Annotated in this window: 117 protein-coding genes and 1 pseudogene (1 of these 118 running past the window's edge); 60 read left to right on the top strand and 58 right to left on the bottom strand. The window is 68.7% G+C overall.

What is annotated here, in order from left to right; translation table 11 throughout:
* Nucleotides 1-149 precede the first annotated feature (149 nt).
* From ACWEOO_RS25785 to ACWEOO_RS25795, 3 genes are all read left to right on the top strand, one after another.
* Nucleotides 150-707: a class F sortase gene (locus tag ACWEOO_RS25785; RefSeq protein WP_452145195.1), complete on the top strand. Its 558-nt coding sequence runs from the start codon at nucleotides 150-152 to the stop codon at nucleotides 705-707.
* Nucleotides 708-828: 121 nt separating this feature from the next.
* The gene (locus tag ACWEOO_RS25790) at nucleotides 829-1407 is read left to right on the top strand and encodes an RNA polymerase sigma factor (RefSeq protein ID WP_452145196.1); all 579 of its coding nucleotides are present in this window, start codon (nucleotides 829-831) and stop codon (nucleotides 1405-1407) included.
* Nucleotides 1388-2149 (top strand): anti-sigma factor domain-containing protein, encoded by a 762-nt coding sequence (locus ACWEOO_RS25795; protein ID WP_452145197.1) that lies wholly within the window; start codon nucleotides 1388-1390, stop codon nucleotides 2147-2149. The genes ACWEOO_RS25790 and ACWEOO_RS25795 overlap by 20 nt, the downstream gene beginning before the upstream one ends.
* A 3-nt stretch (nucleotides 2150-2152) precedes the next feature.
* On the opposite strand, the gene ACWEOO_RS25800 is transcribed toward ACWEOO_RS25795, so the two are convergent.
* The 6 genes from ACWEOO_RS25800 to ACWEOO_RS25825 all read right to left on the bottom strand — a co-directional run bounded on the left by ACWEOO_RS25800 (nucleotide 2153) and on the right by ACWEOO_RS25825 (nucleotide 8935).
* A complete protein-coding gene (locus ACWEOO_RS25800) occupies nucleotides 2153-3022 on the bottom strand; it encodes a MerR family transcriptional regulator (protein ID WP_452145198.1) in 870 nt (289 codons plus the stop codon).
* Nucleotides 3023-3048: 26 nt separating this feature from the next.
* Nucleotides 3049-4737: a cytochrome bc1 complex cytochrome b subunit gene (qcrB, locus tag ACWEOO_RS25805; RefSeq protein ID WP_452145199.1), complete on the bottom strand. Its 1689-nt coding sequence runs from the start codon at nucleotides 4735-4737 to the stop codon at nucleotides 3049-3051.
* Between the two features lie 198 nt (nucleotides 4738-4935).
* On the bottom strand, nucleotides 4936-5301 hold the full coding sequence (locus tag ACWEOO_RS25810; protein WP_359923015.1) for a hypothetical protein: 366 nt from the start codon (nucleotides 5299-5301) through the stop codon (nucleotides 4936-4938).
* Nucleotides 5301-6671 (bottom strand): DUF4331 domain-containing protein, encoded by a 1371-nt coding sequence (locus ACWEOO_RS25815; RefSeq protein ID WP_452145200.1) that lies wholly within the window; start codon nucleotides 6669-6671, stop codon nucleotides 5301-5303. Before ACWEOO_RS25815 ends, ACWEOO_RS25810 begins: the two co-directional genes overlap by 1 nt.
* A gap of 38 nt (nucleotides 6672-6709) precedes the next feature.
* Nucleotides 6710-6988, bottom strand: coding sequence for a twin-arginine translocation signal domain-containing protein (locus ACWEOO_RS25820; protein WP_359923009.1), 279 nt, complete (start codon nucleotides 6986-6988; stop codon nucleotides 6710-6712).
* 138 nt (nucleotides 6989-7126) lie between these two features.
* Nucleotides 7127-8935, bottom strand: a complete 1809-nt coding sequence (locus ACWEOO_RS25825) for a sigma-54-dependent Fis family transcriptional regulator (RefSeq protein ID WP_452145201.1) — start codon at nucleotides 8933-8935, stop codon at nucleotides 7127-7129.
* A gap of 161 nt (nucleotides 8936-9096) precedes the next feature.
* Between ACWEOO_RS25825 and ACWEOO_RS25830 the strand changes: the two genes are divergently transcribed.
* The 9 genes from ACWEOO_RS25830 to groL all read left to right on the top strand — a co-directional run bounded on the left by ACWEOO_RS25830 (nucleotide 9097) and on the right by groL (nucleotide 18195).
* Nucleotides 9097-9342 carry a hypothetical protein gene (locus ACWEOO_RS25830; protein ID WP_359923003.1) on the top strand — a complete coding sequence of 82 codons (246 nt, stop codon included), beginning with the start codon at nucleotides 9097-9099 and terminating at the stop codon, nucleotides 9340-9342.
* Between the two features lie 85 nt (nucleotides 9343-9427).
* A complete protein-coding gene (locus ACWEOO_RS25835) occupies nucleotides 9428-11080 on the top strand; it encodes a hypothetical protein (RefSeq protein ID WP_452145202.1) in 1653 nt (550 codons plus the stop codon).
* A 21-nt stretch (nucleotides 11081-11101) separates the two neighbouring features.
* Nucleotides 11102-12139, top strand: a complete 1038-nt coding sequence (locus tag ACWEOO_RS25840; protein ID WP_359922998.1) for a 2Fe-2S iron-sulfur cluster binding domain-containing protein — start codon at nucleotides 11102-11104, stop codon at nucleotides 12137-12139.
* Nucleotides 12136-13323, top strand: a complete 1188-nt coding sequence (locus ACWEOO_RS25845; protein ID WP_452145203.1) for a hypothetical protein — start codon at nucleotides 12136-12138, stop codon at nucleotides 13321-13323. The genes ACWEOO_RS25840 and ACWEOO_RS25845 overlap by 4 nt, the downstream gene beginning before the upstream one ends.
* Nucleotides 13320-13694, top strand: coding sequence for a propane 2-monooxygenase effector subunit MimD (gene mimD, locus ACWEOO_RS25850; RefSeq protein ID WP_359922993.1), 375 nt, complete (start codon nucleotides 13320-13322; stop codon nucleotides 13692-13694). Before ACWEOO_RS25845 ends, mimD begins: the two co-directional genes overlap by 4 nt.
* Nucleotides 13695-13709: 15 nt before the next feature.
* Entirely contained in the window at nucleotides 13710-14753 is a 1044-nt protein-coding gene (locus ACWEOO_RS25855) for an amidohydrolase family protein (RefSeq protein WP_452145204.1), read from the top strand.
* A gap of 8 nt (nucleotides 14754-14761) precedes the next feature.
* Nucleotides 14762-15466 (top strand): iron-sulfur cluster assembly protein, encoded by a 705-nt coding sequence (locus tag ACWEOO_RS25860; RefSeq protein WP_355697965.1) that lies wholly within the window; start codon nucleotides 14762-14764, stop codon nucleotides 15464-15466.
* Nucleotides 15463-16488: an NAD(P)-dependent alcohol dehydrogenase gene (locus tag ACWEOO_RS25865; RefSeq protein ID WP_452145205.1), complete on the top strand. Its 1026-nt coding sequence runs from the start codon at nucleotides 15463-15465 to the stop codon at nucleotides 16486-16488. The genes ACWEOO_RS25860 and ACWEOO_RS25865 overlap by 4 nt, the downstream gene beginning before the upstream one ends.
* 15 nt (nucleotides 16489-16503) lie before the next feature.
* Nucleotides 16504-18195: a chaperonin GroEL gene (gene groL / locus ACWEOO_RS25870; RefSeq protein ID WP_452145206.1), complete on the top strand. Its 1692-nt coding sequence runs from the start codon at nucleotides 16504-16506 to the stop codon at nucleotides 18193-18195.
* 7 nt (nucleotides 18196-18202) lie between these two features.
* On the opposite strand, the gene ACWEOO_RS25875 is transcribed toward groL, so the two are convergent.
* From ACWEOO_RS25875 to ACWEOO_RS25920, 10 genes are all read right to left on the bottom strand, one after another.
* A complete protein-coding gene (locus ACWEOO_RS25875; RefSeq protein WP_452145207.1) occupies nucleotides 18203-18859 on the bottom strand; it encodes a DUF2278 family protein in 657 nt (218 codons plus the stop codon).
* 77 nt (nucleotides 18860-18936) lie between these two features.
* Nucleotides 18937-20631, bottom strand: a complete 1695-nt coding sequence (locus tag ACWEOO_RS25880; protein WP_452145208.1) for a right-handed parallel beta-helix repeat-containing protein — start codon at nucleotides 20629-20631, stop codon at nucleotides 18937-18939.
* An 8-nt stretch (nucleotides 20632-20639) separates the two neighbouring features.
* Entirely contained in the window at nucleotides 20640-21620 is a 981-nt protein-coding gene (locus ACWEOO_RS25885) for an acetylxylan esterase (RefSeq protein WP_452145209.1), read from the bottom strand.
* A gap of 16 nt (nucleotides 21621-21636) precedes the next feature.
* Nucleotides 21637-22509: a MurR/RpiR family transcriptional regulator gene (locus tag ACWEOO_RS25890; protein ID WP_452145210.1), complete on the bottom strand. Its 873-nt coding sequence runs from the start codon at nucleotides 22507-22509 to the stop codon at nucleotides 21637-21639.
* Entirely contained in the window at nucleotides 22506-23981 is a 1476-nt protein-coding gene (locus ACWEOO_RS25895) for an extracellular solute-binding protein (protein WP_452145211.1), read from the bottom strand. Before ACWEOO_RS25895 ends, ACWEOO_RS25890 begins: the two co-directional genes overlap by 4 nt.
* A 17-nt stretch (nucleotides 23982-23998) precedes the next feature.
* A complete protein-coding gene (locus ACWEOO_RS25900) occupies nucleotides 23999-24910 on the bottom strand; it encodes a carbohydrate ABC transporter permease (protein ID WP_452145212.1) in 912 nt (303 codons plus the stop codon).
* Nucleotides 24907-25800: an ABC transporter permease gene (locus tag ACWEOO_RS25905; protein ID WP_452145311.1), complete on the bottom strand. Its 894-nt coding sequence runs from the start codon at nucleotides 25798-25800 to the stop codon at nucleotides 24907-24909. Before ACWEOO_RS25905 ends, ACWEOO_RS25900 begins: the two co-directional genes overlap by 4 nt.
* Nucleotides 25800-26327, bottom strand: coding sequence for a YesL family protein (locus ACWEOO_RS25910; RefSeq protein ID WP_452145213.1), 528 nt, complete (start codon nucleotides 26325-26327; stop codon nucleotides 25800-25802). Before ACWEOO_RS25910 ends, ACWEOO_RS25905 begins: the two co-directional genes overlap by 1 nt.
* A 96-nt stretch (nucleotides 26328-26423) precedes the next feature.
* Nucleotides 26424-27242, bottom strand: coding sequence for an LLM class flavin-dependent oxidoreductase (locus ACWEOO_RS25915; RefSeq protein ID WP_452145214.1), 819 nt, complete (start codon nucleotides 27240-27242; stop codon nucleotides 26424-26426).
* 81 nt (nucleotides 27243-27323) lie between these two features.
* Nucleotides 27324-27923, bottom strand: a complete 600-nt coding sequence (locus ACWEOO_RS25920) for an acyltransferase (protein WP_452145215.1) — start codon at nucleotides 27921-27923, stop codon at nucleotides 27324-27326.
* Nucleotides 27924-28020: 97 nt separating this feature from the next.
* On the opposite strand from ACWEOO_RS25920, the gene ACWEOO_RS25925 reads away from it, so the two are divergent.
* From ACWEOO_RS25925 to ACWEOO_RS25945, 5 genes are all read left to right on the top strand, one after another.
* Entirely contained in the window at nucleotides 28021-29187 is a 1167-nt protein-coding gene (locus ACWEOO_RS25925) for an ROK family protein (protein ID WP_452145216.1), read from the top strand.
* Nucleotides 29188-29302: 115 nt separating this feature from the next.
* A complete protein-coding gene (locus ACWEOO_RS25930; RefSeq protein ID WP_452145217.1) occupies nucleotides 29303-30556 on the top strand; it encodes an ABC transporter substrate-binding protein in 1254 nt (417 codons plus the stop codon).
* The gene (locus ACWEOO_RS25935; RefSeq protein ID WP_452145218.1) at nucleotides 30553-31443 is read left to right on the top strand and encodes a carbohydrate ABC transporter permease; all 891 of its coding nucleotides are present in this window, start codon (nucleotides 30553-30555) and stop codon (nucleotides 31441-31443) included. The genes ACWEOO_RS25930 and ACWEOO_RS25935 overlap by 4 nt, the downstream gene beginning before the upstream one ends.
* The gene (locus tag ACWEOO_RS25940; protein ID WP_452145219.1) at nucleotides 31436-32269 is read left to right on the top strand and encodes a carbohydrate ABC transporter permease; all 834 of its coding nucleotides are present in this window, start codon (nucleotides 31436-31438) and stop codon (nucleotides 32267-32269) included. The genes ACWEOO_RS25935 and ACWEOO_RS25940 overlap by 8 nt, the downstream gene beginning before the upstream one ends.
* Complete coding sequence (locus tag ACWEOO_RS25945; RefSeq protein ID WP_452145220.1) at nucleotides 32266-32949, top strand: SGNH/GDSL hydrolase family protein; 684 nt, start codon at nucleotides 32266-32268, stop codon at nucleotides 32947-32949. The genes ACWEOO_RS25940 and ACWEOO_RS25945 overlap by 4 nt, the downstream gene beginning before the upstream one ends.
* 30 nt (nucleotides 32950-32979) lie before the next feature.
* Here the strand turns inward: ACWEOO_RS25945 and ACWEOO_RS25950 are convergent, their stop codons facing one another.
* On the bottom strand, nucleotides 32980-35778 hold the full coding sequence (locus ACWEOO_RS25950; RefSeq protein WP_452145221.1) for an ATP-binding protein: 2799 nt from the start codon (nucleotides 35776-35778) through the stop codon (nucleotides 32980-32982).
* 195 nt (nucleotides 35779-35973) lie between these two features.
* Here ACWEOO_RS25950 and ACWEOO_RS25955 point away from each other — a divergent pair, with 195 nt between their 5' ends.
* The 3 genes from ACWEOO_RS25955 to ACWEOO_RS25965 are packed head-to-tail and all read left to right on the top strand — an operon-like array spanning nucleotide 35974 to nucleotide 37484.
* Nucleotides 35974-36330 carry a VOC family protein gene (locus ACWEOO_RS25955; RefSeq protein ID WP_359922940.1) on the top strand — a complete coding sequence of 119 codons (357 nt, stop codon included), beginning with the start codon at nucleotides 35974-35976 and terminating at the stop codon, nucleotides 36328-36330.
* Nucleotides 36331-36387: 57 nt separating this feature from the next.
* Entirely contained in the window at nucleotides 36388-36999 is a 612-nt protein-coding gene (locus ACWEOO_RS25960; protein ID WP_452145222.1) for a glyoxalase, read from the top strand.
* Between the two features lie 32 nt (nucleotides 37000-37031).
* Complete coding sequence (locus tag ACWEOO_RS25965; RefSeq protein ID WP_452145223.1) at nucleotides 37032-37484, top strand: iron chaperone; 453 nt, start codon at nucleotides 37032-37034, stop codon at nucleotides 37482-37484.
* An 8-nt stretch (nucleotides 37485-37492) separates the two neighbouring features.
* Here ACWEOO_RS25965 and ACWEOO_RS25970 read toward each other — a convergent pair whose 3' ends face one another.
* Complete coding sequence (locus ACWEOO_RS25970; protein ID WP_359922931.1) at nucleotides 37493-37780, bottom strand: hypothetical protein; 288 nt, start codon at nucleotides 37778-37780, stop codon at nucleotides 37493-37495.
* Between the two features lie 377 nt (nucleotides 37781-38157).
* The gene (locus ACWEOO_RS25975; protein ID WP_452145224.1) at nucleotides 38158-38526 is read right to left on the bottom strand and encodes a hypothetical protein; all 369 of its coding nucleotides are present in this window, start codon (nucleotides 38524-38526) and stop codon (nucleotides 38158-38160) included.
* 327 nt (nucleotides 38527-38853) lie between these two features.
* Here ACWEOO_RS25975 and ACWEOO_RS25980 point away from each other — a divergent pair, with 327 nt between their 5' ends.
* Entirely contained in the window at nucleotides 38854-39057 is a 204-nt protein-coding gene (locus ACWEOO_RS25980; RefSeq protein WP_452145225.1) for a hypothetical protein, read from the top strand.
* A 6-nt stretch (nucleotides 39058-39063) separates the two neighbouring features.
* Here ACWEOO_RS25980 and ACWEOO_RS25985 read toward each other — a convergent pair whose 3' ends face one another.
* The 3 genes from ACWEOO_RS25985 to ACWEOO_RS25995 form a co-directional block, all read right to left on the bottom strand.
* On the bottom strand, nucleotides 39064-39384 hold the full coding sequence (locus ACWEOO_RS25985) for a GrpB family protein (RefSeq protein ID WP_452145226.1): 321 nt from the start codon (nucleotides 39382-39384) through the stop codon (nucleotides 39064-39066).
* A gap of 107 nt (nucleotides 39385-39491) precedes the next feature.
* Nucleotides 39492-42062 carry a multicopper oxidase domain-containing protein gene (locus ACWEOO_RS25990; RefSeq protein ID WP_452145227.1) on the bottom strand — a complete coding sequence of 857 codons (2571 nt, stop codon included), beginning with the start codon at nucleotides 42060-42062 and terminating at the stop codon, nucleotides 39492-39494.
* Nucleotides 42059-42760: a helix-turn-helix transcriptional regulator gene (locus ACWEOO_RS25995; protein ID WP_452145228.1), complete on the bottom strand. Its 702-nt coding sequence runs from the start codon at nucleotides 42758-42760 to the stop codon at nucleotides 42059-42061. Before ACWEOO_RS25995 ends, ACWEOO_RS25990 begins: the two co-directional genes overlap by 4 nt.
* A 53-nt stretch (nucleotides 42761-42813) precedes the next feature.
* Here ACWEOO_RS25995 and ACWEOO_RS26000 point away from each other — a divergent pair, with 53 nt between their 5' ends.
* Nucleotides 42814-43614: a DUF2249 domain-containing protein gene (locus tag ACWEOO_RS26000; protein WP_452145229.1), complete on the top strand. Its 801-nt coding sequence runs from the start codon at nucleotides 42814-42816 to the stop codon at nucleotides 43612-43614.
* 35 nt (nucleotides 43615-43649) lie between these two features.
* Here the strand turns inward: ACWEOO_RS26000 and ACWEOO_RS26005 are convergent, their stop codons facing one another.
* Entirely contained in the window at nucleotides 43650-44117 is a 468-nt protein-coding gene (locus ACWEOO_RS26005; protein ID WP_452145230.1) for a hemerythrin domain-containing protein, read from the bottom strand.
* Nucleotides 44118-44218: 101 nt separating this feature from the next.
* Entirely contained in the window at nucleotides 44219-44968 is a 750-nt protein-coding gene (locus ACWEOO_RS26010) for a rod shape-determining protein (RefSeq protein WP_452145231.1), read from the bottom strand.
* A gap of 44 nt (nucleotides 44969-45012) precedes the next feature.
* Between ACWEOO_RS26010 and ACWEOO_RS26015 the strand changes: the two genes are divergently transcribed.
* Nucleotides 45013-45333: a hypothetical protein gene (locus ACWEOO_RS26015; RefSeq protein WP_452145232.1), complete on the top strand. Its 321-nt coding sequence runs from the start codon at nucleotides 45013-45015 to the stop codon at nucleotides 45331-45333.
* A 33-nt stretch (nucleotides 45334-45366) separates the two neighbouring features.
* Here ACWEOO_RS26015 and ACWEOO_RS26020 read toward each other — a convergent pair whose 3' ends face one another.
* Entirely contained in the window at nucleotides 45367-45708 is a 342-nt protein-coding gene (locus ACWEOO_RS26020) for a TraR/DksA family transcriptional regulator (RefSeq protein WP_359922905.1), read from the bottom strand.
* 124 nt (nucleotides 45709-45832) lie between these two features.
* On the opposite strand from ACWEOO_RS26020, the gene ACWEOO_RS26025 reads away from it, so the two are divergent.
* Together ACWEOO_RS26025 and ACWEOO_RS26030 are read left to right on the top strand one after the other, a co-directional pair.
* Nucleotides 45833-46897 (top strand): HAMP domain-containing sensor histidine kinase, encoded by a 1065-nt coding sequence (locus ACWEOO_RS26025; RefSeq protein WP_452145233.1) that lies wholly within the window; start codon nucleotides 45833-45835, stop codon nucleotides 46895-46897.
* The gene (locus tag ACWEOO_RS26030) at nucleotides 46894-47550 is read left to right on the top strand and encodes a response regulator transcription factor (protein WP_359922900.1); all 657 of its coding nucleotides are present in this window, start codon (nucleotides 46894-46896) and stop codon (nucleotides 47548-47550) included. Before ACWEOO_RS26025 ends, ACWEOO_RS26030 begins: the two co-directional genes overlap by 4 nt.
* Nucleotides 47551-47612: 62 nt before the next feature.
* Here the strand turns inward: ACWEOO_RS26030 and ACWEOO_RS26035 are convergent, their stop codons facing one another.
* Both ACWEOO_RS26035 and ACWEOO_RS26040 read right to left on the bottom strand, forming a co-directional pair.
* On the bottom strand, nucleotides 47613-48359 hold the full coding sequence (locus ACWEOO_RS26035; RefSeq protein WP_452145234.1) for a hypothetical protein: 747 nt from the start codon (nucleotides 48357-48359) through the stop codon (nucleotides 47613-47615).
* 202 nt (nucleotides 48360-48561) lie between these two features.
* On the bottom strand, nucleotides 48562-49818 hold the full coding sequence (locus ACWEOO_RS26040) for a PucR family transcriptional regulator (protein WP_452145235.1): 1257 nt from the start codon (nucleotides 49816-49818) through the stop codon (nucleotides 48562-48564).
* 186 nt (nucleotides 49819-50004) lie between these two features.
* Here ACWEOO_RS26040 and ACWEOO_RS26045 point away from each other — a divergent pair.
* A pseudogene (locus tag ACWEOO_RS26045) lies at nucleotides 50005-50799 on the top strand (universal stress protein); the annotation flags it as partial.
* A 120-nt stretch (nucleotides 50800-50919) separates the two neighbouring features.
* Here ACWEOO_RS26045 and ACWEOO_RS26050 read toward each other — a convergent pair.
* A complete protein-coding gene (locus tag ACWEOO_RS26050; protein WP_452145236.1) occupies nucleotides 50920-51387 on the bottom strand; it encodes a hypothetical protein in 468 nt (155 codons plus the stop codon).
* An 86-nt stretch (nucleotides 51388-51473) separates the two neighbouring features.
* Here ACWEOO_RS26050 and ACWEOO_RS26055 point away from each other — a divergent pair, with 86 nt between their 5' ends.
* Nucleotides 51474-52160, top strand: coding sequence for a helix-turn-helix transcriptional regulator (locus ACWEOO_RS26055; RefSeq protein ID WP_452145237.1), 687 nt, complete (start codon nucleotides 51474-51476; stop codon nucleotides 52158-52160).
* Between the two features lie 174 nt (nucleotides 52161-52334).
* Here ACWEOO_RS26055 and ACWEOO_RS26060 read toward each other — a convergent pair whose 3' ends face one another.
* Entirely contained in the window at nucleotides 52335-52790 is a 456-nt protein-coding gene (locus ACWEOO_RS26060) for a universal stress protein (protein WP_452145238.1), read from the bottom strand.
* A 244-nt stretch (nucleotides 52791-53034) separates the two neighbouring features.
* Here ACWEOO_RS26060 and ACWEOO_RS26065 point away from each other — a divergent pair, with 244 nt between their 5' ends.
* Complete coding sequence (locus ACWEOO_RS26065; protein ID WP_452145239.1) at nucleotides 53035-53610, top strand: TetR/AcrR family transcriptional regulator; 576 nt, start codon at nucleotides 53035-53037, stop codon at nucleotides 53608-53610.
* Nucleotides 53611-53860: 250 nt separating this feature from the next.
* Here the strand turns inward: ACWEOO_RS26065 and ygiD are convergent, their stop codons facing one another.
* Nucleotides 53861-54703 carry a 4,5-DOPA-extradiol-dioxygenase gene (ygiD, locus tag ACWEOO_RS26070; RefSeq protein WP_452145240.1) on the bottom strand — a complete coding sequence of 281 codons (843 nt, stop codon included), beginning with the start codon at nucleotides 54701-54703 and terminating at the stop codon, nucleotides 53861-53863.
* A gap of 120 nt (nucleotides 54704-54823) precedes the next feature.
* On the opposite strand from ygiD, the gene ACWEOO_RS26075 reads away from it, so the two are divergent.
* The 4 genes from ACWEOO_RS26075 to ACWEOO_RS26090 all read left to right on the top strand — a co-directional run bounded on the left by ACWEOO_RS26075 (nucleotide 54824) and on the right by ACWEOO_RS26090 (nucleotide 57129).
* Nucleotides 54824-55168 carry an ArsR/SmtB family transcription factor gene (locus ACWEOO_RS26075; protein ID WP_359922874.1) on the top strand — a complete coding sequence of 115 codons (345 nt, stop codon included), beginning with the start codon at nucleotides 54824-54826 and terminating at the stop codon, nucleotides 55166-55168.
* Entirely contained in the window at nucleotides 55149-55631 is a 483-nt protein-coding gene (locus ACWEOO_RS26080; protein WP_452145241.1) for an SRPBCC family protein, read from the top strand. The genes ACWEOO_RS26075 and ACWEOO_RS26080 overlap by 20 nt, the downstream gene beginning before the upstream one ends.
* A 122-nt stretch (nucleotides 55632-55753) precedes the next feature.
* Entirely contained in the window at nucleotides 55754-56248 is a 495-nt protein-coding gene (locus tag ACWEOO_RS26085) for a SigE family RNA polymerase sigma factor (protein ID WP_359922857.1), read from the top strand.
* Complete coding sequence (locus ACWEOO_RS26090) at nucleotides 56245-57129, top strand: hypothetical protein (protein WP_452145242.1); 885 nt, start codon at nucleotides 56245-56247, stop codon at nucleotides 57127-57129. The genes ACWEOO_RS26085 and ACWEOO_RS26090 overlap by 4 nt, the downstream gene beginning before the upstream one ends.
* 55 nt (nucleotides 57130-57184) lie before the next feature.
* Here ACWEOO_RS26090 and ACWEOO_RS26095 read toward each other — a convergent pair whose 3' ends face one another.
* Nucleotides 57185-57961 (bottom strand): phytanoyl-CoA dioxygenase family protein, encoded by a 777-nt coding sequence (locus ACWEOO_RS26095; RefSeq protein WP_452145243.1) that lies wholly within the window; start codon nucleotides 57959-57961, stop codon nucleotides 57185-57187.
* Nucleotides 57962-58512: 551 nt separating this feature from the next.
* Here ACWEOO_RS26095 and ACWEOO_RS26100 point away from each other — a divergent pair.
* The 12 genes from ACWEOO_RS26100 to ACWEOO_RS26155 all read left to right on the top strand — a co-directional run bounded on the left by ACWEOO_RS26100 (nucleotide 58513) and on the right by ACWEOO_RS26155 (nucleotide 71280).
* Complete coding sequence (locus ACWEOO_RS26100) at nucleotides 58513-58815, top strand: hypothetical protein (protein WP_452145244.1); 303 nt, start codon at nucleotides 58513-58515, stop codon at nucleotides 58813-58815.
* Nucleotides 58816-58844: 29 nt separating this feature from the next.
* A complete protein-coding gene (locus tag ACWEOO_RS26105; protein ID WP_452145245.1) occupies nucleotides 58845-59765 on the top strand; it encodes an endonuclease/exonuclease/phosphatase family protein in 921 nt (306 codons plus the stop codon).
* Between the two features lie 191 nt (nucleotides 59766-59956).
* A complete protein-coding gene (locus ACWEOO_RS26110; RefSeq protein ID WP_452145246.1) occupies nucleotides 59957-60334 on the top strand; it encodes a hypothetical protein in 378 nt (125 codons plus the stop codon).
* A 43-nt stretch (nucleotides 60335-60377) separates the two neighbouring features.
* Complete coding sequence (locus tag ACWEOO_RS26115) at nucleotides 60378-61151, top strand: hypothetical protein (protein ID WP_452145247.1); 774 nt, start codon at nucleotides 60378-60380, stop codon at nucleotides 61149-61151.
* 91 nt (nucleotides 61152-61242) lie between these two features.
* Complete coding sequence (locus ACWEOO_RS26120; RefSeq protein ID WP_452145248.1) at nucleotides 61243-61620, top strand: hypothetical protein; 378 nt, start codon at nucleotides 61243-61245, stop codon at nucleotides 61618-61620.
* Nucleotides 61621-61643: 23 nt separating this feature from the next.
* The gene (locus tag ACWEOO_RS26125; protein WP_452145249.1) at nucleotides 61644-62546 is read left to right on the top strand and encodes a hypothetical protein; all 903 of its coding nucleotides are present in this window, start codon (nucleotides 61644-61646) and stop codon (nucleotides 62544-62546) included.
* 5 nt (nucleotides 62547-62551) lie between these two features.
* A complete protein-coding gene (locus ACWEOO_RS26130; RefSeq protein WP_452145250.1) occupies nucleotides 62552-63046 on the top strand; it encodes a hypothetical protein in 495 nt (164 codons plus the stop codon).
* Nucleotides 63046-63621 (top strand): hypothetical protein, encoded by a 576-nt coding sequence (locus tag ACWEOO_RS26135; protein WP_452145251.1) that lies wholly within the window; start codon nucleotides 63046-63048, stop codon nucleotides 63619-63621. The genes ACWEOO_RS26130 and ACWEOO_RS26135 overlap by 1 nt, the downstream gene beginning before the upstream one ends.
* 11 nt (nucleotides 63622-63632) lie before the next feature.
* Nucleotides 63633-64271, top strand: coding sequence for a PASTA domain-containing protein (locus ACWEOO_RS26140; RefSeq protein ID WP_452145252.1), 639 nt, complete (start codon nucleotides 63633-63635; stop codon nucleotides 64269-64271).
* Nucleotides 64272-64277: 6 nt separating this feature from the next.
* Complete coding sequence (locus ACWEOO_RS26145) at nucleotides 64278-70112, top strand: FAD-dependent oxidoreductase (protein ID WP_452145253.1); 5835 nt, start codon at nucleotides 64278-64280, stop codon at nucleotides 70110-70112.
* 9 nt (nucleotides 70113-70121) lie between these two features.
* Nucleotides 70122-70394, top strand: coding sequence for a hypothetical protein (locus ACWEOO_RS26150; protein ID WP_452145254.1), 273 nt, complete (start codon nucleotides 70122-70124; stop codon nucleotides 70392-70394).
* Between the two features lie 181 nt (nucleotides 70395-70575).
* Nucleotides 70576-71280 (top strand): response regulator transcription factor, encoded by a 705-nt coding sequence (locus ACWEOO_RS26155; protein WP_452145255.1) that lies wholly within the window; start codon nucleotides 70576-70578, stop codon nucleotides 71278-71280.
* A 49-nt stretch (nucleotides 71281-71329) separates the two neighbouring features.
* On the opposite strand, the gene ACWEOO_RS26160 is transcribed toward ACWEOO_RS26155, so the two are convergent.
* Nucleotides 71330-72457 carry a Glu/Leu/Phe/Val family dehydrogenase gene (locus tag ACWEOO_RS26160; RefSeq protein WP_452145256.1) on the bottom strand — a complete coding sequence of 376 codons (1128 nt, stop codon included), beginning with the start codon at nucleotides 72455-72457 and terminating at the stop codon, nucleotides 71330-71332.
* Between the two features lie 72 nt (nucleotides 72458-72529).
* The gene (locus ACWEOO_RS26165) at nucleotides 72530-73291 is read right to left on the bottom strand and encodes a hypothetical protein (protein WP_452145257.1); all 762 of its coding nucleotides are present in this window, start codon (nucleotides 73289-73291) and stop codon (nucleotides 72530-72532) included.
* 181 nt (nucleotides 73292-73472) lie between these two features.
* Here ACWEOO_RS26165 and ACWEOO_RS26170 point away from each other — a divergent pair, with 181 nt between their 5' ends.
* From ACWEOO_RS26170 to ACWEOO_RS26185, 4 genes are read left to right on the top strand one after another with little or no spacing between them, the layout of a single operon-like run.
* The gene (locus ACWEOO_RS26170) at nucleotides 73473-74528 is read left to right on the top strand and encodes a BtrH N-terminal domain-containing protein (protein WP_452145258.1); all 1056 of its coding nucleotides are present in this window, start codon (nucleotides 73473-73475) and stop codon (nucleotides 74526-74528) included.
* A gap of 11 nt (nucleotides 74529-74539) precedes the next feature.
* Nucleotides 74540-76498 (top strand): neutral/alkaline non-lysosomal ceramidase N-terminal domain-containing protein, encoded by a 1959-nt coding sequence (locus tag ACWEOO_RS26175; RefSeq protein ID WP_452145259.1) that lies wholly within the window; start codon nucleotides 74540-74542, stop codon nucleotides 76496-76498.
* Entirely contained in the window at nucleotides 76461-77348 is an 888-nt protein-coding gene (locus ACWEOO_RS26180; protein WP_452145260.1) for a 2-oxo acid dehydrogenase subunit E2, read from the top strand. Before ACWEOO_RS26175 ends, ACWEOO_RS26180 begins: the two co-directional genes overlap by 38 nt.
* A gap of 2 nt (nucleotides 77349-77350) precedes the next feature.
* Nucleotides 77351-78814: a wax ester/triacylglycerol synthase family O-acyltransferase gene (locus tag ACWEOO_RS26185; protein WP_452145312.1), complete on the top strand. Its 1464-nt coding sequence runs from the start codon at nucleotides 77351-77353 to the stop codon at nucleotides 78812-78814.
* Here the strand turns inward: ACWEOO_RS26185 and ACWEOO_RS26190 are convergent.
* From ACWEOO_RS26190 to ACWEOO_RS26220, 7 genes are all read right to left on the bottom strand, one after another.
* The gene (locus ACWEOO_RS26190) at nucleotides 78776-79579 is read right to left on the bottom strand and encodes an esterase/lipase family protein (RefSeq protein ID WP_452145261.1); all 804 of its coding nucleotides are present in this window, start codon (nucleotides 79577-79579) and stop codon (nucleotides 78776-78778) included. The genes ACWEOO_RS26185 and ACWEOO_RS26190 overlap by 39 nt on opposite strands.
* 41 nt (nucleotides 79580-79620) lie before the next feature.
* On the bottom strand, nucleotides 79621-80784 hold the full coding sequence (locus tag ACWEOO_RS26195) for an ABC transporter permease (RefSeq protein WP_452145262.1): 1164 nt from the start codon (nucleotides 80782-80784) through the stop codon (nucleotides 79621-79623).
* The gene (locus ACWEOO_RS26200; RefSeq protein ID WP_452145263.1) at nucleotides 80781-81944 is read right to left on the bottom strand and encodes an ABC transporter permease; all 1164 of its coding nucleotides are present in this window, start codon (nucleotides 81942-81944) and stop codon (nucleotides 80781-80783) included. Before ACWEOO_RS26200 ends, ACWEOO_RS26195 begins: the two co-directional genes overlap by 4 nt.
* A 2-nt stretch (nucleotides 81945-81946) precedes the next feature.
* On the bottom strand, nucleotides 81947-82897 hold the full coding sequence (locus ACWEOO_RS26205) for an ABC transporter ATP-binding protein (protein ID WP_452145264.1): 951 nt from the start codon (nucleotides 82895-82897) through the stop codon (nucleotides 81947-81949).
* A 235-nt stretch (nucleotides 82898-83132) separates the two neighbouring features.
* Complete coding sequence (locus tag ACWEOO_RS26210; protein ID WP_452145265.1) at nucleotides 83133-83672, bottom strand: hydrogenase maturation protease; 540 nt, start codon at nucleotides 83670-83672, stop codon at nucleotides 83133-83135.
* Complete coding sequence (locus ACWEOO_RS26215; RefSeq protein WP_452145266.1) at nucleotides 83669-84964, bottom strand: Ni/Fe hydrogenase subunit alpha; 1296 nt, start codon at nucleotides 84962-84964, stop codon at nucleotides 83669-83671. The genes ACWEOO_RS26210 and ACWEOO_RS26215 overlap by 4 nt, the downstream gene beginning before the upstream one ends.
* Nucleotides 84961-85725 carry an NADH-quinone oxidoreductase subunit B family protein gene (locus tag ACWEOO_RS26220; RefSeq protein WP_452145267.1) on the bottom strand — a complete coding sequence of 255 codons (765 nt, stop codon included), beginning with the start codon at nucleotides 85723-85725 and terminating at the stop codon, nucleotides 84961-84963. The genes ACWEOO_RS26215 and ACWEOO_RS26220 overlap by 4 nt, the downstream gene beginning before the upstream one ends.
* A gap of 95 nt (nucleotides 85726-85820) precedes the next feature.
* On the opposite strand from ACWEOO_RS26220, the gene ACWEOO_RS26225 reads away from it, so the two are divergent.
* Genes ACWEOO_RS26225 through ACWEOO_RS26235 form a run of 3 tightly spaced genes read left to right on the top strand, consistent with a single transcriptional unit; the run spans nucleotide 85821 to nucleotide 88186 of the window.
* Nucleotides 85821-86918, top strand: coding sequence for a 4Fe-4S dicluster domain-containing protein (locus ACWEOO_RS26225; protein WP_452145268.1), 1098 nt, complete (start codon nucleotides 85821-85823; stop codon nucleotides 86916-86918).
* On the top strand, nucleotides 86911-87372 hold the full coding sequence (locus tag ACWEOO_RS26230) for a Crp/Fnr family transcriptional regulator (protein WP_452145269.1): 462 nt from the start codon (nucleotides 86911-86913) through the stop codon (nucleotides 87370-87372). The genes ACWEOO_RS26225 and ACWEOO_RS26230 overlap by 8 nt, the downstream gene beginning before the upstream one ends.
* Complete coding sequence (locus ACWEOO_RS26235; protein ID WP_452145270.1) at nucleotides 87365-88186, top strand: FAD/NAD(P)-binding protein; 822 nt, start codon at nucleotides 87365-87367, stop codon at nucleotides 88184-88186. Before ACWEOO_RS26230 ends, ACWEOO_RS26235 begins: the two co-directional genes overlap by 8 nt.
* A gap of 1 nt (nucleotide 88187) precedes the next feature.
* Here ACWEOO_RS26235 and ACWEOO_RS26240 read toward each other — a convergent pair whose 3' ends face one another.
* The 11 genes from ACWEOO_RS26240 to ACWEOO_RS26290 all read right to left on the bottom strand — a co-directional run bounded on the left by ACWEOO_RS26240 (nucleotide 88188) and on the right by ACWEOO_RS26290 (nucleotide 97432).
* Nucleotides 88188-88988, bottom strand: coding sequence for a DUF6390 family protein (locus tag ACWEOO_RS26240; protein WP_452145271.1), 801 nt, complete (start codon nucleotides 88986-88988; stop codon nucleotides 88188-88190).
* Nucleotides 88985-89884 carry a DMT family transporter gene (locus tag ACWEOO_RS26245; RefSeq protein WP_452145272.1) on the bottom strand — a complete coding sequence of 300 codons (900 nt, stop codon included), beginning with the start codon at nucleotides 89882-89884 and terminating at the stop codon, nucleotides 88985-88987. The genes ACWEOO_RS26240 and ACWEOO_RS26245 overlap by 4 nt, the downstream gene beginning before the upstream one ends.
* A complete protein-coding gene (locus tag ACWEOO_RS26250; protein WP_452145273.1) occupies nucleotides 89881-90090 on the bottom strand; it encodes a HypC/HybG/HupF family hydrogenase formation chaperone in 210 nt (69 codons plus the stop codon). Before ACWEOO_RS26250 ends, ACWEOO_RS26245 begins: the two co-directional genes overlap by 4 nt.
* 104 nt (nucleotides 90091-90194) lie before the next feature.
* A complete protein-coding gene (locus ACWEOO_RS26255) occupies nucleotides 90195-91310 on the bottom strand; it encodes a site-2 protease family protein (protein WP_452145274.1) in 1116 nt (371 codons plus the stop codon).
* Nucleotides 91311-91371: 61 nt separating this feature from the next.
* Nucleotides 91372-92253, bottom strand: coding sequence for a hypothetical protein (locus tag ACWEOO_RS26260; RefSeq protein ID WP_452145275.1), 882 nt, complete (start codon nucleotides 92251-92253; stop codon nucleotides 91372-91374).
* A complete protein-coding gene (locus tag ACWEOO_RS26265) occupies nucleotides 92246-92629 on the bottom strand; it encodes an HPF/RaiA family ribosome-associated protein (RefSeq protein ID WP_452145276.1) in 384 nt (127 codons plus the stop codon). The genes ACWEOO_RS26260 and ACWEOO_RS26265 overlap by 8 nt, the downstream gene beginning before the upstream one ends.
* 135 nt (nucleotides 92630-92764) lie before the next feature.
* Nucleotides 92765-94165 (bottom strand): NAD(P)(+) transhydrogenase (Re/Si-specific) subunit beta, encoded by a 1401-nt coding sequence (locus tag ACWEOO_RS26270; RefSeq protein ID WP_452145277.1) that lies wholly within the window; start codon nucleotides 94163-94165, stop codon nucleotides 92765-92767.
* The gene (locus ACWEOO_RS26275; RefSeq protein ID WP_359922772.1) at nucleotides 94162-94440 is read right to left on the bottom strand and encodes an NAD(P) transhydrogenase subunit alpha; all 279 of its coding nucleotides are present in this window, start codon (nucleotides 94438-94440) and stop codon (nucleotides 94162-94164) included. Before ACWEOO_RS26275 ends, ACWEOO_RS26270 begins: the two co-directional genes overlap by 4 nt.
* Nucleotides 94437-95519, bottom strand: coding sequence for an NAD(P) transhydrogenase subunit alpha (locus ACWEOO_RS26280; protein ID WP_452145278.1), 1083 nt, complete (start codon nucleotides 95517-95519; stop codon nucleotides 94437-94439). The genes ACWEOO_RS26275 and ACWEOO_RS26280 overlap by 4 nt, the downstream gene beginning before the upstream one ends.
* Before the next feature lie 37 nt (nucleotides 95520-95556).
* Nucleotides 95557-95904, bottom strand: a complete 348-nt coding sequence (locus ACWEOO_RS26285) for a DUF779 domain-containing protein (protein WP_452145279.1) — start codon at nucleotides 95902-95904, stop codon at nucleotides 95557-95559.
* Nucleotides 95905-95908: 4 nt separating this feature from the next.
* Nucleotides 95909-97432, bottom strand: a complete 1524-nt coding sequence (locus tag ACWEOO_RS26290; protein WP_452145313.1) for an aldehyde dehydrogenase family protein — start codon at nucleotides 97430-97432, stop codon at nucleotides 95909-95911.
* A gap of 233 nt (nucleotides 97433-97665) precedes the next feature.
* Here ACWEOO_RS26290 and ACWEOO_RS26295 point away from each other — a divergent pair, with 233 nt between their 5' ends.
* Nucleotides 97666-98100 (top strand): hypothetical protein, encoded by a 435-nt coding sequence (locus ACWEOO_RS26295; RefSeq protein WP_452145280.1) that lies wholly within the window; start codon nucleotides 97666-97668, stop codon nucleotides 98098-98100.
* Nucleotides 98101-98250: 150 nt separating this feature from the next.
* Nucleotides 98251-98388: a hypothetical protein gene (locus ACWEOO_RS26300; RefSeq protein ID WP_452145281.1), complete on the top strand. Its 138-nt coding sequence runs from the start codon at nucleotides 98251-98253 to the stop codon at nucleotides 98386-98388.
* Nucleotides 98389-98414: 26 nt separating this feature from the next.
* Here ACWEOO_RS26300 and ACWEOO_RS26305 read toward each other — a convergent pair whose 3' ends face one another.
* The 3 genes from ACWEOO_RS26305 to ACWEOO_RS26315 form a co-directional block, all read right to left on the bottom strand.
* Nucleotides 98415-99908: a DUF692 domain-containing protein gene (locus ACWEOO_RS26305; protein WP_452145282.1), complete on the bottom strand. Its 1494-nt coding sequence runs from the start codon at nucleotides 99906-99908 to the stop codon at nucleotides 98415-98417.
* Complete coding sequence (locus tag ACWEOO_RS26310; RefSeq protein ID WP_452145283.1) at nucleotides 99905-100135, bottom strand: hypothetical protein; 231 nt, start codon at nucleotides 100133-100135, stop codon at nucleotides 99905-99907. The genes ACWEOO_RS26305 and ACWEOO_RS26310 overlap by 4 nt, the downstream gene beginning before the upstream one ends.
* Nucleotides 100136-100488: 353 nt before the next feature.
* On the bottom strand, nucleotides 100489-100638 hold the full coding sequence (locus ACWEOO_RS26315) for a hypothetical protein (RefSeq protein ID WP_452145284.1): 150 nt from the start codon (nucleotides 100636-100638) through the stop codon (nucleotides 100489-100491).
* A 140-nt stretch (nucleotides 100639-100778) separates the two neighbouring features.
* On the opposite strand from ACWEOO_RS26315, the gene ACWEOO_RS26320 reads away from it, so the two are divergent.
* Nucleotides 100779-101231 (top strand): hypothetical protein, encoded by a 453-nt coding sequence (locus tag ACWEOO_RS26320; protein ID WP_452145285.1) that lies wholly within the window; start codon nucleotides 100779-100781, stop codon nucleotides 101229-101231.
* Nucleotides 101232-101237: 6 nt separating this feature from the next.
* On the opposite strand, the gene ACWEOO_RS26325 is transcribed toward ACWEOO_RS26320, so the two are convergent.
* From ACWEOO_RS26325 to ACWEOO_RS26340, 4 genes are all read right to left on the bottom strand, one after another.
* Nucleotides 101238-102575: an MBL fold metallo-hydrolase gene (locus ACWEOO_RS26325; RefSeq protein WP_452145286.1), complete on the bottom strand. Its 1338-nt coding sequence runs from the start codon at nucleotides 102573-102575 to the stop codon at nucleotides 101238-101240.
* Complete coding sequence (locus ACWEOO_RS26330) at nucleotides 102572-104863, bottom strand: S8 family serine peptidase (protein WP_452145287.1); 2292 nt, start codon at nucleotides 104861-104863, stop codon at nucleotides 102572-102574. Before ACWEOO_RS26330 ends, ACWEOO_RS26325 begins: the two co-directional genes overlap by 4 nt.
* 82 nt (nucleotides 104864-104945) lie before the next feature.
* Nucleotides 104946-105605 (bottom strand): hypothetical protein, encoded by a 660-nt coding sequence (locus tag ACWEOO_RS26335; protein ID WP_452145288.1) that lies wholly within the window; start codon nucleotides 105603-105605, stop codon nucleotides 104946-104948.
* Nucleotides 105606-105610: 5 nt separating this feature from the next.
* A complete protein-coding gene (locus ACWEOO_RS26340; RefSeq protein ID WP_452145289.1) occupies nucleotides 105611-106072 on the bottom strand; it encodes a hypothetical protein in 462 nt (153 codons plus the stop codon).
* Between the two features lie 238 nt (nucleotides 106073-106310).
* Here ACWEOO_RS26340 and ACWEOO_RS26345 point away from each other — a divergent pair, with 238 nt between their 5' ends.
* The 6 genes from ACWEOO_RS26345 to ACWEOO_RS26370 form a co-directional block, all read left to right on the top strand.
* Complete coding sequence (locus ACWEOO_RS26345) at nucleotides 106311-107291, top strand: calcium/sodium antiporter (protein WP_452145290.1); 981 nt, start codon at nucleotides 106311-106313, stop codon at nucleotides 107289-107291.
* Between the two features lie 118 nt (nucleotides 107292-107409).
* Nucleotides 107410-107934, top strand: a complete 525-nt coding sequence (locus ACWEOO_RS26350) for a hypothetical protein (RefSeq protein ID WP_452145291.1) — start codon at nucleotides 107410-107412, stop codon at nucleotides 107932-107934.
* A complete protein-coding gene (locus ACWEOO_RS26355) occupies nucleotides 107912-108874 on the top strand; it encodes a TetR/AcrR family transcriptional regulator (protein ID WP_452145292.1) in 963 nt (320 codons plus the stop codon). The genes ACWEOO_RS26350 and ACWEOO_RS26355 overlap by 23 nt, the downstream gene beginning before the upstream one ends.
* Entirely contained in the window at nucleotides 108867-109577 is a 711-nt protein-coding gene (locus ACWEOO_RS26360; protein WP_452145293.1) for an ABC transporter ATP-binding protein, read from the top strand. The genes ACWEOO_RS26355 and ACWEOO_RS26360 overlap by 8 nt, the downstream gene beginning before the upstream one ends.
* Complete coding sequence (locus ACWEOO_RS26365; protein ID WP_452145294.1) at nucleotides 109574-110329, top strand: ABC transporter permease; 756 nt, start codon at nucleotides 109574-109576, stop codon at nucleotides 110327-110329. The genes ACWEOO_RS26360 and ACWEOO_RS26365 overlap by 4 nt, the downstream gene beginning before the upstream one ends.
* A 190-nt stretch (nucleotides 110330-110519) precedes the next feature.
* Nucleotides 110520-111260 carry the 5' portion of a hypothetical protein gene (locus ACWEOO_RS26370; RefSeq protein WP_452145295.1) on the top strand. The gene runs 24 nt beyond the window's last position, so only the first 741 of its 765 coding nucleotides appear in the window; the start codon lies at nucleotides 110520-110522; its stop codon lies beyond the right edge, outside the window.

Below are 111260 nucleotides of genomic sequence, written 5' to 3' on the forward strand. Positions count from 1 at the left end.
CTGCGGCGCGGGTCTGTATAACCCCGCGGGGGCGGCCCGTCGGCCCCCGGCCCCCACTCCCGGTCTTCGGCCTGGCGGCCGGCTGCTCGTCCTCCGGCGCAGCACCGGCCGGCAGTGACCGGAGCGAGCGGACGGAGCAGACCGCACCGGTGTCCCCCACCACTCCTTCACCGGCACGGTCGACCGCTCCGTCCGCTCCCCCGGCGACGACCGGGAACGGGATTCGCGTCCGGCCGGCCGAGCCGCCCACCGCGGCCGAGGTCGTCCAGCCGAACCGCTTGCGACTCGAATCCATCGGGGTCGACGTTCCGGTCGTTGCCGTGGGCGTGGCGGCCGACGGGCAGATGGAGCTGCCGCCGAATCCCGCCGTCATCGGCTGGTACCGGTTCGGGCCGAGCACGACCGACCAACGCGGCTCGGTGGTCCTCGGCGGCCACCTCGACAGCAAGCAGTACGGCGTGGGGCCCCTCGTCCGGCTCCGGAAGCTCCGGCCCGGGGACCTCGTGACGGTCCGGCTGAGCGACAACTCGACGACCAGCTACCGGGTCCGGACAGTCGAGGACATCGCGAAGTCGAGCCTCGCCCTCGACCGGGTCTTCGATCGCGACGGCACGCCGCTGCTGCGGATCATCACCTGCGGCGGACCCTACGACCGCAACGCCGGCGGCTACCGGGACAACCTCGTCGTCACGGCAGCGCCCACATGAGCGCCGTACGGCGAGTCCGGGATCAGCGCAGCGTGACCGGATGCCTGGGCGCGGTGACGTTTCGGCGCGGCCCGGCCGTCGGCACCGGCTCCCGCACGGGAGATTCGCTACAGTGCCGTTTGTGACCAGCATCGAGGCCGGCGCACCGTCGCCGCCCGACATTGCCAAAGGTCTGGCGGAAGGCCGCGAGCAGAGCCTCGCGGACGCCTACCGGCAGTGGTCCGGCCTGGTGTTCACCTTGGCGCTGCGAGCTCTCGGCGACCGGACCGACGCCGAGGACGTGACCCAGCAGGTCTTCGTGTCCGCCTGGCGCGGGCGTGCGAACTTCGACCCGTCGCAAGGCGAGCTCGGCGCCTGGCTGACCGGTATCACCAGGCACCGGATCGCGGACCGGCTCGCCGCCCGGAACCGGGAGCACCGCAACGCCGAGGCGGCCGGCGGCCTGCTGGACCGGGAGACGTCGCCGGACCGCGTCGACCAGGACACGGTCGACAAGGTGGTCCTGGCCGACGAGCTGGCCAAGATCGACGACCCGCGCCGAACCATCCTTCGCCTCGCCTTCTACGAAGACCAGACGTACCCCGCGATCGCGGAGCAGCTCGACCTGCCGCTCGGAACCGTGAAGAGCCATGTCCGGCGCGGCCTGCTGCACCTGCGTGACAGACTGAAGGAGGTGAAAGGTGACGACACATCTGGATGAGGAACTGCTGGCCCAGTGGGTCATCGACGGCGAGACGCCCGATGATGCCGCCGCCGATCACCTGCGGCTGTGCGGACGCTGCCGCGAGAGCCTGCAGGAGCTGCGGGTCGTCGCGGGGCACATCGGTGAGCTGCCGCGCCTGGACACGGCACCCGCCGACGTCTGGGACCGAATCGGCGCCGAGCTCGGCTTCGAGCCCGGCACGACGCAAGCGCGGCCATCCGTACCGTCGACACCGTCAACTGTGCCGTCGTCCGTGCCCGACGCGTCCGTTGCCGAGCTCAGGCCACGGCGACGCCCGGTCGGCAGGACCGCGTTGGCGATCGCTGCGAGCATCGCTGCCGTGGTGGGCATCGGCGTCGGCGCGATCGGCGCGCTCCTGGTCACCTCGGACGACGCGGGCGGGCCGACCTCCGAGGCGGTCGCCAAGCTGGAACCCTTGGCCGGCAAGTCCGGCGACGGCAACGCCGACCTCCTGCGCGGAGCCAACGGGATCGAGTTGAAGGTCAGCGCGACGGGCCTGGCGGCTGCTCCGGGCTTCTACGAGGTCTGGCTGATCAACGAGGACGGCAAGAGGATGGTCGCGCTCGGCGTTCTGAACCCGAGCACGGGCGGCACCTTCCAGATCCCGCCCGACCTGACCGGCCAGGGCTACCGCATCGTCGACATCTCCCTCGAACCGGACGACGGGAACCCGGAGCACTCCCACGACAGCATCATCCGGGGCACGCTGCCCAGCTGACCGTCAGGCCCGCTGCATCTGACGAGACGCTGCGACGATTCGCGTCACGGCCCCGTCCAGGTCGTCCAGCTCACGATCGGGACCGGGCCAGCCGTGGCCTGCCTTCAGGACCTGGTGCCCCAGCCGCTGCAGGCGCCTGCTGAGGGCGGTCTGGCCGCTGCGCCGCAGCGTCGTCCACAGCACCACCACCGTGGGATCGGTCCGCTCCGCCGCCGCCACCACGGCCTCGTCGTTCAGACCTGCCTCGAGAGCGATCGCCGGGATGCCCCGCTCGAGCAGACAGCCACGCAGGACCGTCATCGGCAAGGTGTGGCGCTCGTCGGGGCAGATGGCGAGCAGGCACGGGCGTCCGGTGCGCTGCAGGCCGCGCTCGGCGACGTACCGCTCGATCGCGTCCTCGACCGTCCTGGCCAGCAGGAACGTGAGATCGATGCAGTCGCCGATGTCGGTGAACCGGCGCTCCAGTTCGTGGAACGCGGGCGCGATCACCTCGTTCCAGGCCGGCCCGACGCCGCGTTTCTGCAGCAGGTTGTCGAGGATCTCCGCCATCGTGGTGACCCGGTACGACTCCGCCGACGCGAGCAGCGCATCGGGTTCGGTGACGTCCGGACCGGTCCCCGCGGTCAGCCGCGCGGCGTCCACCGGCGCGGCGCCCTTCGCGATCAAGGCGATCATCCGGCGCAGCCTCGCCACGTCGTCGGCCGAATAGCGACGATGCTGCCCGGTGCTGCGCTGCGACGGACCGATGCCGTAGCGCCGCTCCCAGCTCCGGATCGTCACCGTCGGGACGCCGAGCATCTCCGCGACACGCCCCACCGGCCACACCATCTCCTCCGGGACGGCGGGTCGGGCGGCACTCGGACGGTTCGGCATCCTTCTACGATAGTCATGTCGATGAGCTAGGCCCTGGAGCGCTCCCGCTTCGCGGCGGACTCGAGCTCGCGAGTGCCGTCGGTCTCGGCGGCGTGATCGGCGTGATCGGTGTGATCGGTGTGATCGGCGTCGTCGGCGTGGGCGGCTTCGAGCTCGGCGGCGGTCGGTTTCTGAACGGCGTCGGCGAAGTAGAAGCGGCTCAGCGCGGACCGGAGACGCTCACGCCGGCGGTGCGGCCGCGCAACGCCGTTCTCGTCGGCCGGCGGCGGCTCGTCGAGCACGGTGTCCCGGTCGCGGGCGGTCAGCGCGTACGCCTCGTACACCGAGATCTCCGCGTGCCGCTCGGAGTACCCGCCGTCGGCTGCGCGGACGATGACGCCGCTCTCCCGGCCGTGCAGCAGCCGCTCCCGGTCGGCCCGCTGGAGCGAGATCGCCCAGCGCCTGGTGATCCAGAACGCGAGGACCGGGCCGGCGACGATCAGCACCCGGCAGGTCCAGGTGATCGCGTTGATCGAGCTGTGCAAGTGCGTCGCGATCAGGTCGTTGCCGCTGTTCAGCCACAGGACGCCGTAGAAGGTGATCATCGCGACGCCGACACCGGTCCGCGTCGGGTTGTCCCGCGGCCGGTCGAGCAGGTGGTGCTCGCGCCGGTCGCGGGTGATCCATGCCTCGAGGAAGGGGTAGAGGGCAACGAACCCGATGAACAGCGGCGGCACCAGCAACGCCGGCAGGAAGATGTTCCAGCTGACCGTGACGCCCCAGAAGTGCGACTCGGCACCGGGCATCAGCCGGACGGCGCCGTCCAGCCACCCCATGTACCAGTCGGGCTGCGACCCCGCCGTCACCTCGGCCGGGTTGTACGGCCCGTAGAGCCAGATCGGGTTGATCTGGAGCAGCGCGCCCATCAGCGCGGTGACGCCGAAGACCACGAAGAAGAAGCCGCCCGCCTTCGCGACGTACACCGGGAACAGCGGGAAACCGACGACGTTCTTCTCGGTCCGGCCGGGTCCGCGGTACTGCGTGTGCTTGTGATGGACGACCAGGAACAGGTGCACCGTGATCAAGGCCAGCAGGATCCCCGGGATCAGCAGCACGTGGACGGTGAAGAACCGGGAGACGAAGTCGTCGCCGGGGAACTCTCCCCCGAAGATGAAGAACGCCAGGTAGCTGCCGACCACCGGAGCGGCCAGCACGAGGCCCTGGGTGATCCGCAGGCCGGTGCCCGACAGGAGATCGTCGGGCAGGCCGTAGCCGATGAAGCCTTCCACGACGCCCAGGAACAGCATCACGATGCCGATCAGCCAGTTCAGCTCGCGCGGCTTGCGGAACGCGCCGGTGAAGAAGATCCGCAACAGGTGCACGCTCATCGCGGCGACGAACAGCACCGCGGCCCAGTGGTGGATCTGGCGCATCAGCAGGCCGCCGCGGACGTCGAACGAGATATTCAGCGCCGACTCGTACGCCTCCGACATGTGCAGGCCCTTGAGCATGCTGTACGAGCCCTGGTACTCGATCTCGGCCATCGACGGCTTGAACCACAGCGTCAGGAACACACCGGTCAGCACCAGGATCAGGAAACTGTAGAGCGCGATCTCGCCGAGCATGAACGACCAGTGGTCCGGAAAGATCTTCCGGAGGTTCTTCCTGCCGATCTTCGCGATCCCGAGACGGTCGTCAGTCCACCTGACCGCCGTCGGAAGCTGCTTGTCTGCCATCAGCCGCCGCCCGCCGTGTCGGTTGTCTTCCGGGTCGCCGGTACCCGGGACCCGTCGGACCAAACTTATGCACAATTGATGCACGCAGGCCACCGCCACGCAAGCACAGATACGTCACACCGGTCGACTCGTACCGGTCACGTGCCGCGCGCCCGGCGGCGAGCCGCTGCTGGAAAGCCTCGCCGCCGAGAGGTCGGTCTAGCGCGGCCAGTCGGCTTCTGTCACCGCTCCCCCGACGACATCCGCCGTCAGCCGCACCGGTCCGCCGGGGCGCACAGACAGTTCGTAGCTGCCTTGCCGAACCTCGAAGAAGACCGCTGAGTGCACGATCTCACCCGCCGGCGAGGGCCGCGGAACCACCGCCACGTGCGGCAGCGCACCATGACCGTGCCCATGCCCGTGCTCATGGCTGTTCGGGACGATCGTGTGCCCGGTAGGGCGTAGTTCGATCTCCTGCCCGTCCAGCTCGGCCGGCATCGTGACGACGAGCGCACCGATGTCACCGCCGATGTCGAGCAGGACCGACGATCCTCGACCCGCGTGCGGGTTCTCGACGCCGGTCATCACGCGGCCGGGTTTCCGGGCTCGGACTGGTAGCCGCCGGCCGGCGTCCCGAGATACGGGAACGACGGACGGTAGTCCGCGTTCGTGTTCGACGTCCCGTCCTTGATCGCGGCCGCGGCCGCGTCGGGCTGGTACGACGGATCCACCAGCGGGATCGTCAGCCCCGCGACGGCCCGCAGCTCCACGGTCACGACGTCGTCGAAGACCCTGCGCCCGTTCGGGAACCCGGCTGCGTCCCCGGCCACCAGGCCCAGCGGATTCGGTGCCTTGGCGGGCGGCACCGCGACGTTGAGGCGGAGCAGGTCGGCCTGAACGGGTCCGGTGAAGTTCTGGAACCCCGGTACGACGCCCTTCGGGATGCCGGTGAGCAGGATCGCCGCCAGGTCGGCGCGCGGCTTCTGGTACGCGGCGAGGTTCGGGAACACGCCCGGGTACAGCACCGGCAGCAGACCGGCCAGCTCGGGCTTGGTCACGAACCCGGCGTACCGCTTGTCGTCCTGCGGAGCGCGACCGTTCCACCGGTCCTTCTCCGCCATCGGCACGATGACCTCGTTGAACAACGGGTTCCCGAGCCTGGAGACCTGCTGGTACGGGCCGTGCCAGGCCGCGATCCCGCCGTCGAGAATCCTCGACGTCTGCCGGCTCGCCGAGGCGTAGACACCGATCACCGCGGCCGGGTCCAGCACGTTCGTGGGCCTGCGGCCGTCGCGGGTGAGGTCCGTGATCGGAACCTGCAGCGCGATCGTGTGCACGTTCGATCCCTGCAGACCGTTGACCCCCGCCGCGGCCGCCGACGGGATCAGGTGGGCCAGCTGGAAGGGTCGCAGCGTACCGAGGTCGAAGATGCTGCCGAGGTCGGCGAAGAATCCGTCGGCGCGCTGACCGGCGAACACCTTCCGGTGGTTGCCGATCGTGTGGATCGCCTGCCTGGCCAGCTTCGCGTAGTCCGGCGTGCTGCGCACGCCCACGTTGACCGGCGGCGCGGGCAGGTTCCGCGCGAGGACCCGCGAGCGTCCGTTCTCGAGCCTCGTGACCGAGTAGTACTGCGGGCGGTTCCAGGTCGTGTCCGTGATGGAGGTGATCGGTCCGGTGTTGTACAGGAACGTCTTGGCGTTCCTGATCCTGGCGTGGAACCGGAACTGGTAGCTGAGGTCGGCACGGCCGGTGCCGCGGTTGGAGATGTGGATCTGGTACAGCACGTCGTCGCCGAACTCGTAGAAGTTCGGCCCGCCGTACGGGTTCTGGAACGGGATGAAGTTGGCGATCAGCGTCACGGTGTCCGGCTGGTCCGGGCTGACGAACGCGTAGACATCGGTGTTGTCCGCGACCGGGTCCTTCGAGATCTCCGGCGCTTCGCGATGTGAAGACATGACTGTTCCTCCGGTGCAGGCGTGGGTGGATCGCCGGATCAGGCGGTCGTGGCGCCGGCCAGGCGCGCGGCCAGCTCACGGTCGGTCAGGACGACTTCACGGTCCCCGACCAGAATCGCCATCTCCCCCTTCCGCACGTCTTTCACGTGGACGACGAACGACTCGGCGGTGGCCAGGTCGGCCGCCCGCAACTCGTCCCCACCCGTGGTCTGCGCGGACCGCTCACCGAAGATCTTCGGTCCGGCCACGGCGCCGACGGCTGCCGCGGTCCCCGCGCCGGCGAACACCAGAAAGCCCCGGCGTGTTGCGTCACTCATGGTTCTGCCCCTTCCCTCTCGAAAGGCCCCGGCGATGAAACGGGTGCCCGAGGGGTGTTCGCCGCCGGCCGCGGCCCGGATGGGGCCGGACAGCAGGCACTACGTGGGGCGACCACAGGCTTACTCGACGCGCTGGGGTCAGACCGGTGGGGGCTGGATGCCGTAGTCGTGGATCTTGCGGTAGATGGTGGCGCGGGACATGCCGAGTGACTTGGCGGCGCGGCCCTTGTGGCCCTCGTTGGCGATCAGGCTGCGGATGATCGCGTCGCGCTCGAGTGCCTCCAGCTGGCTCAGGCTGCGGCGGCTGGTCGCCTGCAGCCGGGCCGGGAGGTCTGCGGGGGTGATCACACCGGCGCGCCGGCGGCGGACGACGATCTGCCGCAGGATCTGGCCCAGCTCGGCGGTGTTGCCCGGCCAGGCCGAGCGCATCAGCTGCTGCATCGTGTCCGGCCCGCAGGTCAGTTCGCCGTGGCTCAGGCGGTCGAGGAAGTGCGGCACCAGTTCGCGGATGTCCTCGATGTGGTGTCGCAGGGGCGGTACTTCGATGGTCAGCGGGAAGATCGTCAGCAGCTCGCCGAGATCGGGCGGGTCGTTCGCGTCGCAGGTCAGGGTGAGAACGATCCACGGCGGCTCCGCCGGCCGGCGTTCGACGACGTCGTACAGCGCCTCGACCGTGGCCTGCGCCCGGTCCTGGTCGAGGGCCTCGGCGTGCCGGATCACCAGCGCCTGCAGCGAGTCGTCCTCGAGCTCGGCCTCCAGCTCACCGGCGTAGCCGTCCCCGAGCCGGGCCGCGTCGACGACGTGGAACCGGCCGGCCTGGCTGTTCTGGCGGTGCGCCGCGCGGGCCAGCGCAACTTTGCCGACACCGCGTTCGCCGGTCAGCACGACCCACTGCCCGGCCCGGCACGCGTTGTCGACGTCGCGGCTGCTGCCGAGCCACGGCGCGGTGTGGCCGACGAGTCCCGGGAGCGCGGGACGCGGCGGCGGGCGATGACCGGAGGCCGACGGGCCGGTGCCGCTCGCGGAAGCGTGCGGACTGACCTGAACGATCCCCGCGCCGCCGCGACCGCCGGGGACGACGGGTCGGCACGTGATCCGGACCCGGGTACCGGTCGGCAGCTCGGTTACGATCGCCTCCGGGGCGCCGCGGTTCATCATCTCGGCGGCGTGCCCGAGCACCGCCCGCTGGTCGACGGCGTCGAGGGCCTGACCGGCTTTGGCGTTCATCAGCAACAGATCGTCGTCGACCGCGATCACCATGTCACCGAGCCGGCGCGAACTCTGCAGGTACGCCCGCAGCAGGCGCAGCTCCCGGGCGGAGCTGTCATCGAGCAGCGCCCGCCGGATGCTCTCCGCGGTCGTCTTGGCGAGCGCCATCAGCAACGAGCCGGCGTCCTTGCGCCAGCAGGTGAGGTCGATGGCGCCGATCGTCTTGCCGGTCACCGGATGCTTGATCGGTACGCCGGCACAGGCGAGCTCCTCGAGGTCCTCCGCGTAGTGCTCGTGACCGAACACGTGCATCGGCCCGCCGCCTTCGAGCGCCGTCCCGATCCCGTTGGTGCCCGCGAACTCCTCGGCGTAACTGAAGCCCGGCGCCAGGAAGACCCTGTCGAGGTGCTGCGCCAATTTGGTGTCGGCGGTCAGCCGCTGGAGAACCAGGCCGGTCCGGTCGGTGAGGATCACGCTGATCGGCTGGCCGTCGAGATTCTCGTGCAGCCGCTCCAGCACGGGCCGGGCGCTGCGCGTCAGCGGGAGGTCCAGCTCGGGATCCGCGACGTACGGCAGGGTGATCCGGTCCGCGGGCAGGTTCCAGCGCCGCGACCGCTGCCAGGAGGCCAGGATCGGCGGCCGGACGTCCTGCGACCTGACGGGATCGAAGGTCAGGAAGTTCAGGCGGGCCGCGGCTGCCCGCTGGTTCTCCTCCGCCGAGGGCGCGTGCTCGTCCACGGGACCTCCTGCCGCTGGGCGGCTGCAGCCGATCCGCACGGCCCCCGCCCAGTCATCCCCTTCCGAGAATAGTGCAGCCGGCCACCCGCGACGTCTCAGAATGAGACAGCCGTCGCGGCGTCGCGGGCTTGTGATGCCAACAGGCGACCACGGAGGTTCCGATGGACAACGATGTCTCGCGGCAGGAGTCGTACAACCCTTGGACTGTGGTCCGGCTGGTCTTCGATCACTTGGCCGAGGCGGGTCTGCACCCCGTGCTCGGCCCGGGCGGACACCCGGGCGAACCGGCCGCGGAGCTCCTGCGCTGCTTGGGTATCCGGCCCGATCCGCAGGGCGACCACCGCACCGCCGAACGCAAGGAGGCGGAGCTGGCGAGGCTCCGCGCAGCCTACCTGGACGAGCAGTGACGGGTGTCTCAATTTAGGACTTCGTCCCGCCGCTGAGCGCGCTGTACTGCAGGTGACAGCCGGTCACATGAGCGGGAGGAGTGCCATGAGTCGCCAGAGTGTGGCGAAGGCCCACCAGAAGATCCAGGAGTTGTCCTGGGAACCGGCGTACCACGAGCCGGTCTCCCAGTACGGAACGGACTACACGTTCCGTAAAGCGCAGAAGAAGGACCCGCTGAAGCAGGTCCTGCGGTCGTACTTCCCGATGCAGGAGGAGAAGGACCACCGGGTGTACGGCGCCTCCGACGGCGCGATCCGCGGAAACATGTTCCGCCAGGTGCAGGAACGCTGGCTGGAATGGCAGAAACTCTTCCTGAGCATCATTCCGCTGCCGGAGATCTCCGCCGCCCGGGCGATGCCGCTGCTGTTCCGGAACGTACCGAACCCCGAGCTGCACAACGGCCAGGCGATCCAGATGATCGACGAGGTGCGGCACTCGACGATCCAGCAGAACCTCAAGCGCCTGTACATGAACAACTACATCGACCCCGCGGGTTTCAACTCGAGCCTGCGGGACTTCCAGAGCGACTACTGCGGCACCATCGGCCGGCAGTTCGCCGAGGGGTTCATCACCGGTGACGCGATCACGGCGGCCAGCATCTACCTGACCATCGTGGCCGAGACCGCGTTCACCAACACGCTGTTCGTCGCGATGCCGGCCGAGGCCGCGGCCAACGGCGACTACCTGCTGCCGACCGTCTTCCACTCTGTGCAGTCGGACGAGTCCCGGCACATCAGCAACGGGTACGCGACGCTGCTGATGGCGCTCGCCGACGAGGACAACCACCAGCTGCTCGCCCGCGACCTGCGGTACGCCTGGTGGAACAACCACCGCGTCGTCGACGCCGCGATCGGCACCTTCATCGAGTACGGCACCAAGGACCGCCGCAAGGACCGCGAGTCGTACGCCGAGATGTGGCGGCGCTGGATCTACGACGACTACTACCGCAGCTACCTGGTGCCGCTGGAGAAGTACGGCCTGGAGATCCCGCACGATCTGATCGAGGAGGCCTGGAACCAGATCTGGAACAAGGGCTACGTGCACGAGGTCGCGCAGTTCTTCGCCACCGGCTGGCTGGCCAACTACTGGCGGATCGACCCGATGACGGACAAGGACTTCGAGTGGTTCGAGTTCAAGTACCCGGGCTGGTACGACAAGTACGGAAAGTGGTGGGAGAACTACAACCGGCTGTCCCGGCCGAACGGGCACAAGCCGATCGTCTTCGAGGACGTCGACTACGAGTACCCGCACCGGTGCTGGACGTGCATGGTGCCGTGCCTGGTCCGTGAGGACATGGTGATGGCGAAGGTCGACGGGCAGTGGCGGACGTACTGCCACGAGATGTGCAAGTGGACCGACGAGACCGCGTTCCGCCCGACCTACATGGGCCGGCAGACGCCGAACATGGGCAAGCTGATCGGTCACCGCGAGTGGGAGACGCTGTACCACGGCTGGAACTGGGCCGACGTGGTGTCGGACATGGGCTTCGTCCGCGACGACGGCAAGACCATGGTCGCGCAGCCGCACCTCGACCTGGACCCGGACAAGATGTGGACGCTGGACCACCTGCGCAAGTGTCCGCCGCTGGCCAGCCCGAACGTGCTGCTCAACGAGATGAGCGACGACGAGCGCACGGCGTTCGCCGCCCGCTACGTGAAGGGTGGTCCCGCCGGCCGTCCCGCCCCGGCTGATGTGTGACGGGGCCCGATGAAACACGTCGTGAGGTTCGAACCGGTCGGCATCGAGATCGAGGTCGACGAGGAGCAGACGATCCTGCGCGCCGCGGCCGAGCAGGGCGTGATGCTCATGCACGGCTGCAAGGAGGGACAGTGCGCGTCCTGCAAGTCGTTCGTCCTCGACGGTGAGGACATCGACCTGGACCGCTACTCCACCTTCGCGCTGCCGGAGTACGAGCTGGACGAGGGCTACACGCTGCTGTGCCGCGCGCACGCCTTCGAGGACCTCACGATCGAGCTGCTGAACTACGACGAGGAGATGATCCGGTCCGGGCTGCCGATCCAGGAGCGCACCGCCGAGGTCGTGGCGATCACCCCGGTGACCCACGACCTGCGGCACCTGGTGCTCCGGGTGTCCGGGGAGCTGAAGTTCTTCCCCGGGCAGTACGTCGACATCTCGGTGCCGGGCACCGGCGCCAGCCGCTCGTTCTCGATGGCGAACACGTCGAGCCGGGAGACCGGCCTGCTGGAGTTCGTCATCAAGGTGTACCCGGGCGGTCTGTTCTCGGAGTTCCTCGACCGGCGTCTCCGGGTCGGCGACCGCCTGGACCTGACCGGGCCGTTCGGGGTGTTCACCCTCCGGGACAACCCGGACGCCCGGCTGGTCTTCCTCGGCGGCGGGGCCGGCATGGCGCCGATCCTCGCGCTGCTGCGGTCGATGGCCGAGCGCGGCATCGACCGGCCGACGACGTTCTACTACGGCTCCCGCACGCAGCTCGACCTGTGTTTCGAGGACGAGTTGCGGGCGCTCGAGCAGACCTTGCCCCGGTTCCGGTACGTCCCGGCGTTGTCGGAGGCGGACTGGGACGGCGAGAGCGGACTGATCACCGACGTGGTCCGCCGGCTCGAGCCCGATCTGACCGGAGCGGACGCCTACGTGTGCGGTCCGCCGCCGATGGTCGAGGCGGCGATCCCGCTGCTCGAACAGCTCGGCGTCGCGACGAAGCACGTCTACTACGACAAGTTCACCACGACCGGCGACGCCGGTGACTCAAAGGTGCTGGAGGCAGAGAGCCGATGACCACCACACAGGACGCACCCAAGACCGAACGCAGTGTCCCCAAGCCGGTCTTCACCGATGCCGAGGCCGGGGCCCGCGAGTTCCCGGACTCGACCCTGCGGCACTACAACTACTACAGGCCGCAGAAGCGCAAGCAGAGCCACTACGAGGACGTCACGGTCGACGTCCAGCCGGATCCGCGGCACTACCTCAGCCAGGGCTGGCTGTACGGGTTCTCCGACGGTCGCGGCGGTTACCCGCTGGACTGGACCGCCTTGAAGGCCTGGGGCTCCGACCAGGCGGCGCCGAAGCGCGGGCCGGGCACCGGCGGACTGTTCGTCAAGGACTGGCCCGCCACCGGCTGGCACGAGTTCCGGGACCCGAACGAGGAGTGGGAGCTCACGCTCTACCGCTACAACTCCAACGTCGTCCGGCAGGTCACGCAGAACGTCGAGGCGGCCCGGCAGTCGAAGGCCTTCGAGCAGTGGAACGCGAACTGGGTCGGCTTCGTCGAGCACCACGTCGGCGCCTGGATGCACGTCGACCACGGCCTCGGTCTGTACCTGTTCGCGAACGCGAACCGGCGCGCGCCCACGAACATGCACAACAACGCGATCTCGGTGAACAGCATGCACCGGATCCGCGCCGCGCAGGACCTCGCCCTCTACAACCTCACCTTGTCGGAGGAGCTGGAGGGCTTCGACGGCAGCGCGCACCTCGACACCTGGAACAACGACCCGGCCTGGCAGGGCGTGCGCGAGGTCGCCGAGGGCCTGACCGCGATCGACGACTGGTGCGAGGCGATCTTCGCGGCGAACGTCGTGTTCGAACCGCTGGTCGGCGAGCTGTTCCGCAGCCAGCTGGTCCAGCAGGCCGCGCCGCGCAACGGCGACTTCGTCACCCCGACCGTGATCGGCGCCGCAGAGTACGACTTCGCCGAACGCGACCTGCGCTACACCACGGCGATGTTCGAGCTGCTGACGAACGACAAGGAGTTCGCCGATCACAACAAGGCGATCCTGGCCGGCTGGCTGAGTTCCTGGACCGGGAAGGCCCTCGCCGCGGCCCGGACGCTGCAGCCGCTGTGGTCGCAGCCGGACGCCAAGCCGCCGCGGTTCGAGGACGGACTCGACCGCGCGAAGAGCCGGTTCAGCGGGATCCTCACCGCGCTGGGCCTGACCGAACCGAAGGAGTTGGCACAGTGACCACGCTCAAGGCAGTCGTCGAGAGCCCGTTCAAGTCCGACAGCACGGCGTCCAACAAGTGCGGCTTCACGCTGATGAACAACCAGGTCGGGGAGATCGTCGCCGAGGTGATGGGGCAGAAGGACAACGTCACCCTGACGCCGTTGCCGTCGATGATCCGGGTCGACGCGATCGGCAAGATGGAGGTCGTCTACGACGACGTGTCCGAGGCGCTCGGCGAGGAGCCCGGCTACTTCGACCAGGCCGAGTTCGAGGAGAACATGTCCACCCACTACGGGCGGATGGTGCACCTGGACGACCGGACGATCCTGTTCGCCAACCCCGAGGACGCCGCCGACTACATCGGTTTCGACCTGACCGCATCCACCTGACAGAGGGGGTCTCTCGTGTACGAGAAGAACGGTGAGAAGTACTTCGTGGTCGACAGCCACATGCACTTCTGGAACGCGGCACCGGACAACTGGGTGCCGGGCGCGGAGCAGTACGCGAAGGGCTGGATCGAGTGCTTCCACGCGTACATGAGCCTGGCGCCGCAGAACACGCACTGGCCGCTCGAGAAGTTCATGCGCTACTCCGAGGACGACCTGATGAGGGACGTCTTCGAGGACGGCTACGTGGACGTGGCGATCTTCCAGCCGACGTACCTGAAGGAGTGGTACAAGGAGGGGTTCAACACCACCGAGCAGAACGCGACGCTGGGTGAGACGCACCCGGGGATGTTCGTGCTGAACACCCGGTTCGACCCGCGCGACGGCGACGCCGGGCTGGAGGAGCTCGCGCACAACGTCGACCGGTACGGTTCGAAGGGCGTCAAGCTCTACACGGCCGAGTGGAACGCGGGATCCCGCGGCTACAAGCTCACCGACACCGCGGCGTACCGGTACCTGGAGAAGGCGCAGGAGCTCGGGATCAAGAACATCCACGTCCACAAGGGCCCGACGATCTGGCCGCTGGACAAGGACGCGTTCGACGTCTCCGACGTCGACCACGCCGCGACCGACTTCCCGGAGCTGAACTTCATCGTCGAGCACGTCGGCCTGCCGCGGATCGAGGACTTCTGCTTCATGGCCACCCAGGAACCGAATGTGTACGCCGGTCTGTCGGTCGTCATCGGCGGCCTGATGCACGCCCGGCCGCGGTTCTTTGCCAAGGTGATGGGCGAGCTGTTGTTCTGGGTCGGCGAGGACAAGATGACGTTCGGCAGCGACTACGGGATCTGGGAGCCGAAGTGGCAGGTCGAGGGCTTCGTGGACTGGGAGTTGCCCGACGATCCGGAGTTCGCGGACTACCCGCGGCTCGGGGTTGAGGGGAAGAAGAAGATTCTCGGGCTGAACGCCGCCAAGCTGTACGACCTCAAGGTGCCCGACGAACTGCAACTGAAGGAGGCGACGCCGGCCGCGCAGGACGACTCGAAGTTGGTCACGTCCTGATGCCGGCAGTGGCGACTGAGCGGGACCGGGTCCTGGACGCGCTGGCCGCCGTCCGGGACCCGGAGCTGGACGAGCCGATCACGACGCTGGGTTTCGTGTCCACCTGCGTCGTGTCGGCCGCCGGTGATGTGGTCGTCCGGCTCCGGCTGCCGACGTACTTCTGTGCGCCGAACTTCGCCTTCCTGATGGTCGCCGACGCGTACGACGTGGTCTCCGCGGTACCCGCCGTGCGCTCGGTCGACGTCGCACTCGAGGACCACTTCGCGGCCGCGCAGATCAACGCCGGCGTGGCCGCCCGGGCCGGGTTCGTCGCGTCGTTCGACGGTGAGGCCGCGGCGGAGCTCGACGAGCTCCGCCGTACGTTCGTCGCCAAGGCGGTGCTGGCCGGGACCGACCAGGTCTGCCGCCCGCTGGTTGCGTCCGGCATCGATCCGGCCGGCGTCGCCCGGCTGGCGATCGCCGACGTGCCGCCGTCGCCCGAGCTCGACCGGTTGCTGCGCCGCCGGGCCGAGCTCGGGCTGCCGGTGGGTCCGGACGCGCCCCTGCTCGTCGACGTCGGCACCGGTGCGGCGATCGCCGCGGACGCCGCGGCCCGGCACCTCGGGCTGGCCCGGCTGACCCGGACCGGGATCGAGGCCAACACAGGCATCTGTCGAGGAATGCTGAAGCACCGGTACGCCGAGTCCGGTGCGGGCGAGGAGGAATCGTCATGAAGGCCGTTCGACTGCACGGGTACCACCAGCAACCAGTGGTCGACGACGTACCGGAACCGGTCGTCAAGGGCCCGCTCGACGTCGTCGTCAAGATCGGCGGCGCCGGCGTGTGCCGTACCGACCTGCACATCATCGAGGGCCAGTGGGACGCGGCGATGCACCCGAAGCTGCCGTACACGATTGGCCACGAGAACGCCGGCTGGGTGCACGAGATCGGCTCGGCCGTCACCAACGTGCAGGTCGGCGACACCGTCATCCTGCACCCGACGCCCACCTGCGGGCTCTGCACGGCCTGTCGCGCCGGGGACGACATGCACTGCGTGAACAGCACGTTCCCGGGACTCGACAGCGACGGCGGGATGGCGGAGTACCTCCTCACGTCCGCCCGCGCCTGCGTCAAGCTCGATCCGAGCACCCGGCCGCAGGACGTCGCGGCGCTGGCCGACGCCGGCATCACGGCGTACCACGCGGTGCGCAAGGCGATTCCGCTACTGCCGCCGGGGACGACCTGTGTGGTGATCGGCGCGGGCGGTCTCGGCCACATCGGCGTCCAGTGCCTGGCGGCACTCACCGCGGCCCGGATCATCGTCGTCGACCGCAACCCGGACGCCCTCAAGCTCGCCGAGCAGCTCGGCGCCGACCAGACGGTCGTTGCCGACGGCCAGCAGGTGGACGCGGTGCTCGGTCTGACCGACGGCGCCGGCGCCCACGTCGTCCTGGACTTCGTCGCCGAGCAGGGCGCGGAGCAGGACGGCTTCGCGATGACCGGCCGGGGCGGGTCGTACTTCGTCATCGGGTACGGCGGCCAGGTGCAGATCCCGACCCTGGACATCATCTCCACCGAACGGAACATCGTCGGCAACATCGTCGGCACGTTCAACGAACTGGCCGAGCTGATGGCACTCGCCCAGGCCGGGAAGGTCACGCTGCACACCAGGACCTACCCGCTCGACGCGGCCGCCGACGCGGTCGCCGATCTCGACGCCGGCCGCATCCGCGGCCGGGCGATTCTGGTTCCGTGATTCTGGAGGGACGTCATGGCGAAGGAGCTGCGCTTCGGAGAGAACGCCCGTGATCTGCTGCTGGCCGGGGTCGACCAGCTCGCGGACGCGGTGAAGTCGACGCTCGGCCCCAAGGGCCGCAACGTGATCCTGGAGAAGATCACCGGGTCGCCAGTGGTGACCAACGACGGCGTCACGATCGCCCGGGAGATCCACCTCAAGAACCAGTTCGAGAACATGGGCGCCCAGCTGGTCAAGGAAGCCGCGATCAAGACCAACGACATCGTCGGCGACGGCACCACGACCGCGACCGTGATCGCGCAGGCGATCATCCGCGAGGGAATGGCCGCGATCGGCTCCGGCGGGAACCCCGTCCTGGTGAAGCGGGGGATCGACCTGGCCGTCGGCAAGCTGGTCGACCGGCTGCGCGAGGTCGCGCACCCGGTGGTCACCGAGCAGGACTACGCACGGGTCGCCGCGATCTCGGCGAACGACGACGACGTGGTCGGCGCGGTGATCGCGAAGGCCCTGCACACCGTCGGCGACGGCGGCATCGTGACGGTCGAGGAGTCGTCGGTGCACGGGATGGCCGTCGACTTCGTCGAGGGTTTCGAGTTCGACAACGGCTACCTGTCGCCGTACATGGTGACCGACCCGGGAAGTCTGCAGGCCGTTCTCGACGACCCCTACATCCTGTTGTGCAGCGAGAAGATCACCAAGGTCCAGGAGGTGATGCCGCTGCTGGACCGGATCATGCGCGAGCCGCGGCCGCTGGTGATCATCGCCGAGAGCCTCGAAGGCACGGCACTCAGCATGCTGGTGCACAACCACGTCAACGGGTTGTTCCAGTGCGTTGCCGTGAAGGCGCCGGGGTTCGGCGACCGGCGGCTGCACAAGCTGGAGGACATCGCGGCGATCACCGGGGGCGCGGTCTACAGCCGGCACTCGGGCTTCAGCCTCGAGACCATGACGCTGGACCAGCTGGGTCGCGCGGACCAGGTGCGGGTGAACGCGGACCGGACGGCGATCGTGGCCGGTTCGGGCCACGAGGAGGCGGTCGCGTTCCGGGTCGCGCAGCTGCGGGCCGAGCTGGAGCGGGCGACGTTCGGCGTCGACGAGGACGTCCTGACCGAGCGGATCGGCGCGCTGTCCGGGAAGGTCGCGGTGATCCGGGTCGGTGCGCCGACACCGGCTGAGCTCAAGGAGTTGCAGCACCGGGTCGAGGACGCGCTGTCCGCGACGCGGGCCGCGATGGCCGAGGGCATCGTGGCGGGTGGTGGCATGGCCCTCCTGCATGCCGCCTCCGCGCTCGACGGCCTGGACGTGCAGGGCGACTACCGGACCGGGGTCGACATCGTCCGGCGGGCGCTGCGCGAACCGGCGTACCTGATCGCGGCGAACGCCGGCTACAACGGCGCCGAAGTGCTGCAGCGGACGTCGGCGATGGACGTCGACGACGGCTTCGACGCCCTGGAAGGTCGCTACGGCAACATGCTCACGATGGGCATCATCGACCCGCTCCGGGTGGCCCGCTCCGCGCTGCAGAACGGCGCCTCGGTCGCGGGTCTGCTCCTCACCACCAACACCCTGATCGCCGAGGAGCAGACCCCGTGGGGCGGCAGCCCCGCCCTGATGACCGAGTACGGCGCACTCGACGAGGGCCTGCACCAGCCCTCCCCCGACTCCAGCACCCCCCAGTCCCTGGGCCTCGGCCCCTCGGTCGCTTAGGAGGTGATCACAGGGGCAGGCCGTTGCCGTCGGTGGTGAGGGACTGTGGTTTGAACTTGGTCAGGACGGCGGTCAGTTCGCCGCCGGGACGTTGGATGACGGTGCCGCCGTCCTGCCAGATACCGTCGAGATGCTGGAAGGGGCCCGGAGGGTCGCCCTGGTTGTAGTGGATGTCGTGCACGCCGAGGCCGGTCGAGTACGGCGCGCCGAACACATACACGCGCTCGCATCCGAGCAGCCGCTGCTCGAGAAGGTTCAGTGCGTTGTCGGCGGTACTGTCGATCCAGCCGAACCTGGGAGACTTCAAGATCTCGTTCAGCCAGGCGAGGAGCGGGTCGTAGACAACAGTCACGCACCCACCGGAGCCACGCAATAACGGCGATCTGATGTAGTCGAGGGCGCCGGACGTCGGCGTACTGGCCAGCAGGTGCCACCCGTCGTTCAACGCTGCCGTCGACGCGAACAGCTGCGGGTTCAGGTTGCGTACTTCGCGGTACTGGACCGGCACCCCGCTGGGCGTCGACACGTCCACCGCACACTCGTACTCACCGGCCGGGGCCGCGATGTACATCTTCCCGTGGTACCAGGATCCGAAGTCGTCGGGATCCTCACGGGCGAACCGCACCAGACGACCGACGAGGACTCCATAGCTCGCTAAAGGCATTGCCCCTCCCCCACCGCGCGAATCTCCCTCCATCATGACCGTGATGGAGGGAGAACGCACTGTTGCCGAGCGCGGGGTTATCCGGCGTCGGCGCCGATGTTGGGTGGGTTGGGGATGGTGGTGCCGTAGTAGTCGACACCGCCGCTGCCGGAGACCGGGGTTCCTGCGCCGATGGCCGGGGAGCCGGTCTTGAGGGTGTACGCCTGAGGGCAGGGCTGCGGTCCGGTTCCGGACGGCGGTGACCAGGTGCAGGTGCCGCCGGCGCCGGGCGACGTGAAGAGCGGGTCGCCCCAGACGGCGCCCGATTCGAGACCGGCCGCATTCCAGGCCGCGAAGTCGGCGTACGTCGTGCCACTCCAGCGCCAGCCGCCGGTGTTCGTCCCGTAGTACAGGTTGTTCGCCAGCGTCATACCGGTCTGGTTGTAGGGGTTGTAGTAGAACTGACCGGTCTTGCCGAAGTTGTTCCGGTTGGCCAGGTAGCAGATGTTGTCCTTGATCTGCGAACCGGCGGCCCAGACGCCCGTGCTGTAGCCGAAGTTGAAGCAGGCGCTGGCGCCCTGCTTCTTGTTCGCGCTCTGGTCCTTGTTGCTGAAGAACGTGTTGCCGTAGATGGACAGAGCGTTCTTCGGCGCCGCCGGCACGACGTCCATCAGACCGCCCTGCGCCAACGCCCAGTCGTCGTTCTCCGAGATGTTGTACCGGTAGGTGTTCGGTCCCCAGACGCGGGACGCCGCGGTCGACGTGTACGCGAGCAGCCCACTGCCGGCGTTGTCGTGGGTGTAGTTGTACTCGACGAGCGAATTCGTCGTACCGCCGTCGAGATCGATGCCGTCCCAGTCACAGCCGGCCGTGTACGCCGGTACGGGCTCGACCTTGTAGACCTCGTTGTTGCGGATCGTCACGTTGTTGGACGTGTACGACATGATCCCGCTGGTGCCGCCGCACGACGTCACGTTCGCGCCGATGTCGTGCACGATGTTGCGCTGGATGAGTGCGCCGTTCCACCCGTTGGCGGTGATCGCCGCGCCAGTCGAGCTGGGCGCCATGCCGAGGTTGTAGACGGTGTTGCCCTCGACCCGGACGTTGCTGATGTTCAGGCCGGAGCCCCAGCCGTACACCCCCGGTCCGGCGTTCGACGTGACGCTCGCGCCGTACAGCTTGTTGTTGACGATCTGTACGTCGTTCAACGGGCCTGAGTTCCCGTTGACCGCGTAGCCGAGCACCATGATCTGCCCGCCGAACGTGCTGGTGCTGCCGCTCGGTGTGGCGAAGCCGGAGATGTCCGCGTAGTTGATCTGCAGGCCGCTCGTCGCCGTGGACGAGCTCTGGTTCTCCAGCAGCACACCGGCCGCGGTCGTGCTGCCGTTGACCAGTTTGACGTTGTTCAGCTGGAAACCGTTCACGGCGTCCGCGGTGACGGCCGCGGAGTAGTCACCCGTGCAGTTCGAAGAGATCGTGGCCTTCCCGGTGCCGTAGGACGCGACCCGGAACGGGACCGACGCCGCCGAGGCCGGGACGTTCGTGGGATTGAAGACCAGGCAGCCGGTGAAGGTCGATCCGCCTTCGAAGGAGATCAGGCTGCCTTGAGGATAGGTGAAGCTGTTGACCTTCGCGATCGTCTTCCAGGCCTCACTGGGCGACAGGCCGCTGTTGCTGTCACTGCCGGTGGCCGACACGTAGTACGTTCCGGCAGCGGCCTGGGCGGGACTCGTGAGTGCGCCCACCAGAAGCACACTCACCACCGCTGCGACCCCGAATGCTCTTGCTCTCATCCTGCTCCTCACTTCGTGATACTCGCGAACCAGTCCAGTTGGGCGTCCTGCTGGTACGTCTGACCTCCCTCGTGCTCGTTGTAGGGATAGACCTCGATCTGCTTGTCCGCGCTGCCGTAATGGTTGAAGGCGGCGAACACCGTCGAGGGCGGGCAGGTGGCGTCCATCAGCGCGACCGAGAACAGCGCCGGCGCCGTGGCGAGCCGGCCGAGGTTGACGCCGTCGAAGTAGCCGAGCGTGCGGAGCGCCGCGTCGGCGTGGTGCCGGAAACCCTTCAGATACTGGGTGATCTCGTTGTAGCGGCCGTGGTCCGTAATCTGCAGCGCCCGCTGGAAGTGACACAGGAACGGTACGTCGGGCGCGCAGCCGAGCAGCTCGATCCCGGCGATCGGCGCCAGGCCGGCCGCCGCGATCGCGATGCCGCCGCCCTGACTGACTCCGGCGACGATGAGCTTGCCGGGGTCCACGAGCGGCGCGGCGCGGGCCGCGTCGAGGGCCCGCACCGCGTCGATGAAGACCCGGCGGTAGTAGTACGTCTCCGGATCCGTGATTCCCGCCGTCAGGAACCCGGGGGTGTGGTTCAGACCGGCGTACGGGCTGTCGTCCGGCGTACCGCTGCCGCCGGCCGTCCAGCCCTGGCCGCGGGTGTCCGTGACGAAGTGGGCGTAGCCGGCCTGCGCCCACAGGTTCGTCGCGTGCGGTAGGCCCCGGCCTCCGGAGTACCCGTGGTACTGCACGACGGTCGGCAACGGACCGGTCGCGCCGGCCGGGACGTGCAGCCAGCCCTTGACCGGCGAGCCGTCGAAACCGGCATAGGTGACGTCGTAGGTGTCGATCACCGCGAGCTTGTTGTCGATCAAGGTGAACGTGGCGGACAGGTCGTCGGTGCGCGCCTTCTCGATCGAACGGCGCCAGAAATCGACCAGGTCGGCGGGCGCGGCCACCTCGGGCCGGTACTCGCGGAGCTTGTCGAGGGAAAGGTCGAACATGGCCATAAGAGGTCCTTCAGCTGTCGGGACGGACGACGGGTTGCCCGGGCCCGTTCGGCGCGTTGGCGGTGAGGTGATCGGGAACGCGCTGGGCGACCAGCACGAACAGCAGCCCCGCGGTCAGCGTGTCGCTCGCGCGGCCGGCGAAGAACTCGGTCCAGGTCCCGCCGGCCGGCGTACCGGTGTCGAGCGTGATCTCGGCAGCCCGCCCGAGGGGTGAGGTGGGGACCCCCGTGATCGCCACGGTCAACGCGCTGCGGGCCTTCGACCGCTTGACGAACTCCAGCATGGTGTTGTCGTGTCCCGAGCGCGTCACGATCAGCGCGACGTCACCCTCGTCGAGCAACCCGGCGCCGATCTCCGAGGACTGCGGACCGTCGAAGAACCACACCGGGATCCCGATCCGCAGCAGCCGGATGTACAGCTCGCGCGCCGGGATCGCGTCGCCCCACTCGCCGTAGATGTGCGTACGCCGAGCGGCCGCGATCGCGTCCGCGACCCGGGTCGCCGCCTCCAGATCGATCGCGGCCAGCGCGTTCCGCAACGCGTTCGCCTGCGTCGACGCGAGCACGTTCAGCACCTGCTCCGGCGGATCCGCCGGACCGATCGCCGACCCGATGTCGCTCGCCCAGCCGGCCTCGACACCGCGACCGATCTCCATCGCCAGGGCCGCCCGCAGCGCCGGGTACCCGGCGTACCCGAGATGCGTCGACAGGCGGGTGACCGCCGACGCCGACGTCTGTGCGGCCTCGGCCAGCTTGGTGATCGAACCGCGCGAGACCTCGTCCGGGTTCGCCAGGATCTGGTCGGCGACGCGCCGGAGCGAACCGCTCAGCTCCGGCAGCGCCCGCTTGACCAACTCGACAGGGCTCGGGGTGCCGGCTCTCACTTGGCCAGTCCGAGATCGGTGAGCTGCTGCTGTGCCCCCTCGACGTACTTGCCGTAGCCGAACTTGTTCGTCAGGTCGCTGACGAAGGCGTCGTACTGCGAGAGCGGCTTCTTCCCGCTGATGAACTGGACCAGCTGCTCGTTCGAGTACCGGTCGGCGTCGACCTGATTGTAGCCGTCCGGATTGACCACCAGGCTCTGGTACGTGTCCATCAGTGGCTGCTTGGCGGCGAAGTCGATGTACTTCTTCTGCGCCGCGAACTTGATCCCGAGGTACTCGCCCTCGTCCCGGCCGGTGAGCTGGTAGAGCCAGAACCAGCCGCCGTCGGTCGCCAGCTTCGGCGTCGCCTTCACCTTGCCGTCGGCAACCGTGTAGTGCGTGCCCTCGATGCCGTACGACACCAGCCGGTTGCCGGATTGGCCGGAGATGTACTCGACGAACTTCATGATGTTCTTCAGCTTCGCCTCGTCCTTGCCCACCTTGGCCGGGATCGCGTAGATCGACGCGAAGTTCTCGTCGTACGGCATCGCCCCCGGACCGGCCGGACCGGCCAGCGGCGGCAGCTGGATCCACTGTGCGCCCGGCTGCGCCTTCTTCGCCGAAGCGGTGAACTCGGGCTTGGTCATCTGCGGCCAGCTCTGGCAGAGGATCCCGGCCTTGCCCTGCATGGCACGCTCCTGAGCCTGTGCAAGCGTGCTGCTGAGAAAGTCGGGGTCCACCACCTTCGCGTTGACCAGCTTGGCCACGTACTCCAGAGCGGTCTTGGTGTCCGGATCCTGGTAGCCGTTGACGATCTTGCCGTCCTCGACGTACTCCGCGCCGGGGCCGCCGGTGCCGAACCCGCCCCACAGCGGCGCCCACGGATCGGCGTCCTTGCCGCCGGTGATCCCGTAGGTGTCCGGCTTCCCGTTGCCGTCCGGGTCCTTGCCGGTGAAGGCGGTCGCGACCGCGAACAGGTCGTCGGTCGTCTTCGGTACGGCGAGCCCCAGCTTGTCCAGCCAGTCCTTGCGGATCCAGTACGTGCTGTACGGGTACTGCGGGCGCTTCACCACGCCGTACGTCTTGCCGTCCAGGATCGCCGCCTTCATCTGATCCTTGCCGACGAACGACGTGTACTGCTTCAGATCCGTGTCCAGGTACTTCGTCAGGTCGAGCACCAGGCCCTGCTTGACGAACTGCTGCAACCTCGAGCGGTCGACCTGGAACAGGTCCGGCGCATCTCCGCCGGCGAGCGACGCCGACAGCTGGGCGTAGTAGTCGTCGCTCGAACCGACAGCGTTCAGCTTGACGTCCAGGCCGAGCTCCTTCTTCAGCGCCTGCCCGATGACGTCGTCCTTCGGCGGCACCGCACCGAAGCTGACCTCGCTGATCGCGAGCTCGGTGTCCCCCGCTCCGTCGGCGCCCTCTCCCGACGAGCAGGCCGTGAGCAGCAACGCGCTGCCGAGCGCAACCGCAACAACACTTCTGTACATCTCTACTCCTAGTTGATTCAGCCCTTCACGGAGCCGAGCAGAACGCCCTTCTGGAAGTGCTTCTGCACGAACGGATAGACGGCGATCATCGGGATCGCCGCGACGACGACCGCGGCCATCTGCACGGTCACCAACGGCAGGACGGCGTCGGCGTTCTCGGTCGCCTGCGAGCGCGCCAGCAGGTTCCGCACCACCACCTGCAGCGGCAGCAGATCCTGGTCGCGGACGTAGAGGATCGCCTGGAAGAACTCGTTCCAGTGCGAGACGCCGTAGAACAGGCCGAGCGTGAGCATCACCGGCACCGAGAGCGGCAGCAGGACCTGCACCAGGATCCGCAGTTCGCCCGCCCCGTCGATCCGGGCCGCGTCGATCAGTTCCTCGGGGATACCTTCGAAGAACGTCTTCATGATCAGCACGTTGAACACCGACACGGCACCCGGCACGATCATCGCCCAGACGGTGTCGAGCAGACCGGTCGCCTTGACGATCAGGTACGTCGGGATCATCCCGGCGCCGAACACCGTCGTGAACAACGCGATCAGGAGCACCGCGCTGCGCCCCGGCAGATCCTTGCGGGACAGCGGGTAGGCCATCAACGTGGTCAGCAGCATGTTCAGCGCGGTGCCGACGACCGTGATGAAGACCGTGACCGACAACGCCCGCGGGATCGCCGGATCGGACAGCAGCTCGCGGTAGGCGTCGAACGTGATCGATCGCGGGATCACGATGTAGCCGCCGTTGCGGAGCACCTCGCCGTACGGCGTGATCGAGGCGGCGACCACGAACAGCAGGGGAAAGACGCAGACGACCGCGACGACGATCAGCGCGAGGTACACGATGCCGTTGGCGATGCGGTCCTCGCGACTGCTGATGCGAGTCGTGCTGCGGGTGCCGGCGCGAGGCTTGATCCTGGTCCTGACGAGTGTCACCACAATTGACCGTCCCAGCGCTTGGCGATCCGGTTGGCGGCCAGGATCAGCACCAGCCCGATGATCGACTTGAACAGGCCGGCGGCCGCCGCCAGCGAGAAGTTGAGGTTCTCCAGGCCGGTGCGGAACACCCAGGTGTCGAGGATGTCGGCGACCGGATACACCTGCAGGTTGTAGAAGATGTAGACCTGCTCGAACCCCGCCTCGAGCACATGGCCGAGGCGCAGCACCAGCAGCAGGATGATGACGTTGCGGATCCCCGGCAGTGTGATGTGCCAGATCTGCCGCAGCCGGTTCGCGCCGTCAACCTTGGCGACCTCGTAGCGGGACGGGTCGATACCGACCATCGCGGCCAGGTAGATGATCGCGCCCCAGCCCATGTCCTTCCACACCTCGGTCCCGACCAGCACCGTCCGGAACCAGTCCGTGCTCGTGAGGAAGCCGATGGTGTGGCCGGTCAGTTGCTCCAGCCAACGGTTCACCAGGCCGGTGCTCTCGGACAGGAACGCGCCGGTGATGCCGAAGATGATCACCCAGGACAGGAAGTGCGGCATGTAGCTGAGCGTCTGCACCCAGCGCCGCATCCAGGTCAGCCGGCACTCGTTCAGCAACAACGCCAGCACCAGCGGCAGCGCCGTACCCCAGACGATCTTGTAGATCGACAGCAGGAACGTGTTGCGCAGCAGTTGACCGAAGTACGGCGAACCGAAGAGTTCACTGAAGTGGCCGTACCACGGGTGCACCCAGGGGCTGGCGACGATGCCCTCACCCAGCGAGTAGTCCTTGAACGCGACCACGATCCCGTACATCGGCGCGTACTTGTAGACCGCGAGATACACCAGCGCCGGCACCAGCATCACATACAGCACCCAGTACCGCCGGGCCCGCATCACGGGGCGCACCAACGCTGAACCGACGACACCAGCAGGGCCGTCACCAGCAACGGCGCCGCCGGGAACACGACCGTCAACGCTGCCACGAACCCCAGCAGACCAAGGGTTTTCGCGGTGGCGGCCGGTTTACCGACCGCGAGCTGGACGGACGCCTTGAGGATCTGCGGCAGCGACATCTCGTAGCCGACCATGAGCGTGAACGCGTACGCCGCGATCACCGCCACCAGCGCGGCGGCGACGACCGTGCCCGTCGGCAGGAACAGCACCAGGAACAGGAACTGCAGCACGAACGCCTGCCGGAAGTTCTCCCGGAAGTACCGCAGGAACGACCGCGCCAGCGGCGGCTCCAGGCCACGGTTCCACTCCCGGACGACCCCGAACAGCGCCGCGGTGGCCGGGCCGGCGGTGACCACCGGCACGCACGCAAGCAGCCACAGCACGTTGAGTGCGACGACGCGGGCGAACCGGTCGGCGGCGGTATAGGCCCGGGACGCGAGCACTCCCCCAGGCGATCTCGACCTCACAGGCACGCTCCTCTCATCCGGCAGATCGCGGAAAAGATTAGCGAGAGAGGTCGGTCTTGCCTAGCTTTCGTGCAAATGTTTTTCAGCCATGCCCGCCTACTGCCCGGCCAGCTCGGCCACGACCGGCGCGAGCAGGTCGGCGAAGTCGGCGCCGATCACGAAGTACGAGAAGCCGATCTCCTCGCGCCGCCGCTGGATCTCCTCGGCCGCTGCGGCGGGGTCACTCGGCAGGATGACGAGCGAGTCGGCCGCGCGGAGCGCCGCGGTGTCGAGGTTGGGCCCCGCCATGAAGGGAGCGGCACGATCACCGACGGCGGCGACGTGCTGGGCCAGTTCCATGTCCCCGCGGCCGGCGAAGTCGCGGACCCGTTTCGTGGTCTCGGCCCGATCGTCGTCCGTTGCGAGGACGAACGTGACCGCGTCGGCGACCTCGAGCGCCAGCGCCTGCGACTTCGGCCCGCTCACCGCCATGACCACCGGCGTGTGCAGATCGGGGCCGTCGAACCTCCGCAGGGTCTCCACGGTCTCCCGCATCCTGGCACGACGCTCGGCCGGGGAGACGGCGGGCTGCCCCAACTCGACTTCGATCCCGGGCCGGCCGGCTCCGATCCCCATCTCGAAGCGGCCTTCGGTGAGCACCGAGAGTGAGTGGGCCTCCCACGCCGTGCTCCATGATTCGCGCAGCGCGACGGCGTACACCCACGAGCCGATCCGCAGGTCGGTGAGCGCGGCCGCGGTCGCCAGCGTAGGACCGAGCGTTGGCTGCCACGTGGGCACGTCGGGCATCAGCAACGTTGAGTAACCATGGTCGGCGATCCGCCGGACGCGGTCCCGCCACGCCCGCAGGTCAGGCCCGACCGGGGCAACGACCCCGAAGCGGAATGGTCTGGTGGCGTGCGTGGCCCGGTCGGGCATCGTGGTTCTCCTTGACTCTGGGGGCCGTCTTTCGGTCCCTTTGCCCTCTCCACGAACCAGCTACCCGGAATCCGACAGCTGTCAGGCTCGGGCGTTCGGGTAGGTGACGGCGCGCAGGACCTTCGCCGGGGCGCCGGCCGCGACGGAGTACGGCGGGATGTCCTGCGTGACGACGCTGTTGGCGCCGATCACGCACCTCTCGCCGATCGTCACGCCGCTCGTGACGACCACGTTCGCGCCCAGCCAGACGTTGTCGCCGATCCGCGTCGGGCCCTTGGAGTCGAACCCCTGCCACGGCACCGGCCGGTCCGGATCGTCGTACCGGTGATTGGCGTCCGTCACGAAGCACCCGTTCGCCAGCATGCAGTGCGACCCGATCTCCACCAGGTCGAGCGCCGCGACCATCACCGCGATGTTGAGGAACGTCCCCTCCCCGATCCGCACCCGCCCCTCGTCGCCCGTCGTGATCCACACATTGGGCTCGAACAGCGTGTTGGCCCCGACCTCGAGCCGCCCGTCCCGCAAGGCTTCCAGCACGTTCCCGTGCAACGGCCACCGCGCGAACGCCCCGCGCCGCATCAGCTCCCAGTGGATCCGCCCCCGGTTCCACGGCAACGAACTCCGCTGGTACCAACGCCACTTCTGCACCCAAGCCGTCAGCTGCCCACGAAGGTCCTCCACACCCGCCAGGCTACGCGGCAAGGCTGTTGGACGGTGGTGCGCTGGTCGGGCCATAGTGTGCGACTGGCTCTTGCGGCGTAACTCGGGGAGGTGCCGGATGGAGACTGGCTCTGACGGCGGTGACCAGTCGAGGCTGAGACAGCTCAACGAACGTGCGGTCCTCCGTGCCGTCCGCGGCGCCGGCCGGCTCAGGGTTTCGGAGCTCGTTGACCAGACCGGGCTGGGCCGGACCGCGATCGAGGATCTCGTCCTGAGCCTGGTCGAGCGGCGCTGGCTGACCGAGGATCGGTCGGCCGCCGGAGCGCGTGGGCGTCCCGCGCGGACCTATCGGTTCCGTGCCGAGGCGGGCTACGTCGCAGGGGTCGACATCGGCGCGTACGGCGTTCGCGCGGTGCTGTCGGACCTGGCCGGCGAGGTGATCGCGACGGCTCGGCAGGAGTTGGGGCCGTCCGACCCGCGAGCGGATCGGTTGGATGCCGCGGACAGAGCCATCTCGGCCTGTGTCGACGCCGCACCTGCGGGTACAGGCGTCTGGGCCGTCGGCGTCGGAACGACTGGGACGGTCGACAGCACCGGGCGGGTGACTCGCTCCGGCGCGATCCCGGATTGGCCGGGAGCCGACCTGGCCGCCCACTTCCGCGACAGCCGGCACGCGTTGGTTGTCGTGGACAACGACAGCCAGCTCGCGGCGGTAGCCGAGCACCGACGTGGAGCAGCACAAGGGATCGCCGACCTGGTGCTCCTGCAAGCAGGCCGTCGCACCGGCCTCGCCACCGTCATCGACGGCCGGTTGCGCCGCGGGTTCCGCGGAGCGGCCGGTGACCTGTCGTCGTTGCCGATGGTCAAGTGGGAGGCGGCGATCGAGTACCTGCATCGCTGCGCCGCGGTGCCGGACAGCGTTCCACTGAAGGATCGTGCGGAGCGGGTCTTCGAGGCGGCGCGCGCAGGCAACCGGGCCGCGGCGACCGCGGTCCGTCGCTACGTCGAGGCGATGGCCGTCGCTGCCGCCACCGCCATCGGCATCGTCGATCCGCAGGTTCTGGTGGTCGGCGGTGCGTTCTCCCGGTCCGCCGACCTCATCCTCGAGCCGCTGCGCGTCGAGCTGGAAGAGCTGGCCGGAGAAGTGCCGGAGCTGCGCGCGTCCTCGCTCGGCGCCGAGTCTGTCGCGCTCGGCGGGATCAGCCTCGCCCTGGACGCTCTCGACGGCCGCCTGCTCTCCGGCTCGCGCGGCGCGTTGCCCGAGCTGGCAGCCGAGAGCCTCTGACCGAACTCCCGATCGTTGACACCGATCTCTCGCGGCCTGAATAATGCCGGAAAGAGGCATAAATCACTGCTGGGCGCTCTGCCCAGCCGTCCGTCCGTGTCGCGAGAGGTGTCACATGCTGAGGAAAGCACTATCGATGCTCGCCGGTCTGGCGGTGATCGCGGCGGTGTCCGGCTGCAGCGGATCCGCGGCAGACACCAAGGTCCAGTTGACGTTCGCGCTCTGGGACGCGTCGATGAAACCGTCGGAGGAGCAGATCATCCGCGACTTCGAGAAGGAGAATCCGGGCATCACGGTCCAGATCCAGCTGACCCCCTGGGACCAGTACTGGCAGAAGCTCAAGGCGGCCGCGTCGGGCGGCGAGGCCCCGGACGTGATGTGGATGAACGCACCGAACTTCCAGCTCTACGCGTCCAACGGGATGCTGCTGCCGCTGTCGAAGTACATCGGCCGCGACTCGGTCGACATGGGCGTCTACGCCAAGGCCGTGACCGACAGCTTCGTACTGAAGGGCGAGCAGTACGGCATGCCGCGGGACAACACGACGATCGGCCTGTGGTACAACAAGACGCTCTTCGACGCGGCCGGCGTGAAGTACCCCACCGACGACTGGACCTGGGCCGACGCCCGGGCCGCCGCGGCGAAGCTGACGAACAAGTCGACCGGCACGTACGGTATCGCGGCCGCGCTCAATAGTCAGTCGAACTTCTACAACACGATCGCCCAAGCGGGCGGATACGTGATCTCCCCCGACGGTCAGCACTCCGGGTACGACGACGCCGCCTCGGTCGAAGGCATCGCCTACTGGACCGACTTCATCGCGGCCGGCCATTCGCCGACCCTGCAGCAGATGACCGACACCGAACCACTGCAGCTGTTCCAGTCCGGCAAGGTCGCGATGATGTACGGCGGGAACTGGCTCGCGGGCACCTTCGCCAAGACCGACACCGCCAAGAAGTTCGACGTCGCGGCACTGCCGGCGGGGAAGAAGCGAGCCACTATCTCGACCGGGCTCGCCGAAGCGATCTCCGCCAAGACGAAGCACCCTGACGCCGCGTGGAAGCTCGTCGAGTTCATGGGTCGCAAGGAAGCGGCGCGCACCCGTGCGGAGAGCGGGACAGTCATCCCCGCCTACTCGAGCGAGGCGGAGGGATGGGTGGCCTCCGTCCCGCAGTACCACCTGCAGAGCCTGGTCGACCAGATCGCCGTCGCGGTTCCGTACCCGGTCTCGAAGAACACCGACGCCTGGGCGGCAGAGGAGCCCAAGATTCTCGGGGAAGCCTGGAGCGGCAAGCAGACACCACTGGCCGCAGCACAACGCATGGCAACGGCCATGAACGAGGCGCTCAAAGCCGAGCAGGCGCGGTGAGCCGGAGTCTCCGTCGTCGGCGTGAAGGCTGGTGGGGGTTGGCGATGGTCGCCCCCATGGGCCTGGGCCTGGCCGTCTTCTACCTCTGGCCGGTCCTCCAGACGTTCTACTTCAGCTTCACCGAGTGGGGACCGTTCGGTGGCAGTACCTGGATCGGGCTCAGCAACTACTCGCGCCTGCTGCACGACGATGCCGTCTGGCTCGCGCTGCGGAACACGGCTGTCTACACCTTGCTGTCCTTGGTCGGTATCCCGCTGGCGATGATCTTCGCGGCACTGCTCAATCGGCGAGGTCTGCGGGGCCGTGGAGTGTTCCGGACGTTGTACTACATCCCTGTCGTGACGATGCCCGCCGCGGTCGGCCTGCTCTGGCAGTTCCTCTACAACGGCGACTACGGCCTGATCAATCAAAGCCTCGCTGTCGTGGGGATCGACGGCCCGGGCTGGCTCACGGACCCGCGCGTCGCACTGGTCGCGCTGGCCGTCGTCGGAATCTGGTCGCAGTTCGGCTACACGATGGTGATCTTCATGGCCGGCCTGCAGAACATTCCGCGCGAACTGGCCGAAGCCGCGGCGCTCGACGGCGCCGGAAGCATCCAGCACTTCGTCCGGATCACGGCGCCGCTGCTCTCCCCCACGACGTTCTTCGTCTCGGTGATCTCGATCGTGGGGTCACTGCAGATGTTCGACATGGTCTACTTGATGGTCCCACCCTCGAGTCCTGCCGCCGATGCCACCCGGACAGTGGTCTCACTCTTCTACGAGACGGCCTTCGTGAAGAACACGCCCGGCTACGGCGCGGCGATCGCGTTCGTACTCCTGGCCGTCATCGCGACGCTGACGGCGCTGCAGTTCCGGCTCCAGCGCAGGTGGGTGCACTATGCGTAGGCTCGTTCGCGCGACCGCGGCTGGTCGGGCCGGTTACGGGCTGATCGTGCTGGGTGCGCTGCTCGCCATGATTCCGTTCGCCTGGGAGATCTCGACCGCGTTCAAGACCCTCGGAGAGTCCGTCCAGGCCCCGCCGGTTCTGGTGCCGGAGCACGCGAACTGGCACAACTTCGCGACCGTGTTCGAGAACGCGCCATTCGCCCGGCAGTTCGCGAACACCGTCGTCGTGTCCGTCGGCCGGGTGGCAGGCCAGCTCCTGCTGTGCTCGGTCGCGGCGTACGCCTTCGCCCGGCTGGACTTTCCCGGGCGACGCGTCCTGTTCGGGCTCTTCCTCTCGGTACTCATGGTCCCGAGCCAGCTGTTCATCATTCCGCAGTACCGCATCATGCAAGAGCTGGGGTGGCTCAACACGCTGCAGGCATTGATCCTGCCGGGCATTTTCAGTGCCTTCGGCACCTTCATGCTCCGGCAGTTCTTCCTCGGACTGCCTGCGGAACTGGACGAAGCCGCCGAACTCGACGGCTGTAACCCGCTGCAGAAGTACTGGCTCATCTACCTGCCGCTCGCGCGGCCCGGGCTGATCGCACTCGGCGTCCTGACGCTGTTGTGGTCCTGGAACGATCTGCTCTGGCCGCTGGTGGTGAACACCGATCCGCAGCAGATGACCTTGTCCGCCGGCCTGGCCTCGCTCAAGGGGCAGTACCTCACCGACTTCCCGGTCCTGATGGCCGGCGCGGTGATGGCGACGCTGCCGATGATCGCGGTCTTCGCGCTCCTGCAGCGACATGTCGTCGAAGGCGTCGCGACGACAGGGGCCAAGGGATGACCGACCGACGCCGTACGCCGATCGCCCGGCTGCTGGCTGACGGGCAACTGACGTGGCTGTTCACCGGGGACAGCGTCACCGCCGGAGACCAGCACACCTACGGCCGCCGAGACTACACGGAACTGTTCGCCGAGCGGATCCGCTACGAGTTGGGCAGGATCTCCGACACGGTGCTGAACACCGCGGTCAGCGGCTGGACCGTGGGCGACCTCGCCGCGGCACTGGATGCGGCCGTCCTGCGATGGAGCCCGGACATCGTCGTGATCGGTCTCGGCCTGAACGACTGCAGAGCAGGTGACGCGGGACGCGAACAGTTCCGCGCCACGTATCGCGAACTGATCGACCGGGTCTCCGCGACCGGTGCTCACGTCGTACTGCAGACCCCCAACGGCGCGTTGCCGACGACCAAGGACGGCCTCGCGAACAACCTCGCCGGCTATGCCTCAGACATCCGTGACCTGGCTGTTGCCCGTGGAGCCACGCTTGTCGATCATCACCAGGTCTGGGCACGAGCCCAGCGGGCCGACGTGATGGAGGCGTGGATCAGCGAGGGCTGTCACCCGAACGGCGCCGGCCATGTCGTAATGGCGCACACCTTGCTCCGGACGCTCGGACTCTTCGACCCGCCGGGCCATGTCGGGCAGCTGTTCGCGCCGTACGTCGACTTCGCGTCCGGCTGAGACAGACCCTCCCCCAGGCTCCCGGCCCGGCTACGCGCCGGTCGAGCTCATCGGCGCGAGGCCGAGTGAAGCGAGTACCGCGGCCCCGCGCTCAGCGTGCTCGCCGCCTGCCAGCACCAGAGTGCGTGCGGCCTGGTAGCGGCAGCCGGAAACGTCGAACGCGTCTGCGGCGGCGAGCAGAGCCTCCTGCTCGCCGTCGAGAAGGGCTGCGGCTCGCGCCACCATGGCCCCGGCGACCGGGTTGCCGGTCACAATGGTCCGAGCCTCAGCCAGACGGTCGCGGGCGTCGGGCGTCCCGGCCAGGACAGCGACCTCGGCACGCAGCGCGACGTACCAGTGGTGCCAGATCCAGGTCACCCACTTCCATACTTCCTGCGGCGCGGGAGACATCCGCTCCAGCGCCTCCGGCAGTTGCCCGTGGTGCAGCAGGAGCATGGTGTCGAAGACCGCCCCGTAGCCGTGCGCGTGCTCGGGCAGCGGGCCGAGCTCATCCAGTACCTGGTTCCATTCCTGCCGCGCGTCGTCGTCGCCACGGAGGCCATGCGTCATCGCCACAGCGGCGACGGCCGGGCCGAGAGACGACCGCGCGGGGCGACCGGCACGTCGCCACGCGTCGAGGAAGCGAAAGCTCCCGTTGAGCAGTTGCTCGACGTTGCCCGCGAACGCGTCCGCGACCAGAAGCCAGCTGGTGGCGCGGTGGCCGACCTCGGCGAGCAGTGGATGGTCGGCGAGTTGTCCTGCCCACCGGCGAGCCGCCGCCAGGTCGCCGGTACCCAGACTGGCTTCAGCCGCTTCGGCGAGCGCCTCGAGCAGCTCGTGGGTGGCGGCCGGAGTCTTCGGCATGGACGACAGCAACGTGATCCGGCGCTGGGTCGTCGAAGCGGCGGCGAACGGGTCACCTGCCCAGCTCAGGGCACCGGTCAGGACATCCAGCGCGACGGACTCGTCGAGCGGATCGCCTGTCCGATGCGTCAGGTCCACCGCTCGCTCGGCGCGGGCGACCGTGTCCGTGACGGACGCACCGGGGTGGCCTTGGGCAGTGCTGATCGCGCTGTTGAGCAGCTGGCCGGCCTCGGCCACCGCTACCGTGGCCCGCGCCGCAGGATCGTCGCCGGCCAGGTCCCGTGCACGGGCGACGAGCGAGTCCGTCTCCTCCACGGACAGCTTCCGTACGAACTTGGTCGAGAACCGGTACGCGGTCGTGGCGATCGCCGCGAGATCCTGGGCGGCGCCCGCGCTGTCACCCGCCCTCGAGGCGGCTTCCGCGGCCTCGGCGCACAGGCGGTACACGTCGTCGCCGCGCATTCGGCAACCAGCGACCGCCGCGGCCTGGCGCAGTGCCGATGCAGCCGACTCCGGGTCCTCGGCGAGTGCCGCTGCCTGCTCGTAGCGTTGCTGGGATTCGCCGATCAGGTTGCGGGTGAAGGTCAGCTCGGCCAGCGTGCCGGCGACCCGATAGGCGTCGGTGCGCTGCTCCGGTTCCTGCGCCGCCCACGCCAGCGCGGCGCGAAGATCGTCGGCAATCGCGTCGAACCCGGCCCGCCACTCCGGCCGGACGACCTCCAGCTCGGTGGCCTGTGCCAGGCACCAGCGAAGGTGCCGGGATCGCGTGTCGACCAGTTCGCCGGCCTCGACCAGCTGCTCGGTCGCGTACTCGCGGATCGTCTCCAGCGCGCGGTACGCCGTACCGCCTGGGGACGTCGTGACCACCAGCAGGCTCTGCTCGGCCAGCCGGGCGAGACCCTCGGCGACCAGGAACTCCTCGGTCCCGGTCACCTTCGCCGCCGCCGCGGCCGTGAACGGCGACATGAAGACCGACACCCGGCGCAGCAATGCTTTGTCGGTCGGGTCCAGCAGGGCATGGCTCCAGTCCAGTGCGGCTCGCACCGAACGGTGCCGTTCGTCGGCACGGAAGCCGCCGGTGAGCATCCGGAGCGGGTGGGACAAGGCAGCGGTGACGCCGTCGAGCCCGAGCGAGTGGTACCGCGCAGCGGCCAGCTCGATGGCGAGCGCCATACCGTCCAATCGCTCGCAGATGGAGACGATCTGGTCACGCGCCGTCGGATCCAGCGGCGAGCCGGCCGCTGCGGCCCGGGCCAGGAACAGCGCGACCGCGTCCGACTGACCGTCGACGGGCAGCGACAGCGGCGGGACCTGGTACACCCGCTCGAACGGCACCATCAACCGGGCCCGGCTCGTCGCCAGCACCGTCACGCGAGGGCAGGACGCCAGCAGCCGCTCGACGAACAGCGCCACTCCGTCGAGGGCTTGCTCGCAGTTGTCCAGCACCAGCAAGGACTGCCGATCGGCCAGCGCGGCAATCACCGACTCCGTCATGTCACGGCCGGGCTGCTCCCCGAGGCCGAGGGCACCGGCGACCGCCGTCGCGATCATGCCCGGATCCGTGACTGGAACGAGGTCGACGAACCACACTCCGTCGCCGTACCGGCCGGATGTTTCGGCGGCCACCGACAGGGCGAGCCGCGTCTTGCCCACCCCGCCCGGCCCGACCGCGGTCACCTCCCGGTGACTCTCGAGCAGCTCTGCCAGCTCGGCCTGCTCGGTGACCCGGCCGACGAAGGGCGTCAACGGGGCCGGCAGCACCGGTACCGGCTGGACTGGAGCGTCGTCACCGGCCGGCTCGGGGGCCCGCTGGGCGAGGGCACGGCGGTCCGGCACGTCCAGCTTGCGCAGCAGTGAGGAAACGTGGCTCTCCACGGTGCGCACCGAGATGTACAGCTTGGCCGCGATCTCGGCGTTGCTGAGCCGGGCGCCGACCAGTTCCAGTACCTCGGCTTCCCGAAGCGAGATGTCCACCGTTGCTGTCACCGCCCCATCTTGCCTCATCGGTGCCACCGTGCCCTGATCCGTGCCCGTGATCCGTGCCCGTGATCCGTGCCCGTGATCCGTGCCCGTGATCCGTGGTGGGGATCCGTGCTCAGCACGGATGTGGTGCGGCGGGGCCGGCGGAAAGACTGTGACCACGACAGCGGGTCGATGGGACCCACGACCAGAGGAGTGACCGTGACCAGCGCTTCCACCCACGGCATCAAGACCGTGCTGCACCCCGTGACCGACCTGGCCAAGGCCAAGGCCGTCTACGCGGCTCTGCTCGGCATGCCGCCGCAGACCGACTCGCAGTACTACGTCGGCTTCGAGGCCGAGGGCCAGCACATCGGCCTGGTTCCGGGCGGCGGACCGCAGGGCATGGTCTCGCCGGTGGCCTACTGGCACGTGCCTGACATCGAGGCGAAGCTTGCCGACCTGACCGCGGCCGGGGCCACCGTGAAGGAGGCCGCGCACGAGGTCGGCGCCGGCCGGCTGGTGGCCACCGTCATCGACCCTGACGGCAACGTCCTCGGGCTCCTGCAGGACCGCTGAGCGCCACGCTCGCGAGCACGACAACTCATCCCGTTTCTCGATCACAAAGGATCTGCCATGACCACCTTCGACTCCGTCATCCTGGAAGTGTCCGACCCGACCGCCGCCGAGGCCTTCTACCGGGCCGCCGGCCTGGACAGCTACGTGAGCGTCCGGGGCACGGACGCGCCGACCACCGGCTTCCGCGGTTTCGCTCTGTCGCCTGTGGCGTCCCAGCCGGGCAACGTCGACGCGATCATCGACGCCGCCGTCGGCGCCGGCGCGACGGTCCTGAAGCCGGCCACGAAGAGCTTCTGGGGGTACGGCGGCATCATCCAGGCCCCGGACGGCACCGTCATCAAGGTCGCGACCTCGCAGAAGAAGGACACCGCCCCGGCCTCCCGCACCATCGACCAGGTCGCACTCCTGCTCGGCGTGGCCGACGTCAAGGCCAGCAAGCGATTCTACGTCGGCAAGGGCCTGGCGGTGGCGAAGAGCTTCGGCGGGAAGTACGTCGAGTTCGACACCCCGTCGTCGGCCGTCACGCTCGCGCTCTACCCGCGGCGCGCGCTCGCCAAGGACGCCGGCCTCGCCCAGGAGGGCACCGGATCGCACCGCATCGTGCTCAGCGGTGCGGCCGGTCCCCTCACCGACCCCGACCAGTTCGTCTGGGAAACCGCGACCGCCTGACCCGCACAGCAGCCACGAAGGAGAACTCCGCCATGAGCAGCGTCACCACCGGTAAGTACGAGGGATTCACGGCCGAAGAGCGGGCCGCGATGAAGGATCACGCCCGGGAGCAGAAGAGCGCGGCACGCCGCAGCTCCCGCGCGGACAAGGCCGCCGAAGCGGTCCGGGACGTCCTCGCGAAGATCGCCGAGATGCAGGACTCGGATCGCTTCCTCGCCGAACGCGTCCACGCCGTCATCACGTCCAGCGCTCCGGCCCTCGCGCCGAAGCTCTGGTACGGGATGCCCGCGTACGCGCTCGACGGCAAGATCGTCTGCTACTTCCAGAGCGCCGAGAAGTTCAAGGCCCGCTACGCGACCCTCGGCTTCAGCGACCAGGCCAACCTCGACCAGGACACCATGTGGCCGACCACATTCGCCCTGACCCAGCTGACACCCGCGGTAGAAGCCCACATCAGCACCCTGACGAAACTGGCCGTCCGCTGAGCCCTCGGTCATCCGTGCCGGCGCGTCACCACGAAGGTCCAGCGCGCCGACGGATCACCGACCACGCTGATCAGGTCACCGCCCACGACCTGCTGGCGGATCTGCACCAGCCCGCAAGGAATCTGTACGTCCGCGCCGAACTCTCCTTTGAGCCCGACTCGACCTCCGCTGCACCGCGCGTACAGCACGAGCTCCGGAGCTGCGGGGAGAGCGACCGGGGCCCGGCTGTCTCCGGCCCCCGACCGGATCGTCAGAACGGTCTCTTCCGCAGGAATGTGAACGACGGTGTCAGGCACACCGACAGCTCGTCCCGGAAACGGATCAGGACTCGCGGCATAGCGGCGCTGGTCACCGCTGGTGTAGGTGTGCGGTTCGTTGTCAGACGACGATGCACAAGCGGTCGTCAGCAGCGCCGTACCGGCCGCGACTCCGACAACCCGCCCGACTGGGGTGAACGTAGGTACCAACTCCTGTGAATCCGGCGCGTCCTTCGAACGCGCGCTGAGCGATGGAAACGGAAGCTTGTTGCCTGGAACAACTCATCGCAGAAACTCCTTTCGCTCAGCACAGAAGACCCCAGCCACAACAAAGAACCCGCCGGCGCGACAACTCTCGCCACCATCGCACTCGTCTAGTCCACTGTCCACACAATTACAGCGAACGGATCCTCCGTTCACACCAACATCAGCAATGCCCCGACGACAAGCACGCACAGCCCGCCGATCACCCAAGCCATCCGTCGTCGTCTGGCGTGAGTCACCGTGCGCCGGAGTTGCTCGAACTCCTCGCGCCAATCCAGGTCCATCAGGGTTTCCGGCCCCTGTTGCCAGGTCGTTCGGAGTCTGATGATCGACTCGATCTGCGCCACCTGCCCCGGATCGAGGAACTCCTTCCGCTTCTTCAGCCAGCGCACCAGCTTCCGAGCCTCCAGCACCTCAACGCCCGGAGGCCGTTGCTTGACGACCAACCGTTCCGGATCCAGCACCGCGACAACCCCTCGGACCGGCGGCCACCCGAGAATCTCGCCGAGCAGCTCGGCCACCCGGCTCGCCTCGAACTCGCTGTTCCGGACGTGATCACAGCGGTGCCCGGCAACCATGACATGGCGATCCATGACCCAGACCCGCTGGCCGGCCCAACCGCGATCTCCGCCAACGCACCCCGGTACCAAGCCATCCCCTGCTCGGTCAGCGGCGCAACACCCATCAACCGCCCAAACCGGCCCCGAGCCCGCAGCAGACCCGGCTGCCCGCTCCAATGGGTTCGGCTATTGTCAGGGTCCATGAGTGCGTGGAACGTTGGCCCGAGGCAACAATCAGGAGCGTCCGAGGCGCGTCGGCGGGGCGGTGTCGCGGGGGTGGTCGCTGGGGTGGTTCTGCTGGGCTTGGCGCTGCTCGTCCTGGTGCTCCCGTTCGGCCTGTTTCTCCTCGGGGGCGGTGGCGACGGCGAGGCGTTCAGCGCGATGCTGAGAGGGTTCCTGATCGTCGCCGCGGTCATCGGCGTGCTGGGCCTCGCCGCAATGACCTTCGGCATCGTCGCGGTCAGCTCGTCCCGCCGAGGCACAGCTCAGTAGGTACGCTCAGGCGTCGCTCGGGCCGACCTCCCAGCCAGTTCGCTGGGCCCAGGCGTCCGCGCGCCGAATCGTCTGCCAGAACCAGGGCACCTTCGCGTCGGCGTAGCCGGCACGGTCGCCTCCATACCTTTCGGCCAGCCCGCGTTTCAGTTGCTCGTACTGGGTGAGCTCTTCAGGATGCTCGCGCAAGTAGTCCCGCAGCAACAACGGGAACTGCTCGGAGAAGCTGCCGGCTTTGCGGACATGAATGTGCGTACGCCGCTGGCCCGGTGATTCCCGGAAGTACCGTTTCGTCCGCTCGCCGTTTCCCGGGCACCCCAAGCTCACCGAAGCGTTCTCGCCAAGCAGGATCGTACGGCTCGATCCGGATCACGCGCTCACTCATCTCTACGACGACCCCCTCCGCAGGAAACGATCCGATCATCTTCTCTCGCTCAGCGGGTGACGGCGAAGGTGCCGTGGGCGCCGCGTTCGGCGTCGATCATCTGGTGGGAGACGAAGGGATAGCGGCCCGGTTCGGTGAAGGTCAGTTCGACGAAACCGCCCTGGCTGGGGGCCAGCGCAAGCGACTGGCTGCCGCCCGTCGCGGTGTTGCGCAGGGTCCAGGCACCCTCGAGGTACGTGGTGTCGAATTGGCTGCCGACCACGTGGAACGCGGTGGTGCGATTGGGACCGGCGTCGAGCACCCACACCCGGACACGTTCACCTACCCGCGCCCGAAGCGGCTGCTGGTCGTACTGGTTGGCATATCCGTTGAAGACCACGAGGTCGGGACGTTCGGCCAGGAGTTTGTCCGTGTCGACCTCACCGCCGTCGGCGCCGAGATAGAGCTCGGATTGCAGCAGCACGTAGCTCTGGTCGACCGGCGCGAGATCTGGCGGGTCGATGACGACCGCGCCGAACAGCCCGTTGGCGATGTGGGCGGACATCGGCATCGTGGAGCAGTGGTACATCCAGATACCCGCGCGGGTGGCGGTGAATCGGTAGACCAGGCGGCCCCCGGGTGGAATGGTCCGCATCACCTGGTCAGGAGCGCGCGATCCGGCGTGGAAGTCGATCGAGTGACCCATCTCGGACTCGTTGACCATGGTGATCTCGAACTGGTCTCCGACCCGGCCGTGCAGGGTCGGTCCTGGCACCGAACCGTCGTACGTCCAGAGCTTCTGCGTCACGCCCGGCGCGACCTCACGTTCAACCTCGCGGATGTGCAAGGTACGGCGGTGGACGCGGCCCGGCTCGAGTGCAGGAAGGTGTGGGTCGTAGGCAGTGAACCCGGCAGCGGGCGACTTGGCGAGATCGACGGCGGAGTGGTGATGGGCAGTAGCGTCACCGGACGCCGCCGCAGATTCGCCGCCAACGGCGACGATCGACAGCGTCATACCCATCTGCCGGTGGCCGATCACCGAGCACCAGCCGGCGACGTCACGACCGACTGTGCCGACGTCCATGCGCGCGGAGGCTCCCGGCCGAAGTCGCCCGCTGTCCTGGCCGTTGTCGAGGACAAGGTCGTGGACGTCCTCGGTGTCGGCGTTGGTGAGTTCGATGACGAGACGGTCGCCTGCCGGAACACTGATGGTGGCCGGATGGAATCGCATGTCGGACGCCGTGACCTTGGCGACCGTGGTCCGGCCGGTAGCTGCCACACCGGCCGCCGCCGATTCCCCACGAAACGCGCCGGCGTCGACCTGGCCGACGATCACTCCGGCAGCCACGGCAGTCATCACGACGGCCAATCCCATGACGCTTGCCCGTCGCAGGCGGTTCGGACGATCTGGCACCGGTCTCGGTCCCGCGCCGCCACGCTTGACCCTGCGGGAGGCCCGGATGGCGAGCACGAGCAGCGGAAGAAACGACGCGAAGGCCGCCAGCACGACACCGGCACACATCACCCGGACAGCTGCCGGAACCGGGAACGCACAGACGACAAGAGCACCGTTCGCCGCGACCGCCCGCAGTCCACCCGCGCGATCGAGCATCACGCTCGCCGCCCGAACCGCGCTCGGACCACCGCCCAGGGCCACCGGAATCAAGTACGCGAGGGCCCCGATCAGCAGCTGTGCGCCGAACCCGGCCGCGAACAACGGCGTGAACCAGGTGAAGCGCGCGTCGACCTGGCTCCAGGTGCTCGCCGTACTCAACGCGACAACGAGGGCCGCCAGGCAACCGACGAACCAGACGAGCGCCGCGACCACGGAGTACGCCGAGAAGTCTCGCGGTGGACGCGAGCGAGCCGCCGTCACGAATGCTCTCGCCAGCAGGCCCACGCCTGCGAGGTACAGCAGATAACCGGCGATCGTGAGCAGCCGCGCATCGATCAATGCACCAGCAGCCGCCGACAGCACAGCGACCAACAGCATCGGGAGTGCGCGACGCGCGGAGCTCTCGGCGCCTGACGCGATCCTCGTCCGCAAGATCGTCGGCCACAACGTCACCAGCGTGCCGAGGGCAGTCAGCCCGATCCAGCCCAACAGGTTGATCGACGCATGCGCGACCAGCAATCGCCCGTGCCACGGATCGGCCTGCACTCTCGCCAGCACGACACCGATCGTGACGCCGACAGGCAGCAACGCCGCGGCCGCGACGTAGTACCGAACCGTCACCGCGAACCGCCCCGGCAGCGCCGTACGCAACTGCATCACCAGGCGCGTTCCGTGCCATCCGACGGCCACGATCACGGCGGCGGCCCCGGCCACCGTGACGAACCAGTGGTCGGCCACGACCCCCGTGACGACGCAGAGAACACCGACATTCAAGAGCAACAGCCTCAGGCTCTGCTCTCGGCGCTCGACCGGTCCGGTCGGCGCGCGCAGCAACGCGTCGGCGAAATGACGACTCCACACGAGGATCGAGTGGCTGACCGCGCCGAGCAGCACCAGGTGGATGAGCAGCCACCGCGGCGCCGGCACCATCGGATGCAGCAACGCAACGACCACCGTGGCGAACAGCCAGAAGACCACGGGAAGGTCGCGCAACGGCCAGAACCCGCGGCCGGAGCGCCGGTTCATGCGCCCGGGCCCTCGACTGGCGGTACCACGAGCCTGCACGCACCGGGCTCGGCGAACGGCACCAGCCGGGCGCCGGTGGGATCGGCGCCGTACTCCTCGAGGGCGCCGCGCACGATGCCCAGGTGCACCGCGCACACCACCTCGGGATAACGGTGGGCGGCCTCGAGCAGCGGGCATTCGGTGAGCCGAACCTGGTCCGGGGCGCCGCCGCCTTCGGGCTCGAAACCGAGCTCGTCCAGCAGGCCGATCACATGCCGGCGCGCTGTCGTCGGCACAGCCGGCGCGGCACCACGATCCCTGGCCAACTCGTGGCCCCACTCCTCGCCTGCCGCCGCCGCGATCTCTGCGGGCCGTTCGCTGGTACGGGCGATGGCTGCCGCGAGCGCTGCGGCCAATCCGCCGTACTCCGAAGCCGTGGACTCGTTGTCGGTCGCCTCGTACAGCCACGCCGGTCGCCCGCGGCCCGACGATTCCGCGCGCAGCCGACGGACCAGGCCTCGCCTGCGCAGGCCGTCGAGGTGCTCCCGAACGGTGTTTGCGTGCAGTCCGCTCACCTCGACCAGCGCCGCCTGGCTGAGCGGTTCGGTCTGACCCTTCAGCAGGTCGAGCACGGCGGCCCGCGCCGGCGACACCCGCCGGGGCGACCGCGCGGCGCTGCGCGGGCCCCACTCGGAATCAGAAGGCTGCCTATTTTCCACGGAGCTAACTATAGTATAAATTCGATAGTCAGTGGGGCTTGAGGAGGTCGAACATGAACGACGTGACCATCGCGTCGAGCGAGGCAGAGGTGCACGCCGCCGAAGCCGTCGAGCGGCATCACTCCGAGTTGGCCGGCGCGCTCGTGCGACAGGTGGAGGCGCTGTCCGCAGCCGCGGCCGGCCGCCGGTGGCAGGCTGCCGACTCGGCTCGCGCCGGCCTGGTCGAGTGGTGCCGCACCGAGCTGGTGCCGCATGCGCTGGCCGAGGAACGAACCCTGTACGCCGAGGCAGCCCAACGCGAAGACCTGCGTCTTCTCGTCGAAGCGATGGTGGCCGAGCACCAGGTGATCGTCGGCCTGGTCGATACCTTGGCCACCACCACAGACGCCCTCAGAGCCGCCGAACTGGCCCGTGCGCTCAGCGTGTTGTTCGGTGCGCACCTGGCCAAGGAGAACGAGCAAGTCCTCCCGATCCTGCTGGCGGCTCCGGACGTGTCGGTCGCGCAGCTGCTCGCGGGGATGCACGAACTGATCGGCGAGGAGGCTCATTCGCACCCGGGCCCCAACGCACCGGCAGACGAGAGCAACCACGCTTGCGCCTGCGGTGACGGGGACGGTCCAGTTCTGGAGCTCGACAGCAGCGCCATTCCGCACGCCGTTCGGCACGGGGCGATCTTCGGCGCCCTCGACGCCCTCCGCCCCGGAAGTTGCCTCGTCCTGACCGCGTCACACGACCCGCTGCCGCTGCTCGCCCAACTCGAACAGCGCGCGCCCGGGAGATTCTCGGTGGAGTACGTCGCCCAGGGCCCCGATGTGTGGCGTCTCGCATTCAAGCCCACTGACCAGCCGCGGTAGACACCGAAACCGGGCCGAGGCCGCTCGACCCGGTTTCAGTGCGCCGGCGTCGGTGTTTCGTCGTTCTCGGCGTGGGCGCGCTCGACTGTCTCCCAGCCCTCCGCGCCGAGCGTGACGACGCTGACCGGGAAGATCCCGAGGTTCTCGCGGTCGATGTGCAGCGAGAGGTCGGCGAGCAGAGCTTTGACGCGCTGCTCGAAGTCCGGCGCGGCGGCGTCGAGTTGGTCGAAGATCTCGTCGAAGGCGCGGTCGTCGGCCTCGAGCCGTCGTACCTCGTCGGCGAAGTCGCCCTGCTCCTCGAGCGCCGCGAACACACCACGCTCCTCGCGCCGCGCATGCGGGACGAGCCGCGCACCGAGCACGGCGAGCGCCCCCTCTGCGGTCGTCCGGTCGCCGGCCAGCAGCGAGCGCCTGATCTGCCCCGACAGCTCCAGCATCTCCATGTGCTCGTCCATCAATCGGGCGATCGGTTCGATCTCACGGCAGCCACAGTGTTCGCACATACCGTTGAGGCTAGGTCGGTCCACCACCCCGTCCCCAGGACCTTAGGTCCCGTTCCGACCCGCCTGAGGTCCTGTTCGCGTTCGCCTGGACCGGGGTCGTCTCACCGGTTCATCGAGCCGGGGTGACGGCAGGTCGCTTGCAGCGCGAGGACGGCGCCGCGGACGGCGGCGGTGATCGGCGCCGGTGCGGGTCTGACCTTCGCGCCGAGCTGTTGTGCGAGTTTGTAGATGAGCTCGGGACGAAGGGCGCCGCCGCCGGTGAGCAGGATCCCGCGGTCGAGGGCGTCGACCACCTGTGGTCCGCAGTCGTCGTCGAGCATCGGGATCGTCGCGGTCGCGATCGCCCGGACCAGATCCGCGGGTGACACGCCGGATCCCAGATCGTCGAGCCCCAACGCCGTACGGTGTCCCCGGCTGACCTGGCCCGCCTCGATGAGAGCCACCTCCGTCAGCTGTGCTCCCATGTCGACGACCAGCAGCGCCCTGGTGAGATCGGCTCGTGCGCCGAGCGCGGCCGCTTTCACACCATCGATGGTCAGCAAGCGCCGCGGACCGAGGATCTCGAGCAGATCGCGGCGATGGGCGTCGCCGCTACCGACCGGTGTCGTCACCATGACGACGGAGTCCCGGTGGGCGCGGACCGGGACCAAGCCGTCGAGCAAGGACGCGATCGCCGCCACGTCGACGATCGCGCCACGACGTACGAGCACGGTCCGGTCGCCCTCGGCCGTCCGCACCTCGACCGGGCCGCGCCGGTCCGGGGCCCACAGCTTCACGCGGGCGCTGCCGAGGTCCACCGCGACGCCGTAGAGCGGTGGTCCGCCCGACCCCGAGCCTCGGCGTCGCATCATGCTCGTCGTCCGCTCGGCTCGCATCATCCCTGTTCCCGCAGGCGGTGGCATTCTGCGCAGTACAACGTCTGCGGGCAGATGCGCAAACGCGCGAGGCCAACGGCTTCGCGGCAGTGGCAGCACCGTCCGTAGTGCCCGGTCTCCATCCGGGCGAGTGCCGCCTCGACATCAGCCAGAACGATCCTCGCTCCCGCGGCAAGGCAATCCTGCACCTCGACCAATGCGGAGCGGAGTCGCGCCGGACTTCCGGGAGGCGGCGCCTGGCGGATCCGCCGCAACTGCTCGCGGCGAAACGCACGCTGTTCGAGCAGGCTCGACCGCAGCACCGCAAGGTCACGTCCGGCAATTCCGGCGTTGACAACTGATGCGACTCGTCCCGCCATTGCGCTCGTTTCCTCTCAGCTGCCCGCATCGAGGGCGAGCTGCTGGCAGCGCACGCAGTACCGCACGTACGGCAGGATCTCGAGTCGTTCGACCGGGATCCGGACCTTGCAGTCCTGACAGTCTCCGTACGAGCCGTTCTTGGCACGCTCCACCGCGGCGTCGATCTCGCCGAGGACCAGGCGGATCGCCTTCGTCTGCGCCGTCATCAGTTCCTCGTTGGCGTTCGGCCGGTCGGCCTCCATGGCCGTGAGCTGTGCCAGCCGGGTGTTGCGCTCCCGCTGCAACCGGCGCAGAGGCTCGTGCATCCGACGCTCGTCGGCATCCTCCGCCCGGGTGGTGATCCGGTGTGTCGTCATGGCCCCAGAGTCGCCCGTGGAACGTCGCCGGCCAATCGGGACCAGCACCCATCTTTCGCGGACCGCGCACACATGGGGGTCAGTCCCGATGGACACGTCCGGATACGCCGCCCATGCTGGAGAGGTGGGCAGGACGGCGGTACATCGCACCTTCGACGAGACGTACTCGGCGCACCGATCGGCGACACCCGGGACAATGGACGGTGTCGCACTCGAGGAAGGGATGCCGGCGATGTCGTTGTTCTGGCGGATCTTCGCCCTCAATGCCGTGGTTCTCGGGGCGGCTACGGCGTTGCTGCTGTGGGCTCCCGTGACCGTGTCGGTCCCGGTGCTCTTCACCGAAGCCGTCGTCCTGATCGGCGGACTGGTCGTGATGCTCGTCGCGAATGCGGCCCTGCTGCGCATCGGCCTCGCGCCGCTCGTGCGTCTGAGCCGTCAGATGTCGACGGTCGACCTGCTGCGTCCGGAGGACCGGTTGGCGGTCCACGGCCATGGCGGGGTCGCCAACCTCCTTCGCGCCTTCAACGCCATGCTCGATCGTCTGGAGGCCGAACGGGCGACGAGTGCCGCGCGGGCGTTGTCCGCCCAGGAGTCCGAGCGCCGAAGGGTGGCCCGCGAACTGCACGACGAAGTCGGGCAGAGCATGACCGCCGTGCTCCTCGACCTGAAGCGGGCTGCTGATCTTGCGGACGACCAAGCCCTGCGGGACGAGCTCACCCAGGCACAGGAAACCACCCGTGAAAGCCTCGACGAGGTACGTCGCCTGGCGCGCCGGCTGCGGCCCGGCGTTTTGGACGATCTCGGCCTGGTCAGTGCGCTGACGGCTTTGGCGACAGAGATCTCCGACCACACCGGCCTGCGGATCACGCACCACTTCGGCAACAACCTGCCGGCGATGGACGACCAGACGGAGCTCGTGCTCTATCGCGTCACGCAGGAAGGTCTCACCAACGTCGCCCGGCACGCCGCCGCGTCCACGGTCGCTCTGACCTTGGACACGCGCGACGGTCACGTCGTACTGCGGATCAAGGACGACGGCCGTGGAATCGGCTTCGCGCACGAGGGCGCCGGAATACGCGGGATGCGTGAGCGGGCGCTGCTCATCGGCGCGAACCTCGTGATCGCCGGCGGACAGTCAGGAGGCACCGAGGTCACACTGACGGTGCCCAGGCCTGGAGGCGCAGCGTGACACCGGAACCGACACGGATCCTGCTGGCCGACGACCACGCGCTGGTACGCCGCGGTGTACGCCTGATCCTGGACGCCGAGCCCGATCTGAAGGTCGTGGCGGAGGTCTCCGACGGACACGAGGCGGTCGCGGTGGCCCGCAGTCAGCCGATCGATCTGGCGATCCTCGACATCGCGATGCCTCGCATGACCGGGCTGCAAGCAGCCAGGGAACTCGCGGCGGTTCGGCCGGACGTGCGCGTGCTGATGCTGACGATGTACGACAACGAGCAGTACTTCTTCCAGGCTCTCAAGGCCGGAGCGTCGGGCTATGTACTCAAGTCCGTCCTGGACCGTGATCTCATCGAGGCATGCCGCGCCGCGATGCGCGGCGAACCGTTCCTGTACGCGGGCGCTGTCACCAGACTCGTCCGCAGCTACCTGGACCGCGTCCGGCAAGGCATCGATCTGCCCGCCCAGATCCTCACCGCCCGCGAGGAGGAGGTTCTCAAACTGGTGGCCGAGGGCAACTCATCGAAGGAGATCGCCGAGATCCTGACGATCAGCATCAAGACCGTCGAGCGCCACCGCTCGAACATGCTCCAGAAACTCGGCCTCCGCGACCGCCTCGACCTCACCCGCTACGCCATCCGGGCCGGCCTCCTCGAACCGTGACTCCAGGGCGCGATGCGCGCTGACCCGGGCTCTTGTGACCGCTCCGTTGGCCAGGAGCAGATTCACTGGTCTGTGTCGTGGAGGAGATCGTTCCAGTCGATGCGGGCGCTGCTGGTGGCGCTGCCCCCGAGAACGAACCTGCTGGGATCCCCCGCGGCCCTGGGGCCCGATGCAAACCAGGCTGCCATCCCCGGAGCGTTGCGGCGCTCGATCTCGTCCAGATAGCCCCGTCGCTCCTCGATGACCCTCAGTCGTTGCGCCGGTGACTCGGCACGCTGGAGTGCCGAGTAGCTGGCTCGCCAGGCCAGGCAGAGCGCCTCGTTGCTGAGGGACGCCAGCTCCGCGGGTTCCAACCGCCACTCGGCATCGACCGGTGTGATCCGCAGCGGGGCGGGCTCGCGAGGATGCTGAGCGGAATCCGGTAGCGGAGGAAGCGCTGCGGATTCAGAAAGATGACCATGCTCGCGGAGCCAGTGAACACAGCGCGTGGTGACGTACGGCGATCCGCCCGCCGTTGTCGCCACCAGGAGCACCGCGGCCGGAGCTCCGAGCAAAGTACCCAGACCGATGAATGCGACGACTCCGGCACCCGTGAGGATGGCGCTGCGGGCAACGATTCGCCGGAGGTTTCGGGGAAGCCGTGTGCCGTCTTCAGGGTTCAGGGCAACCAACGCGACGGCCCAACCGCTGAGGACCGCGCACACGAAGATCGTCATGATCACGGCCAGCGACCAGGTGAACGCCACGATCAGACCGAGTACGCCGATGCTGCCGCACACGACCAGCCAACCGGCACGGTAGATCCTCATCGCGGACTCACCCTTCCCGCCTCGACCACGGCCTGCTGCAGGACGGCGGATGACAAGTTCACAAGGAGACCTCCTGACCGCATTCGAGCTGATCGTGCAGCTACGACTCTGCCGCTCCCCGGCCGGAATCTGTACGGCAGCGACCGGCGAACCTGGAGCCGCCTAGGTCGCCGACGCCCGGCAACCGGATCCGCATCGAGTTCTATGTGCGCGGGGCGTTCGAAGGAAGGTCGCTCGCGGGCCAATCGAGAAGCCGGGCGCCTAGTACGGCGATGTGCAGGGTGAACCGCTGCGCCGGATCACCTGGGTCCTGGCCGGTGAGCTCCCTGACCTTGGCCAGCCGATAAGTGACGGTGCGGACCGACACGTTGAGGCGCCGGGCAGCCTCGGTGGCCACTTCGCCGGTCGCGAAGTAGGTCTCGAGGGTCTGCAGCAACGGTTCAGCGCCTCCTCGCGCGCGGGTCAGCGGGACGAGTACGGCGTTGATGAGATCGACGATCGCTGCCTGGTCACGGACCAGCACCCGGTACACGAGCATGTCACGCGCGTCCACCACAGGCACGTCGAGCTGCAGCCGTTCGCTGAGGGTCAGCGCCTCACGAGCCTCCTCGTACGAGCGGGCGATGCCATAGGCGCCTGGATAGGCGCGACCGGTCGCAACCCGCCACGCCCGCCCTGCCCGGTGCCGGACCAGCGCGTCGTGGATCGGCGCCCCGACGCCCTTGGTACCGGTCCGCGGGGCAGTCATCGCCGTGGTCGCGGTGGTCGCGGTCGTCGCGGGAATGAGCACGACCAGAAGGCCGTCCTTGGTCGCGACCAGGACTTCGCGGTCGCCGAAGCGGTCGAGGATGAAACGCTCGAGCATGGCGGTCGCGGTGTCGCCCTCGGCCAGGCCGTCTGCGGGAACGGCGAGCACCACCTGGTGGGGCCGGCCGAGATCGAGCCCGAACGGCTCGGCACGCTCGACGATCCGGGATACGTCGGCGTCGCCGCGCAGCAGGTCGTCGACAAGTTCGCGGCGCAGCGCCTCCTCCTGCCGGATCAGGTGCTGGGTCGCGACCTGGTAGCTGTCGACGAGGACCGCGATCGCCTCACCGACGACACGCAATACGGTCTGGGCCGAGGCTCGCACCGTGTCGCGGTCGCGGTACGGCACGACGTCGGGCAGGTCGCGCCACATCCGCCAGGCCGCCGAGAGGTACAGGTCGACGACCCGCCCGGCCGGAATGCCCTGTTCGGCGGCGCGCCGGCCGAGTTCACGTACGATCGCCAGCTCGTGGTCGCGCGGCCGCCGCCCGGAGATGGCGGCGTCGGCGAGCAGCGTGAGGTACTCGACCAGCAGCTCCAGCGGTGCCTGCGAGTCGCCCGCGGCCGCCTCCGCGATCGCCGTCAGCCAGGCCTCGTCCGCGCTGTTGTCCGCGCCGGACCCCGGCCATCGCACTCCACCGGAACCGCTCATCTCGCTCCCTTCCCCCGGCGGAACCGTTGCCGGGGCGCGGTGCCGTCCAGTAGAGCATCGTTGCCGGACGTCGGCCATAAGGCTGGTCACAGGTTCGCCGATCACGGCCGTACCCGTCGCGCCGCGGAAACGGCACATTCGAGACCGCAGGACATCCAGAACCGGAGCGGAGCGGCGAACATGACGATGACAACTGTTGCTCACACCCGCGGCCGCGCCGTCGTGGTCGGTGTCGACGGCTCGGTCTCCGCACAGGGCGCATTGGCCTGGGCCGCCATGACGGCGTCCGCCCGGCGCTGCCCGCTACGCATCATCCACACCTTCACTGTGCCGCTCCTCAGCAGCGCACCCGACATGATCCCGATCAGGGATCTGACCGTCGACCTCCGATCGGTGGCCGACTGGGTCCTGGCCGAGTCAGAGTCCTCCGCGCGCTACCTGGCACCCGACATCAAGATCACTCGTGAGCTGTTCGTCGCCGGAGCCGCGCCGACACTGTTGAGCCAGGCACACGACGCGGAACTGCTGGTTCTGGGCAGCCGCGGGATCGGCGGCTTCCGCGGTTTGCTGGTCGGCTCGGTGAGCACCGCCGTGGCCGCGCACGCCCGATGCCCGGTCGTCGTCGTCCGTCCGCATCGCGACGGTACGGCGTTCCCGGCGTTTGGGACCGGCCGGATCGTGGTCGGCGTCGACGGCTCCGATGTCTCCGCCGCGGCGATCCGGTTCGCGTACCACGAGGCAGTACGACGGCGCGTCGGTCTCCTGACCGTCCACGCCGTACCGCCGACCCGGCAGCAGTCCTCGCTGCGCGTCCCGCCACACGTCGTCGAACAGGTCGAGGAGCAACTGTTCGCCGCGGCGATGGAAAGCAAGCGAGTCCTCGATCCCCGCGTCGATCTGGAGATGAAGGTCGTGCACGGCCATCCCGCGCAGGCGTTGATCGACGCATCCGACGCGGCCGGCCTGGTCGTCGTCGGTTCCCGTGCCCTGGCCGCGAAGTCGAGCGTGACGTTGCTGACCGCAACCAAGGACACGGAGCACAGCCAAGCAGCCGTCCTGGCAGCACTTCTGCAGAAGACGCACCGACGCGGTCGACCGGGTCTACCTCGTGCTCGACGTACCGGAGTTCGTCGTGGACGAAGAACCGTGCCGGGCCGGCGCGTAGCGAGTGGCGAGACGGGCCAGGGCGACGGCGGCGACCAGGAGGCCGAAGTCTCGCAGGGCGACGTCGTAGAAGCCTGAGAGGGTCAGCAGGTTGAGGATGATGCCCGCGAGCCAGGCCGCGACGAGCAGGGCGCCGTAGCGCGGGATGACGGCGACGGCGATGCCGGCGACGATCTCGATCACCCCGACGAGGTACATCGCGTCCTGGCCGGAGCCGGGGACGATGTCGTTGATCCAGGGGGCCAGGTAGTTCGGCCAGTCGGTCAGCAGGTTGGCGAACTTGTCCAGGCCGAAGACGATCGGCGCCACCGTGAAGACGGTTCGCAGGGCCAGGAAGGCTTGGTACGCCGGATCCGACAGCGACTCACGGCCAGTGGTGCGGGCTGTGCGCCCCTCAGTGCTCATGATCGACTCCTTCTAAAATAGACGTATTTTGACTTTAGAAGGAGCCATCGTTTTCGTCAATGGGACTTGGCTTTAGAGTGGGTCGGGTGAACGACTCCAGGGACGCCCGGATCTCGGCGGTCGCAGCGTTGGAAGAACCGACGCGGCGCCTGCTGTACGACCACGTCGTACGCCAGGCCGATCCGGTGACGCGGGACGAGGCGGCCGCCGCGCTGGAGATCCCTCGCTCGACGGCTGCCTTCCACCTCGACAGGCTGGCCGAGGAGGGGCTGCTCGAGGTCGTCTTCGAGCGTCGCACCGGCCGCACCGGCCCGGGAGCAGGACGACCTTCGAAGCTGTACCGACGCTCCAGCGAGTACATCGGCGTCTCCCTGCCCGAACGCCGCTACGACCTGGCCGGCAGCCTCCTCGCAACTGCCCTCGAGGACGTCGAGGCCTCTGGCGAAACGCCACGGGCAGCCCTCGACCGTCGCGCCCGGCAGTTCGGCACCGACCTTGCCGCCGCCGTCGGCGACACATCCGCCCCGACCAGCTCACGTGCACTCATGCGTCTGCTCGAGGAGCAAGGCTTCGAACCGCGCAATCAGCAGGACGCGATCGTCCTCGGCAACTGCCCGTTCCACACTCTCGCCCGACAGCACACCGATCTGGTCTGCGAGATGAACCTCTGCCTCCTCGAAGGTCTCGTCTCAGGCCTCGGCATCACCGGCCTGCAAGCCCACCTTCGACCGACCCCGGGCTACTGCTGTGTTCGCCTCGAGAGCGACGCTTAGGGCCACCAGAGTTGCAACTCTCCTGGAGCTCATTCAAGTTGCGCGAGGCAAGCAAGTCGCGCAGTTGATTCCGGCGGAAGATGCGGTGTTCCTGCAGCCTGAGTTTCAGTTCAGCCAGCTCGTGTTCCGACAGCTGACGCTTGTGCAGGGCAACAGTCTGTGCGGTGGCCATTGTCAGCCGTCCGGCCGGCTGTTGGACCGGGCTGCCGGCGGGATGATGACCACCGGGACAATGGACTCGTGGGCGACCTGCTGGCTGACTGAGCCGAGCAGCAGCCCGGCGAATCCGCCCCGCCCTCGCGAGCCGACGACCAGCAACGTCGCATCCCGCGCGGCTGCGAGCAGAGCGGGCGCGGCGGGACCCTGGACGATCTGTCGTTCGGGCTCGCGGGCCAGGCCGGTGAGATCCACCGTCGCCAGGCTGTCGGTCATCGTCTTGTGTGCCGTCTCTACGAGACTCGCAGGATCGGCCAATAGCGGAGCATACGGCGACATCAGCGCCGCCGTGGGTTGCTGCCAGGCGTGGACGACGACAAGGCCGGCGCCACGCGCTCTTGCCTCGGCGACCGCCCATTCGAGTGCCTGTCGAGCACCCTTGCTGCCGTCGATGCCGACAACGATCTTCTCCATTGCGATCCTCCTCAGACGTGGTTCGTACACTTCGAGCGCGTCCTGACCGAGGCCCGCTCCTGCGCCCGATGGGCGAGCCCGATACCTCCGAGGCAGATCAGGGTGCTGCCACCCCGACGATGATCAGCAGGACCAGGTCGATCGCATCGAACGTCGACGTACTCATGTGACCTCCTCCTAACGTTTTCGATACATGCTCTGTAGCGCATATCGCCGTACTTCTGTTCCCGGCAGACTGGACCCCATGCCACCCACCACGAGCAATCGCGGCCGGCCCCGGCTCGAGTCGACCGACCAGCGCATCTTCGAGGCGGCGCGCGAACTGCTCCGCCTGAAGGGACCGGCCGCCGTGAACATCGACTCCGTCGCGGCCCGCTCCGGTGTCGCCCGGACGACGATCTATCGCCGCTACCGCAGCCGGGACGAGATGCTGCACGCGATCCTGGAGCACCTCATCGACCCGGGACCCCTGGCGCCCGACCTTCCGGTCGGCGAGAAGTTGCGATGGGTCATGGACCAGATCAGCGACATCCTGGAGAACCGGCTCGGACCGGGCGCCACCGCGGCGATCATCGCCGACAGCGACCCCGAGTTCTCGACGGCTGTACGGTCACGACTCGCCACCCGACTGAGCTCGCTCGCCCACCTGATGACCATCGACATGAAAGCCGGGCGCCTGCAGCCGACGATCGATCCTGACACGGTCCTCGGCGTACTGGTCGGCGCCTACCTCGCAGAGGTCCTCAGGTTCGGCTCGCCGCGCAAGGGCTGGATGGACCGCGCCGTCGGCCTTCTGGCTCCGGCCGTGGTGAAGAACTGACACCAGACAGGAATGCCTGACTGCGCCAGACCTGCGGCTTGTCTCGGTACCGTCGCGCGGCAACTCTGACCATCAGGAACACCGCCGTCGCGCCCACCAGCAGCAAGAGGATTGTCTCCATCCCGCTCGAGATCGTCATACCCATGCCCCTTCTCGCGCGTGGCCACTGAAGCTTTTCGATACATCTAATGTAGCGTAATTGGCGACAGATCCATTCCCGGGACCGGCCTATGGCTCGGATCACACGGATTCAGAGGTTGCTGTCCGACGTGGGGAAGCCATCGGGCAGTGGCGCCGCGGGGCCCGCATCCGGCCCGACGGCCGCGTCACAGTCCAGCCCGAGGGTGTACGCCGCCATCGAGATCGAGCCGGCGGCATGTCCGTCGACGAGCAGATCGAACGGCTCGTCGTCGGCCAGCCCGGCCGCGTAGAGCAAAGGCAGGAAGTGATCCGGGGTGGGAACTGCGTGACCGAAGTCAGGATGGGCGTCGAGAGCTGCCACCTCCGAGGGTGAAGCCTCGAGCAGCTCGCGTGCGGCCTCGTCGAAACGCAGTGCCCAGTCGTACCCCGAGTCCGGCTTGCGGTAATCGACGGCGCGCAGATTGTGGACGATGTTGCCACTGCCGACGATGAGAACGCCCTCATCGCGCAGCGGACTCAGCCTGCGGCCGAGTTCGAGATGGTGGTCGAAGTCCTTGAACGCGTTGAGAGACAGCTGAACGACCGGGATGGAGGCGTCCGGGAAGGCGTGCAGGAGGACCGACCAGGTGCCGTGGTCGATTCCCCAACTGTCGATGTCCTGCCCCACCCACCGGGGCTTGCAGACGTCCGCCACGAGTTCCGCGACCTCGGGCGCACCGGGCGCCGGGTACTGCACATCGAACAACTCTTGCGGGAATCCGTAGAAGTCGTGGATGGTCCGCGGACGCGGCATTGCAGTCACCGCGGTCGCATTGGTGTACCAGTGCGCGGAGATCACCAGGATCGCGCGCGGCCGCGGCACCGACGCCCCGAAAACCCGCCAAGCCTCCGTGTAACGGTTCGTCTCCAGCGCGTTCATCGGGTTGCCATGGCCAAGAAAAGCAACGGGCATCCGGGTCTCGTTCACGGTCGTCTCCCGATTCGACTCCAGCCCGACACTACTCCGCACAACGCGCAGGTCGGCGCGTCCTCGCCTTGACGGGGTGGTTGGCGCGATCTAACGTACAACCAAATGGTTGTAGATGTGGACGAGTTGCTGCATGCCTTGGCGGATTCGACGCGGCGGGACATCGTGCGACGGTGTCTCGGCGAGGCGGCGTCGGTATCGCGCCTGGCCGCGGCGTACCCGATGAGCTTCGCCGCGGTGCAGAAGCACGTCGCGGTGCTGGAGCGCGCCGGTCTGGTGTCGAAGGAACGGCGTGGGCGGGAACAGCTCGTGCGGAGCCGGATCGACGCCGTTCGGCAGGCCCGGGACGCGCTCGACCAACTCGAGTCCACCTGGCGTGCACGAGTCGAACGAATGTCGGATCTGCTGTCCGGCGAAGGAGATGAGCAGCATGAGCGTGACGAGCGTTGACAAGGACTTCGACGCGTTGACCCTGACCCTGGTCGCCGACTTCGAGGCGTCGACCGAGCAGGTCTGGGACTTGTGGGCGGACCCGCGGAAGCTGGAGAAATGGTGGGGCCCGCCGACGCATCCGGCCACCATGATCGACCACGATCTGACGCCTGGCGGCCGAGTGTTCTACTACATGACCGGACCGGAGGGCGAGAGGTTTCACGGCACCTGGCGGTTCACCGCGGTGGACGCACCGAAGTCGCTGGAGTTCGTGGACTACTTCGCGGATGCCGACGGCAGGATCGACGACGCCCTCCCACCGAACACGGTGCACGTCGAGCTCTCGCGGTACGCCGGTGGCACCCGGATGGAGTTGCGCGCCGCATTCGACACCCGCGAGCAGATGGATCAACTCCTGGCCACCGGGATGGCCGAAGGACTTCAGCAGGCCGTGGCGCAGATGGACGCGTTGATCGCATAGCCGAATGGACTTTGTCGACATTCCTGGCCGACCGCAGCAGGTGACAACCGAAGGATCGGGCCGTGCAACCAACTTCGGTGCTCGGGGCGTGTCTAACCCGGTACCGAGGATGGGGAGGGCAGATGAGTGATCGGGACGCCGCGTTCGAGGCGTATTTCGCGGCTCGTTCCGATGCCATGCGTGGTACGGCGTACCTGCTGTGCGGCGACTGGCATCGTGCGGAGGACCTGGTCCAGCAGACGTTCACCAAGATCTACCAGGTGTGGCGCCGGATCCAGCGGCAGGACGCGATGGACAACTACACCAGGCAGACACTGATCCGGACGTTCCTGTCCGAGCGGCGCCGGGGGTGGTTCCGGTACGAGTCCGTCGGCGTCCCGCCGGCCGACCCGCCGACGGCGTCGGCAGGCCCCACCGAAGAACGGCTCATGTTGCTCGAGGCGCTGGTGAAGGTGCCGCCGAGGCAACGCGCCGTACTGGTGCTGCGGTACTGGGAGGACCAGTCCGTGGAGCAGACGGCCGAGCTGCTCGACTGCTCGACCGGAACTGTCAAGAGCCAGGCATCGCGCGGGCTGGCCGCGCTGCGCGGTCTGCTGGAAGAGGAGAAGGTTCGATGAACGAAGAGGATCTCAACGAGGCGTTCCGCGACGTGATGGTGCGCAGCACCCCGCCGCCGTCGATGGATCCCGCCCACGCCCTCGACCGGGCCCGCCGGACGCGTAAGCGGCGCAGGGTGAGGTGGGCGGCGGTCGCCGCCGTACCGCTGGTGGTCGGGGTCGGAGCCGCTCCCACCGTGATCGCGAACTACAGCGGTCACCGGTCGGTGGGCCAGATGGTGGCCGGCGACACAGGAACGACCCAACCCACGGCCCAACCCACGACGCGGCCGGTCTCCACGGTGACGCCGGTGGCGCCGAAGACGCGGAAGTCGCAGGATCCCTGGCCGGAGGGCCAGGTGGACCGTACGGCGACCGCGGGGCCGCGCGCCACCCGGGCCGTGACGCTGATGCAGGACCTGCGCTCGGCGGTACCGGCAGGGTTCGGCACACCGGACCTGAAGTACCCCGACGGTCGCCGGATGAGCTATCCGCAGAGCCAATACGCGTCCAATGACGGGGAGCAGGACTACTGGGAGTACATGGCCACCATCCCGGTGCAGAAGGACGACCGGGTCGGCCAGCTGCTCGTGCAGTCCACCACGCCCGACGGGAACCCGGCGACAACCCCGTGCAAGGTCGCGCAGAAGTTCTGGGGCGGGACCGGCACCTGCGTGGTCGTCGACGTCGGCGGCAAGAAGGTCGGCGTGCTCACCACCAAGGGCTCCGACGCTCGGTACGACCAGTGGGCCGCCTATCGGTACGACGACGGCACCGTCGTGGTCCTGGCGCAGACCAAGAAGAGCGACAACGACGCACGGTCGCCGCTGAAGCAACCGGTGTTCACCGCCGACCAGCTGGCCGAGCTGGTGACATCGCCGAAGTTCAAGATCAGCAGCTGACGTCGGCCAGGCACCGGCCTCTGGGAAGCCGGTGCCGCGCCGGAACGTCTGCGGGTCAGATCGGTAGCGGGTCGTAGTTGGCGCCGAACGGGGCGTCCGGCCGGCTGAACTCCCCCATCAGGGCGCGCCTGAGCGGGGTGGTGCGTTCGAGGAACTCGGGGTCGTTGCCGAAACGGTCGGCCATGCGCACCCACGGCGGGCTGTAGACGTAGTGGGTGGTGAAGCGGTCGTAGTCGCCGTCGTGGCGGAAGGTCCGGTGCCAGACGCCGTTGTGGAAGACGAGCGCGGCGCCGGCCTCGGCACACACGACATGGCCGATCGCGATGTCGCCCTTGCTCTGCCGGATCGAATCAGGCAGGCCGACCCGCGAGCGGTGGCTGCCGGGGATCATTTCCATGTTGCCCATACCGGGGACGGTCTGGTCGGTGAGCAGGTACGACACCCGGAGCTGCAGCAACGGGACCGGGTAGCCCAGGTCCTTGAAGTCGAACGCGGACGATCCGTCCTGGTGCCAGCCGCCGTTGCCCGCATGCGCCGGCTGCATGGTGTTCCAGCCGGCCTGCAGCACGAACCGGTCCCCGAGCAGACCCTGCACCTTGGGGAGGACGTCGGGGTGGTCGATGAGCCGCTCGAGCACCGGCTCACTCTCGTAGGTCCGGCCGATCTGACCGAACTCACGGTCACGGCTCTGGTGCAGACGCTGCGACACGTCGTACGCCTCGGCAGCCTCGTCCTTGGTCAGGACGTTCGGGATCAGGAAGTAGCCCCACGACTCGAAGATGAAGCGGTCGGTCTCGGTCAGCTGACCTTTGCCGACGACGGGATCAAGCATCGCTCTGTCCTTTCTTCATACTGTTCGGCAGTGTGTGGAAACGTTTCACAGGTACGGCATGCGGCGACCGGGACGCCGGGAGGGATCACCACACCGGCCGACGGTCAGCGCGACGGCCACCGTCCCGGGGTGACCTGCGGGCGGTGACAGCCGGACTTCTCGGAGGTACTCAGAGCCTCAGCGCACGCCACCGCCACCGCCGGCTCACCAAGCCGTGGGTCAGGACGATGGTCGCGGTCATACCCCAATCCTGACCCGAAACCCACCACCCGAGAAAGAGCCGTCTCAGCGTCCGACGGTGGACGCAGGTGCGAACGTCCGAAGTCGCGACCGCGGCCTGCAGGCGCGCGGCCAGCTGCGGACCTTCAACGTCCCGCACTGCATTCCTCCGAATCCGCACGAGCCTTTGTGTCCCATTCGCCGTTGCGCGATCAATCCGTTGACAGCGTTGACCGCGCGGCGCACGCTCGATGACGAGGGTGCGGCTGGGGGGTCGCGGCGCCTGAGACCCCGCACTGGCAGGTCAGGCCTGTGTTCCGGGGGGAATCGCCATGAGTGAGACGATCCATGACCTGGTCGAGCCGGTACGGCACATGCCGTTCGAGCCCAATCCCGCGTCCGACTGGGCTCGGCACATGGTGCGGATCACCCAAGTGCTGGATCACCAGGTCCGCTCGCTGCGGAAGTTGCAGGTCGTCCAGTCGTTGAAGGACGGCAGGCGCGACGGTGCGTACGTCGGAATCCGCAGTGACATCAGGAAATACAAGGTCGGCGATCGCCTCGACGCTCCACTCGATGCCACCACGGAGCTGGCGGAGCCGATCGGCTACCCCTACGGACGGGGCGTGTCATGACGCCGCCCCCCGGGAGAATGCCGGCCGCCGTGAAGCGCGATCTCCAAGGCATCAGGAAGGCGCTCGACAAGCAACTACCGGCGAAGACCAAGAACAACCTGCTCATCGGTACCTGGAACCTGCGAGCGTTCAGTGGCCTGACCAACAAATGGCAGTCCACCGATGACGACCAACCCAAGCGCGACTGGCAGGCCTTGGCGTGCATCGCCGCCGTCCTGGAGAGGTTCGATGTGACGGCAATCCAGGAGACCCGGCGTGACACGACCGCGCTCTTCGCCTTGCTCGACCGGCTCGGCCCGCAGTACCGGGTCATCGTGTCGGACACCACCGAAGGCAGCCAGGGGAATCAGGAGCGGCTGGCCTTCGTGTACGACGCCGACCGGGTGAAACCGTCCGGTCTCGTCGGCGAGATCGTGCTCCCCGCGACCGCCACGGGTAACGCGAAGCAGTTCGCGCGCACGCCCTACGCCGCCGGCTTCGTCCGTGGGACGACAGATTTCATCCTTGCCACGGTGCATGTCCTCTGGGGCAAGAGCACAGCCGGTCGCCTGGACGAGATCAGCGCCTTCGCCCGGTGGATGCGTGACTGGGCCGATCAGCCGAAGGACTGGAACCGCAACCTGCTGGTGCTCGGTGACTTCAATCTCGACCGCATCGACAACCCTCTGTATCAAGCCTTCGTTTCCACCGGTCTCTGGCCACCGCCAGAACTGGGACTGGCGCCCCGGACCATCTTCGACAATGACCGCACAAGTCATTTCTACGACCAGATCGCCTGGTTCAACGATCCCTCGGATCCCAAGCTCCCGGCACTCCTCCAGGGGCTCACGTACACGCAGCGCTGCGGCAGCTTCGACTTCGTCCCGCACGCTCAGAACGGACTCACCAGGTCGCAGCTCTCCTGGCGCATCTCCGACCACTTCCCACTGTGGCTGGAGTTCACGATCTGACAGCGGCCGTGCTGGATAAAACTGGAATTCCCGAGTTGTTTCTAGACCCAGCGGTTTCACTGAAGCGGATAAGCAACGCATTGTGAATGGCTGGATTCGCTCCGCTGATAATAGCTGCCCGACCTGATGCAAACTCTTGCCAGCCACTTGGTCGCCTGATAGTTGGTTGATTTGACCTTCGGGAGAATTCAATGAGCTTGGCGAGTTCACACACTGTCTTCGTCACGGCGATCCGGCTCGAGCCTGGTCGAGAGGATGTCTGCGGTATCACCGCGGTGCGCTGGTGCCGCCCCGACGGCGGCCGATCCGAGGAAACCTCGCCGGCCGATCTCGGGCTCTGGCTGATGGCAGGCCGGACGCGCGCGTTCGTCAAGTGGCCGGACGGCCGGAGGGGCCCCGAACTGCGCGCCCTGCGTTGCCCGGATCTCTGCGTCGCCTGCGGTCCTGACGCGCAGGACGACCCGCTGCTGACGCTGCCACGGTTCGGGCCGAGGATGCGTCGCCGACGTTCACGATCCCTCGAACGAGCCGGCGTCCTCGCGGCGACATTCACCCTGCGTTCAGGTTGATGGTGATCTCCTGGTCTGGCTCGACAGGAACCAGGAGGCCACCATGAACACTCGACGTTCGGCTGCCCTGCTCTCGGCAGCGCTGCTCCTCTGTCCAGGCGCAGCACACTCAAGCGCACGGGCGTCGATCACCACGAACTCGACAGTTGCTGCGCGGTGCAACCTGCCGGTGTTCGGTCCGGGTACGTCGTACCGGCCGCGGATCGACACCGAAGACTTCACCGCGTCGGTGACCAACCGGTGGTTCCCACTCCCGGTCGGACGAACCATGGTCTACACCGGCACGAAGGACGGCGAACCAGCCCTCGACATCGTCAAGGTCAGCCCACGCACGAAGTTGGTGCGTGGCGTCCGCACTCGGGTGGTCGAGGATCGCCTCTATCTGAGCAACCTGCTGACGGAGCGAACGAGCGACTACTACGCCCAGGACGAGTGCGGCAACGTCTGGTACTTCGGTGAGGACACGGCGGAGCTGGATGCCCGGGGCCGCGTCGTCAGCCGCGAAGGATCGTTCCATGCCGGCGTCGACGGCGCACAGCCTGGTGTCGTCATGCAAGCACACCCGCAGCTCGGCCGGCGCTTCCGGCAGGAGTGGTACCGCGGGCACGCCGAAGACATCTTCCAAGTCGTCGACCGCTCAGCCCGGGTAACGGTCCCCTTCGGCACCTTCCGCCACGCGCTTCGCACCACAGAGACGACCGCTCTCGAGCCCGGCGTCCTCGACACCAAGTACTACGTCCGCGGAGTCGGTGAAGTCGCCGAGCTCAGCCTCCGCGGCCCACGGGAGGCACTGCGGCTCGTCGAGGTCTTCACCTGAGATACCTCCCGAAGATTCAGAGGATTGCATCCCGGACGGATCCTTCGGTTCATCCCTTCGGCGCTCGGACGTCCGTACCGTCGGTGGTGACGTGACCGATGGGAGGGCCGGCGCTGTCATGAACCGCATCCTGGTGGCCGATCGGCCGTCTCCGGTGATCGAGACGGTCCGCGCCGCACTGGCCGGGCAGTCGGATCTCGAGCTCGAACTTGCCATCGGGTCCGATCTGGAACTGATGCTGAGCGCGGCCGAGGCCGAGGCCGATCTCGTCGTCATCGCGATGAGCGGCGGGGCCGTGCCACCACTCGCGGAGAGACTGCTCGACGAATATCCCGCCCTGACCGTCCTCGCCCTCGACGTCGAGCGCGCCGAAGGCATCCTCCAGACGATCGCCTCGGGTCCCGAAGCGATCGAGGATCTCGCCGGGCCGCGTCTGACCGCCGTACTGCGCTCCGCGGCAGCCGGCTGAACCGGACTCCGAGGAGGGGGATCATGAACGACACCAGCTACCCGTACCTTCGTGACGCGCTCGACGACCGCTTCTCCGGCCTGACCGACGCCGAACTGGACTCCGTGTTCGAGACCGCCTTCGGGACCGAGGTCACACCTCTCGAGTACGAAGAGTTCTTCGCCGGCCTCGGTAACGCCTTCAAGTCGGTCATCAGCGACGCCGGCCGATTGGCACAGCAAGCCGCGCCCGTCGCCGCTACGGCGTTGCAAGGTGGGTTGAAGGGTGCGGCGACCGGGATGCAGTACGGCGGTCCGTACGGCGCACTCATCGGTGCCCTTGCAGGCGGAACCGGCGCCGCCCTGCAGCAGCACACCACCGGTCCGGCGCGCGATGTCGGCGGAATCATCAGCGGAGTGATGAACGTGGCCGGCGGAGCGGGCGGCACGGCACCACCTCCTGGCAGCGGCGCACCGTCGCCGGCTCCACAACAAGCCGGCGTGCCTCAACTGCCTCCCGCACCACCGGGCACGCAGCAACCGGCTCGTCCTGCCGCGACGGATGGGCTGCTGCGGCTGCTCGCGAGCCCGGAGATGGGTCAAGCTCTGACGGCGCTGATGTCCGGGCGCAACCCCGCGGTACCTGCAGGCCCTTCGGGCGTTCCCGTCCCGGCGAACGCGTTCGCCGGCCTGCTCTCGACGCTCGCCAGGGCCTCCGAGGCCGAGGCCGTCGGCTGGGACGAGGCGATCGCCGTACCGGCGTACCTCGTCGGCCCGGACGGCGGCCTGGTCGCTGATCCCGGCGATCCCGATCAGCGCTCCGTAAGGCTCCTTCAGATCATGGCCGGACCATGGCGCGAGGACGCTGACGAGGACGTCGAGTTCGAGGAGGACCTGATCGAGGGCGACTTCGACGTCATCGACGAGTACGACGCGTTGCTGAGCTGACTGCCATGTCCAACACCGAAATGCTCGAGCTGATCAAGAAACAACTCGCGGGCGGTCAGAGCCTGGAAGCGACGGTCAGCGAGCTCGCGCGGAACGATCCGGAGCTGGCGCCCGTGGTCGAGCTGCTGGCGAAGCGCCAGGAAACGCTGGCGGAGGAGAACCTCCTGGCCGAGCAGGAGGACCACGCAACGGAATGGGAGGCCGAACGGCATCTCCGGAGCCGCGAGCTGAGAACTCACTTCGAAGACATCACGGCTGCGCTGAACGCACTCCGAGACCAACTCGCCCGTGTCGCCGGAGCACTCGGTGCCTGCCCGGCGTGCTTCGGCGACGACGCGGGCTGCCAGTGGTGCCGAGGCCGCGGCCGGCCGGGGTTCATGCCTCCGGAGCCGGAGTCGTTCGCGGAGATCGTTCTCCCCGCGGTCCGCCTGCACGTCCGGCTGCACGGCCGGCGGAACGGCCTTACGGACCAAGCGAACAGTCATGAAAGGAGCAATTGATGAACGGGTACTCGGAAGATCTGGACTCGCTGCTCGACAGCCTCGACTACGACGAGGGGTTCGAGGAAGCGGCGCCACGCCGGAGCACGATGGTCAGAACGCCGACACGGCAGAGCAGCTTCGTGCCCCGGCAAACCACGACGCCGGCAAGCCAGACCCAGGTGCAGAGCGCCGCACGGAACCTGGACAGCAAGATCGAGACTCTCAGCAGCGCGGTCCAGGCACTCGAGACGCGCACGAACACGCTGTCCACGAACCAGGACAGGCAAGGCGGCTTGCTGCGTCGCGAGGTCGCCGATCGACGGAAGTCGGCCGACACCATCCGAGCCGATCTCCAGCAGACCAAGATGCTGGCGGTCCTGCTGCCACTGATCAGCCAGGAGACGACCGATGCCGTCGACGACAGCGGACGGTCGATCAAGGTCCTCACCCAGTCGCAGAACCAGCTCGGCATCCTTCTCCCCTTGCTGTTGCTCCTGCCCGGCTACTCCGGCGGTGACAACAAGGCAGGGTTCGGCGGCGGGGACTCCACCATGATGCTGCTCCTGCTGGTGCTTCTGCTCGGACGCAGGTAGGGGGTACGGCGATGACAGTGACGGGCATCTCGTTCGGCAGCGCCGGGGGCGTCCTGGTCGGAGTGCCGAACGTCGTCGGCCTGCAGCAGGCCGCCGCGGAGACGAAGCTGCGTGACTTCGAACTCGTGCCACGCGTCCAGACGATCGAAGCCGAGGGAGCCGAGGGGGCCGTTTTCAGCCAGAACCCGGCAGCGAACACGGCCAAACCGAAGAACACTGTCGTGACGTTGCTGATCATCAAGGCACCAGTGATACCGCCGGACCTCGGCCAGCAACTGACCGACATCAAGACCGCCGTCGGCGACGTGGACACCAAGGTCGACCAGGTTGTCCCCGAGGTCCAAGCGGTGGGCCTTCAGGTCACCGGTGTCCAGTCCACGGCAGACGGAATCGCGACCGAACTGACCACTGTCGACGCGAACGTCACCGCGGTCGGTACCAAGCTCGACGGGATCACCACCACGGTCGACGAAATCGCCGCCGCGGTGGACGGGCTGGGGACCAAGATCGACACGATCTCGACCGCGGTGGCCGATCTCGAGACCGACGCCGCGGCGGAGACCAGGAAGCAGGCGATCCTCGACAAGCTCGACACCGAAGTCAAAACCGGCAGCAGCACGGCCAAACGCCCCGGAGGAACAGGACGGTGATCTGCGATGGATCCCGCGCTCCAGCAGTTGGCCCGCGCGGGCGAGCCGGACGACGAGATCGCGGTCATCGTCCGGCTCCGGCGACCGGGTGACACCCCGGGGCGCTGCCGGGTGGTCAGCCGGTTCGGTGACGTCGTCACCGTCCGGGTGCCGCGAGGTCTCATCCAGGAACTCCGCGCGGATCCGGCGGTCGTCAGCGTCAAGGCGCCACATCTCTATACGCCGGACGTCGAGCCCCTCGCTGATGTCGACGAACTGACAGCTCCACGGGACGATCGGCCCACCGATCTCGGAGCGACCGGGCGAGGCGTCGCGCTCGGGCTGGTCGACTGGGGCCTGGACATCACCCATCCCGATTTCCGCAACGACGACGGCACGACCCGCCTGCTGGCGCTGTGGGATCAGAGCCCGGCCGTGAGCAGCCCGCCCTCGAAGTACGGCTACGGCTGCGTGCTGGACGCGGCAGCGATCAATCGGGCGTTGGAGACCGACGATCCGCTGCGGGAGCTCGGGTACGACCCTGCCGACTTCGACGCCGGTCCGGGAGCCCACGGGACCCATACCGCGAGCATCGCGGCCGGGAACGGCCGCGCCGGCGGGCCGCTCGGGACGGCGCCCGACTGCGATCTCATCTTCGTCAACCTCGGCCGGCGCCCGGGCACGGCCGACGGGCCACTCGGCGACTCCGTCGAGCTCCTCGAGGCGCTCGACTTCATCGTGGCCGCGGCCGGGACCCGTCCGTGCGTCGTCAACCTCAGCCTCGGGCGGCACGCCGGCGAACACACCGGACACTCGCTGGTCGAGCTCGCGATGGACCAGCTCGTCTCGTCGACGACGGGCGTCGCGATCGTCGGCAGCGCCGGCAACTACTTCCGCCGCCGTACCCACGCCGCGTGGCAGCTGCGTCCGGGCTCGGTACGCCGCGTGCGCATCGAAGCCGATCCCGCGGACCGCAGTGTCAACCAGGTCGATATCTGGTACCCCGGGCGTGACCGCCTACGGGTCGAGCTCACGTCGTCCGGCAGCCCCACGATCTCGGTACCGCTCGGTGTCGATCGCGCCGTGACGATCAGCGGCCGGGAGGCTGCCCGGATCTACCATCGCGCCTGCGACCCCAACAACGGCGACAACCAGATCGGCATCTACCTCGATCCCGCCGTCGCGACCGGCTGGGAGATCACCCTCACAGGTCTGGACGTGGTGGACGGACGCGTTCATGCCTGGATCGAGCGCGATGCGCGGTGCCGTGACTGTCAAGCGCACTTCAGCGATCGCCAGGTCAATCCCCGCACAACGCTCGGCACCATCTGCAACGGGTTCCACACGATCGCCGTCGGCGCGTACGACGGTCACTCGGACGACCGGCAACTCGGCGCTTTCAGCAGTTCGGGACCGACCCGGGACGGTCGGCAGAAGCCGGATCTGGTCGCACCCGGCGTCCTCGTCCTCGGCGCGCGGTCGCGCCCCGCGACCGGCGACGCCCCGAAGTACGTGCGGATGAGCGGAACCAGCATGGCAGCGCCGGCCGTCGCCGGGACGATCGCCCTGCTGTACGAGGCCGCCGGCCGCCGGCTGGAGATCGAGGACGTTCGCCGCGCACTGCTGTCGACCTGCGACCCGCCGGCTCCTGGCGCCGACCTGCGGCGCCTTGGCAATGGATACCTGAATCCCGCCCGCGCACTCGAAGCGGTGCGCGATCTCCAGTCCGTGGAGGAAACCGTGTCCGAACCGCCGACCGATGTCACCACCGAACCGCTACCGGACGTCGACCTGCGGACGGCGGAGTCCGCCGCGGAAGCAGTCCGGTCCGGCTGCCTGCCCGGCACCCGGGTCGCCGTCGTCGGAGCCGGCCTCGCCGGCCTGATGACGGCCTGGACGCTCGAGACCGGGGGCACCAGGGTCACCGTGTTCGAGGCGAGCGGCCGACTGGGCGGCCGGGTCCGTACCGATCCGACCGTGACGACAGGCAAGATCGCCGAGTCGGGCGCCGAACTGATCGGCGAGAATCACCCGACCTGGATCCAGCTCGCCCGGCGCTTCGGTCTCCAGCTCGAGAAGATCAGTATGGAAGAGGACTACCGCCGGCGCGGGCTCAAGGTTCGGATCCGTCTCGGCACGACGGATCTGACCGATGCGCAACTGGCTGTGGCCGAGCGCGAGCTGCTCCGGGTCCGCACTCTCATCGCCAAGGACGCCGCTGCCGTCGATCCCCTACGGCCGTGGATCTCACCGAACGCGGCCGCCCTGGACGGAAAGTCTCTGGGGCAGCGTCTGGGTGAGAACGACCTCTTCGGATCGGCCTCCAGCGACGCACGGCGGCTCTTCGAATTCATCGCCGACAACGATCAGTGCGCCCCCGTCGGGCGACAGAGCTACTTGGGCTACCTGGCGGCCGTCCGGGCCCACATGCTGCCGGGCGATCCGCTCGCCTACTGGACCCGCATCGAGACCCATCGCTGCAAGGGCGGTAACGAACAGCTCGCGCACCACCTCGCCAAGACCTTGCGCGACGTGCGGCTGAACACCCCGGTGAACTCGATCGAGATCGGATCGGAATCGGTTCGGGTCGGCTTCGGCACGGCCGGGAAATCTGAGGAGTTCGACTTCGTCGTTCTCACCGCCCCACCGAAGGTCTGGCCGCGGATCCTCGCCGGCACGCCGTTCCGCGCCGCCGACTACACCATCAGCCACGGACCCGCCGTCAAGTTCCTCAGCGGTGTCGCCCGTCCGTTCTGGGAGGACGCTCATCTCGCCCCGAGCGCGTTGTGGGACCGCCTGGGCAGTGTCTGGGAGGGCACGGACCACCAGACCACCGGGCCGGCGGCCTGCCTGTCGGTGTATTCGGGCGGGTCGTACGTCCTCGACGCACAGCGCTACCAGGAGCGGCTGGAGCAGTTCTACCCCGGGTACGCTGCTCAGCACCCGAAGACGCTCTTCGCCGACTGGCCCTCCGAGCCCTGGATCCGGACCGGCTATTCCATTCCAGCTCCCGGCGAGGTCACCACGATCGCGCCGAGGCTCGCCAAACCGTTCCAGGGCAGACTGTTCTTCGCCGGCGAGCAGGCCTCGCCGGGTTTCTACGGCTACATGGAAGGCGCGCTGACGTCCGGGGTCCTGGCGGCCTACCGGATCGTCGACGCGGCGCTCGCCGCGTGTCGCGCGAGCAGCGCCACCGAAGCCGCGGCCGACCTGGACTCCCTCCCACTGGAGGCCCTCGACGACGTCCTGATCGGCCGCGCGGCGCGAGTGCCGAGCCGCGGCTCCTGGACCGCCCAGGTCCTCGGCAGCAGCGTGCCCGCCGGCTCGGCACTGTCCGCGGCAGCTCTCTTCGACTTCTTCGTGAACGGCACCGAGCCTGCCGAGCTCCGCCGGTCCCTCAAGGTGCTCGCGATGCCCGGCGGACGGCTGCCGACCCTCAGATCCGGCGACCTGCTCGTCAGCCGCGGCCGCGGCAGTCCGTTCGGCCAAGTCGCAGTGATCGTCTCCGGCGACGTACGGCATCGAGGCGAGCTCCTGCCGGCCGGCTACCGCGCGGACTGTCGCGTACCCGGTCTGTACACCCATGTTCTCGATCCCGCGCCACACCCGTGGTCGCATCGCTACGCGCGCCGGGTGGCCGACCAGCAGGGCGTCGTACCGGGTCATCTGCTGGTGCTCCGCCCCACGGAAGCCGATCCTCCGACAGAAACTGTGAAAGGACCCTGTCCCGACGTACCGGTCCCGCCCGCCCGCCGCCCGACCGTGCTACGCAACGGTTCCCAACACTCGGCAGTCCGGGAGATCCAGCGCAAACTCAACGCCTTCCACGCCTACCGACTCGCAGCCGGCCTGACGGGCCTCGCCGACGCGCCACTCGAGGAGGACTGCCAGTACGGCGTGCAGACCCGATCGGCCGTCGAATCCTTCCAGCGCCTGGTCTTTCCGGCAGCTCCCAAGGAAGCCGACGGTGAGGTCGGGTCCCGGACCTGGGCACAACTCGACGCGATCGTCATCGGACCGACCGGGGCCGCCCAGGTCACTGTCGAGGATCTCTGGTTCGCCGGTCCGGGAAGACCGGGCACTCCCCTGCGCTGGGACGAGGTACTCGGCGTGGACACCTCCGCGGTCGAGGCGGTCGCCGTGGCCTCCGGGCTGCCTGCCGCGGTCATGCCCACGGACCTGACGGTGGAATTCACCACGCGCCCGGCGAATCGCGAGCCGGGTCCCGGCACGAGGTCCACGCCGGGATCCTGGACGATCGCCGCTGAAGGTCCGGACCCGGCCAACCCGGCCCGGACGCGGTACCGTGGCGGCCGCACGCTCACCTCTCTCGGCGCGTTCCTCGCCGTCGAAGCCCCTGTCGCCGAGGTAGCCACCGTCGCACGTCCCGGCGGTACCAGCGACGTTTCCTTCCGCTCCGCGCTCGGCGCCACAGCCCGTGGCATCGCCACCCAGCCGCGCTCCCTCGGTCTCTCGACCGGGGACGAATCCCGCGAGGTACCCGACGCGACGAGCCTCTTCCGGGCAGGCGGCGTCGAGACGATCGAACTGGCCGTGAAGGGCCGCCCGAACTGGCGCACAGCGCGAACAGTCCGCCGCCTGGTGCGCAATCCGGCCGACGTCTTCTACTACACCGGCCATGGACTCTCGTCGAGCGGAATGCTCGCCATCGAGAGCACCGGAGCCGCGTGCGGTGCACCGGGCACCTACAGCAACTGGCTCGGCCCCGCTGACCTCGTGGCTGCCTGGCCGGCGAGCATGGACCTCGACGTACTGATTCTCGCCGGATGCTCGGTGCTGCGAATCGATCGTTCGACCTCGCCGCCGAGCGGACCCGGCATCGCGTGGACCCGCCTGCTGAACTCGCGGGGCGGACCGCTCGTCGCCTTGCTCGGATACCAGGGCAAGGCGCCCTGCGACAGCCCCGTCGGAGACCGGATCGCCGCGGACATGGCGGCACGGCTGAAGAGTGGATCCACCGACCACGTCCGCGACTGGCTGACAGTGAACGGCGACCACAACGCGAACAACGCGGTCGCGATCGACAGCCGCGGGTACTGGACGATCGAAACGACCTGGACGGGCGGATACTCCATCCGTGGGCCGTTCTCCCTGTCCGGGAGCGCGGGCGGAGGTACCGAGAGCACTGCCGAGTGGATCGAATCGCCGCCGGACGTCTCGCTCGCGGAGGTGAAGCTTCCGGCACGGATCGGAGCACAAGCCGCCCAGGCCTGGGAGGCGCTGGCTCCGATCGCGGCCAGAGCGGCCGCAGCCTGTCCAGGTGGGCTGAAGAATCTCGGCACCCTCCTCGTCGTCCACGACGCCGAGACCAAGATCGACCTGCGCGACTACGGCGGCTACACCAACGCCGATGCCTGGATCCTCGTCCACACCGTCAGCGATTTGATCGAAGCTGTCCGGTCGTACGTCGGAACGTGCGGCTACCTGACCGGAATCCATATCGAGGCGCACGGTGGCTGGGCAGGAAGTGGCGGCTTCCGGCTCGGCAACGACACCGACGGCGATGGACACGTCGAGCCCGGCGAGGCCAACGACATGGTCTCCACCAGCAGTCAGGCGACGAAATTCGGCACCATTCTCAGGAACGCGCTCGGCGCCGGCAACTCGTACCTGGCGATCGCCGCCTGCTCGTCGTCCGGGCCAGGCGATATCTTCGTCAAGGCCGTACAGGCTGCCACCGGCGGCATCGTGATCGGAGCTGTCGGTACCTGCACCTCAGGCGGCAACTGGTGGAGCAAGGCGTGGTGGGAGGCCGACCTCGGCCGCAGCCAGGTCAACCGCGACGGATCCATCAAGCTCGACGGCACCGACGAGGGCCGCGGCATCTGGCGACCGTTCTGAGGAGAAGACATGCCCGAATCACTGTCCGCCCTGCGCCTGCGACTCGTTGGCCAGACCAAGGAAGCGGTCCAGACGATGCTCGGCAGGCCGGCGACGATCGATTACTGGACCACGCCGCAGCCGCCGCAGAACGCCAGCGCCGCGATGCTGGAGGAGTTCCGGAGCCGGACCCTCGACGAGATCTGGATCTATCCGGCCGGTCGCGTCCATTTCAGTCTGGCGGGACGCGTCGCGAAGGTCGATGACAAGGCGGCCCGGTACTTCCCGCCGAACCTGGTCTGAGACACCGCATCCGCTCCGATCATGGATCGAAAGATCCGGTTCGTCCGGGTTTGGGCCTCCCCGGACACGGTCGTGATGTTGCACGCTGTAGGTGGGGCAACTCGCCAGGTTTCGGTCCCCGTCCCGCGGCTCCTCGCGGACCACGCCTGCGATGCTGCGGACGTACGGTGTGGAGGGGGCCATGGCACGCGCATTGCTGGATCTGCCGGACGCTGACCGCGGACCGATGCGACGACCGCGCGCCGAGAAACCTCTGGTCGTCTCCATCATCGGTCCGGTACGGATCCACCGGGAGAATCTCGCGGCGGCCCTGGGACAGGTCGCCGGTATCGACGTGATCGGCACCGCTTCGTCCATGGAGGAAGCCCTGACCCGCTGTGGCGACGGACGACCGGACATCATCCTCGTGGACGTCTCCGCACCGCCCGGGGCCCGGATCGTTTCCACGCTCGCGAACGGCTACCCGGGAGCACACCTGGTCGCCCTCGCCGCACCGGAGGACGACGAGTCGATCATCGCGTGCGCCGCGGCCGGCGTCGCAGGCTTCGTCGCCCGGGAGGGAACACTCCGCGACATCGTCTCGACCGCCCGGGCCGTCGCCCGCGGCGACTCGGCCTGTCCCCCGACCGTCACGGCCGCCCTGCTCCGGCGTGTCGGATCCCTCGGTCCACAGGCCGGCGACCAGCCGGGCGCCTCCCAACTGACCTCGAGGGAACGGCAGATCCTGTCGCTGATCGACGAGGGCCTGTCCAACCGCGAGATCGGCGGCCGCCTGTGCATCGAGGTCAGCACCGTCAAGAACCACGTCCACAACATCCTCGCCAAACTGGGCGCGCGCCGCCGCTCCGAAGCTGCCGCCAAAGCCCGGACCCGCCAAGTTCGTTGACCGCTTGAAGATGTCGAGGGTTTCGGTGCGGATTCGTCGTGTGACGCGGTCAGAACGTACGACGGTAGGCCGTGGCGGCCTGGAGTCGTTCCTGCGCCATCGTGCGCGCGGCGGTGCGCGGGGCCTCGCCTGACTCGGTGCGGGCGAGCCATTCGGTCATGGCGGCGCGCAGCCGCTCCGCGATGTCGGCGAAAGCCTGCGCAGCGGTCAGACCGCGGGACTCGGCGGCGGCACAGATCACGCCGCCGGCGTTCGCGATGATGTCCGGAACCACCAGGACGTTGCGCGCGGCGAACATCTGCTCGGCCTCGAGCGTGGCGGGGATGTTGGCTCCCTCGAGGACGATCGAGGCCCGGACCTGGGCGGCGGTGGCCCGGTTCAGGACATCGGGTTGCGCGGCCGGAATCAGTACGTCGCAGGGCACGCCGAGCAACTCGTCGCGGATCATCGGCGTACCGCCGGGGAACTGGTTCAGCGGTCGCTCGTGCTGGAAGTCGACCAGCTTCGCGATGTCCAGCCCGTCCGGATTGGTCACCGCCCCCTCGATGTCGGACACCGCGACGACGCGGGCTCCCCGCTCGTGCAGCTGCAACGCCACCGACCGGCCGACCGCGCCGAAGCCCTGGACCGCGATCCGGGCGCCGTCGATCTCCAGCCTGCCGGACGTCTCGAGTGCCTCGGCGCAGATCGCGAGGCCGTACCCGGTGGCCCCCAGGGTGTCGAGCGGGATGCCGCCGATCGCCGCCGGGCGACCGACGGATCGCCCGATCTCGTCGTAGACCCACGCCATCGCGGTCTCGTCCGTCCCCATGTCCGGGCCGGGCCAGTAGTCGGTCAGATCGGCGATCCGCACCGCGAACGTGCGGATGAGCGCCTCCTTGGTCCGGACGTCCAGCCACGGCGGCGCGGCGATACCCGCCTTCGCGCCGCCGTGCGGCAGTCCGACCGCCGCGCACTTCAGCGTCATCCCGCGCGCCAGCCGGATCACCTCACCGGGTGTCACCTCCGGCCGCATCCGGACGCCGCCGATCGCCGGTCCGAGCGTCACGTTGTCCACGGCAACCACCGCCCGGAATTCCCCCGGCAGGCGGAAGATCGTCACCGACCGCGGCCCGAGCTCGTCGCCGCCCCAGTCCGGCCAGGCACCGCTCACCACGTGCTGCACCAACTCCGTCATACCTTCACCGTCCGGCCGGCCATCGCCACCGGCCAGGGCCCAAAGTCCCGGGAATCGGGAGTATCACGCCGGTCAGTGCAGGGCGCCTGCGTCGATCACGAGGGCGGACGGAGGGGCTGTCGGCGGCGGTACCCGGTCGTAGTCGGTGAAGGCGAGGCCGGTGCCTGCACCGGAACTCGTTCCCCGAACGGGGCGGGCGGTGACCTGGTCGATCCACAGCACCGAGCCGTCGTCGCCCATCAAGCCGATGCAGTTGACCCCGTCGACGACCCGCGGTCCGGTCTTCTTCGCGGTCCCCGGAGTCTCCAGCTGCGTGACGAAGGCCTTCATGTTCGCCAGGTCGGAGAAGTCGCCGAACCGCTTGTCCCCGGCGGTCGTCTTCAGCCACTTGCCACGGAACATGGCGGCGTACGCCGCTCCTTGCCGGGCGTCCGTGGCGCTCGCCTTCCAGAAGGCGTCGTCGCCCTGGAAGTAGGCCGTGCGCCCGATCACGATGACCGTCAGCCGCCCGCCGGAGAAGCCGATCGTGGACCTTCCGGCGGTCCGGGTCAGCGCCAGGTCCATCGTCGTCGGCTTCCCGTCCTCGGAGGTGACGCTGCCCTTCACCCGGACGCTGCCGGCAGCGGCCAGGGCAGCCTTGGCACGGGCGAGGATCGCCGCGGCCGGCAGCTTGCCCACACCGGTGACGTACGGCGTGCTCGGCGTCGCCGCACCGGCCGACGCCGTGGTGGACGCTGCCGGGGGCGCGGATGCCTTCCCACCGCCACCACAGCCGGCCGTGACGAGGGCTGCGAGGATCGTCGTGGCCGCGAGGACCGTGCGGATTCTGGACATGCGCTTCTCCCTCCGCTCACTTCCACGCTCGGCACCGCCCCCCGGAGCAGCCAGGGGCGAAAGTCCCGAACCTGGCCGGGCGCGGCGGCCTGCCGCACACGACAGGACCTTCGGCCCTGTGCCCGACGAGCCCGCCGGACCAGGCTGGATCGCGGCAACCGGGTGATCGGGAGGTACTGAGATGACGACCACGGTCAGTGGGCCGGGCAGGTTCAAGCCTTTCGCGGGTTTCGGCAGCTATCCGACGCACCACTGTGTCACCGGGTCGTTGAAACACGTGTACGACTTCCACGGCTACCCGATCAGCGAGGAGTTGCTGTTCGGGCTCGGGGCGGGCCTCGGGTTCGTGTACTTCCACTTCAAGGGCACCGATCCGTTCTTCGGCGGCCGCGCCAACAACGCGAGCCCGCGGGAGGAGGGCCTGGAGAAGACGGCGGGTCGCCGTACCGGCGTCGCGGTCACGTCCCGCTCCACGTCCAGCACCACCGTCGCGCAGGCCGAGCTCCGCAAGGTCCTGGAGGCCGGCGAGCCCGCGCTGCTGTACGTCGACATGGGATTCCTGCCGTACTTCGACCTCCCGCCGGACTATCACTTCGGCGGCCATGTCGTCGTGGCGGCAGGCTACGATCCGCCGACCGGACGGGTACTGATCGCGGATCGGGACCGGGAACTTCATCCGGTCGACTGGGACGTCCTCGAAGCGGCACGCGGGTCGAGGTTCCGCCCGTTCCCGCCGCGGCACACCTGGTACACCTTCGACTTCGCCGGCGCGCGCGAGCCGGACGCGGACGACATCCGGGCGGCCATCGACCAGGTGTGCGACGGCATGCTGACGCCGCCGATCGCCAACCTCGGCGTCCGCGGGATCCGCAAAGCTCTCCAGGAGACGCTGCGGTGGCCCGACGTCCTCGACGCCGCCGCGCTGCGACGTACCTGCTTCGAGACCGCACTGTTCATCGACCCCCGCGGCGGCACCGGAGGCGGCATCTTCCGGTACATGTACGCGCGGTTCCTCGGCGAGGCGACCGTCATCACGGGTGAGTCCCGGCTGGACGAGCTCGGCAGCGAGCTCAACGCGATCGGCGACCTGTGGGAAGGCGTCGCAGCCACCTTCGCCGCGGCCGCCGAACTCGACGATCCGGCAGACCTCCTGGAACCGGCCACGACCCCGCTGCACGAGATCGCCGACCGCGAGCAGCTCGTCTGGCAGAGCCTCAAGGCGCTGGTGACCGGTTAGGTGGCCCGCTGATGTTCCTGTGTGGTCGCGGGATCGCGGACATCACCGGCGAAGCGGCGGACACCGGCATGCTCGGGTACGGCAAGTCCCGGCAACGCAGTGACGGGATCCACCTGCGGTTGCGATCCCGCGCGTTCGTGATCGCGGACCCCGCGAGCGGACGACGGGTGCTGCTGGTCGTGAACGACCTGCCGATGGTGTTCGACAACGTCTGCCGGGCTGTGCTCGACCGGCTGCGGCACGAGTACGGGACGCTGTACACCGAGCACAACACCATGATCACCGCCACGCACACGCACAGCGGTCCCGGCGGCTATTCGCACCATCGGCTGTACCACTCGAATACCGGCGGCTTCCGCCCGAAGACGTTCGACGCGATCGTCGACGGGATGACCGAGGCCGTCGTCCGGGCGCACGGCGACCTGTCCCCCGCCGCGCTCACGCTCTCCCACGGCGAGCTCCGGGACGCGAGCGCCAACCGGTCGAAAGTGGCCTTCGACAACAATCCGGCGGCCGACCGGCAGTGGTTCCCGGACGGCGTCGACCCACAGACCACCCTGCTGCGGATCGAGCGCGCCGGGAGACCGCTCGGAGCGATCAACTGGTTCGGGGTGCACAACACCAGCATGACCAACGCGAACACGTTGATCAGCGGCGACAACAAGGGCTACGCCGCCTATCACTGGGAACGCCTGGTGGCCGGTGTCGACTACCTGGATCGCCGACCGGACGACTTCGTGGCGGCGTTCGCGCAGACCAACGCCGGCGATCTCACACCGAACCTCGACCTGCGGCCCGGTCAGGGCCCGAGCTCCGACGAGACGGAGAACACGCGAATCATCGGCCTGCGCCAGTACGAAGCCGCCGCCCGGCTCATGACGGCGCCGGGATCCGTCCTGGACGGAGGTGTCGACCACCGGCTGACCCACGTGGATCTGGGCGCGGCCGTGGTCCGCCCGGAGTTCACCGGCGACGGCCGCGAGCACCGGACGGGCGCTCCGGTCGGCGGCGCCGCCGCACTGGCGGGCAGCCAGGAGGACGGCCCAGCCTTCCGCGGCTTCCACGAGGGCCGGAACCCGTTGTGGGACACGGTGTCGCGAACGCTCTACCGCCGCAATCCGCGCCTCCGCGACGTCCAGGCGCCCAAGGCACTCGTGGTCGGCGGCCTCCGGGGGCACTACGTCGCACGGAACGCGCTGATCCAGTTGCTGCGCATCGGTCAGCTGTATCTGCTCGGCATCCCGGCCGAGGTCACGGTCGTCGCCGGCCTGCGGCTGCGCCGTACAGTCGCCTCGATCGTCGGCGCGGAGCTCGCCGACGTGCTGGTCGTCGGCTACAGCAACGGCTACCTGCACTACGTCACGACGCCGGAGGAGTACGACACCCAGCAGTACGAAGGCGGCAGCACCCTTTTCGGCCGGTGGACGCTGCCCGCACTGCAACAGGTGGCCGGACAGCTCGCCGAGGCCATGCGGGACGGCCGCCCGGTCCGCTACGGCGACGAAGGGCCGGACCTGACCGGACAGGAACGACTCGCGCGGCCACAGATCCCGTACGACCGTACGCCGGCTGACCACGCGTTCGGCGACGTGGTGGTGGAGCCCCGGCGCCGATACCGGCCCGGTGACCTGGTCACCGCGATCTTCGTGGCGGCGTACCCGAACAACGACTTGCGGCGCAACGGCACCTACCTGGAGGTCCAGCGCCGCATCGCCGACGGCTGGGAGACCGTGGCCGACGACGGCGACTGGTCCACGACGTTCCGCTGGCGCCGGACCCGGACCGCACAGCTCGCCGTCGTGACCTGGACCGTACCCGCCGACGCCGCCGGCGAGTACCGCATCCGGCACCACGGAAAGGCACACCAGCAGGTACTTCGGCCCTACTCGGGGACCTCGCGGCTGTTCACCATCGGGAGCGAGGGAGGACGCCATGCGGAGCAGACTGCATCCCGGAGCGCGACGCCGTGACGGCCGGCTCGTCACCGACGTTCCCGACGAGCGGGCGATCATGCCGTTCATCATGCGCCGCCGGACCGAGTCGACCGTGTACTTCGAGCAGCTCGTCGACATCGCCGCCGCGCAGGACTGGATCCAGCGGTGGAACGCGGCCGGCGGACCACACCTGAGCCTGTTCGTCCTGGTGCTGCACGAGGTCGCCGGCATGCTGCACGCCCGGCCGCGGATGAACCGCTTCGTGGCCGGCCGCCGGCTGTACCAGCGCGACGGCGTCCACCTGTCGTTCGGCGCCATCAAGGAGTTCGCGGACAACGCGCCGCTGGAGATGATCAAGCGCCGGTTCGAGCCGGACGAGAGCCTGGCGGCGGTGATCAACGACCTCGACGGCGCGGTCCGCGACGCCCGGACGTCCGGCGTCGCCGAGGTCGACAAGGAAATGCGACTTTTCCTCTCGTTGCCGGTGCCGGTGCTCGACCTCGCCGTCTCGGTGTTCCACTGGCTGGACGCGCGTGGCGTACTTCCGTCCGCCCTGACCCGGTCGGATCCGATGTACTCGTCGGCCTTCGTGTCGAATCTGGGCAGCCTCAAGACCGACGCCGCCTACCACCACTTGTACGAGCACGGCAACTGCCCGCTGTTCCTGGTCGTCGGCCGGGTCCGTCCGACACCCGTCGTCCACGACGGGCAGATCCGGATCCGGCCGATCCTCCCGCTGCGGTGGACGTTCGACGAGCGGATCGAGGACGGTCTGTACGCCGCTCGGTCGGCCGAGCTGCTGCGTCGCCGCCTGGAGGATCCCCTCGATCACCTGGGCGTGCCGGAGGACGCCGTACGCCGTGACCTCGCCGCGGAGGCGCTGTGACCATGCAACAGGTCGACGACCTCGGCGCGATGTATCTCGCCGCGGAGAACGACCGGGTCCGGACGCACACGGCGATTCTCATGATCGTCGATCCGGCCAGGCTGCCCGGCCGCGCCCTCACCCTCGGCCGGCTCCGCGAGCTGGTCCGCGAGCGGATCGATCAGGTGCCCGCGTTCCGCCGGCGGCTCACCGGCGTACCGCTCGGGCTGGATCGGCCGTACTGGACCGAGACCGACCCCGACCTCGACTACCACCTCAGGGAGATCGCACTGCCCCCGCCGGGCGACGACGAGCAACTGCGCGAACAGGTCGCGCGGATCTTCGCCCGTCCCCTCGATCGCGCGTGGCCACTGTGGGAGATGTACCTGATCCAGGGCCTCGGCGGCGGCCGGGCCGCCGTACTCACCAAGGTGCACCATGCGATCGCCGACGGCCGCGCGGGGATCCAGATCCTCTCCGCCCTGACGGACACCGGACCACGCAGAGCCCACCGAGCTCCGGCACCGCCGGAACCGCCGGAACCGCCGGAACCGCCACCGTCGCCACCCGCAGCACTGCCGATGCTGCTGCGCGGCCTCGCGGGCGTGGTTCGGCAACCGTTGCGAGCACTGTCCGGCGTACCCGCGGCCTTGTCCGGCGTCGACGAACTACCGGTCTTCGGCACCATGCCCGGCGCGCGACTGCTCGGCGCCACCACCTCACTGATCCGCGGTCAGCGCCTGCACACCGGACTCGCGAGAGCGCCGCGTACGTCGTTCAACCGGCAGATCTCGCGGCACCGCCGGATCGGCATCGCCACGCTGGCGCTCACCGACGTCAAGGCGGTGAAGAACCACTTCGCGGTGAGCGTGAACGACGTGGTGATGGCGATCTCGGCGGGTGCACTGCGCCGGTGGCTGATCGAGCACTCGGAGCTCCCGGAGCGCCCGCTCACCGCGGTCGTGCCGGTCGCGCTGCGGGATCCCGGCGCGACATCCTTCGGCAACCAGCTGAGCGCCGTCGTCGTGCCGATCCCGACCGATGTGGACGACGCGGCTGCCCGGCTGGCGGTCGCGCACCGGGCGATGCTCACCGCGTTGCACGACCTCGGTACGACGGCGCCGGACGCGCTCGTCGACACGATCCGCATGGTCCCGCCGGCGTTCACCGTACGGACCGTCCAGCTGCTCACCAACCTGAACACCTGGGCGCCGCTGACACCGGCGATGAACGTGAACATCTCGAACATCCACGGACCCGGCCGGCCGCTGTACCTGGCCGGCGCGGTGGTGGAATCGATGGTGCCGCTGGCCGGTATCACCGACGGGCTGGGGCTGAACGTGACCGTGCTGAGCTACCGCGACCGCCTGTCGGTCGGCGTCGTCGCCGACCGCGATCAGGTGGCCGATGTGCAGCGGATCGCCGACTGGATGGGTGCGGAGCTCGAGCTACTGGTCGGCTTCGCCCGGCCATCCGGTCGGCGCTGAGCGATCGGCACCGAAGGTCCGGAGTCTGGCCGCGAGCAGCCGCTGGACGTGCCGGTCGGTTCCCATCCCGTTGTGGGTGCTGCCGACCTCGACATGCTCGGCGGCCGGATCCAGACACGAGCGCCAGTCCACGACACCGTCCTGCCGCGAGTACATCGACACGAACGGCAGTCCCGCCGGCCACGGCGATTCGAGCAACGCGCTCGTCCGTTCCGCACAGCCACCGAACAAGCACTCGGTGGAGAGCAACCACGGCCACCCACAGACGTTCAACCGAGCCATGAGCTTGACCTGACTCACCAGGCGCTGGGTCGCCGCGAGCTGGTGCAGCAGTGGCGACGCCAGCGTGACCACGCCGGCCAGCAAGTCCGGTCGCCGTACCGCCAGCATCCGGCAGAGCGTGCCGCCCCGGCTCTGTCCTACCAGCGCGACCGGACGACCCGCTTCGTCGACAACCTGCTGAAGGCGTCGTTCGAGCAGTTCGAGATGCATCTCGGTACAGCCCGAGTTCAGCGCCATACCGCTCGTGAACGTCGCGTGGCCGGAGCGACGCAGGTGCCGCGCCAGCGGGATCATCGACCAGTCACCGGTCAGGAAGCCGGGCACCGTCAGCACCGGAACCGGCGCGGACCGCCGAGCGTCCACCGCCGGAACCCGCGGCCCCACGGCCTGGACGTACCCGAGCCACCCGAACACCTCACGCCGGCGCAGCGCGGCCGGCGGGGTGAACGGCTCCCACTCGGCCACATCCACCATGGAACTCACACTCCTCCTTGAAGTGTAGGCATTCCGGGCGAAGTGGGAAGTCAGCTGGTCAGTCTGCGCTGGTGGATGATCGAGGCGAGACCGAGCATGGCCACCGCGAAGGCGGCGAGTACGGCGAGGTTCCCGGCGATGTCGGCGACGCCGCCGTCCCGCGACAGGACGGTGATCCAGGCGTCGACCGCCCAGGCGTGCGGCGTGACGTGGCCGAGCGTGCGTACCGCGTTCGGGACGATCTCCAACGGCCACATGCAGCCGCCGAGCATGGCGAACGCGATACCGATCACCGGGCCGATCGCGGAGGCCTGGTCCGGTGTCTTGAACAGCGCGCCGCTGAGCATCCCGGCTCCGGTGCCGACCAGCGCCCAGGTGCCGATCAGGGCGACGGCCGCCGCCGGATTGCCCCAGCTCACGCCGAACAACAGCGCACCGACCGCCACGATCAGCACCGACTGCAGCAACGCGAAGACCAGGTAGCAGAGGGTCTCCCCCAGCACCAGGCTCCGCACGCGGATCGGCGCGGCCTGGGCCCGCTGGTAGATGCCGAGTTGCCGGGTCTGGATGATCGAGGCCCCGCCGGCCAGCGCGTTGATGAAGACGAACAGGACGAGCATCGTCGGCGCGCTGTAGCTGAAGCCCAACGGAAGGTAGTCGCTCCCGGTCGCGATGTTCTCCGTACTGATGCCGATCCGCGGCGTCACCCGCTGCAGTGCAGTTGCCCTGGGCAACTGCTCCGCCGTCGTCGTACCCGTCGTCCGGGCCGCGAAGGCCGCCGCCTGGACACGTTCGGCGTGCCGGGCGACCGCGGCGGCGACGGCCGACCGTGCGGCGCTCTGCGTCGACTCGGCGCCTCCCGCGAGCACCGGGATCCGCACGTCCTTCCCGCTCAGCAGGTCGGCGTCCAGGCCGGTCGGCACCAGCACGACGGCGTCGATCTCGCCCCGGCGCAACGCCGTCCGAGCGGCCGGCTCGTCCGCCATCGTGTGCAGCGGCCCGACCGCCTTCAGTTCGTCGACCAAGCTGGTCGCCAGCTGCGGACCTGGGAGCTGATCGGCGAGCACACCGATCCGGAAGCCGCCCGGGTTCTGGACGACGGTGCCGATGACGGTGATGATGACGACGGGCAGCACCACGATGAAGAACAGCGCCGTCCGGTCCCGCAACATCCGGCGCAGCGAGACGCCTGCAACAGCCAGTGCAGCCCTCATGTGAGCCTCCCCCGGCCGACGATCGCGGCGATCGCTCCCAGCACCGCCGCCATACCGAGCATGACCAGGACCGGGACGATCGCGCTGGCGGCGCCGGCTCCGGTCGCGAGATCCGTGAACCCGCGCAGGGCCCAGCCGTTCGGCGTGAGCAGGGCGAGTCTGCGCAACGTCTCCGGTGCCTGGCTGAGCAGGACGAAGTTGCCGCCGAGCAGGAGCAGCACGAACGTGACGATCGTCGCCAGCCCTTCGGCCTGACGCTCGGTGCGTGCCGTCGCGACGACGAGGGCCGTCAACGCCACCAGCACGGCCGACATCGCGAGGATCAACGCGAACGCCGGAACCGGCGGCCCCCACTCGGCACCGAACGCGAGCGACGACACGATCGCCAGCGTGCTGAGGCTGACGACGCTGTAGACGAAGGCGGCGAGCGACTTGCCGAGCAGGACGACGCCGCGCGTCAACGGGGCCGCGCCGATCCGCTCCAGCGTGCCGGTGCGCTGCTCGGCGAAGTAGCTCCGCGCGGTGAAGCCGATCGCGAACAGCACGAACATGATCCCCATCGCGGGCGCGTAGTAGCTCGCGGTCCGGAGCTGGCGATAGCCGGTCGGCTGCGCCTGCACCGACTCGGGCGACTGAAGCTTCGCCACCGCCGCGGCCAACTCCGCACCGCGGCTCTCGGGGACCCCGGCGGCGAGAGCCGTATGCACCGCCAGCCGGTCGGCGTTGAGCTGAGCGACATACGCATCGGCCACCGCACGGGCGACCTGCGCCTGCAGCGGCTCGTCCGGATCGCCCAGTACCCGGAGGCCGATGGGCCTGTCACCGACCGCGGCAGCACTGAATCCCGCGGGAATGATCAGGCCGGCGCCGGCGTCCCCGTCGTCGACCATCCTGCGCGCCGCCGCGTCGTCGGACGCCTCCCGGATGGTCAGTACGTCGGAAAGCTCGGGACCGGTCAGCGCACCTCGCAAGGCGGACGCGATCTGGCCGCGGTCGTTGTCGACCAGTGCGATGTTCGCGTGGAAGGACTCCACACCGGAGAACGCGAAGCTCATCAGGGCCGCGACCGCGACGGGCGCCACGAAGCCGAGGATCAGCGCCGACCTGTCCCGGAAGCGTTGCCGCAGATCCTTGGCAGCGATGACTAAGGCGCCGAACATGATCACTCCCGTAGCGCCGTACCGGTCAGATGCAGGAAGACGGCCTCGAGATCGGGCTCGTCCACCTCCACGGATCGCAGGGACAGCCCGGACCGCTCGGCGGCTTCCAGTACGCCGGGCAGCAGCCGCCGTCCGTCAGCGGCCAGCAGCTGGACCTCCCCGTCCTTCACGTCCGCCCGGTCCACACCGGCCAGACCCCGAAGACGCTTCGCCAGCACACCCAGGTCGCCGGCGGCGGCCAAGGTGATGCGGTCCCGTTCGCCGAGCTCGGCCACCAGCTCACGGCGGGTGCCCTCGGCAACCAACCTGCCGTGGTCGATGATGCCGACCCGGTCGCACAACCGCTCGGCTTCTTCCATGTAGTGCGTCGTGTAGAGCACCGCCATACCCGACGCGCCGAACGACCGCACGCTCTCCATCAGGGCGTGCCGGCTCTGCGGATCGACTCCGACGGTCGGCTCGTCCAGGACCAGCAGCTTCGGCTCGTGCAGCAGCCCGGCGCCGATGTTCAGGCGGCGCTTCATTCCGCCGGAGAACGATTCGACCCGGTCGGTGGCGCGGTCCGACAGCCCGATCAGCTCGAGCACCTCGCCCACGCGCCGGCTGAGCGCCGTACCGCGCAGTCCGTAGAGCCGGCCGAAGAACCTCAGGTTCTCCCGTGCCGTCAGGTCCGGGTACAGCGCGATCTCCTGCGGCACATAGCCGATGGAACGTTTCGCCGCGGTCGACGTCGCGCCGACCGGCGTACCGGCGACCCGGACCTCACCGGCGTCCGCGCGCAGCAGGCCGCAGACCAGGCGAATCGTCGTCGTCTTCCCGGCGCCGTTCGGCCCGAGCAATCCGTAGGTCTCCCCGGGCGCGACCTCGAAGCTGACATCGTCGACGGCCACCCGGTCCCCGAACCGCTTCCCGAGCCGCGACACCGCCAACACGGAATCAGTGGATTCGGCCATCTGCGCAGCCTCCTCTCACATCCATCGTCCGGAGGCAGCGCATGAAGTCGCCAGAGTCCTCCAGTCCCGATACAGCAGGCACTTCAGCCCTGCACCGGACTCACGACGACCGACGGCGCCTGAGAGTCCCCGGCAGTCGGGACCTTCGACCCTCCTGTCTGCGGCGCGATCGCGCTCTACTGGAGGTGGGCGAGGGAAGCCAGACCCAAAGGTACGGAGTAGCGGTTCCCGCCGTTCACCGTACATCTCGGCCCGCTGCAGTAGCGGCGGTAGGCTTCCCCCGCTCTGTTGTGTTCGCGAGCAGCTCGCCGAGCACGGCCTCGACCAGCCTTGGCAGTGCGGCGGCGACCGGTGTGGTCAGCTCGGTGCCGAAGCCGACGTCGGCGGCCTCGACCGCGAAGACGACGAGCCGGCCCGGCAGCCGGTCCAGCGCCGCCGCCAGCCGCAGCGCGTCCGGGATGCCCAAGCTGTGCGAGCCCGCCGAGTGCGCGTGGGTCTCGACGATCGGATCTGCTGGTTCCCGCAGCGACACGTCGGTCCGATGGATCTCGCCAGGTGCGGACGGCTCGCACACCACCGCATCGACCACCACGGCCAGCGGCACGGCGGCCCAGTCGTCCATCAGTCGTGCGGGTTCGCCGTCCGAGACGACAAGCCTCACACCCGGCAGCCAGTGGTCCGCGAGAGCGGCGACCAGCGCGGGCCCGATCCCGTCGTCGCGGCGGTACTCGTTGCCGACTCCGATCACCACGGCAGTCGGCAGGGCTGTCTTCACAGGCGCTCCATTCTCAGGTCGAGGAAGTGCGTCGAGCAGGAGATGCAGGGGTCGTAGTTGCGGACAGTGCGCTCGCAGAGGCCGGTCAGCGGGCCGTCGCCGAGGTCGAGGTTGGCCGCGACCACCCGCCGGAGGTCGTCCTCGATCGCCGCCTGGTTCTGTGAGGTCGGCGGGACGATCGTCGCGGACCGGATCAGGCCGTCCGCGCCGATCTCGTACCGGTGGTACAGCAGACCGCGGGGCGCTTCGCTGACACCGTGGCCCACACCGTCCCGGGCCTGTACGCCGACGGACGACGGTTCGGGTTGCCGGTACGACTCGATCAGCCGCAGCGCCTCCTCGACGGCGTACACGGTCTCGACCGCGCGGACCACGATGCTGCGGAACGGATTGCGGCATTCAATCCCGAGCCCCGCGCCTGCGGCGAGTTCCAGGGCCAACGGGGACAGGTGCTCACGGTTGAGCGTATAGCGGGCCAGCGGTCCGGTCAGGTACCTCCCACCGTCGAGCCGGGCCCGTAGCGCGGTCGAGTGCGCGACGTGTTCCTCGACCACATGGTTGCTGAAGGCATCCACTGCGAAGGCGGGTCCCGCGCTGCGGCGCAGCGTCGTACCGCGCTCGATCGCGTAGCGCGCGGGGTCGTGGACGGCCAGCAGTTCGTGGTCGAGTTCCAGGTCGGGGAAGTCGAAGCCGGCCACCCAGCGCACCGTCGCGACCGCGGCGTCGAGCGCCGGCCGCAGCTGAGCGGCGAGCTTGTCGAGCTGAGCCTGGCTCGGTGCGGCGTAGAAGCCGCCGACGCGGACGTTGATCGGGTGGATCGCCCGGCCGCCGACCAGTTCGAGGATCGCGTTGCCGGCCTTCTTCAGGGCCAGGCCGCGTTCGACGATGTCGCGATGATCGGTCGCCAGTGCGACCGCGTCCGGATAACCGAGGAAGTCCGGGGCATGCAGCAGATAGATGTGCAGCGCATGGCTCGAGATCCACTCACCGCAGTACAGCAGCCGCCGGAGGTCGGCGATCGGGCCGCCGACCACGACTCCGCAGGCGTTCTCGATCGCGGCGATCGCGCTGGTCTGGTAGGCGACCGGGCAGATGCCGCAGATCCGGGCCGTGATGTCGGGCGGTTCCGTGTACGCCCGGCCGCGCAGCAACGCCTCGAAGAAGCGCGGCGGCTCGTAGATCTGCAGGTCCGCGCGCTCCACCTCACCGTCGCGGACGACGACGTGCAGCGCGCCCTCCCCCTCGACGCGAGCGAGCGAACTGACCCGTAACTGGCGGGCGCGGTGGCTCACGACGACCAGTCCTTGGCCGCGGCGTTGAACGTGTGGAAGACGCGGTCGATGTCGTCGTCGCTCATCCCGGCCGCACGCAGCCGCGGCAGCAGAGCCGCGACGTTCGGCTTGGCCATCGGCCCGAAGCAGCCGAAGCAGCCCCGTCGGTACGCCGGGCACAACGCACCACAGCCGGCATGGGTGACCGGGCCGAGGCACGGCGTACCCTCGGCCACCATCACGCAGGTGAGACCGCGGCGCTTGCACTCGGTGCACACCGAGGTGTCCGGCAGATCGGGCTTCCGTCCGGCGAGGAAGGCGGTCAGTACCTCGAGCAGCTGCCGGCGATCGATCGGGCAGCCCCGCAACTCGAAGTCGACCGGCACATGATCGGCCACCGCCGTCGAGGTCGCCAGGGTCTCGATGTAGTCCGGCCGGGCGTACACCACGGACGCGAACTCGGCCACGTCGCCGAAGTTTCGCAGCGCCTGGATCCCGCCGGCGGTGGCACAGGCGCCGATGGCCACCAGCACCCGCGACTCGGCCCGGATCCGGCGGATCCGCTCGGCGTCGGCCGGCGTGGTGATCGACCCCTCCACCAGTGCCACGTCGTACGGTCCCGGCTGGACCGCGCTGGACGCCTCCAGGAAGTGGGCGATCCGCACCCGCCCGGCCAGCGTCAGCAGCTCGTCCTCGCAGTCCAGCACAGTGAGCTGGCAACCGTCACACGAGGCGAGTTTGAAGACCGCTAGCGTCGGGGTGTCCATCGTCTGCCAGCTCACCAGCTGACCGGGCCGACGGCCAGGGGCCGAGGACAGCCTCCGCCGGGACCTTCGGCCCTTGGAGAGCTCCGGCTCCCGGAGGCACGATCGCGGGTATGACGCAGGCGATCATCGAAGGCCTCGACGACCTGGTCGAGGTACTGATGAGCGACGGTTACCAGGTCGTCGGTCCGACGGTGTCCGGCAGCGCCATCGTGCTGGCGGAGCTCACCGGCGCCGGCCAACTGCCGGCCGGGTGGGGTGTCGAGACCGGGCCCGGGCGCTACCGTCTGCATCGCCGCGACGACGACGCGATGTTCGCCCACTCGGCCGGGCCGCAGTCCTGGAAGACGTTCCTGCATCCACCCCACCGCACGCTGTGGTCGACGGATGCGGACGGCTCGTTCCGTCCGGCGGACGAACCGGCCCGGCGGTACGCGCTGCTCGGCGTCCGCGGATGTGACCTGGCCGCGATCGGCAAGCTGCGCGACGTGCTCGGCGGCGGTCCTCATCCGGACGGCTCGTTCCAGCAGCGGCACCGCGCGCTGTTCGTCGTGGCGGTCAACTGCACCGAGCCCGGCGAGGTCTGCTTCTGTGCGTCGATGGGCACCGGCCCGGCCGCCGGGCCGGGCGCGGACCTGACGCTCACCGAGCTGACCCCGACCGACGGCCACCGGTTCCTCGCCGAGGCCGGCACCGACGCGGGCGAGGCACTGCTGGCCCGGATCGACCATCGCGACGCCGCCGCGGACGAGACGGACGCCGCGCGTCTGGCGGTCGAGGACGCGACCCACAAGATGGGGCGCGCGATGCCGGAGGTGGACCTGCGCGCGCTGCTGGTCGGCAGTCGCGAATCCGCACACTGGGAGGACGTCGCGGAGCGCTGTCTCACGTGCGGCAACTGCACCATGGTCTGCCCGACCTGTTTCTGCACGACCACCGAGGACGTCACCGACCTCACCGGTGACCACACCGAACGCCGACAACGCTGGTCGTCGTGTTTCGAGCTCGACTTCTCGTACCTGCACGGGGGCAGCGTCCGCAGCTCCGGCGAGAGCCGTTACCGGCAGTGGATCACCCACAAGCTCGGCACCTGGCACGACCAGTTCGGCGGATCCGGTTGCGTCGGCTGCGGCCGGTGCATCGCCTGGTGTCCCGTGGGCATCGACATCACCGAAGAGATCGGCCGGCTCGCCGAGTCCGCGCATGGCTGACACCACGCTCTTCGACGACCTCACCGCCCCCGAACGGGAGGCGTTCTTCAGCACCGCCCATGAAGTCTCCTACGACGACGGCGACCGGCTGTTCGAGGAGGGCGGGCCCGCCGGCTACTGCTGGCTCATCCGGCACGGCCGGGTAGCACTCGACACGGCGGTCCCCGGTCGCGGCCACGTCGTCGTACAGACACTCGGCCCGGGTGATCTGCTCGGCTGGTCGTGGCTCGTTCCGCCGTACCGCTGGCACTTCGGCGCCCGCGCGATCGGCGCCGTCCAGGCCACGGCGTTCGACGCTGCCCGGCTCCGGGCGCTCGCGGACCAGGATCCCCGGCTCGGGTACGCCCTCACCCGGCAACTGCTCGCCGTCGTCCTCGACCGGCTGCAGACGACGCGGGCGCGGCTGCTCGATCTGTACGGCGATGCGATCCCTGAGGACACCGCTCGTGGCTGAGCCGATGCTGCCGGTCCGGTACCGGGTCGTCGACCGCACAGTCGAGACCCACGACTCGGCCACGGTGTCGCTGCGACCTGTCGATCGTCCGCTGCCGCCGTTCCGCCCCGGACAGTTCGCGATGCTCTACGCGTACGGCATCGGTGAGGTGCCGATCTCGATCAGCGGCATCGGCGACGACGGCACGCTGATCCACACCGTGCGGGCGGTCGGCGCGGTCAGCCAGGCGCTGCACGACGCCGGTCCCGGAACGATCCTCGGTGCCCGCGGCCCGTTCGGTACGACGTGGGACCTTGACGAGGCCGACGGCAACGACCTGGTGGTGGTCGCCGGCGGAGTCGGTCTCGCCCCGCTGCGGCCGCTGCTGCTTGCGGCGCTGGGCCGGCGCGCGGCGTACCGCAGGATCGTCCTGATCGCCGGCGCCCGGACGCCGGACGAGTTCCTGTTCCGCGCCGAGCTGGACCGGTGGGTGGATCGCGACGACCTCGACACCGAGCTCACCGTCGACCGCCCGGCGACCGGCTGGCCCGGCGCGGTCGGGTTCGTCACCGAACCACTCCGACGGCTGCGGATCGCGCCCGAGCGAACCGTCGCGTTCCTCTGCGGACCGGAGCCGATGATGCGGTTCAGCGCCCGCGTCCTGCTCGGTGCGGGGGTGCCGGACGAGCGGATCCAGGTCTCGCTCGAACGCTCGATGAAATGCGGCGTCGGCCTCTGCGGGCACTGCCAGCTCGGCCCGCTGCTGCTCTGCCGCGACGGCCCTGTCGTGGACTACGCCACCGTCGAACCGCTGCTCGTCGTGCCTGAGCTGTGACTCAGGTCCTTACACGCCTGCCTCCGGGCATCGCCGGTTCGAGTACGCCGCCGACTGCGGGGCGGCCGAGGGCGTGGTTGACCAGCGTGAGCAGGTACGCCGTGGTCTCGCGCAGCGCGGATACCTGCGCGCGGGTCAGGACGTCGCAGATCCAGTTCCAGTGCACCGCGACGAGATCACCCGGTTGTGCCGAGTGGACCAACTGGCGGCCACGCGAGCCGCTCTGCACGCGCCGTACGGCCGGTTCTCCCAACCGGAGCCGGCCGTTGTCGTAGCGCAACGGGCGCACGCTCACGTCGGCCGCCTCGTTGTCGACGGCAACGACGGTGCCCCAGGAGATCCGGCAGCTGTCCAGCACCCGCAACGGATCGGCCGCAGGCCCGGCCCGCAGCAGGCCTGTCCATGGGTACACCGCGAACACGTGGAAGTTGTGGTGCGGCCGGCCGCCGAGGATCGCCAGTCCGACCGGGTCGGCCGCCCCGTGCTTGAGGGGACGGTCGAACCGGTCCGTCAGGTGTGCCGCCAGCAAGGAGCCGGGGACGTTGTCCAGCAGGTGGTTACCCACCCAGTAGGCCTCTACCACATCGGCATCGAGCGGGTCGCGTGCGTTCGCCGCGGCGATCAGCGACAGGTACGGCCACGCACCGAGGAAGCGTTGCGCGATCGCCACCAGACCGCGGTCGGTCACAGCGCTGTCGGCGTACTCCAGCAGTTCGTCGGAATCCTCCGGGCCGCAGTAGCCGAGCGCGTTGGGCGGGTAGGCGTACTGCGCGAACAGCAGCGGACCCGATGCGCGGTTCATCGCGCCAGGACCGGTTGCGGCCGGGCCAGAGCCGCAAGGCCCGCGCCGGCCACCAGCAACGCGATACCGATACCGGCCTGCGGTGTCACGACCGTGCCCTTGACGATCGCGTTGAGCAGGGCGGTGATCACGGCAGCGACCACCAGTACGGCGGTGACGTCGACCGCCGGAGCCAGAGCCAGCGCGCGGTACCAGGTCGCGACGTACCCGGCCAGCAGGAGTCCGGTGAGGGCCGCCCAACGCCAGCCCGCCGCGCTCAGCCCGATGAAACCGGACCAATGCCCGCTGACCGCGACCCAGCCGATCAGCAGCAGCACGCCAAGGCCCATCCGCGCTACCGCGAGCAGGTCTGGCGCCACAGCGACGACGAGCCGTTTCACCACGATCACCTCGACCGCCCACAGCAGCGTCGCGGCCAGCAGCATCAGTTCCCCGGTGCCGAAGCGGAACCCACCGAGGCCTCCGTCGAGCGCGACCTGCCCACCGAGCAGCAGACCGATCGCCACGTACTGCAGGAGCCCGAGTCGCTCACCCAGCAGCGGTACGGCGAGCAACGCCACCCACAGCACCAGCGTCTTGTGCACGAACGCCGCGTGGGTCGACGAGGCATGCGCCAAACCGTTGAAGAACAGCACGAACGGCACCGATCCCCCGACGACGGCCACCGCCAGCAGGCCGGCCCCTTGACGCCTCGAGAGGCGCGGCGCCGGCCGTCGTCCGCGGACACCGGCCACCAGCAGGATCAACACCACCGCGGCGACGAGGTTCTTCGCTGTGGTGTACACCGTGGCGTCGCGGACGACCCGGACGCCGTACGAATTGACGAACACGGACACGCCGCTGATCAGCGCCGTACCGAAGGCGAGCGCGATCCCCTGTGCCCTTGGTCCTCTCATCGGCCTCCCCCATCACCGTCGGCATCGTCCACCCGATCGATCGCGTACCCCGAATGCACCAGCACCACGTCACCCACCGCGGCGTCCGGCAGGAACGCGAAACAGACCTGCCGCCGGCCGGCCTCGGTGTCCACCGTCCCGGTGCGGGCCACGGCCGGCCCGGCAGCGTCGAACTCGACGACCCGGCCCACGATGCCGATACACACCTGCGCCTCACCTCCCCCACGGACGTGTCCTCCAGCCTCCTCGCGGTCGACCGCGCTCAGCAGGGCCTTTGGTCCCGAATTCGTCAGGCCGCTGGGCGCCGGACTCACGTCGATCTCGACCCGTCCTGATCGAGGGCGCGCGCGACGTCGTACCCGGTGACCAGACCGACCAGCTGCGCGGCCTCGACGACCAGCGCGACCTCGTCAGAGCCGAGTTGCCGCAGGTCGGCGAGCGGTGCTCGTGGGTCGACGACGGGGAGCTCTTCGAGTGGGGTCTGGACGTCAGCGAGCACTGTCGTGGAGCGCAGTTCCATCGGTACGGCGGCCAGGCGGCCGAGGCTGACCACGCCGGTCGTGCGGCCGTCGGGTCCCACCACGGGGAAGACGAGTTGCGGGATGTCCGGAAGCATCCCGGCGAGGAACCGGTCGATCGACAGCGATCCGGCGCCGGACCTGGTCGCCGGCCGCATCACGTCACCTGCGACCAGCCGCTCACCCGCACTGCGCGCACGCGCCTGCCGGCCCTCGGCGGTCGCGGCGATCGCGATCACGTAACCGACCGCGATCAGCCAGAAGCCGCCCGCATCCCGCGTCACCAGTTGCACGATTCCCGCAACCGCCACCAGCCCGCCGACGGTCTGGCCGGCGACCGACGCCACCGCGGTCGCCCGGTCGGGGTCGCCGTATCGATGCCAGAGCCAGGCGCGCACCACCCGGCCGCCGTCCAGCGGTACGCCGGGCAGCAGGTTGAAGACACCGAGCGCGATGTTCATCACCGCGAACCACAGCACGGTCGCCTGCAGCAGCTCCGGAGCACGGACGGCCGCGAGCAGCAACCCGCCACCGCCGGACACGACACCGATGCCGACGCTCGTGGCCGGCCCCGCGGCCGCGATCATGAACGCCGCACGGGGGGTGGCCGGATCGCCGTCCAGCACACTCACGCCGCCCAGCATCCACAGCGTGATCCGCTGAACCGGCAGCTGGTACCGGCGGGCGGTCAGCCCGTGCGCGAGTTCGTGGGCGAGCAGCGACGCCACGAAGGCGATCGCCGCGACGACACCCGTGGTCCAGTACGCCGTCGCGCTGCGGCCCGGAACGAGTTCGGGCAGCGCGGTCGAGGCCAGCGTGTAGCTGACCAGCCCCATCATCAGCAGCACCGACCAGTGCGCGCCGATCGGGATGCCGGCGATCCGCCCGAACCGCAGCGTCTCGTTCATCGTCGGAAGCGCAGCGGGCGGCCGGGCGGCGTCCGCGGATCGAGTGTCATCGGGGGCGCCATCAGTCGACGGTGCGGATCGCCGTGATCGCGAAGGCCTCGACGCCCTGGTAGTGGCCGCCGGTCGACGCCACGACGACGACCGCGGGATCCGTCGCTCCCTGGAAGGTCACCTGCGCCGACCACGGCTGCGACTGGCCACCCGCGGCCACGCAGCACAACGTTCCGAGCCGGGCTTCGGTCGACGCCTGACGTACGTCGACGCGGATGGCCTCGTCGACGCCCGTGATCCGCCCGCCGACCGTCATAGGCGAGTGGGCCGCGGCGCCGTACCGCGGTTGCGTCAGCGTCAGGCTGCTGTCCCGGGTCCCGACGACCTCCCACGGGGCGTCGTCGCCCTGCCCGAACCGGGCGAGGTGGATGACGGCCGCGACCGACGGCGGGTTGTGCTCGGCGCGGTAGCCGACCGACACATAGGCCTCGTCACCGCGCACGGACTTCGCCACCACCAGGTCGATCTCATGGAAGCCCAGGAACCCGGTCGTGAACGACAGCGCGGTCTGCGCCGGGTCGAGGTGCCAGGGTTGCGTGCCGCCGCTGCGGTAGGCCTGCTGCCAGTCCGCCACTGCGTCCTCGGACGTGAACGGCCACAACGGCTGGTAGCGGAAAGTCTGGTGCGCCGGTGTGCTCGTCGTCGGCGACGGTTTCGGCGTCCCGGTCACCGTCGGCCCGGTCACCGTCGGCCCGGTCTGCGTCGGCCCGGTCTGCGTGACCGTCGGGGCCGGCGCCTGCGACGTACCGGAATCCTTGCCGGAATCGTTGAACAGGATGACCATCGTCACCGCGAGCGCGATGATCGCCAGGCACGCGACCGCGATCGCCCAGCGTGCACGGACGTCGCGGACCACCCGGTCCGGAGGGCGCCCAGGTCGGTTCTCACTCATGGTCCGGTTCCTCCGATTCTTCGTCGTCCTGGTCTCCGGCCGCCGCCTTCGCAAGCCCGGTGTGACGGCGGGACCGCGGCCGTTCGCTGAGGTCGGTGAGCTGGCGGCGGAGGCGATCCACTGCCTCGTCGACTGCCTCCGTCAGTACGGCCGCCGTCGCGTGCGCGTGCACCCGTGCCCCGCCGACATCCGCCTCGGCCGCGACACTGGCCGGCGCCTCGTGCGCCCGGTTGGCCGCAACGGCCAGTACCACGTGCACGAGGTCGACGCGGTCTGCCCGGCGGCTCACGAGGTGGCGGAACTTGTCGCGCGCGTACTCCGCACTCGACTCCGGAACGTCGCCGCGGACAGTGAGTTGGACATTCACCGAGCTCATGGCATCCCCCTGGAATTCGGCATCGACCGCGGGTCGTTGGCTGATGCCCTCATGCATCCAGCGTCTGCCGTCCCGTACCCGCGGAGCAGGGCCGAACGTCCCGTGCGGAGCGAGGCCGACGGCTGCGCAGCCGGCTCAGCGTTCTACGGCGTAGGCCTGGAGCTCGGTGATCAAGGCCGTCAGGACGACCTTCGCGTCGCCGAACAACATCGCCGTGCGCGGATTCGTGTAGAGCTCGTTGTCGATCCCGGCGTACCCGTGGCCGAGCGAACGCTTCACCACGATCACGCTGCGGGCCTTGTCGACGTCCAGGATCGGCATCCCGGAGACCGCGTTGCCCGGCCGGCGCGCGGCCGGATTCGTCACGTCGTTCGCACCGACGACCAGGACGACATCGGTCGCCGCGAACTGCGGGTTGATCTCGTCGAGATCCTTGAGCAGCGGGTACGGCGCGTTCGCCTCGGCCAGCAGGACGTTCATGTGCCCCGGCATCCGGCCGGCGACCGGATGGATGCCGTAGCTGACGTCGACGCCGCGCTCGGCCAGGGCCTGCGCGAGCTCCACCACCTCGTGCTGGGCCTGCGCCGCCGCGAGCCCGTAGCCGGGCACGATGACGACCTTGCGGGCGTACGCAAGTTGCAGCGCCGCATCGTCCGCCGTCACCGCACGGACGCTGCCGATCGCGGTCGTCGCGGACATGGCCTGCTCGTCGCCGGTACCGAAACCGCCCGCGACGATGTTCAGCAGCGACCGGTTCATCGCGACCGCCATCAGCTTGGTCAGAATGCCACCGGCCGCGCCGACGAGCGCACCCGCGATGATCAGCGGCGTACTCCCGATCACGAACCCCGCCATCGCCACCGCCGTTCCGGTGCAGGCGTTCAGCAGCGAGATCACCACCGGCATGTCGGCGCCGCCGATCGGCAGCGTCGCCAGTACGCCGACGGCCAGCGCGGCGCCGGTCAGGATCCCGAGGGCTCCGAGGCCGCCCCGCGCCGTGTAGAGCACCCCAGCGGTCAGCGCGGTCAGACCGAGCAGCAGGTTGACGAGCCGTCCGCCGGCGAACGTCAACGGCCGCCCGGGCACGACACCGGCGAGTTTGCCCGCGGCGATCAACGAGCCCGAGAACGTGACAGCGCCGATCAGCACGTCCAGGAACGTGGCGAGCGTCGTACTGGTCGGCCGGCCCGTCGAGCCGGGCAGCGCGTCGCCGAACGCGATGAGTGCTGCCGCGCCGCCGCCGACCGCGTTGAACAGGCTGACCAACTGCGGCATCGCGGTCATCTTCACCCGCCGGGCCGCGATCAGTCCGGCCGTGGACCCCACCAGCACGCCGATCGCGAGGACGACGGTCGCGGTGAGCGTCATCGTGCCGTCGTCGATCAGTACGACGACGGTGAGCGCGATCGCCACGGCCATCCCGAACGCGGACAACTGGTTGCCGCGGCGTGCGGTCGCCGGCGAGTTCATCAGGTGCAGACCGAGCACGAAGCAGACCGCCGTACCCAGGTAGAGCAGATGCGTCGTGGTGTTCATCGGCGGAACATCTCCAGCATGCGGTCGGTGACGACGTACCCGCCGACCACGTTGGCGGCAGCGAACGCGGCGGCGACGAACAGCAGTACGTAGCCGATCGTCGTGTCGATGCTGGCGGCAACGATCATCACGCCGACCACGACCACGCCGTGGATGGCGTTGGCGCCGGACATCAGCGGCGTGTGCAGGGTCGCGGGGACCTTGGTGATGACCTCGAAGCCGACCAGCACACTGAGCACGAAGACGGTGATGTCGGCGAGCAGTACCGGTGTCATGAGACTGTCTCCTTCGGGTGCACGAGCAGGCCGGCCGTGATCTCGTCGTCCGGGTCGAGCACGACGGAACCGTCCTGGGTCAGGTACTCGAGCACGGACGCGAGGTTGCGCGCCCAGGCGTGCGATGCGGCGCGCGGCAGCTGGGCCGGCAGGTTGCCTGCCCCGAGGACGACCACGCCGTTCTCGGTCTCGGTCCGGCCGTCCGCAGGCGATCCCGCGACGTTGCCGCCGAGCGGACCGGCGGCCAGGTCGACCACCACCGATCCGGGCGCCATCGCAGCGAGCGCGGCGGCCGGCACCAGTTCAGGTGGACGATGCCCCGGCACCTGAGCGGTGGTGATGACGACGTCGAAGTCCCGGATCGCGTCCACCAGTGCCCGCTGCTGGGCGGCTTGCTCGTCCGCGGTCAGGGTGCGCGCGTAGCCGCCTTCTCCTTCGGCGTCCACCCCCAGATCGAGGACGGCCGCGCCGGTCGACGCGATGTCGGCGCGCGCCGCGGCCCGGACGTCGTACCCCGTGACCAGCGCGCCGAGCCGGCGCGCCGTACCGATCGCCTGGAGGCCGGCGACTCCGCCGCCGAGCACGAGGACCTTGGCCGGACGGACCGTTCCGGCCGCGGTCATCATCATCGGGAAGAACCCGCCGAAGGTGTCCGCGGCGAGTACGGCCGCCTTGTACCCCGCCACGTTGGCCTGCGAGGTGAGCACGTCCATCGACTGGGCCCGGCTGAGCGTCCGCGGCAGTCCCTCGAAGCTGAGCGCAGTGACACCGGCCAGCTCCTCGGCCGCGTCGTACGGGCGGAGCAGGCCGATCACGATCTGGCCGGGACGCAGCCGCCGGCAGTCCGGACGCTGGACCACCGCCAGGATGTCCGCCTGGGCGAACACGTCCGAGCGCTCCGCGATCCGCGCGCCGGCCACGACGTACGCCTCGTCGGGGAAGCCGGCGGCGGTCCCGGCGCCGGCCTCGAGGACGACCTCGAAACCGGCCCGGCCCAGCCGCCCCACCACGTCGGGGGTGACGGCCACCCGGTTCTCGTGCCAGCCCGTCTCCTGCGGGCAGCCGATCAACAGGCTCATCTCACACCTTTCAGAAGGGGAACGGCGGGCGCGGCTCTCATGACGGTTCATTCACAGAGCACTTGGCGGACCGGGTGACGAAATGGGTGCCGGGCCCGGCCGCGAGCGAGAAACCCTCCGGCTCCCCGGGCGCGACGTCGAGCTGGAACGTGGACTCGCCCCAAGCCTGGTCCAGCGCGTAGTCGATGTAGAACGGGCAGCCCTCGATGTCGCCGAGCAGCACGTCGCCCGCACCGATGAGGAACTCGCCGGACGGGTAACACATCGGGGCGCTGCCGGCGCAACAGCCGCCGGACTGCACGAACATGACCGGCCCGCGGTCCGCGCACAGGCCAAGAATCGCCGTGTGCGCGGCCGCTGTGGCCGTGATGCGCTTGACGGACATCAGGTCAGAACAGCCCGAGCGGCTCGTCGCTGTAGCTGACGAGCAGGTTCTTGGTCTGGCTGTAGTGGTCGAGCATCATCCGGTGGTTCTCCCGGCCGATACCGGAGATCTTGTAGCCGCCGAACGCCGCGCCCGCCGGGTACTGGTGGTAGCAGTTCGTCCACACCCGGCCGGCCTTGATCGCCCGGCCCATCCGGTACGCACGGCTGCCGTCCCGCGTCCACACGCCGGCGCCCAGGCCGTAGAGCGTGTCGTTGGCGATCGCGAGCGCCTCGGCCTCGTCCTTGAACGTGGTCACCGCGAGCACCGGCCCGAAGATCTCCTCCTGGAAGACCCGCATCCGGTTGTCGCCGCGCAGCACGGTCGGCTGGAAGTAGTACCCGTTCTCGAACTCACCGGCGACCTTGGCGCGCTCACCGCCGATCAGTACCTCGGCGCCTTCGTCGCGGCCGATCTCGACGTACGACGCGATCTTGTCCAGCTGCGCCTGCGAGACCTGCGCCCCGAGTTGGGTCTCGGTGTCGAGCGGGTTGCCCTGCTTGATCAGCGCGATCCGGTCCAGGCAGCGCCCCATGAACGCGTCGTAGATGTCCTCCTGGATCAGTGCGCGCGACGGGCAGGTGCAGACCTCGCCCTTGTTGAACGCGTACAGCACCAGGCCCTCGACCGCCTTGTCGAGGAACTTGTCGTCGTGTGCCATCACGTCGCCGAAGAAGATGTTCGGGCTCTTGCCGCCGAGCTCGACCGTCGACGGGATCAGGTTCTGCGCGGCGTACTGCATGATCAGCCGCCCGGTCACCGTCTCGCCGGTGAATCCGATCTTCGCGATCCGCGGACTGGTGGCGAGCGCCCTGCCGATCTCGGCACCCGGCCCGGTCACGATGTTGAACACGCCCGGCGGAACGATGTCGCCGATCACCTCGGCCAGCTTGAGGATCGACCACGGGGTCGGCGAGGCGGGCTTCATCACCGAACAGTTGCCCGCGGCCCACGCCGGCGCGAGTTTCCAGGCCGCCATCAGCAGCGGGAAGTTGAACGGGATGATCTGACCGACGACGCCGAGCGGCTCACGGAAGTGGTACGCGACCAGGTCCTTGCCGATCTCCGTCGTCCGCCCCTCCTCGGCCCGCGCCGCGGAGGCGAAGTACCGGAAGTGGTCGACCACCAGCGGAATGTCCGCGTTCAGCGTCTCGCGGACCGGCTTGCCGTTCTCCCAGCTCTCGGCGACGGCCAGCATCTCCTTGTTCGCGTCCACCGCGTCGGCGACCGCGTTCAGAACCTCTGCGCGCTCGGCCGCGGACTTCTCACCCCAGGCATCCTTCGCGGCGTGCGCGGCGTCCAGCGCCAGCTCGACGTCCTCCGGCGTCGAGTGCGCCACCTCGGTGATCGGCTCGGCCGTGGCCGGGCTCAGGTCGACGCGATGCTCACCCTTCGACGGCTCCACCCACCTGCCGCCGATGAAGTTCGCGTACCGTGCCGCGACCTCGACCGGACTTCCGGGCTTCCCGGGTGCGACGTACTGCATGATCTTTCTCCTTCGACTCGACGAGTCCGTGCCTTTCGAGCGAACCGCCGCCCCGGCGTCACCCGTAGGGCCGAAAGACCCGTCCGGCGGGTGATCGCTGTGATGTGGACGACAGATCGGCCCTCGTACTGGGCCGGAGAAGCTGCCGGTCGTGACGTTCGGCGGCAGCCAGAGGTCTTTGGTCACTGGCCGGCGGCACACCGACGACCGACGCTCGTCGTAACGGGAGGCTGACCATGACCACGCCCGACACCCAGGTGCCCGCGGCAACTGCCTGGCGCGCGATCCAGTGGGGCTTCGTCGCCCTCTTCGGCTCCGGCGCCGCCGTCCACACCTTCCTGGCGCTCTCCACACCGGACTCGTACGACGGCTTCGCCGACGCGGCGCTGTTCGACTGGACGCACGACGCCTGGCAGCAGATCTTCATGGGGCACCCCACGGCCTGCGCGCTGCTCCTCGCCGCCGCCGAACTCACCATCGCCATCCTGCTGGTGAAGTCCCCCCGCATCGGCTACGTCGCCGTGATCCTCTTCCACCTGGCGCTGATGCTCTTCGGCTGGGGCTTCTGGCTCTGGTCCGTCCCCGCCCTGGCCTTCGCCGTACCGGCCGCCTTCCACGCTTTCCACGCTTCCCAGGACGAGAAGCCATCGGACGGCTCCGCGGACTGGTGACCTTCGGCTCTGCCGCGCGACCACGTGCCGGCGTGGACTGAAGGTAGGCGGAGGGAGCCGAGAGGCGCGAAGCAGCGGAAACCCCCCTCTGCGAACCGTGCCCGCACAGCCGCGGCTGGCTCCCTTCGCCGCTGACCGAAGGAGGGCCGGATGAGCACCCGCCGACCGGAGCCGGACACCGAGAAGCTCCCATGGTGGAGCCGGCCGCTGCAGATCGCGATCCGCGTGATCGCCATCATCGTGGTCGCCGTCTTCGTCACACTCACGGTCATCCAACTGCTGCCCTGATCCCCGACGTCCAGCTCACGAGCAGCTCAGCCGACGCGGGGCTGGGCGGGCGGCGTCACCGTGATGTCAAATGAGCCGGCAGGCGTGGGTGGCAGCTTTCCCTGCCGGAGTGACTCGATGAGCCGCCGGGGATCGATCGACAGCGACAACCGCTGGTCCTCCCCGGTGAGAACGGCTCGGTGCGCCGCAAGCTCGAACTCCACCACGTCCACCAGGGCCTCTATCTGAAGGCAGACGGGGTGCCGGCCGAGGAAGCGCGCGAAGGAAGCCGCCTCCTCCGAGGCGGCCGGCCGGGTAGGCTCTGCGGCCCAGAACTCCTCGAAGAGCTGATCCATCCCGTCCTCGCCGAGCGAGATCAGGAGGAGCCGGGTGGTCATGGTGAGCGTACTCGCCACCTTCCCCGCCCTGACACCGCGGATAAGCCGCTGGAATACATGGATGCCGGGATCGTCCGATAGGTCGACAGCGGGTGATTCGTCCCCAGCGGGTCGGCCTCCGGTCGATCCGCCAAGAGCCTCTGCGACGGCCCTTTCCCACTGCTCGGGGGAGACCAGGTCCATCATCGAGGCATCGGAAGGCGGCCTCACGCACGGTACCTGCTCCCGCGCGTGATTCGGCATTCGGTGCGGTACGTCGCGGCCCCGGGTCTGCCACAGCTCGTGCAATGCCGCCAGCTGCGCCTCGAGCTCCGACGCGGTGATGCCGAACTCGGCGACGTACTCGGGCATCACTTCGTAGATGATCGCTTTGAGCGCCGGAAGCCGCGGGACGATCTGCCGGGTCAGGTCAAGGACTTCTCCGGGCACCAGGCCGCTGTGCGCATCGACCCAGTAGCCGTCGAACTCCTGGCCCCCTGCAACATGCAACTCGATCACGCGATCCAGCGGCAGCTGCGCCACAGCCTCCAGCACCGGCTGCCGACCGTTCCGCTCGTTCGTCCAGAGGTTGTGGACGTCGAGCAGAAGGCCGCAGTCGGCCGTGCGCGCCACCGAAGCGAAGAATTCGCCATCCGCCAGCTCTCCGGGCTGCGTCCGCAAATAGTTGACCCCGGTCTCCACGGCGAACGGCACCGGCAGCGCCGCGCGCATCGCGCCGATATTCGCGCCGTACACCTCAAGGCCCGCGGCATTCTGCAACGGCGGCAGGAGAAACCCCAGGTCGCGAATCTGTGCCCCGTCGCGGACCCGGTTGAAGCTGAGGTGCTCGCTCGCCCACACGCCGTCAAGCTCGCGAACGGACCTGACGAACGCGTCGATCTGCGGCTTGGATGCCGGAACCGACCCGCCGATGGGGAATCCCGCCCCGTGCACGATCTTCGGCTGCGGGAGTCCACGCAAATGACTGAAGGCGCGCCGATCCAGCACATACCCGGACTCCGACGACGCAGCAGGCAACCAGAACGCTTGCGGCTCGATCTCCACGACGTCGAGCTGCTGCCGCGCCAGCTCCAGTGAATCGACGAGCTCAGGCCAGTAGACGATGCCGACGCCGAGCTCCGGGAGCTCGCCGAGCGGCGTCATCCCTGCGCTGTGGCTTCCCGGACGTTGAGGTCCGCGTCCACGACGAAACGCCGCTGGATGTCGTAGCGAATATCCCAGCCGGAGCAGCATCCCAGGCAACCGAGCTTGCCCAGGATGTCGAGCTGGACCTTCCCGAACCGCTCGATGTCAAACGCCACTTCCGCCGGAAGCGTCACATGTACCACCCGGTCGAGCGCAGCAGCGCGCTGCGCCAGTTCATCGGCCATTACCCCGACCCCCATTGCTTCGGCCCCTGGCAATACCCGTCAGCGGGCACGCCCCCACGACCAGGTTCTGCCTGGAATATCCCGCTGTCAACCGGCGGCGTCGCCTAAAACGGCTGTGCGAATTGTCGTCCGAGACGCGAATGGTTCGTAGTCCGTCGTTGACGAGCCGGAGAACAGCGAGCACGATAAAGGCATCCTCCCCGGTTCGTGCCTGCTTGTGAATTCGTAGTGGGGGACTTCATGGCACACAACCCCGACGCAGTGTCCGACGAGGAACGCGATGCGGTTGCCAATGATCTCTACCTGGCTCCGACAGAGCCTGGCTCCCTAGGTCTTTGCTTGTCCGGAGGGGGCTATCGCGCGATGGTGTTCCACGCGAAAGCATCGACGTCACCTCGGTTCTCCTCGGCCTCATCCCTGGCCGTATCGCTGCGCGGGTCGCGAATTCCTTCGACGAGCACCTCTACCATGGCAAGACGCTCCAGGATCTGCCGAGTGACCATGCCGGGCCACGATTCATCTTCTGTTCGACGAACCTCGGCAATGGAGCGTTGTTCAGGTTCAGCCGTCCTTACATGGCGGACTGGAGGACCGGAAAGTTCGACTACCCGACGACGCGACTCGCGACAGCGGTCGCGGCGGGGTGTACGACAACCTCGGCCTGGAACCGGTCAAGAAGACATGCGGAACTGTGTTCGTCAGTGACGGCGGCGGCACCTTCACGATCAAGGTAAAACCACACCGGGACTGGGTGCTCGGAACCCGACGGCTCCTGGAGGTTCTCGACGTCGAAGTACGCCGATTGCGACGCCGCGAGATCGTAGGTGCTCTCAAAGGTGGTTTCCGAAAGGGAGCGTTTTGGGCCATCAACACCGACCCTGCCGTGTTCGCACACGCAGCTTCGACGCTCCCTTGCACGTATGAGCAAACGAAAACCCTCGCCCTGGTGTCGACTCGACTGACGAAGATGCCGGAAATGCGCCGGCACCAGATCGCGAACTGGGGCTACGCGGTGACTGATTCGTCGCTACGTGACAACTACGACCAGAACCTGGCCGTGCCCGGCCGGTTCCCGTACCCGGACGGCGTTGGCTGACGCAGTCTAAAGTTCAATTGCGAACGATGCGCGTCGATCGTCGAGCACCTTCACCTCGATCTCGTTCGGATGCTGCGCTGCTGCATCCTGGGCTTCTCTGATGGCTGCTCGCAGCGCTTCCCGGCGACCGGGGATCGTGCGATCCTCGGAGCAGTTGAACCAGAAAGTAAACGGACCGCGGGCCTTGAGCCGCGAGTCGACGATTGTCGCGATGACCCGCGGATTGGGATTTCCGTGGGCGCCGTCGCCGCAGAACACGTAGTGGTCGGCATGGACGCGCTCAGCGAAGTTCACGGTCAGGTTGTTCTCCGAGCCGTGATGCTGGACCTTGACGATGTCACAGCGGAACGGCTTGTCAGCTGCCAGCCGCCCAGCGGCCGTCAGGCCCTCGAGGATCTCGTCTTCGGCAGCATCGCCGGTCAGCAGGCAGGTCTTGCCGTCTTCCTCGGCGAGCAACGTGATCGAGGCCCGATTGGGAGGTGTCACTCTGGCCGAATTCGACTTCACGATGATCTCCGCCGCAGCGCCGATGGCCGTGATGAGGGCTTCGGCCTCCGCGACCGAAGTGGGCCGGCCTGCGAACTGCAGATCATCGAGACCGAGTCCGTGTCCGTCCTCCGATCCCGGTCCGCCGCCGGGAGGCCGGCGCTGACCGAGCGTACGCTCGAGCCAGTCGCGCCATTCTTCCCGCAGCTCCTTCAGGTGTTCCTCAGTCGGTCCCAGCACGGTCAAGGTGATGCGCCCGAAACGCCTGCGCTGCACGGGATCGCGCAGCCGCACGAGTTTGTTCGCGAAGCCCTTGTTGCGAACGACGGGCGTCTGTCCGTCAGCGAGGCTGACGAGCTGGATGCCGTCGCTGATGCTCTCGGCCAGGTCGGTGATCGACGCGACCGCGATCCGCGCCGTGCCGGTCGTCTGCTCCGCGCGGGCCGGGGCGAGTTCGATGGCCTCGGACAGCTGCTCGGCAAGGGCGCTGACCGGTCCGGCCAGATCGCTGAGCTGCGCTCGCCACGAATTGTGCCAAAGCCCGTGGATCTGCGGTGGACGGGGCCGGGCGGGCTTGGGGAAGTTGGGATTGTTCCCCTCGTTCACCTGGAAGTCGTGCACCTCCCACGCCGCGACATCCTGCAGCAGCGAGATGATTCCCGAGATGTGATCGGCGTCGATGTGGCTGACGACCACAAGATCGAGCGGCGTACCCGCGTCAGCCAGCCCCTGCAACACGGGACGCGTCTCCGTCTCGAAACTGTCCGATCGACCACCGTCCACCAAGATGTGGCGCCCGTCCGCCGACGTCAGCAGGAGACAGTCTCCATCCCTGGCGAAGAACACTTCGAGCTTCATCGCGGGCTCCCGCCCTGGTTCGAGGCCGTCGACTTGGCCACCATGTCCGCGAACTCTACGGTCGCGCGCAGACACGCGGCTGCGTCGATCAGGCCGAAACCGGTGTCGTTGCGCCATCCGAAGGTCTGTCCGGGGAGCGGTGTGGAGGTCGAACGCATGATTCCCTGGATCTGTGCTGACGTGAGGCTCTTCTGGATCCCGAGCATCAGGGCGGCAACGCCGCAGACGTACGGGCTTGCCATGCTGGTGCCGGTCATCTCGATCCACAGGGACTCGCTGTCGAACCCACGGGCGGCAACCACAGCGGTGCCATCGGCGGCGATATCGGGCTTTGGCCGGCCGTCCCGGGTCGGACCGCGACTCGAGGAGACATGGGCTGCGTTGCGGTCGATGTCGGCGTTCGCCACGGCCACGAGGCGCTCGGCGCAGGCAAGCGAGCCGATCATCCGGTCGTTGGTGTACGACCCTGGCGCGAAATACGACGGATAGCGCCACTGCCGCGTGGATCCGGGCAGGCGCCGCGGATCGTCGCGCTCGATCCATGCGTCGAAGCTGCCGTCACGCACGACCGCTCCGGTGAGGCGGACACGCCACTCCCCGGACGCAATCGGCCCCAGTTGCCGCCGGCCGTCCGGCGCGTCCGGCCCGAAGTACGGTGAGAGGAGCACCGAGATCCTGTTGAGCCCGTTGGCGGGGTGATAGGCCTCGTTGTACACGCTCAGGACCGTGCCGTTCGCCAGGGTCTCGTTCCGGATCATCTGGCCGAGCCTGACCGGCGGGACCCAAGGGTGTCCGGGCGGTTTGACCTCGACGTCGAAGCGGTCCTGAGGGCCGTACCAGATCTCCAGTTCGTTCTCGGACAGATCCTCTACGCCGTCCCCACCCACAATCCAGCCGAGCTCGTGCCGCAGCTTGGTGGACGGGATCCTCCCGCTCGCGTGGATCCGCCCCGTGACGTATCCCCTGTCGGTGGGCGAGCCGGGCTCGACCTGGCCCGCGTTGCCGGCCGCCACTGTCACGCATCTGCCACGCGTGGCCAGCGCGTTGTCGATCCACCGGGCCATGGCGCTCGAGGTGTCGTGGGCATGCCCGTTCGTCCCCAGGCTGATATTGATCGACAACGGCAGCGGAGCGGCGTCGTTGCCGAGTTCTGTCGCGAGCTCGATCAGGTACTCGACCGCGTCGGCGATGCGCGTGGAGTCGTAGAAGCTCGACGTTGCGGCAGTGTCCTCCGGGCGCAGCGCCAGGAGGACGCCCGCGATGAACGCCTTGCGGGCCACTCCGCTGTTGCCGGCGGCGATCGATGCCACATGCGTGCCATGCGAACCCACCACCATCTGCGACTGGGGCTCGAGGCTTGTGGCGGCCATGGACCGGCTGAGTGCCCCCTTCATGGCCGCATTCATGTGTTCACGGCGTATCTCTGAACCATAGTTCAAGTTCTCGAACCGCTTCGGCGTCGCCGAGGCCGGGGAGGGTCGGGTGCTGCCGGCCTGGTCCCAGATCGCCTCCCAGCGAGTCAAACCGTTGTCATCCAGGAAGTCCGGGTGGGCGAAGTCGAAGCCGCCGACGTCGATGATCCCGACCAGCACACCCTCGCCGTACTTGTGGCGAGCGCTCTCCGCCTTCACCCGCCGCGCATCGCCCGGGCCGCTCGTGACGCTCCGGCCAACGACCGGCTCCGGTCCCCGCAGAGCCTGCCCCGGCTCGATGTATGCGACGGCCTGGTTGGCCAGCAGGTCTCGGACGTCCTTCGCGGCGACCTCGACCACGCCTGTGTCGAGCTTCCAGCGCGACCGCCTCGCTTGGTTGCTCACCGCAGCAATGGTGCTGTCGCGGACCGCCGGCGTCAGATCCCGATCGATCTTGACGAAGAGGCTGAAGGCAACGTTCTCGTCCGGTACCTGCGGCGACTGCTTGGCCGCAAGCTCAGCCACCTCCGCCGCCGACAGGATCTTGACCGGCATCCCCAGCGCCTCGACCAGCTTTTCGCCTCCTCTGGCTTCGGGCCTCTCGCGGGCCTCAGCGGACGCAGCGGCCTCGCCAGGCACGGCTTGGGCCGCCATGACGTCGATCGCCTCCGACACCGAAGAAGCCTCGAACTCACCTCCCGCCAAGACCGGCGTCACCGCAGCCTCTGTAGGCATCGGCTCGATGCCTCCCTCGGCCAAAGCCACGGACGGACACTGCGCCGCGCGCACCTGGTTGACCTGGCCGGATCCGCCCAGGAACACATCGAGCTTCGGCGACAACCGCGGATTCAGCGGCCGGATTTTCGGCGCGTCCATCGCATCCCCCTGAAAAGCTCCCCCTGCCCTACACGACGATGATGGACCGCGATCCTGCCCGAAGGTAGAGGATGCGGAACTCCTACTGAGGTCGGCGGCGCGACGGGCCCCTCAGTACGAGGGACAGCGACCATTTTCTGTCGGCCGGATTGGCGGGAAGGTGCACCTTCGAGTCGGGTTGGCCAGGTGTCGGTGCAGTTGGCGCCGAGCGCGGAGCGGCCAGCACCTCCAGTTCTCGGTCGAGGTACTCGCGCGCCTGCCGGTATTCGAGAACGGTCCAGGTCGCAGGCAGCACCGTCAACGCCGTACCCACCAGCAGGGCCACCGCGATCGCGATCAAGCTCTCGGTGACGGTGAAGTCGCGCCAACGACCATGTGGATCGAACAGTGCAACGCTGGACAGCAGAACAGCGAAGGTGGTGTAAACGATCGCACGACGCAACGGTCCGGCCACCTCGAGCAGCGTCTGGATGTGGTTCCGGGCGGCGTCCGCACGGCGGGTCCGCGTCGCGTCGTCCCGCGCCTGCGCCAGTAGCCGGGACGAGGTGTCGATCGCGTTCGTCAGGTATCCGCCGAGCAGACTCGTGGACGGCAGCAAGAACACCAGCACGGTGACGGCCGCGGTGAAGGTGTCACCGGCCGCGGCGGAGACGTCTGCATAGCCCGACAGAACAATCAGGCCGGCGCCGACAACTAGCACACCCAGTTTGTCCAGGTGCAGGAGGACCCCACGGCCGGACATGCTGGCTACGCTTCCAGAATGCAGGCGTAGTAGCAGTCGCGGTCGAGCGTCCCGCCGAACGTGCACGACTGAGAACACATGGCGTGGCTTGCTCCGAGAATCCGGGCGGCTTCGGCCAATCTCTCCGGCGCAATTGCCTGTGCAACAACGGCCGCGGCAAACGGCACCCCGTGTACCGGAAGATCGAACCTCTCCAAGTACGAGAACACTTCCGCCGAAGAACGGGTCGCCTCGGTCAGCCAGTACGCGGAGGTCTGGTCCGTGCTGAGCGACATACCGACGGCCACGGCGTGTGTCGACCACAAAGGCTGATGCCCGCTCAATGTCAGCAGGACGCCCAGCCCTTCCCTCGGCAACCGATCATCGGACAGCACCCGCGGCAGTTCCAGCATGCCCGCGAACAACGACCGGGCCTCGATCAGACCTCGCGGATCGAGCCACCCGCCGTAATAATCCCCACCGCTCATGACCTCCCCCTCCCCGGCCGTGGTGACACCGCCGAGCCTCCCTCCAGTCAGTATGGGGCAGACGTCCAGATCCGGCTTGCCACGTCGCGCGAAACATCGGTCAGCCCTCCCGTTCATGGTGACCTTGACGGCGCGACTTGAGAGACGAGTGAACGATCGCTGCGGTATCTTGCTGCTTGGTGTGCCGGGAAGCCTGGTCGGCGGCAGGGGTGTTGTTTGCCGGTCGGAGGGCGGTCTCATGGTGGTGCGGGTTCTGCTTGCCGTTGCGGGGCTGGTCGTTCTGACCTTGGCGGCGGATCATCTGGTGCTCGGTTCGTCGCGGCTCGCGCAGCGGTTGCGGATCAGCCCGGTCGTGGTCGGCGTGGTCGTCATCGGCCTTGGTACGTCGGCGCCTGAGTTCCTCGTGTCGGGGGTCGCGGCGGCGCGCGGGGACACCGGACTGGCGATCGGCAACATCGCCGGGTCCAACATCCTGAATCTGACTCTCGTGCTCGGCATCGCAGCGCTGGCCGGTCGGGTGGCGGTGACCTCGCACGTGATTCGCCGCGAAGTGCCGCTCGCCGTGGGCGCTGTCGTTCTGTTCTCGTTCCTGGCGTGGGTTGGCCTGCGCCCGGTGACCGGCGCGGTGCTCGGCGCCGCGGGGGTGTGCGCGGTGTTCGTCCTCGTCCGCTGGGCCCGCGAGGGGCGCAGCAACGAGGAGGTCGCGGAGGAGGCAACGGAGTTCACCATGGCGCTCGCGACGGTTGACGTTCCGGTGCAGGCGTCGAGGCTGCCGACCTGGTTCGAGCCGGTGCGCGCGGTCCTCGGTCTGGCCGGAGTTCTCGCCGGTGCTCAGCTGCTCGTCTCCAACGCGTCGGCGATCGCGACCGATCTCGGCGTACCGCAGGTCATCATCGGCTTCACGCTGGTCGCGCTCGGGACGTCGCTTCCCGAGCTCGTCACCACGGTCCAGGCCCAGCGCCGCGGCGAGTCCGAACTCGTCGTCGGGAACCTGTTCGGCAGCAACCTGTTCAACAGCCTGGTCGGCGGCGCCGTCGTCGGTATCGCCTCCGGTTCAGCCGCGACCGAACGCGCAGCTGTCGCCCTGAGCGTCACGATGATCCTCACCGCCGCATTGGCCTGGATGCTCCTGCGCCGCGGTCTCGCCCTCACTCGCGTCGAGGCCGTCGTGCTCCTCGGCGCCTACGCCCTCACGATGCCGCTGCTGCTCTCGTCCTGACCCTTGTAACGCGCGAGCCCTTTGCGCGGATAGTGCTGTTGAGCTCGTCACGATCGAGCACGGTGTGCCGGGAAGCCTGGTCGGCGACGTACTTGTCGTCGGCCGAAGGAAGCACACCATGCTGAACGTTCCCCGCTGGGCCTCGGTGCTCGGCATCTACGCGCTCCTGGCGACGTTGTTCGGTGTCGTCGCCGTCCTCGACATCCACCATCAGCAAACCGTCGCGCAGGAGTTCCTGGACGCCGGTATCGCGACCACTGCCGATGGAGTCGACGTCGACGTCCGGTACGGCAAGGGTGGAAGCTCCATCGACACCGTCGAGGTGACCTTCGTCGTGGCGGCGCAACGACACCTGGCGATGTTGTCGAACAGCCTGGGCGACCCGGAAGGCAATTCCGAGGGCCGGCATCCACCGGCGGCCGGAACACGGTACGCACCGCCACTGCGGATCCTCTACAAACCCGACGACCCGTCGCAGGTCATGGCTTTCGTGGACGCCGAGGACTTCGCCGCGGACACCGGGATTCCATCCGGCGTCTCGGGTCTCGTCGCGATCGGCGGAACCGCCAGTGTCGCGATTGCCGGCGCCTGGCTCGCGTACTCACGGCTGCGGTCCGCGGGTGGTCGTCGTGGCCACGGGTAGACACCGAGACGGCGGTCCGTGGCTCGAGCGCGTCGTCCTGTCCTCGCCGGTCGGCGAGTGGTCGACGCTGCGTCTGGTCCTGAGCCTGCTGTGGGCGGCTGTCATGGTGGGCCTGTCGACTTCCTTCGTGTACGACGACCTGGTCCTCAACCACCGCGGTGAAGTCGTGACCGCGCTCGTCACCCGCACCAACTACGACCAGCGCACCCCCACCTTCAACGCGGAATTGCAGTCACGCTTCCCAGGCGTCCGGGGCACCAGATTCACCTGCGCCGTCGGCTTTTGCGGAGGGCGCGGCTCAGGTGCGCCCAGGCGGCGATTTCGAACGGATGCCCGCTCGCCGCACTCTTGCGACCACCGAATGTTAGTGACTAACATTCCTAGCGTGGTCTCACGAGCGGAACGGACACGCGAACGGCTACTGACCGCGGCGTTGGAGTTGTTCACCGAGCGCGGTTACGACGCAACAAGCGTCGGCGACATCGCCGCGCGGGCAGGGGTGACTGAGATGACGTGCTTCCGGCACTTCCCCAGCAAGGCGAGTCTGCTCGTCGACGATCCGTACGACCCCCTCATCGGAGCCTTCATCCGTGGGGAGCCGACGAGTCTCGATCCGATCACCCGTGCGGCCCGCGGAGTCCGCGCAGCGTGGCGGCAGGTTCCGCCTCCATCCATCGCCGAGGTACGGATACGGCTCCGGATCGTCGCCCGGACCCCGGCGCTGCGTGCGAGCATCGCCTCCGGCACGGCCGCGACCGAAGCAGTGATCGCGAGCGCGCTGGCCGACGGCGCCACTGCTCGGACGGAGGCGATGATCGCAGCCAGCGCTGTCATGGGCGCGCTCAACACGGCCCTGCTCGAGTGGAGCATGACCGACAACGACGATCTCGGACAGGCGATCGAGAATGCCCTGAATATCTTGGAAGATCGCCATGGCTGACGCGGTCGCCGCGCACGGTCTGGTGCGCACGTTCGACGACGGCACCGGCGTACGGGGCGTCGACATCCGGGTCGCGCCGGGCGAGATCCATGCATTGGTCGGGCTGAACGGCGCCGGAAAGTCCACACTCATGAGGCTCCTGCTGGGGATGCTCAAACCGGACCGCGGCGCCGTGACGATTGGCGGCCGAGACCTCGGCCGGGCCGACTGGACGGAGGTCGGACACCTCGTCGACTACCCGTTGGCCTACCGCGAGCTGACCTGTAGACAGAACCTCGTCCTCGGCGCGAGACTCCACGGCGTCGCAGCCCCCGCCGTACCGGCCATCGTCGACGCGGCCATCGAAGAGCTACATCTCGGCCAGTACGCCGACCGCCGCGCGGGGAGACTGTCGCTCGGCAACAAGCAACGCCTAGGCCTCGCCTCCGCGCTGCAGCACGACCCCACCTTCATCGTGCTCGACGAGCCGACCAACACCCTCGATCCGGCCGGAGTGATTCTGCTCCGCGAGGCATTGCTGCGCCGCTCGCGCGCCGGAGCAGGGGTCTTGGTCAGCAGCCATCACCTCGACGAAGTCGCCCGCGTGGCCGACCGGATCTCGGTGCTGAACGCCGGGCGAATCATCGGATCGCTGGATCCGCACGGCATCGACATCGAGCGCTCCTTCTTCGCCCTCGTCCACAGCGATGACACAGCAGCATGATCACCGGCCTCGTCACAGAGTTCACGAAGCTGACGCGCGCGACCGTCGTACGCGTTACCTCGGTCCTGATCGTGCTCGGGATCTCGCTCATCTGCTCGTCGATGCTGTTCGCCGTACGTACCGACGACCCCCAGTTGGCCGCCAAACTCGGACCACTCGTCGACCCCGGCGGATGGGCAGGCTACCTAGCGGTCGCCGTCCAAGTGACGGGTGCTGCCGGCTTCGTCGGGTACGGCGTCGTGCTGAGCTGGCTGTTCAGCCGGGAGTTCACCGACGGCACCATCACAGGCCTCTTCGCGATCCCGATCTCCCGACGGACGCTCGCCGCAGCCAAGCTCGTCGTCTACCTAGCCTGGGGCACCGTCACCGCTGCCGCTCTGTTGGTCACCCTGATCATCCTCGGCCTGGCTGCCGGACTCGGCCCGATTCCCGCCGAGGCGGCGCCATGGATAGGCCGGCAGTTCGCCCTGTCGCTGTTCAGCATCGTCATCGCCATACCCGCCGCGTGGGCGGCGACGGTCAGCAGGTCGGTTCTCGCCGGAATCGCGACCACCATCGTCATCCTGGTCACGTCCCAGGTATCCGTGATCGCCGGAGCCGGCGGCTGGTATCCCTTCGCCACACCAGCGCTGTGGGCCATCCACAGCGACATCGCGGTCACGCCACTCCAACTCAGTCTCATCGTCCCGGTGGTCGCCGCCGGCGTCGCCCTCACCCTCCAGTCCTGGAAGACCCTCCAACTCGACCGATAGCTGAACTTCTTGCGATCGGCGACCCGTCCCCGTGCTGATCCGTCACAGTCGGATCACGGGTGTAACGGTGGGCCGGGCACGCCGATGTAGGCAGTAACGCGCAGCCCGGTGATCCGCGGCTGTTCGCTGGTGTGCCGGGAAGTCTGGTCGGCGACGTACAAGTCATGTCCCCGACCAGGAGGCCAACTCCATGCCCAGCCGTTTCCTGACTTCTGCCTGCCTGAGTGCCGCCTTGCTCCTGACGGCGACCGGGTGCTCCGACGGATCCAGCACCGGCTCTCCCGCTCCGTCCAGTACGCCGACGCCGTCGGCGACCGCGTCGCCCACACCACCGCCGGCCACCACCGCAGCACCCAGCACCCCACCGGCGACCACACCCGCGCGTACTGCGGCGCAGCTGACCAAGGGACTGCTGGCGCTGGCCGACCTGCCCGCGGGGTTCTCGATCGAGAAGGCTGACGACTCGGGTGACGACGACGTGACGCTGTCCTCGAAGGACACCAAGTGCGCCAAGCTCGTCGCGTTCTCCAACGCCGACGTACCGCCGGGTTCCAAGGCTTCCGCCACGCAGTCGTACTCCGGAGGTGCGGAGGGACCGTTCATCGACGAGAGTCTCGACGCGATGGGGTCGGCTGCCGCGGTCGGCGCGCTGCAGAAGTCCTTCAAGCAGGCCATCGTGTCCTGCCGCACGATGACTCTGACGATCCCCGGCGAAGGCCGCTCCCCGATCAGCGTGCGCGAGGTCTCGGCCCCGAAGTCCGGAACCGACCCCGTCGCCGTTCGGTTCAGCGCGACGTCCGGACCTCTCGAAGGCCTCGAAGTCACGATGATCACCACCGGCGTCGGCGACGTCGTCCTCGCGCTCACGATCGTCAACGGCCTGCCCGAGGACATCGAGGGCGCGACGAGCGCCGCCGTACGCAAGGCCCAG

Source organism: Kribbella sp. NPDC004138 (assembly GCF_053603655.1).

Excerpts from the sequence above, each read along its gene's own strand:
- ACWEOO_RS25800 (WP_452145198.1), bottom strand. The coding sequence starts at position 3,022 with ATGCCGAACCGTCCGAGTGCCGCCCGACCCGCCGTCCCGGAGGAGATG.
- qcrB (WP_452145199.1), bottom strand. The coding sequence starts at position 4,737 with ATGGCAGACAAGCAGCTTCCGACGGCGGTCAGGTGGACTGACGACCGT.
- ACWEOO_RS25810 (WP_359923015.1), bottom strand. The coding sequence starts at position 5,301 with ATGACCGGCGTCGAGAACCCGCACGCGGGTCGAGGATCGTCGGTCCTG.
- ACWEOO_RS25815 (WP_452145200.1), bottom strand. The coding sequence starts at position 6,671 with ATGTCTTCACATCGCGAAGCGCCGGAGATCTCGAAGGACCCGGTCGCG.
- ACWEOO_RS25820 (WP_359923009.1), bottom strand. The coding sequence starts at position 6,988 with ATGAGTGACGCAACACGCCGGGGCTTTCTGGTGTTCGCCGGCGCGGGG.
- ACWEOO_RS25830 (WP_359923003.1), top strand. The coding sequence starts at position 9,097 with ATGGACAACGATGTCTCGCGGCAGGAGTCGTACAACCCTTGGACTGTG.
- ACWEOO_RS25835 (WP_452145202.1), top strand. The coding sequence starts at position 9,428 with ATGAGTCGCCAGAGTGTGGCGAAGGCCCACCAGAAGATCCAGGAGTTG.
- ACWEOO_RS25845 (WP_452145203.1), top strand. The coding sequence starts at position 12,136 with ATGACCACCACACAGGACGCACCCAAGACCGAACGCAGTGTCCCCAAG.
- ACWEOO_RS25865 (WP_452145205.1), top strand. The coding sequence starts at position 15,463 with ATGAAGGCCGTTCGACTGCACGGGTACCACCAGCAACCAGTGGTCGAC.
- groL (WP_452145206.1), top strand. The coding sequence starts at position 16,504 with ATGGCGAAGGAGCTGCGCTTCGGAGAGAACGCCCGTGATCTGCTGCTG.
- ACWEOO_RS25875 (WP_452145207.1), bottom strand. The coding sequence starts at position 18,859 with ATGCCTTTAGCGAGCTATGGAGTCCTCGTCGGTCGTCTGGTGCGGTTC.
- ACWEOO_RS25880 (WP_452145208.1), bottom strand. The coding sequence starts at position 20,631 with ATGAGAGCAAGAGCATTCGGGGTCGCAGCGGTGGTGAGTGTGCTTCTG.
- ACWEOO_RS25885 (WP_452145209.1), bottom strand. The coding sequence starts at position 21,620 with ATGTTCGACCTTTCCCTCGACAAGCTCCGCGAGTACCGGCCCGAGGTG.
- ACWEOO_RS25895 (WP_452145211.1), bottom strand. The coding sequence starts at position 23,981 with ATGTACAGAAGTGTTGTTGCGGTTGCGCTCGGCAGCGCGTTGCTGCTC.
- ACWEOO_RS25905 (WP_452145311.1), bottom strand. The coding sequence starts at position 25,800 with ATGCGGGCCCGGCGGTACTGGGTGCTGTATGTGATGCTGGTGCCGGCG.
- ACWEOO_RS25915 (WP_452145214.1), bottom strand. The coding sequence starts at position 27,242 with ATGCCCGACCGGGCCACGCACGCCACCAGACCATTCCGCTTCGGGGTC.
- ACWEOO_RS25925 (WP_452145216.1), top strand. The coding sequence starts at position 28,021 with ATGGAGACTGGCTCTGACGGCGGTGACCAGTCGAGGCTGAGACAGCTC.
- ACWEOO_RS25930 (WP_452145217.1), top strand. The coding sequence starts at position 29,303 with ATGCTGAGGAAAGCACTATCGATGCTCGCCGGTCTGGCGGTGATCGCG.
- ACWEOO_RS25940 (WP_452145219.1), top strand. The coding sequence starts at position 31,436 with ATGCGTAGGCTCGTTCGCGCGACCGCGGCTGGTCGGGCCGGTTACGGG.
- ACWEOO_RS25945 (WP_452145220.1), top strand. The coding sequence starts at position 32,266 with ATGACCGACCGACGCCGTACGCCGATCGCCCGGCTGCTGGCTGACGGG.
- ACWEOO_RS25960 (WP_452145222.1), top strand. The coding sequence starts at position 36,388 with ATGACCACCTTCGACTCCGTCATCCTGGAAGTGTCCGACCCGACCGCC.
- ACWEOO_RS25965 (WP_452145223.1), top strand. The coding sequence starts at position 37,032 with ATGAGCAGCGTCACCACCGGTAAGTACGAGGGATTCACGGCCGAAGAG.
- ACWEOO_RS25990 (WP_452145227.1), bottom strand. The coding sequence starts at position 42,062 with ATGAACCGGCGCTCCGGCCGCGGGTTCTGGCCGTTGCGCGACCTTCCC.
- ACWEOO_RS26000 (WP_452145229.1), top strand. The coding sequence starts at position 42,814 with ATGAACGACGTGACCATCGCGTCGAGCGAGGCAGAGGTGCACGCCGCC.
- ACWEOO_RS26005 (WP_452145230.1), bottom strand. The coding sequence starts at position 44,117 with ATGTGCGAACACTGTGGCTGCCGTGAGATCGAACCGATCGCCCGATTG.
- ACWEOO_RS26010 (WP_452145231.1), bottom strand. The coding sequence starts at position 44,968 with ATGATGCGACGCCGAGGCTCGGGGTCGGGCGGACCACCGCTCTACGGC.
- ACWEOO_RS26020 (WP_359922905.1), bottom strand. The coding sequence starts at position 45,708 with ATGACGACACACCGGATCACCACCCGGGCGGAGGATGCCGACGAGCGT.
- ACWEOO_RS26035 (WP_452145234.1), bottom strand. The coding sequence starts at position 48,359 with ATGAGGATCTACCGTGCCGGTTGGCTGGTCGTGTGCGGCAGCATCGGC.
- ACWEOO_RS26040 (WP_452145235.1), bottom strand. The coding sequence starts at position 49,818 with ATGAGCGGTTCCGGTGGAGTGCGATGGCCGGGGTCCGGCGCGGACAAC.
- ACWEOO_RS26050 (WP_452145236.1), bottom strand. The coding sequence starts at position 51,387 with ATGAGCACTGAGGGGCGCACAGCCCGCACCACTGGCCGTGAGTCGCTG.
- ACWEOO_RS26060 (WP_452145238.1), bottom strand. The coding sequence starts at position 52,790 with ATGGAGAAGATCGTTGTCGGCATCGACGGCAGCAAGGGTGCTCGACAG.
- ACWEOO_RS26065 (WP_452145239.1), top strand. The coding sequence starts at position 53,035 with ATGCCACCCACCACGAGCAATCGCGGCCGGCCCCGGCTCGAGTCGACC.
- ygiD (WP_452145240.1), bottom strand. The coding sequence starts at position 54,703 with ATGCCCGTTGCTTTTCTTGGCCATGGCAACCCGATGAACGCGCTGGAG.
- ACWEOO_RS26075 (WP_359922874.1), top strand. The coding sequence starts at position 54,824 with ATGGTTGTAGATGTGGACGAGTTGCTGCATGCCTTGGCGGATTCGACG.
- ACWEOO_RS26080 (WP_452145241.1), top strand. The coding sequence starts at position 55,149 with ATGAGCGTGACGAGCGTTGACAAGGACTTCGACGCGTTGACCCTGACC.
- ACWEOO_RS26085 (WP_359922857.1), top strand. The coding sequence starts at position 55,754 with ATGAGTGATCGGGACGCCGCGTTCGAGGCGTATTTCGCGGCTCGTTCC.
- ACWEOO_RS26090 (WP_452145242.1), top strand. The coding sequence starts at position 56,245 with ATGAACGAAGAGGATCTCAACGAGGCGTTCCGCGACGTGATGGTGCGC.
- ACWEOO_RS26095 (WP_452145243.1), bottom strand. The coding sequence starts at position 57,961 with ATGCTTGATCCCGTCGTCGGCAAAGGTCAGCTGACCGAGACCGACCGC.
- ACWEOO_RS26100 (WP_452145244.1), top strand. The coding sequence starts at position 58,513 with ATGAGTGAGACGATCCATGACCTGGTCGAGCCGGTACGGCACATGCCG.
- ACWEOO_RS26110 (WP_452145246.1), top strand. The coding sequence starts at position 59,957 with ATGAGCTTGGCGAGTTCACACACTGTCTTCGTCACGGCGATCCGGCTC.
- ACWEOO_RS26115 (WP_452145247.1), top strand. The coding sequence starts at position 60,378 with ATGAACACTCGACGTTCGGCTGCCCTGCTCTCGGCAGCGCTGCTCCTC.
- ACWEOO_RS26125 (WP_452145249.1), top strand. The coding sequence starts at position 61,644 with ATGAACGACACCAGCTACCCGTACCTTCGTGACGCGCTCGACGACCGC.
- ACWEOO_RS26130 (WP_452145250.1), top strand. The coding sequence starts at position 62,552 with ATGTCCAACACCGAAATGCTCGAGCTGATCAAGAAACAACTCGCGGGC.
- ACWEOO_RS26135 (WP_452145251.1), top strand. The coding sequence starts at position 63,046 with ATGAACGGGTACTCGGAAGATCTGGACTCGCTGCTCGACAGCCTCGAC.
- ACWEOO_RS26140 (WP_452145252.1), top strand. The coding sequence starts at position 63,633 with ATGACAGTGACGGGCATCTCGTTCGGCAGCGCCGGGGGCGTCCTGGTC.
- ACWEOO_RS26145 (WP_452145253.1), top strand. The coding sequence starts at position 64,278 with ATGGATCCCGCGCTCCAGCAGTTGGCCCGCGCGGGCGAGCCGGACGAC.
- ACWEOO_RS26150 (WP_452145254.1), top strand. The coding sequence starts at position 70,122 with ATGCCCGAATCACTGTCCGCCCTGCGCCTGCGACTCGTTGGCCAGACC.
- ACWEOO_RS26155 (WP_452145255.1), top strand. The coding sequence starts at position 70,576 with ATGGCACGCGCATTGCTGGATCTGCCGGACGCTGACCGCGGACCGATG.
- ACWEOO_RS26160 (WP_452145256.1), bottom strand. The coding sequence starts at position 72,457 with ATGACGGAGTTGGTGCAGCACGTGGTGAGCGGTGCCTGGCCGGACTGG.
- ACWEOO_RS26165 (WP_452145257.1), bottom strand. The coding sequence starts at position 73,291 with ATGTCCAGAATCCGCACGGTCCTCGCGGCCACGACGATCCTCGCAGCC.
- ACWEOO_RS26170 (WP_452145258.1), top strand. The coding sequence starts at position 73,473 with ATGACGACCACGGTCAGTGGGCCGGGCAGGTTCAAGCCTTTCGCGGGT.
- ACWEOO_RS26175 (WP_452145259.1), top strand. The coding sequence starts at position 74,540 with ATGTTCCTGTGTGGTCGCGGGATCGCGGACATCACCGGCGAAGCGGCG.
- ACWEOO_RS26180 (WP_452145260.1), top strand. The coding sequence starts at position 76,461 with ATGCGGAGCAGACTGCATCCCGGAGCGCGACGCCGTGACGGCCGGCTC.
- ACWEOO_RS26185 (WP_452145312.1), top strand. The coding sequence starts at position 77,351 with ATGCAACAGGTCGACGACCTCGGCGCGATGTATCTCGCCGCGGAGAAC.
- ACWEOO_RS26195 (WP_452145262.1), bottom strand. The coding sequence starts at position 80,784 with ATGAGGGCTGCACTGGCTGTTGCAGGCGTCTCGCTGCGCCGGATGTTG.
- ACWEOO_RS26200 (WP_452145263.1), bottom strand. The coding sequence starts at position 81,944 with ATGTTCGGCGCCTTAGTCATCGCTGCCAAGGATCTGCGGCAACGCTTC.
- ACWEOO_RS26205 (WP_452145264.1), bottom strand. The coding sequence starts at position 82,897 with ATGGCCGAATCCACTGATTCCGTGTTGGCGGTGTCGCGGCTCGGGAAG.
- ACWEOO_RS26225 (WP_452145268.1), top strand. The coding sequence starts at position 85,821 with ATGACGCAGGCGATCATCGAAGGCCTCGACGACCTGGTCGAGGTACTG.
- ACWEOO_RS26230 (WP_452145269.1), top strand. The coding sequence starts at position 86,911 with ATGGCTGACACCACGCTCTTCGACGACCTCACCGCCCCCGAACGGGAG.
- ACWEOO_RS26240 (WP_452145271.1), bottom strand. The coding sequence starts at position 88,988 with ATGAACCGCGCATCGGGTCCGCTGCTGTTCGCGCAGTACGCCTACCCG.
- ACWEOO_RS26245 (WP_452145272.1), bottom strand. The coding sequence starts at position 89,884 with ATGAGAGGACCAAGGGCACAGGGGATCGCGCTCGCCTTCGGTACGGCG.
- ACWEOO_RS26255 (WP_452145274.1), bottom strand. The coding sequence starts at position 91,310 with ATGAACGAGACGCTGCGGTTCGGGCGGATCGCCGGCATCCCGATCGGC.
- ACWEOO_RS26260 (WP_452145275.1), bottom strand. The coding sequence starts at position 92,253 with ATGAGTGAGAACCGACCTGGGCGCCCTCCGGACCGGGTGGTCCGCGAC.
- ACWEOO_RS26265 (WP_452145276.1), bottom strand. The coding sequence starts at position 92,629 with ATGAGCTCGGTGAATGTCCAACTCACTGTCCGCGGCGACGTTCCGGAG.
- ACWEOO_RS26270 (WP_452145277.1), bottom strand. The coding sequence starts at position 94,165 with ATGAACACCACGACGCATCTGCTCTACCTGGGTACGGCGGTCTGCTTC.
- ACWEOO_RS26275 (WP_359922772.1), bottom strand. The coding sequence starts at position 94,440 with ATGACACCGGTACTGCTCGCCGACATCACCGTCTTCGTGCTCAGTGTG.
- ACWEOO_RS26280 (WP_452145278.1), bottom strand. The coding sequence starts at position 95,519 with ATGAGCCTGTTGATCGGCTGCCCGCAGGAGACGGGCTGGCACGAGAAC.
- ACWEOO_RS26285 (WP_452145279.1), bottom strand. The coding sequence starts at position 95,904 with ATGTCCGTCAAGCGCATCACGGCCACAGCGGCCGCGCACACGGCGATT.
- ACWEOO_RS26295 (WP_452145280.1), top strand. The coding sequence starts at position 97,666 with ATGACCACGCCCGACACCCAGGTGCCCGCGGCAACTGCCTGGCGCGCG.
- ACWEOO_RS26300 (WP_452145281.1), top strand. The coding sequence starts at position 98,251 with ATGAGCACCCGCCGACCGGAGCCGGACACCGAGAAGCTCCCATGGTGG.
- ACWEOO_RS26305 (WP_452145282.1), bottom strand. The coding sequence starts at position 99,908 with ATGACGCCGCTCGGCGAGCTCCCGGAGCTCGGCGTCGGCATCGTCTAC.
- ACWEOO_RS26310 (WP_452145283.1), bottom strand. The coding sequence starts at position 100,135 with ATGGCCGATGAACTGGCGCAGCGCGCTGCTGCGCTCGACCGGGTGGTA.
- ACWEOO_RS26315 (WP_452145284.1), bottom strand. The coding sequence starts at position 100,638 with ATGGTCACTCGGCAGATCCTGGAGCGTCTTGCCATGGTAGAGGTGCTC.
- ACWEOO_RS26325 (WP_452145286.1), bottom strand. The coding sequence starts at position 102,575 with ATGAAGCTCGAAGTGTTCTTCGCCAGGGATGGAGACTGTCTCCTGCTG.
- ACWEOO_RS26330 (WP_452145287.1), bottom strand. The coding sequence starts at position 104,863 with ATGGACGCGCCGAAAATCCGGCCGCTGAATCCGCGGTTGTCGCCGAAG.
- ACWEOO_RS26335 (WP_452145288.1), bottom strand. The coding sequence starts at position 105,605 with ATGTCCGGCCGTGGGGTCCTCCTGCACCTGGACAAACTGGGTGTGCTA.
- ACWEOO_RS26340 (WP_452145289.1), bottom strand. The coding sequence starts at position 106,072 with ATGAGCGGTGGGGATTATTACGGCGGGTGGCTCGATCCGCGAGGTCTG.
- ACWEOO_RS26345 (WP_452145290.1), top strand. The coding sequence starts at position 106,311 with ATGGTGGTGCGGGTTCTGCTTGCCGTTGCGGGGCTGGTCGTTCTGACC.
- ACWEOO_RS26350 (WP_452145291.1), top strand. The coding sequence starts at position 107,410 with ATGCTGAACGTTCCCCGCTGGGCCTCGGTGCTCGGCATCTACGCGCTC.
- ACWEOO_RS26360 (WP_452145293.1), top strand. The coding sequence starts at position 108,867 with ATGGCTGACGCGGTCGCCGCGCACGGTCTGGTGCGCACGTTCGACGAC.
- ACWEOO_RS26365 (WP_452145294.1), top strand. The coding sequence starts at position 109,574 with ATGATCACCGGCCTCGTCACAGAGTTCACGAAGCTGACGCGCGCGACC.